The sequence below is a fragment of the Streptomyces lothianensis genome, from assembly GCF_047779955.1.
GTDB lineage: Bacteria > Actinomycetota > Actinomycetes > Streptomycetales > Streptomycetaceae > Streptomyces.
Genome location: NZ_JBLMKT010000029.1, coordinates 114725 through 229420 on the forward strand (window position 1 = coordinate 114725; position 114696 = coordinate 229420).

Consider the following 114696-nt stretch of genomic DNA (forward strand, 5'->3'; position numbering starts at 1 on the left):
GGGCGCCATCATCAGCGGGGTGGGGAGCGTCATGCCGAACAGGGACACCGACAGATCGCGTTGCTCGGCGCCCACGAACATCCGCGGGATCAGGCCGTGCCTGGCGAAGGCGGTCACGTTCGCGCGCTGGGTGTGCTCGTCACCGGCGCCGCCCGCCACGTATGACCACACCGAGGGCTCCATGGCCGCGCGCGCCTTCTCCTCCCAGCCCTCGAAGGTCATCGGGAAGCGCGGCACGACACCGCTCAGTCCGCTCAGGTAGATCTCCAGCTGGTAGTCGCCGTACCCGGTCATGGCCCGCTCCCGTATCGCCGCTGCTCGGTTACCGGCCCGTATGTGGGGCCGGGGGCCACGGTGGCATGCGCGATGCCGGTAGCGGCAGGGGGCGGGCGGCGGGAGATTCCCCCGACAGGGCCCGGCGGGAGGGGCCGTTCGGCCCTGCACCGCACCCCGAACGGCCGCTGCCCCGCCGGTTCCGGTCGCCGGACGATGTCCACGTGGCGGTACCCGCTCCGGAATGCGGTACCCCGCTCCGTCGCCGGAAGGAGACGAACGACATGAGGCACAGCAAAATCGGCTCGGTGATGACGGGCGATGTCGTGCGCGCCGAATTCGGCACTCCGTTCAAGGAGGTGGCCCGGCTCCTGAACCGCCATCGCATCAGCGGACTGCCCGTCGTCGACGGGGACGAGAAGGTCATCGGCGTGATCTCCGAGACGGATCTCCTGGTCCGCGAGGCCCGGGCTCCGCTGCCCGACCCGGCGAAGCGCCGGATCGAGTGGCCGCTGCCCGGCCGGAACCGGCGCAGGGCCAAGGCACACGCCCGCATCGCGGGCCGGCTTATGTCCGAGCCGGCGATCACCGTGCACGCCGACGCGAGCATCGCCGAAGCAGCCCGCACCATGGCACGGCATCGGATCGAACGGCTCCCGGTGGTCGACGAGGAGGACCGGCTCGTCGGCATCGTCACCCGCCGCGACCTGCTGCAGATCTTCCTCCGCAGCGACCGGGAGATTCGCCGTGAGGTGGCCGAGGACGTGCTGGTGGGCGCCTTGCTGCTCGCGCCGGACCGGATCGGCGTCGAGGTCGACGACGGCGTGGTCACCCTGACCGGGCAGCTGGAACGCCGCTCCGAGATCCCTCTCGCCCTCAGCCTGACCCGGCAGATCGACGGCGTCGTGGGGGTCGTCGACAAACTCACGTACCGCATCGACGACACCCGTCTGGAGCCCACCGAAGAGGCATGGGACTCGGTCGCCGAAGGCTGGCTGCGCAAACTGTGAGGTGGTGGCCGACATGTCCGGCAAGAAGGTTCTGGTGGCGTACGGCTCGAAGTACGGTTCCACCGCCGAGATCGCCTCCCGCATCGGCGCCGTCCTGGGCGAGCACGGACACGCCGTGGAGGTGCGGGAAGCGGGCGGAGTCCGGGACCTTGCTCCGTACGACGCCGTGGTCCTGGGCGGTGCCCTGTACGTGGGCCGCTGGCACCGTGCCGCACGGCGGTTCGCCCGCCGCCACCGCAAGGCCCTGCGTGCGACGAAGGTCTGGCTGTTCAGCAGCGGACCGCTCAACAACTCGGCTCCGCGGCTGCCGCCCGAACCGGGCGTCATGCGCACGTCGCTGCGCCTGCACTCGCGCGGCCACACCACGTTCGGCGGTCGCCTGGACGACACCGCATCCGGCTGGCCGGCCCGGAGGCTTCTCGCCGCCGGCCGGGGCGGCGACTTCCGCGACTTCGACGCCGTCACCGCCTGGGCGGAGAACATCGCCCGGGAGCTCGAGAAGGACGAGCCGTCGTGAAGCGCCTGGTGTGGTGGCGTCTGCGGAGCAACGAACTGCGCCGAAGCTCCGATGTGCGGGAGGCCTGGACCGCTCTGCTCCTGGGTGTCTGCCTTGCCCTCGGCGCCCCCGCCGCGGGACTCACCGTCGGCGCGCTCACCTGGCAGGAGGAGCGGGCCGAGTCCGCGGCGCTGGTGCGCGACAACACCCCGGTGACGGCGCATCTCACCGAGCCCGCGCCCGAGGCGGTGTCCGATCCCCCGGGAGGCGTGACCCGCCACGTGGTGCCGGTGCGGTGGACAAAGTCCGACGGCACGCAGCGCACGGCGAGCGTCGAGGTTCCCGCCGGAACCGACCGCGGCGAACCGGTCACCGTGTGGCTCGATGCACAGGGCCGGATCGCCGGACGGCCACTGACGGCCGAGGAGGTGACGGTACACGCGGTCACCGACGGAGTGGGGACCGCCGCCGCTGTCGCGGCGTCCGTGCTGCTCCTGGGCCTGGTCCTGCGTCGGGTGACCATGCGTCACCGCCTGGCCGAGTGGGAGGCGGCCTGGGCACGGACGGGGCCCGAGTGGAGTGGCCGGCGCATCTGAGCGGCCCACTCCCCTTCCCCGAACAGCCCCTGTGGTTCCCCGGACAGCCCCAGTGGCCCGGCGGGACCCGCCGGTCGCCGAGATTGACATCATCGAGAGAGAGGCGTTGACGATGACCACCACCGCCACACCCCGTTTCGCGCAGGCGCTGTCCGCCGAGCACCGCGACCGGCTGATGCGCATCGCCCGTGAGGTCGCCTTCCCGCAGGACGCGCGCCTGTTCAAGGAGGGCGGTCGCGCGGACCGTTTCTGGGTCGTCCGCTCCGGGACCGTGGCACTGGACCTGTCTGTTCCCGGCCGCAGGCCGGCGGTGGTCGAGCGCCTCGGATTCGGTGAACTGGTCGGCTGGTCCTGGATGTTCAGCCCCTACGTCTGGAAGCTGGGCGCCACGGCGGCTTCCCCCGTCCGTGCGTACGAGTTCGACGCCGCGGACGTGCGTGCCCTGTGCGCCGAGGACCCGGAGTTCGGCCAGGCGGTGTGCCGTTGGGTGGGCGCGGTGCTCGCGCACCGCCTGCACTCCACCCGCACGAGGCTCCTCGACCTGTACGCGCCCTATGGCAGCGGGGAACCGCGATGAACCTTGTGGCCGCCGCCCCTCGAAATCCAACTCCCGGAAGGGATCTCCATCATGGCCGTTCATGAGCACCGGCACCGGGGCCCGGGCTTCCACCTGCTCTCCTTCCACAGGAGTCGCCCCGAGGCACCCGACACCGACCGCACCGCGGCGGTGGCACAGAGCGACACGCACACGGTACGGTCCTACGTCTTCGCGGGCCTGCGTCTGCTCATGGGGTTCGTCTTCCTGTGGGCGTTCCTCGACAAGACCTTCGGTCTCGGCTACGCCACGCCCGACGCCAACGCGTGGATCGACGGCGGATCGCCCACCCAGGGCTTCCTGAGCGGGGTCTCGGCCGGACCGATGGAGTCGACCTTCCACGAGTGGGCCGGGGCCGGCTGGGCCGACTGGCTGTTCATGCTGGGCCTGCTCGGCATCGGCCTCGCCCTGGTCACCGGTGCCGCGCTGCGGCTCGCGGCCGTGGCCGGGACCCTGCTGATGGCGCTGATGTGGATCGCCGAATGGCCGCCCGCCCAGCACCTCTCGGACGGCTCCCCGAGCATGTCCACCAACCCGTTCGTGGACTATCACCTCATCTACGCGGTCGTCCTCGTCGCCCTGGCCGTCGCCTCCGCCGGAGACAGGCTCGGCGTGGGACGGCTCTGGGCCAGACTCCCGCTGGTGCGGCGCCACCCGTGGCTGCGCTGACCCCAAGGCGCGGTGGGCCCGTGACCGGGTCCACCGCCCCCGGCCGGGCAGATCGTGAACCCGGACGGATCGTGTCATGACGCGGCTCACAGTCAGCCCTCACCCCCCCGAGCACCCCCGGAGTGAAACTAAGGTTAGCCTTACCTCAATTCGCCGGGGTGCTCCGTTCGCAGCCGCGACACGCATCCCGGCACACCCCGGCATACGCCGTCACGCCCGCGGACAAAGGCGCGGCGGCGGACCCGTACCGCTTGGAGTCCCGTTGAGCATCGACGCAGACCTCGCCCGCCCGCTGCCCGAGCCCACCGCGGCGGAGCACGTGCGTTCCGTGCTGGCCCGTGCGACCTCCCTGTCACTGACCAGCGCAGGCCAGAACTACGACCTGATCGGCATGCACGAGGTCGACACCGAGGGGCGGATCACACTGAGGCCCCAGCCCGGCAGCCCGCTGACCCGCGAGGTCGGCGACGCCCCGCGCGGCGGTCTCGCGACTCTGCTCGAATTCACCGACATCGCACCTACCCCCGCCCGCAGTCGCGTACGGGCCCGGGTGACGGTGTCCGGACGGCTCAGCCCCGCCGAGGACTGCACCCTGCGGCTCGACACCGCGCGCGTGACCCTGGGGACCGGCGCGGGCACGACGGACGTCGGCCTCGACGCGGTCGCCCTCGCCGAGCCCGACCCGCTCGCCGTCGAGGAGGCCGCCATGCTGACCCACCTCACCGACGCCCACGAGGACCTGGTGGACAGCCTGCTCGCGCTCGCGGGCCCGCGCCTGCCCCACGGCATCGTCCGCGCCCTCCCGTTCGCGCTCGACCGGCACGCCCTCACGCTGCGCTGCGAATACGCGAGCGGACACTTCGACCTGCGCCTGCTGTTCCCGGCACCGGCAGGCGACGCGGCCGAGGCCGGTGAGCGGATCCACCAGATCCTCACCTCGCACCGGGGAGGCTGCCCGCACCGGCACCACAGCCCCCACTGAACCGCGGCCGGACCGCACACCCCACGACCTCCCACCGCACGCGACGACAACTCCCCCCTCCCCAAGGACGGTTGCACGCCTCGGGGCGACCGGGAGGGCGGCCGGAGAGAGTCGTCAGCAGTTGCCAGTAAGGTTAGGCTTAGTTAAGTTTCTCTCGGTTCGAGGTCGCGAGGTCCGGGCGGAGCAGCCGGCCGGTGCGACGGCGAGAGCGACGGCGAGGGGGAAGGCGATGAAGTGCACGTCGGATCCCGCGCGATGCCTGCCGGCATCCCCACTCGAACGACGTACCACTCGACAGGAGAACAGAGCGATATGACCGTAAGGGTCGCGGTGGCCGGAGCCAGTGGCTACGCCGGCGGGGAGATCCTGCGTCTGCTGTCCGCCCACCCGGAGGTGGACGTGGGCACGGTGACCGCGCACCGTCAGGCCGGCCGGACGCTCGGAGAGGTGCAGCCCCACCTTGCCACCCTCGCCGACCGGGTGCTGCAGGAGACGTCCGCGGGCACTCTGCGGGGTCACGACGTGGTCTTCCTGGCCCTCCCGCACGGCCAGTCCGGCCCCCTGGCCCGGGATCTCGACCCCGGGACGCTGCTGGTCGACTGCGGCGCCGACTTCCGGCTGCGCGAGGCAGCCGCCTGGGAGAGGTTCTACGGCTCCGAGCACGCCGGGACCTGGCCGTATGGACTGCCCGAACTCCCCGGGGCGCGCGAGGAGCTGAGGGGTGCCACCCGGGTCGCCGTGCCCGGCTGCTACCCCACCGCGATCACCCTGGCGCTCTGGCCCGCCTACGCGGCGGGGCTCGTGGAGCCGGAGGCGGTGATCGTCGCGGCCAGTGGGGCGTCCGGCGCTGGGCGGGCGGCGAAACCCCATCTGCTCGGCTCCGAGGTGATGGGCTCCATGAGCCCCTACGGCGTCGGCGGCGGCCACCGGCACACCCCCGAGCTGACGCAGAACCTGTCCCTGGCGGCGGGCGAGCCGGTGACGGTGTCCTTCACGCCGACCCTGGCCCCCATGGCGCGCGGCATTCTCGCCACCTGCTCGGCCCGGCTGCGGTCCGAGGCCTTCGCCGACGCGGGCACGGACGGGGTACGGGAGGTCTTCGCCGCCGCCTACGCCGACGAGCCGTTCATCCACCTGCTGCCGCCCGGCCGCTGGCCGTCCACCGCGGCCGTCGCCGGCTCCAATACGGTCCAGGTCCAGGTCGCCGTCGATCCCGAGGCGCGCCGGCTGGTGTGCGTGAGCGCGATCGACAACCTGACCAAGGGCACCGCGGGCGGCGCGGTGCAGTGCATGAACATCGCCCTGGGCCTGCCGGAACGGCTGGGTCTGCCCATGAATGGAGTTGCTCCGTGAGCGTGACCGCTGCCCGCGGGTTCCTGGCGAGCGGTGTGGCCGCCGGCCTCAAGGAATCCGGCGATCCGGACCTGGCCCTCGTGGTCAACCAGGGCCCGTCGCGCGCCGCCGCCGGTGTCTTCACCTCCAACCGGGTGCAGGCCGCGCCCGTGCGCTGGTCCCGGCGGGTCCTCGCCGACGGCCGGATTTCGGCTGTCGTCCTCAACTCCGGTGGCGCCAACGCCTGTACGGGGCAGGCGGGCGCCGTCGACGCGCTGCTGATGGCCGAGCACACGGCGCGGGCGGTGGAGGCGGACCCGCACGAGGTCGCGGTGTGCTCCACCGGCCTCATCGGGGTGCGGCTGCCGATGGACCGCGTCGACGCGGGCATCACCGACGCCGCCGCCCGGCTGTCGCCCCGGGGCGGCGAGGACGCGGCCGTCGCCATCAAGACGACCGACTCGGTGCACAAGACCGCCGTCGTCACCGCATCCGGCTGGACGGTGGGCGGCATGGCGAAGGGCGCGGGCATGCTCGCCCCCGGCCTGGCCACCATGCTGGCCGTCCTCACGACGGATGCCGACGTCGACGCGGGCCTGCTCGACTCGACGCTGCGTGCGGCGGCACGTACCACCTTCGACCGGGTGGACTCCGACGGCTGCATGTCCACCAACGACACCGTCCTGCTCCTCGCTTCGGGCGCCTCCGGGGTCGTACCCGAGACGGAGGCCTTCGCCGAGGCGGTGCGCTCCGTATGTCTGGATCTGGCCCGGCAGTTGGTGGCCGATGCCGAGGGTGCGTCCAAGGAGATCGAGGTGCGGGTCGTCGGCGCGGCCCGCGAGGAGGACGCCGTCGAGGTCGGCCGGTCCATCGCCCGGAACAACCTGCTCAAGTGCGCGCTGCACGGCGAGGACCCCAACTGGGGGCGGGTGCTGTCCGCGATCGGCACCACCGCGGCCGAATTCGATCCGGACCGCCTGGACGTGACGATCAACGGCGTGCGGGTGTGCCGCAGCGGCGCGGCGGACGAGCCGCGGGACAAGGTCGACCTGTCGGGCCGCCGGATCACGGTCACGGCCGATCTGCGCACCGGAGACGCGTCGGCGGTCATCTGGACCAACGACCTCACCGCCGAGTACGTCCACGAGAACAGCGCCTACAGCTCATGAGCGGAGTGAACACCCCGATGCGCGGTACCCCCGGCCGACATGTGGCGACAGACGAGGCCCCCGGCAGCGGCCTGCCCTGGCCCTGCGAACTTCAGGGCAGGATCGTCGTCGTCAAGTTCGGCGGCAACGCGATGGTCGACGAAGCCCTCAAGCGCTCGTTCGCGCAGGACATCGTGGAGCTGCGGCACGCGGGCCTGCGGCCGGTCGTGGTGCACGGCGGCGGACCGCAGATCAGCGCGATGCTGGACCGCCTCGACCTGGAGGTCCGCTTCGAGGCCGGGCTGCGGGTGACCACCCCGGAGACCCTGAACGTGGTCCGGATGGTGCTGACGGGGCAGGTCCAGCGTGAGCTGGTCGGCGCGATCAACGCCCACGGGCCCTTCGCCGTGGGCCTGTCCGGCGAGGACGCGCACACCATGACCGCGGTGCGCCGCCCGGCCCTCGTGGGCGGGCGGGCCGTCGACATCGGTCAGGTGGGCGAGGTCGTGGCGGTCGACGCCGGCACGGTGCGGGCGCTGCTCGACCAGGGCCGCATCCCGGTCGTCTCGCCCATCGCGCGCGGCGAGGACGGGCAGGTCTACAACGTCAACGCCGATCTCGCGGCCTCCGCGCTGGCCGTCGCCCTCGGCGCGGAACGGCTCGTGATGCTCACGGATGTCGAGGGGCTGTACGCGGACTGGCCGCACAACCCCCGGCTGATCGAGAACCTGACGGCCACCGAGCTGGACGAACTGCTCCCGGAGCTGGCCAGCGGGATGCTCCCGAAGATGGAGGGCTGCCTGCGGGCCGTACGGTCCGGCGTCGGCCGGGCCCATGTCCTGGACGGCCGCCGCCCGCACGCCGTACTGCACGGAGTCCTCACGGCGCAGAACCCGGGGACCACGGTCCTCCCGGACACCCCGCGCCCGCGCGACGGCGAGGGGGCGGGCGCGCAGGAGACGCACGCAGCGGAGGTAGGGGTATGAGCTCCGGCACGGCGCCGCTCACCGACCGCTGGAGCGCGGTCATGATGGACACCTACGGCACTCCCCCGCTGGCGCTGGTCCGCGGCGAGGGCAGCCGGGTCTGGGACGAAGCGGGGCGCTCATACACGGACTTCACCGGCGGGATCGCGGTCAACACCCTGGGCCATGCGCATCCGGCGGTCGTGGCCGCGGTCGGCGCGCAGATCGCCCGGCTCGGGCATGTGTCGAACCTCTTCGTCTCCGAACCGGCCGTCGCACTGGGGGAAGCGCTGCTCGGCCTGCTGGGCCGGCCGGGGAGGGTCTTTTTCGCCAACTCCGGTGCGGAGGCGGCCGAGGCGGCGTTCAAGATCGCCCGCCGGACGGGACGGCCGCACATCGTCGCCGCCGAAGGCGGCTTCCACGGGCGCACGATGGGGGCGCTGTCCCTGACCGGTCAGCCGGCCAAACGCGATCCCTTCCTGCCGCTCTTCGGGAACGTGACCCATGTGCCGTACGGGGATGCGGCCGCGCTGCGCGCGGCGGTCACGGCCGAGACCGCCGCGGTCGTCCTGGAACCGGTCCAGGGCGAGGCGGGCGTCATCGTGCCGCCCGAGGGATATCTGCTCGCCGCGCGCGAGATCACGCGCGCCAAGGGAAGCCTGCTCGTCCTGGACGAGGTCCAGACCGGCATCGGCCGGACCGGGTACTGGTTCGCACATCAGGCGGAAGCCGGCGTGTATCCGGACGTCGTGACGCTGGCCAAGGGCCTGGGCGGCGGGCTGCCGATCGGCGCCACGGTGGCGTTCGGCCCGGCCGCCGCCCTGCTCGACTCCGGGCTGCACGGCTCCACGTTCGGCGGCAATCCCGTGGCGTGCGCGGCGGGACTCGCCGTACTGGAGACCATCGAGACCGAGGGGCTGCTTGCACACGCCACGCGCATGGGACAGCTGCTGAGACGTGGTGTCGAGCAGCTGAGGCACCCTTTGGTGCGGGAAGTCCGGGGTGCCGGGCTGCTGTTGGGTGTCGCGCTCACCGAACCGGTCGCGGCGCGGGTGCAGCAGGCCGCTCAGGACGCCGGGTTCCTCGTGAACGCGGTCGGGGCCACGACCGTACGGCTGGCTCCGGCGCTGACGGTCGGTGAGGGGCAGGTCCGGGAACTGGTGGCGGCGCTGCCGGAGATTCTCGGCACCTGACGTTGGTGACACCGTGGGCAAGGGGGCGGGTTCCCGGACCGACTCGGTTCGGGAACCCGCCCTCCCTTGTGCCGTCGGGCCCTTACCCCGTCGCGCCCCTTGTACTGGCGCGGGCGCGGGGTCCCGCTGTCAGACGGCTCGGGCGAGAACCCGCGCGCCCCGCCGGGGGTCGAGGTTCCGCGCCCAGGAGGCGGGCGCCAGGCTCGGACGGGTCGGCTCGAAGCCGTACCGGAGGAACAGGCGCCCGCTGCCGGTGGTCGCCGTGAACAGGGCCGTCAGCGACTGCGCCCGGGACCTTGCCAAGGCTGCCTCCAGCAGCCGTGCTCCCAGACCGCTGCCCTGCCGGTGCGGGGCGACGCAGAAGTTGTAGAGGACTCCGGAGCGCCCCGACTCCCCTGCGCCCTCGCCGTGGGTGCGCAGCGCGAGGCAGGCGTCGAGGCTGCCGTCGGGGGCATCGACGACGAGGAAGTCCGCCGCGCGGGCGGCGTATACGTGGAGCGGCCGTTCGCGCAGCGCCCCTGAGCGGACGAACGGCGCGGAGAGCCCGGCGAGAGCGTCGGCGTCCCGGGCCCCGGCGGGGCGCGGGGAAAGCGGGAACCGGCCGGACGGGCGCGGTGCGCGAGGGGCGGCAGACAGATGCGTGACAGCGAGAGGTGCGACGGGGCGCGGCGGGGCGGTGATCAAGGCGTTCCTTCCTCGGTTCCACCATGCAAGGGGAGGAAATGCTCGGCCCGATCGCCGTGTGACCCCGGTGAAACATGACAACTAAGGTTAGCCTTACCTCGCCTGATTTGCCATCGGGGCTGCGTGCCACCAGAGCCGGGGCCGGGAGGAGTCGGGCGTCTGCCACAGGTGGGCCCACGCGACCAGGCCGTCGTTGCGCGACTTCACTGCCGCGTCTCCTCCAACGCGTCGCGGCCGTCCACGAACGTCGTCACGACCTCGATGCCCCCGATCCGGGAGGGCTCGACGCGCCGCGGGTCGTCCCCGAGGACCACGAGGTCGGCCCGTTTGCCCGGGGTGAGGCTGCCCGCGCTGTCCTCCCAGCGGCAGGCGTACGCGCCGGCGACGGTGTAGGCGCGCAGGGCCTCGTCGACGGTGAGGGCCTCCTCGGGGCCGATCAACTGCCCGGAGACGGAGGCGCGTTCGACCATGAACTGGATCGCGCGGAGCGGGGAGCCGTCGGCGACCGGCCGGTCGGAGCTGCCGACGACGGTGACACCGTGTTCGAGGAAGCCGCGGCCCCGGTACATCCACGGGGCCCGCCGCTCCCCCATGACGTTCGCGTAGTCGTCGCCGAAGCAGCGCAGGAAGTTGGGCTGGACCACGGCACTGACCCCGAGTGCGGCGAACCGCGGCAGCTGGTCGGGCCTGATCAGCCCGGCGTGCTCGACGCGGTGCCGGGCGTCGGGACGCGGGCGCAGTTTCTGTGCCTTCTCGAAGGCGTCGAGCGCGAGGTCCGCGGCCCGGTCGCCGATGGCGTGGACGGCGAGCTGCCAGCCGGCGAGGTGGCCATCCACGATGAGGTCGGTGAGGTGCTCGGGATCGTCCTGGAGCTGCCCGGTGCCGGTCATGCCCTCGTACGGTTCGGTGAGCGCGGCCGTCCGGGCCATCATGCCGCCGTCCGTGTAGATCTTGAGCGCGCCGACGGACAGCCAGTCGTCGCCGAATCCGGTCCGCAGGCCGAGGTCGAGTCCGCGCGGGATGCCGTCGTGCTCATGTGCGCCCTGCGGCCGCAGTGTGTCGCCGCCGGGCATCAGCTGGACCCGCAGCGGCAGCCGGCCCTGGCCCCGCAGCAGTTGGTAGGCGCCGAGCTCGACGGGGCTGTGGCCCAGCAGTCCGCCTCCGATGCCCGCTTCGGCGACGGCCGTGACGCCCTCGGCGAGACAGACCCGTCCGGCGTGCTCGATCGCGTCGGCCAGCTCGCTCTGCGCGTAGGGCAGCCGCAACCGCCGTACGGCGCCCATGGCGCTCTCGACGAGGAGCCCGTCCTCATGGGGGACATCACCGGGAAGCAGGTCGAGGACCGCGGTGTTGACCACGCAGGCGTGGCCGGAGGTGTGCATGAGGAACACCCGCCGGTCGTGGGCGACCCGGTCGAGTTCGGCGGCGGTCAGATGCCGGCCGAGCGCCCGCTGGTCGTAGCCGCCGACGAACACCCAGCTGCCGGCGCCGTCTTGGCGGGTGGCAGCCTCCGCCACGACGGCGAGTGCTTCTTCGACACCGGTGACACCGGCCAGACTCGGGGACTTCGCCTTCAGGCCGGTCCATGCGAGGTGGACGTGGCTGTCGATGAAGCCCGGCAGCACGGTCGCGCCCCGCAGGTCGACCACGCGTCGCGCGGGCAGCGAGGCGACGGCCCGGTCCAGGCCGACGATCCTGCCCTGCCAGATGCCGAGCTCGTGGGCGACGGGGTGGTCCGGGTCCATGGTGACGAAGGTGGCGTTCGTCAGCCTGGTCGAGAGCATCATGTGCGTCCGTCCTAGGGGGTGTCGGCCATCACGGTGTCGGCGGGCGATGTGTCGCGTGCGCCGGCGTCCGTGCTGTTCGCGCCGTCTCGCGTGGCGCGTCGGACGGCGTCCGCGACAGTCTGCTCGGGTGTGTGCTGCCGGGGTGCGGCGGGCACCATCAGCGGGGTGCCGGTCTCTGGGTCGTCGATGATCCGGCAGGGCAGCCCGAACACGTCCTCGACGAGTTCGGAGGTCATGATCTCGGCGGGGGCGCCCTCGGCCGCCACCTTGCCGCCGGACCGCAGCACGATGAGGTGGGTGGCGTAGCGGCAGGCCTGGTTGAGGTCGTGCAGGACCGCCACGACCGTGTGCCGCTTGCGCGCGTGCAGTTCGGCGCACAGGTCGAGCACCTCCACCTGGTGGGCGATGTCCAGGTAGGTGGTGGGCTCGTCCAGGAGCAGGATGTCGGTCTGCTGGGCGAGGACCATGGCGAGCCATACGCGCTGGCGCTGGCCGCCGGAGAGGTCGTCCACGGGCCGTTCGGCGAGTTCGAGTACTCCGGTCTGCCGCATGGCCTCGACCACCGCCTCCTCGTCGTCGGCCGACCACTGCCTGAGGAGCCGCTGGTGGGGATAGCGGCCGCGGGCCACAAGGTCGCCGACGGTGATTCCGCCGGGCGCGTTGGAGGACTGCGGGAGCAGCCCGAGGCGGCGGGCGACCTCGCGGGAGCGGTACGAGGAGATGGCCTGCCCGTCGAGGTAGACCTGTCCGGCCTTGGGTTTGAGCATCCGGGCCAGGGCTTTGAGCAGGGTGGACTTGCCACAGGCGTTCGGCCCGAGGATCACGGTGAACGAGTCGTCGGGTATGTCCACGCCGAGGGCGGTGGCCACGGTCCGCTGGTCGTAGGCGAGCGTCAGGTCCTCGGCGCGCAGCCGGGATGGCGAGGTGTGGGATCCAGTCATGCGCGGCTCTTTCGCGACTCGGTGATCAGCAGCCAGATGAGGTACAGCCCGCCGATGGTCCCGGTCGCCGTGCCCACGGGCAGCAGCGTGGGCGCGAAGAGGCGCTGCACGAGGAGATCGCTCAGGGCGAGCAGCAGGGCGCCCATGAGGGCGGCGGGCAGCAGCGCGGGGCCGGACGTGCGGGTCAGCCGCCGGGCCAGTTGCGGTGCGGCCAGGGCGATGAACCAGATGGGTCCGGTCACCGCCGTGGCGAACGCGGCCAGCGCCACGCTGACGACGAGCAGGGCCAGCCGGGTGCGGGTGACGTGGAGGCCGAGGGCGGTCGCGATGCCGTCGCCCATCTCCACCATGGACAGGCGACGGGCGAGGAAGAAGGCGAGCGGCAGCAGGACGAGCACGGCGAGGCCGATGGCGTTCGCGTGGATCCAGCCCCGGTTGCCCAGGCTGCCGAGCAGCCATGCCTGCGCCTCCAGGGCCTCCTGCCAGCTGGCGCGGGTCATGAGGTAGGAGTTGACGGCGAGCAGCAGGGCGCTGACCCCGATGCCGACGACGATGAGCCGGAAGCCCTGCAGGCCACGGCCGAGCAGCAGCAGGGAGACGGCCGCCGCGGTGGCGAGACCGCCGGCCAGCGCGCCGAGCGCGATCTGGACCATGCTCCCGTGCGCCACCACGATCACCAGGAGGGCTCCGGTGGCGGCGCCGTTGGTGAATCCGATGAAGTCCGGGCTGCCCAGGGCGTTGCCGGTGAGGCTCTGCAGGATCGCGCCGCTGACCGCGAGGGCCGCGCCGACCCAGACGGCGGTCAGCAGCCGGGGCAGCCGCACCTCGTTGACGATGAAGTCGGCTCCCCCCGAGCCGCTGCCGGCGAGCGCCTCGAGCACCTCGCCGACGGGGACTTCGAAGTCGCCGGTGGTCAGGATGATGCCCGCGACCGCCGTGAGCGCACAGAGGAGCAGGGCCGTCACGACCAGGCTCCGGCCCTGGAAACGCAGAGACCATCCGCCACGGCGGGTGCGCACCACGGTCCCGGTGACGACCCGGGGGATGACAGGGCGCGGCTCGGCGGCGGGGACCGCTTCCTCGGGTCCGGCGCTCACAGCATGACCAGCTTTCGGCGGCGGCACAGCGCGATGAACAGGGGGGCTCCGAGAAAGGCGGTGACGATGCCGACCTGGAGCTCGCCCGGGGCTCCGATGATCCGTCCGACGACATCGGCGCCGATCAGCAGGGCGGGGGCGAGGACCGTCGAGTAGGCAAGCGCCCACCGCTGGTCGGAGCCCACCAGGAACCGGGCGATGTGCGGTACGACCAGTCCCACGAACCCGATCGGCCCGACGGCCGCGGTCGCCGCGCCGCACAGCACCGTGACGGCGAGCGCGCCCAGCACCCGGGTGCGGCCGATGTTCACGCCCAGGGCACGGCCCATCTGGTCGCCCAGGGCGAGGGCGTTGAGCGAGGGGGCGAGGGCCAGCACGAGGATCAGGCCCGTCACGACGAACGGCAGGATGACGAGGACGATGTCGGTGCCGCGGCCCGCCAGGGAGCCGACCGTCCAGAACCGGAACTGGTCGAAGGCGCGCGGATTCAGCAGCAGCACAGCGGAGTTGAAGGCGAAGAGCACCGCGGTCACCGCCGCCCCGGCAATGACGAGCCGGTCGGGTGTGGCGAGTTTCCGCCCGGAGGAGCCCAGGAGATAGACGAGCACGGTGGCCGCCGCCGCACCGGCGAAGGCGAACCACAGGTAGCCCCGGGCCGTGGCCACGCCGAAGAACCCGATGGCGATGACCACTCCGGTGGACGCGCCGAGGTTCACCCCGAGCAGTCCGGGGTCGGCGAGCGGGTTCCGGGTCAACGACTGCATCAGCGATCCGGACAGGCCGAGGGCGATGCCGACCAGAAGTGCCAGCAGGGTCCGGGGGATGCGGTAGTCGTGGATGATGACGGAGGCGTCCGATCCGTCAGGGCTCCACAGGAGGCTCCAGGTGGAGGAGAAGGGGATGCCCCTGGTGCCCGTCCAGACGCTCAGCAGCCCGACGACCATCAGCACCGCGAGTGCGAGAAGGAGCCCTAGCCCCCTAAGAGCCGCGACGGACCGGCGTGCCGGTGGGCCGGCCTGCGCGGCGGCGCTCTTGTCGGGTGTCGCCTGGGCTTGGACCGGCAACGACAACTCCCTCTGGTGGCAGCCCTCTTGGCGAGGTGGAACGCAGCGAACGGCATCCACGACTTAGGTAAGGCTAACCGGGCCTCATCGCGGGGTCAACGCCCACACCCCACTACGGAAGCGGGTGCGCACGAAGGGCGCCACCCGGCGAACAGGAGTCGACATCAACTTAAGCTAGCCTTACCTAAACAATCAACCGGTTTCGGAGGTGCCGCATGGCCGTGGGGGGACCGAAAAGGGAGGGGCCGACCGGGGCCCGCGTCCTGCGGGAGACGATCAGGGGACAGCGCCGACGCGTCCTCACGGCCTCGCTCCTGGGCGTCGCACACCAGGGCTGCGAGGCCCTCGTCCCGGTCGTCATCGGCGTGATCATCGACGACGCGGTGGCCACGGGTTCCGCGGGGTCGCTGCTGCGCTGGCTGCTGGTCCTGGCCGTCCTGTTCCTCGTGCTGTCCACGTCCTACCGCACCGCCGCCCGGATCACCGACGGCGCCGGCGAACACGCCGCGCACGCCCTGCGCCTGAAGCTCGGCGCCCGGGTCCTCGACCCGCGCGGCGGCGCCGACGCGGGCCGGCTGCCCGGCGCGCTGACGGCCGTCGCCACCGGCGATGCCACCCGGGTCGGGGCCGTCGCCGCCGCGGTTCCGTACGCGTTGTCCGCCCTGGCCGGGCTGGCCCTCAGCGCGGTGCTGCTGCTGCGTGTCTCCGTTCCGCTGGGCCTGCTCGTCCTCCTCGGCGTACCCCCGTTGCTGTGGCTCGGCCGGTTGATCAGCCGCCCACTTGAGGCGCGCAGCGAGGTCGAGCAGGAGCGCGCGGCGCATGCCTCGGGCGTCGCCGCCGACCTGGTCGCCGGGCTGCGGGTCCTGAAGGGCATCGGGGCGGAGACGGCCGCCGTCTCCCGCTACCGGAGCACCAGTCGTGAGTCCCTGGCCGCCGCGCTGCGGGCGGCCCGCAGCCGGGCCTGGCACGACGGTGCGATCCTCGCCCTCACCGGCCTGTTCATCGCGGCCATCGCCCTGTTCGGCGCGCACCTGGCCATGCGCGGCGACATCACCGTGGGCGAACTGGTGGCGGCCGTCGGGCTCGCCCAGTTCCTGCTCGGCCCCTTCCAGCTGCTCACCTACGTCAACGGGGAACTCGCCCTGGGCCGTGCCTCCGCCGAGCGGATCGCCGAAGTACTGGCCTCGCCGCCCGCCGTGGCCGGTGGGCGGGCACCGCTCCCCCACCCGCTCGCCGGACGGATCCGGTTGCGCGGGCTCACGCACGGATCGCTGCGCGGGGTCGACCTCGACATCGCCGCGGGCTGCGTCCTCGGCGTCGTCGCGAAGGAGCCGGCGGCCGCGCACGATCTGCTGCTGTGCCTCGGCCGGGAACTCGACCCCGGCGAAGGCTCCGTGGAGCTCGACGGGACCGCGCTCACCGAGCTGGATCCCGTAAGCGCCCGCCGGGCCGTCCTCGTCGCCCACCACGACGCCGACCTGTTCGAGAGCAGCCTGCTCGACAACGTACGGGCCGAAACCGGCGCGACCGAACCCGAACTCGCCCCGGCGCTGGCCGCGGCCGCCGCCGACGATGTCGCCCGTGCCCTGCCGCAGGGCACGGCCACCGTGCTCAGCGAGCGCGGCCGCTCGTTGTCCGGCGGCCAGCGCCAGCGGGTGGCCCTGGCCCGCGCCCTGGCGGCCGACCCCCCGGTGCTCGTCGTCCACGATCCGACGACGGCGGTCGACACCGTCACCGAGTCACGTATCGCCGGCCGGCTGCGGGACCTCCGGGACGGCCGTACGACGATCCTGGTCACCACCAGCCCCGCGCTGCTCGCCGCCACGGACCGCGTGGTGCTGCTCGAGGACGGCGCCGTGGCCGCGGACGGCGAGCACGGCGAACTCGTCGCCACCCACGCGACCTACCGATCGGTGGTGTTGGCATGACGGACCGCAGGACACCCGGTCCCGAGGACGATCCCGGCGCGAACGGCGAAGGACAGAACGAAGGACAGGACAGGGGACAGGACATGAGCGCGACCACCGCGGAGGACAGCGTGCCCGTGGACACCTCCGCCGACCGCTCGCTGCTGCCCACCGCGACCGGCGCCCGGACCTTCGCCACCGTGCGCGGGCTGCTGCGGCAGCACCGGGGCCTGACCGCCGTGGCGGTCACCGTGCTGGTCCTCGGCACCGGCGTCGGTCTGCTCACCGCCCCGCTGCTCGGCCGCATCGTCGACCTCGTCGTGGCGCGCAGCGGAGCTGGGGCACTGACCGTCCCCATGCTGCTGCTCCTCGCGGTCGCCCTGGGCCGGGGTGTGGCGACCGCGATCGGCGCCTCCCTCGTCGCCCGGCTCGGCGAGACCGTCCTCACGGACCTGCGCGAGCGGTTCGTCGGGCGCGCCCTTCGCCTGCCGCTCGACCGGGTCGAGCGGGCCGGATCGGGCGATCTGACCTCCCGGGTGACCGCGGACGTCACGCTCATCGCCAAGGCCGTGCGCCAGGCCCTGCCCGAGTTCGCCGCGGCGCTGCTCACCATCGCCCTCACGCTGGTCGGACTCGCCGTCCTCGACTGGCGCTTCCTGCTCGCCGTGCTCCTTGCCGTGCCGGTGCACTACCTGACGGTCCGCTGGTACATCCCGCGCGCCGCGACCGTGTACGCCGGACACCGGGTGGCGGGCGGCGCCCTGCAGCACCAGCTCCTCGACAGCATCGGCGGCGTACGCACCGTACGGGCGTTCCGGCTGACCACCGGTCACGAGCAGGCGCTGGAGCAGCGCTCGAAGGCGGCCGTGTCGCTGGCGCTGCAGGGCATCCGTCTCGTGTCGGGGTTCTTCTCCCGCCTCAATGCCGGGGAGTTCGTCGGGCTGACCGCGGTCCTTGCGACGGGATTCCTCCTCGTCGAGAACGGCTCGGTCAGCATCGGCACGGCGACGGCGGCCGCCCTGTACTTCCACAGCCTGTTCAATCCGATCAACGCCGCTCTGTTCCTCATCGACGACGCCCAGTCGGCGGGGGCGAGCCTCGCCCGCCTGGTCGGCGTCTCGGATCTGCCGGCCGAACCCGAACGCGAGGGCACGGCCACGCCGGTGGACGGCTCGGTGAAGATCTCCGCGCTCAGCCACGCGTACGTCGACGGCCACCCGGTCCTCGACGGCATCGACCTGGAGATCCGGGCCGGTGAGCGGGTGGCGCTGGTGGGAGCGAGCGGCGCGGGCAAGACGACCCTGGCGAAGCTGGTCGCGGGTGTGCACGAACCGACGGGTGGTGCGATCGTCCTCGGCGGGGTCGACACCCGCGAGCTGGGCCCCGCCGGAGTGCGGCGTGCGGTGACGCTCATCAGCCAGGAGGTCCATGTGTTCGCCGGGCCGCTGGCCGAGGACCTGCGGCTGGCCCGGCCCGGGGCCACGGACGAGGAGCTGCGCGCGGCGCTCGCCCGGGTGGAGGCGCTGGACTGGGTCGAGGGCCTTCCCGAGTCACTGGCGACCGTGGTGGGCGAGGGCGGCCACCGCCTGACGGTCACCCAGACCCAGCACCTGGCCCTGGCGCGCCTCGTCCTCAAGGACCCGCCGATGGCGATTCTCGACGAGGCCACCGCCGATGCCGGCAGCGCCGGTGCCCGCGTCCTGGAACAGGCCGCCGCGCGCGCTCTTCAGGGGCGTACCGGCCTGATGGTGGCCCATCGTCTCCCTCAGGCCGCCTCGGCGGACCGGGTCGTGGTCCTGGACCGGGGCCGCGTCGTGGAGACCGGCACACACGGGGAACTCGTCGCTGCCGACGGCCACTACGCCACGCTCTGGGCGGCCTGGTCCGACAGCCGGCCCGAGCCCGCGGGGGTTCCGGTCCAGCGCGAAGCGGTGGAGGACCCGGTCCAGTAGTGCCTGTGTGGTCTTCGACGACACCGGGTTCCTGAAAGACGGGGCCGCGCCGGCGTGTGTGCAGCGGCAGTACACCGGCGCCGCGGGCATGGTCGCCCACTGCCGGGTGGGAATCTCCCTGCACCTGGCGTCCGACCATGCCTCGGCGGCGGTCGACTGGCGACTGTTCCTGCCCGGGACCTGGGATCCCGCCTCGCCGAAGCCCGACCCGGTCAAGGTCGCCCGCCGCACCGCCTGCCGGATCCCGCCGGACGTCGAGCACGTGGAGAAGTGGCAGCGCCGCAGGATCCTGCGCGGTGGCAGGCGCGTTCGATGCCGCCGGTGAGCACGTTGGTGAGTCCGAGGCCGGTCAGGGCGAAGCCGGCAGGAGTGCGGCCTCCTTCGGCGGGCAGGAACCCGGCGCACAGGGCGACTCGCGCTTGCGATGGCAGAGCTGCGTGCGGCCTGTGTACGGCCGCCGCACACCTCGGTGAGCGGAAAGCGGGCCCTCCGCCGGAGCAGGGAGGCACCGCTCGGGTGCCTTGGCCGTGCGTGGCGAGCCACCGCGTTACACGCTGGTAGTCAGGCGTCGAATCCGGGATCTTGAGGAGTGAGCATGCCGACAGGATGGGATCCACTTCCTGCGATGGGGCCCGCACACGAGACTGAATGGCTGCCCGTTCTCGATGTCGCCGTCCCCGGACGGCAGCGTCGCTGGACCGTACTGCTGCGCTGGCTGCTGCTTGTCCCACAGTTCATCGTGGTGGGGCTGCTGTCCGTGGCGGCGTTCTTCGTCACCGTGGCCGGCTGGTTCGCGGCGCTGGTTCTGGGGCGGCTGCCGGGGTCGATCTTCTCGTTCCTGGCCTCGGTCCTCGCCTACCGGACCCGGGTCGGCGCGAGCGCCATGCTGCTTGTCGACCGATACCCGCCCTTCGCGTTCTCCGCCCCGGACTACCCCGTGCAGATCGAGGTGCGTCCCACAGAGCTGAACCGTGCCGCCGTGCTGTTCCGGCTGGTCCTGATGATTCCGGCAGCCATCGTCGTCGGTCTTCTCCAATCCGGCTGGGCCGCACTGAGCTGGATCTTCTGGATCATCGCGATCGTCCTGGGCCGCCTCCCCACTCCTGTGTTCGCCGCCGCCGCGGCCGTCGCCCGCTACCAGTTGCGCACCGCCGCCTACGCCTCCCTGCTCACGCCCGCATACCCCAAGCGGCTCTTCGGCGATGCCCCGGCCCCTCCGCAGGAGACGTACTCCGCGACCCGCCCCCTCCTCCTCGAGACGGGCGCCAAGGTTCTCCTCGTCCTCTTCCTGATCCTCGGCCTGGGCGGGCAGGCCGCGCAGAACACTCTGGTCACCTACGATCGCGATGAGCCGACCGGCTCCGGCTCGCCCTGACGGGCCGTGGGTGACATCGGCCGAGCAGAGCGGCTGATGCCCCCGACCCCATGCCGACGGCTGCCAAGTCCGGTCTTCCTTCGGGCCGCGGCACCGGCCGTACGATGCTGAGGCCCGGCCTGGCTTGGGCAATCGTCCTGCAGCCCATGGGACAGGCGTGGGTTGCCGCAGATCAGGTGCCTGTCGAGATGGTCGGGGACCTCCTTGTCCAGCATGGCTGCGTTCCGGCCAGTCGGGCGCGAACCCCTCCGGCCCGCCACTCGCCCGGGCGGGGCTCCCCGCCCCCCCACACACGTACAACCGCCCACAGCGCCGCCGCCCACGGGAACTGTCCCCGTGGGCGGCGGCGCTGTGGGCGGCGGCGGGCCGTCTCAGCCCTGTTGAGCCACCAGGCTCGCGGGGCGCAGGTCGGTCCAGTGGGACTCGACGTACGCGAGGCAGGCCTCGCGGGTGTCCTCGCCGAAGGCGGTGCGCCAGCCGGCCGGAACCTCCGCGAAGGACGGCCACAGCGAGTGCTGGTTCTCCTCGTTGACCAGGACCAGGAAACGGCCCTGCGGGTCCTCGAACGGGTTGGTGCTCATGATGCGTCGTCACTCCTCGTGGACGTTACGGTGAACAGCTCCGAGAGCGGCTGTCCGGGGTCGGCCGCGGCGGTCCGCAGCAGGGTCTGGAGTTCTTCGGTGAGCCGGCGGGCCTTCGCGGGGCCGAACAGCCGGTTCGCGTAGATGAGTTCGCAGTGCACGGGGCCGTCGCCCCGGGGCTCGTAGAAGCTCAGGGTCAGCTCGGCCCGGTCGGTGCCGGTGGGAACGGCGTGGAAGGAGCCCATGCCGCCCTCCAGTCCGTCGAGGTCCGCCTGTTCGTGGTGGATCACCATGACCTGCGGGCCCTCGGGCGGCAGTCCGGTCTCCCGGACGACCGCGTCGAAGGGCACGTCCTGCCGGTCGAGTGCGCCGAGCGTGGTCTCGCGCACCCGGGTCAGCAGTTCGGCGAAGTCCGGGTCGCCCGCCGTGTCCGTACGCAGGACGACGGTGTTGAGGAAGCAGCCGACCAGGTCGGCCAGCTGGTCGTCACCACGCCCGGCGACCATGGTGGCGATGGGCAGGTCGGTGCCCGCGCCGTGGGCGGTGAGCAGGGCCGCGAGCGCGGAGTGCAGCACCATGAACATGCTGGTGCCGGTGGTCCGGGCCAGTTCGTCCACGGCCGCGTGCAGCGGCTCGTCCAGGACGAAGCCCACGTAGTCCCCGCCCTCGGCGTCCGGGCGCGGGCCGTCGGCCGGGAGTTCCAGGCGCCGCGGGACGTCCCCGAGCGTCTGTCGCCAGTAGGCGAGCTGTCGGCCGCCGATGCTGTCCGGGTCGGTCAGGTCGCCGAGGACCTCGTGTGCCCAGCGCGTGTAGTCCGCGTAGGTCACGGGCAGCGGCTCCCAGTCGGGTGCCCGCCCCGCCGTGCGGCTCGCGTAGGCGTCGGTCAGGTCGCGGAACAGCGGGACGACCGACCACTCGTCCACCGCCAGGTAGTGCAGGGTCAGCAGGACGGCCTGACGGCCCTGGGGGTCCGTCAGGAGATGGGCCCGCAGCGGTGCCTCCTGGCCCAGGTCCGGGGTCCCGGCGGCGAGTTCCGCGAGCCGGGCGTCGAGGTCGGCGCACTGTTCGGACACGAGTGCCGGGGCCTGGACGGGCCGGTGCAGGAGCCTGCCGTCGTCCTCGGCGAACGCGGTCCGCAGCGGCTCGTGCCGCGCGACGACATCCGCGAGGGCCGCGGCGAGCGCGCCGGAGTCCAGACCGCCCGGCGCACGGAGCGCCAGCGCGTGGTCGAAGCCGGGTGCGCGCCGATGCGACTGCCACTGCCAGCGCTGTACGGGGGCGGCGGACGGCGGGGCGTCGGCGGCGCCGTCGGCATCCGTGCCGTCGGCATCCGTGGCGGGGCGCAGGGCCGGTCGGGCCGCCGCGGCGCCCTCCAGCTTGGCCGCCAGACCTGCGACGGTCAGGGCGTCGAAGACGTCCCGGATGCTCAGTTCCGCCCCGAACTCGGCACGGATGCGGCCGAGGAGCCGCATCGAGGCCATCGAGTGGCCGCCGAGGGCGAAGAAGTTGTCGTGCACGCCGACGCTGTCGAGCCTCAGGATCTCGCAGAACAGCTCGGCGAGGCGGGCCTGTGTGGCGTTGGCCGGGCGGGCGCCGCCGGTCATCGCCGACCAGTCCGGCACGGGCAGCGCCTTGCGGTCGAGCTTGCCGTTGGGTGTCAGCGGCAGCGGGCCGTCGAGTGCCACGACGAGCGCCGGAACCATGTACTCGGGCAGCAGCCCGGCCACATGGGCGCGCAGTTCCTGCGGGTCGAGCTCGCCGGCCTCCGGGACCGCGTAGCCGACCAGGCGCACGATGTCGCCGTCCCGGTCGGGCAGTACGGCCGACTGCGCCACCGACGGGTGCGAGGCGAGCGCCGCCTCGATCTCGCCGAGCTCGATCCGGAAGCCGCGCACCTTCACCTGGGTGTCGACGCGGCCGAGGAAGTCGAGGTTGCCGTCGGCGCCCCAGCGGGCACGGTCGCCAGTACGGTACATCCGGCTGCCGGGCGGACCGAACGGGTCGGCGAGGAACCGCTCCGAGGTCAGTCCGGCCTTGCCTAGGTAGCCGCGGGCCAGGCCGCGTCCGGCGACGTACAGCTCCCCCACGACGCCGGGCGGGACGGGCCTGAGGTGGTCGTCGAGCACGTAGCAGCGGGTGTTCGGGTCGGGCCGGCCGATGGGGGTCCGGCCGGACGGGCGGCCGCCGTGCTCGCGGGCGGGCCACAGCGTGGAGTTGACCGTCGCCTCGGTGAGTCCGTAGGCGCAGATCAGGTGGGCCGTGGCACCGAACCGCTCGAACAGGTCCGGCGGCACCGTCTCCGTGCCGACGAGTACGGTCGAGCCCTCCGGCAGTTCGCAGCCCGCGGGAAGGGCCGACACCAGCGACGGCGGCAGGATCATGTGGCTGATCCGCTGGTCCGCGAGGAAGTCGGTGAGCGCGGGGCCCGCGACGCGGGCCTCGTCCGTGATGAGGACGAGCCGCCCGCCGTGGCACAGTGCCATCGACACCTCGAAGACGAAGACGTCGAAGCCGATCGAGGCGAACTGCAGCACCCTGCTGTCGGCTTCCAGACCCATGCGGTCGACGGCGGTGGCGACCAGGCTGGAGATGCCCTCGTGCGGGACGACGACGCCCTTGGGACGGCCGGTCGAACCGGAGGTGTAGATCACGTACGCGGCCTGGTCGAGGCCGACGGGCCCGCCGTCCACCGGGGTGTGCGGGAGGCCGTCGAGCTCGGTGGCGGTCTGCGGCGCGTCGAGCAGCAGGACGGGCACGCCCGCCACCTGAGGCAGCTTGCCCGCGACCGGCTCGGTGCCGACCACGAGCGCCGCCCGGGAGTCCTCGATCATGTACGCGAGCCGGTCGGCCGGGTGGGCCAGGTCGAGCGGCAGGAACGCCGCACCCAGCTTGAGCGCCGCGAGCACCGTGGCGACCATGTCGGCCGAGCGGGGCACGGCCACGCCGACCACGCTCTCCGGACCGACACCGCGGGAGGCCAGGAGCCGGGCGATCCGGTTGGAGCGCTCGTCAAGCTGCGCGTACGTCACCGAACGGGCGTGGTCCACCACGGCGACCGCCTCCGGCCGCTCGGCCAGCCGCTGCGCGAACAGGGCCGGCAGGGTCTCCTCGGACACCTCACGGGGCAGGCCGTTGAAGTCCTCCAGGACCAGGTGGCGCTCGTCCGGGGTGAGGATCTCCGCCTGCGACAGGGGCCGGTCCGGGGCGGCGGCCAGGGCTGCGACCAGGGTGCGCAGCCGCTCACCGAGCCGCTCGGCGGTCTCCTGGTCGAAGAGCTCGGTGGCGAACTCCAGGCGGCAGACCAGGGATCCGGCGCCGCCGTCGGTGTCCGTGTGCCCCGGATCCGTGTGCCCCGGATCCGTGTGCCCCGGATCCGTGCGCTCCGTGAAGCTGAACACCAGATCGAACTTGGCCGAGCGGATGCGGAAGGGTACGTGGTCCACTTCGAGCCCGGCCAGTTCCAGCTCGTCGCCGGTGCGCGCGTGGTAGCCGACCATCACCTGGAACAGCGGGTTCCGTGACAGCGAACGGGTCGGGTTGAGCCGCTCCACGACCGATTCGAAGGGCACGTCGGCGTGCGAGAACGCGGCCAGATCGGTCTCGCGGACCCGGGCGAGCAGTTCGGTGAAGCTCGGGTCGCCGCTGAGGTCCGTACGGAGCACCAGGGTGTTGACGAAGAAGCCGACCAGATCGTCCAGCGCCTCGTCGGCGCGCCCGGCGATCGGCGAGCCGAGCGGGATGTCCGTACCGGCGCCCATGCGGTGCAGCAGTGCGGCGACGGCCGCGTGTACGACCATGAACATGCTGGCGCCGGTCTCGCGGGCCAGCCGCCTCAGCCCGTCATGGACGTGGGCGTCGAAGTCGATGTCCAGTTCGGCACCCGTGAACGCGGGCCGCGCGGGGCGGGGCCGGTCGGTGGGCAGCTCCAGCTCCTCGGGGGCGCCGTCGAGGACCGACTGCCAGTGGTCGAGCTGCCGGGCGGCCAGGCTGCCGGGGTCGGCGGGGTCGCCGAGCAGCTTCTGCTGCCACAGGGCGTAGTCGGCGTACTGGACGGGCAGCGGCTCCCAGCAGGGGGCCACCCCGGAGAGCCGGGCCTCGTAGGCGGTGGCCAGGTCCCGCAGGAACGGGCGGTCCGACCATTCGTCGGTGGTGATGTGGTGCAGGAGGATCACGACGACGTGGTCCTCGGGCGCCACCTCGATGACCGTGGCGCGCAGCGGGAGTTCGGCGGCCAGGTCGAAGGGGCGGTTGATCGCGGCGTCGACCAGGCCCGGCACCTCGTGCTCCGGGGCACGGACGTGTTCGACAGTCGGCCGTGCCTCCCGCACGGGCAGGACCCGCTGGTACGCCTGGCCGTCGCGCTCGGCGAAGACGGTGCGCAGGGCCTCGTGACGGGCCGTCACATCGGCGAGCGCGGTGGTCCAGGCCGCCAGGTCCAGGGTGCCGCGCAGGCGCATCACCAGGGGGAAGTTGTAGGCGGCCGAGGTGCACTCGATCTGCTGGATCACCCAGAGGCGCTGCTGGGCGTGCGAGAGCGGCAGCTCCTCGGGCCGCTCACCGGCCGTCAGGACGGCGCGGGCCGCGCCCCCGGCGCCGCTCGTGCGGCTCGCGCGCTCCACCAGCTCCGCGACGGTGGGCGCCTCGAAGAGGTCGCGGATCGCGAGTTCCGCGCCGAGCGCCGTGCGGGCCCGGCTGATGAGACGGGTGGCAAGCAGCGAATGACCGCCGAGCTCGAAGAAGTCGCTGTCGATGCCGACGCCGCCCTCCGGCAGGCCGAGCACCTCGGCGAAGAGCGCGCACAGCGTCTCCTCCTGCCCGGTGCGCGGCGCGCGGCTGGGGCCGGTGCCGGCGAAGTCCGGGGCGGGCAGGGCACGGACGTCGAGCTTGCCGTTGACCGTCAGCGGGAGGGTGTCCACGGTGACGAGCGCCGAGGGGACCATGTAGTCGGGCAAGGCGGCCTTGAGGTGCTCGCGCAGCCGCTGGAGGAGTTCCCCGCCGTCCTCTGCGCCTGCTTCCGCGGCTGCCTCGCCGCCCGCTTCCGCGCCTGCCCGGGCAGCCGCTGCCGCTCCGGCCTCGGGTGCCACGTAGCCGACCAGCCGCTTGGTGCCGGTGGACTCGTTGACGACGACGGCGGCGTGCGCGACCTCGGGGTGGGCCGACAGGGCCGCGGCGATCTCGCCGAGTTCGATGCGGTAGCCGCGGATCTTGACCTGGTCGTCGGTGCGTCCGAGGAAGTCGAGCAGGCCGTCGGGCCGCTGCCGCACGAGGTCTCCGGTCCGGTACATCCGCTCGCCCGGCTGTCCGAACGGGTCGGCGACGAACCGCTCGGCGCTCAGTCCGGGCCGGTCGTGGTAGCCGCGGGCCAGGCCGGTGCCGGCGATGTACAGCTCACCGGGGCAGCCCGGCGGGACGGGCCGCAGCATCGTGTCGAGGACGTAGGCGCGGGTGTTGCGGATCGGCACGCCGACCGTGGATGTCGCGCTGTCGGTGGTGGAGCCGCCGAGGGTGTTGATCGTGTACTCGGTCGGCCCGTACAGGTTGTAGCCGTAGGTGCCCTCGGTGCGGCGCAGCTTGGTCCACACCGTCTCGGGGACGGCCTCGCCGCCGAGCAGGACGAGCGCGGGCCGGTGCTTGCCTGCCGCCTCGTCGCGGTCGAGCAGGCCCTCCTCGATGAGGAGCTGGGCGTAGGTGGGCGTCACGTTGACCACGTCGACGCGGTGGGTGTCGCAGTAGGCGACCAGGGCCTCGGCGTCCCGGCGGAGTTGCTCGTCGCAGACGTGGACCTCGTGGCCCTCCACGAGCCAGAGCAGCTCCTCCCAGGACATGTCGAAGGCGAAGGAGACGGTGTGCGCGATGCGCAGCCGTCGGCCGCCGGCCGAGTCGATCGCCGGGTCGAAGATCTCCTTCTGGTGGTTGAGCTGCATGTTCGTCAGACCCCGGTAGGGGGTGACGACGCCCTTGGGTCGGCCGGTGGAGCCGGAGGTGTAGATGACGTACGCCGGGTGCTCCAGGCGGTCCGGCACGTCGTGCGCGAACGCGGGACGCTCGGCGTCGGTGATCTCGCCGCCGGGCAGCGCGGCCAGCTCGGCGGCCACGGCCTCGTCGTCCAGGAGGAGTTCGGGGGCGACGGAACCCTCGGGGCCGCGCAGGCTCGGGGCGACGGCCGTGGTGGAGACGAGGCACAGCGGTCCGGTGTCCTCGGCCATGAGGCGCAGCCGGTCCGCCGGATGGTCGAGGTCGAGCGGCAGATAGGCGGCGCCGGTGCGCAGCACGGCGAACAGCGCGGCGACCATGTCGGTGGAGCGCGGCAGCGCGAGCGCGACGGTCTTCTCCGGGCCCGCGCCCCGGGCGAGCAGCAGCCGGGCGAGCCGGTTGATGTGCGCGTCGAGTTCCGCGTACGTCAGGGAGCGCTCGCCGAACACCAGGGCCACCGCGTCCGGGGTACGCGCGACCTGGGCGGACAGCATGTCCGCGATCGTCTCGTTCGGCACCGGCTCCCGGCTGCCCGCCCACTCGGCGGCGAGGCTCTCGCGCTCGCCGGGCAGCAGCAGGTCGAGTGCTCCGGTGCGGGCGTCCAGGTCGCCGATGAGGCGTTCCACGAGGGCGGCGAAGCGGCCGAGGGTGGCGGTGGCCCGCTCGTCCTCGATCAGGTCGGGCCGGTACTCCAGCTTGACCTGCACGGTCTCGGCCGGGTTGACGATCAGCGTCATCGGGTAGTGGGTGGCGTCCACGCTGCCCACACCGCTGATGCCGTGCCGTTCGGTCAGCTCGCGGAAGGCGCCCTCGTCCGCGAAGTTCTGCAGCACGTACAGCGTGTCGAACAGGGTCGGATGGCCGCCCGCGCGCTGGAGCTCGGCCAGCCCCAGGTACTCGTGGTCCATCAGCGCGACCCGCTCCGACTGGATACGGCGCAGCAGCTCGCCGACCGGCTCGGCGGGGTCGAGGGTGATCCGCTGGGGCACGGTGTTGAGGAACATGCCGATGGTGCTGTCGGCCCCGGGCACGTCCGCGGGGCGTCCGGCGACGGTGGCGCCGAAGACGATGTCGTCGCGGCCGACGGCACTGGACAGCACGAGCGCCCACGCGGCGGACAGCACCGCGTTGATGGTGAGGCCGTGTTCGCGGGCGGAGGTCCGCAGCCGCTCGCTGAGCGGGCGGCCCAGGCTCAGGCTGCGCCTGCGGGGGATGGTCGGTTCCACGCCGCGCTCGCGGGCGACGAGGGTCGGCTCGTCGAGGCCGGCGAGTGCGCGGCCCCAGGTGGCGCGGGCCGCGTCGAAGTCCTGCCGGGCGAGCCAGCCCAGATAGTCCCGGTAGGTGCCGGGGGTCTGAAGCGCGCTGTCGTCCCCGGCGGCCGCGTACAGCTCCAGGAGCTCGCCGAGGAAGAGGGACTGCGACCAGCCGTCCCAGGCGACGAGGTGGTGGCTGAGCATCAGCCGGTCGGTGGTGTCGGTGAGCCGGATCAGGGTGAGCCGGAACAGCGGGGGTGCAGCCAGGTCGAAGCGCCGGTGCCGGTCGGCCTCGGATATCTCGGCGAGCCGGGCGCTGCGGCCGGCTTCGTCGAGGCCGGTCAGGTCGACCTCGGTCAGCGGTACGGGGAGCTCGTCGGCCGCGCAGACGAACTGGACGGGTTCGGGCAGGCCGTCGCTGGTGATGCCCGCGCACAGGCTGGGGTGGCGGCGCAGCAGTGCGGCACAGGCGGCGCGCAGCCGGTCGGCGTCGAGGCGGCGGTCGAAGTCGAAGGTGTCCTGGGCGGTGTAGACGTCCAGGGCGCCGGTGTCGTAGCTGGCGTGGAAGTGGATGCCCTCCTGCAGCGGCGAGAGCGGCCAGATATCGGCCACCGGTGCCGGGCTGACCCGCTCGACCAGGTCGATGCCGGCCTGGGTGAGGTCGACCAGTGGCACGTCCGACGGGGTGAGGGAGGGGCGGACGCCGGGGCCGGCGGTCCGGGCGACGAGCTCGCGCAGGGCCTCGGCCCAGGCGCGGCCCAGGGCGTGCACCTCGTCCTCGGTCAGCGCCTCGCCGTCCGCCCAGGTCCAGGTGGCCCGCAGTTCGGGGCCCTCGGGGGTGTCCGCGCAGACGGCGTTGATCTGGAGGGGATACGGCATGGCGAGGTCGGCGTCGGGTTCGACGGCGAGCGCGTCGGACTCGACGGCGGGCGCCCAGTCGCTCCGCTGCTCGGCGGGCAGCCGGCCGAAGTAGTTGAACAGGACCTGGGCCGTGGACAGTTGGGCGAACACCGGGGCGAGCTGCGGGTTGAGGTAGCGCAGCATGCCGTATCCGGCGCCGGAGTCGGGGGCGGACCGAACGGACTCCTTGACCTGCTTGAGCGCGTCGAGGGGGTCGGCGGCGGCGGGCAGGCGAACCGGGTGGAGGCTGGTGAACCAGCCCACGGTGCGGGAGAGGTCGGCGTCGGTGGCGTCGCGGCCGTGGCGCTCCAGGTCGACGAGCAGGTCACCGTCGACCGGCTGGGCGTCGCCGTTCCCGACCGTACGCCGGCTGGTCACGGCGAGCCGCAGCGCGGCGAGCAGCACCTCGGTGACGTCCGCGCCCGCCGCCGCGGGCACGGCGGTGAGCAGGGCCGTGGTCTCCTCGACGGGAAGCGTGACCACGTGCTCACGCGCCGCACCGGCCGTTCCGGTGCGGGTGGCACCGGGCAGCAGCTCGGCGCCGGGCGCCAGAGTCCTGGCCCAGTAGGGAAGTTCGGCCTGACGCTGCGGCGAAGTGGCCTGCTCCGCCACGTCCCGCGCGAAGCGCCGCAGGGAGGTCGGCACCGGTTCGAGTACCGGTTCCTGTCCGCGGTCGACGGCGTCCCAGGCGGCGGCGAGGTCGCCGAGGAGCACCCGCCAGGACACTCCGTCGATGACGAGATGGTGGACGACGAGGAGCAGGCGTCCGGGCCGCTCGGCTCCCGCGTCGAACCACACGGCCTGCAACGTCACACCGTCGTCGGGCGCGAGCCGGTCCGCGGCTGCATCGGACTCCGCGGCGATCGCCGCCCGCAGGCCCGCCTCGTCGAGGCCGGTCACGTCGGCGCGCCGCAGCAGGGCGGCCGCGTCGAGCGACCCCGCGGCCGTGGTCTGCGCCGACCACAGGGCGGGGACGGCCGGTCCGAGGTCCATACGGGTGAGGGTCAGGCGCAGTCCGTCGTGGTGGTCGAGGACGGTCTGCAGGACCCGCGTCAGCTTCCCGGTGTCGGCTCCGGCGGGCGCCTGGAGCAGCATGGAGAGGTTGAAGCGGCCGATCGGGCCGCCGTCCTCGCGGAGCTGGTGGACGATCGGCAGCAGCGGAATGTCACCCACGCCGTCGGAGTCCGCCACGACCGCCGGGGCGGTCTGCGCGGAACCGGCGACGGCGGCCGCGAGAGCGGCCGGGGTCCGGTGCTCGAAGACGTCCTTCGGGGTCACCTGGATCCCCGCCCTGCGGGCGCGGCTGGAGACCGACATGGACAGGATGCTGTCGCCGCCGAGGACGAAGAAGTCCTCGTCCGGCTCGACTCCGTCGATGCCGAGCACGTCGGCGAACACCGCGCAGAGCCGTGCTTCGCAGCCCTCACGGGAGTCGTCGGAGCCGTTGGAGTCGCGCCCCGGGCGCCTGCGGACCTCGGGAGCGGGCAGCACCGCGTGGTCCGTCTTGCCGCCCGGTGTGAGCGGCAGCGCGTCGAGCCGGACGAAGTGGCTGGGCACGAGCGGCGCGGGCAGCGAGCCGCTCAGCGCCTCGCGCACGGCCTCGGTGTCCAACTCTCCCGCTCCGACGGCCGGCACCACGTAGGCAACCAGCTGCTTGACGCCCCGCTCGTCGTCACGTGCCACGACGACCGCGTCGCCGACCTTCGGCTGCTCGCGCAGCCGCGCCTCGATTTCCCCGGGCTCCACCCGGTTCCCCCTGATCTTGACCTGGTGGTCGGTGCGCCCGAGATACGTGAGCACACCGTCCCCACCGAACTGAACCATGTCTCCGGTGCGGTACATCCGCGCGCCCGGTCCGCCGAACGGATCGGCGACGAATCGCTCCGCGGTGAGCGCGGTGCGTCCGTGATATCCGCGGGCCAGCTGTCCGCCCGCGATGTAGAGCTCGCCCGGCTCGCCCGCCGCCACCGGGCGCAGACAGCCGTCGAGCACGCGCAGCCCCGTGTTCCACACCGGCTGCCCGATGGGCACCGTGCCCTCGTCTTCGGCGACGGGGCCCGCTTCCCAGCTCGTGACCTGGATGGTGGCCTCGGTGGGGCCGTACACGTTGAACAGCGGTACCCCGGTGCGCTCGTGCCAGCGTCGGGCCAGCGGTGCAGGCAGGGCCTCGCCGCCGCTGAAGGCGCGGCGCAGGCCGGCCCACCACTCCCCCGCCTCGCCACCGTCGTCCTCGGCGAGGAGCGCCCCGTAGAGGGACGGTACGAGATCCACGCCGGTGACCCGCTCGCGGCGGATCAGGTCGATCAGGTACGCCGGGTCGCGGTGCCCATCGGGACGGGCGATCACCACGGTGCCGCCCGCGGTCAGCGGGGCGAAGATCTCAAGGACGGAGGGGTCGAAGGCGGCCGAGTACTGGTGCAGCACCCGTTCGCCGGGGCCGTATCCGAAGTGTTCGACGGTCCAGGCGAGCTGGCCGACGACCGCGCGGTGCGGGACGACGACGCCCTTGGGGCGGCCCGTGGACCCGGAGGTGTAGATCACGTACGCGGCGGCATCCGGATGCACCGGCGCGGAGCCCGCGCCGTCGACACCGACACCGGCACCAGCACCAGCACCAGCACCAGCACCAGCACCACTGTCCTCGCCGAGCACCAGGTGAGCCACACCGTCGAGTTCGGGCAGCCGGGTACGGGACTCGGCGGTGACGACGACGGTCCGCGCCCCGGAGTCCTCGAGCAGATACCGCACCCGGTCCGCCGGGTAGTCCACGTCGACGGGAACGTAGGCCGCACCGGCCTTGAGCACGCCGATCAGGGCCACGACGGTCTCGGCGGAGCGGGGCACGGCGACGGCCACGAGCGAATCGGGCGTCACGCCGTGGGCGAGCAGCCGCCCGGCCAGCGCGTCGGCGCGCGCGTCGAGTTCGGCGTAGGTGACCGGCCCCGCCTCGTCGACGAGCGCGGTCGCGTCCGGGGTGCGGCGGGCCTGTCGGGAGAAGGCCGCGTGCACGGTGTCGCCGGGCAGCTCACGGTCGGCGCCGGACAGCCGGGCGAGGGTGTCGCGCTGTACGTCGGCGGTGGTCAGGGGCAGTTGGGCCACCGGCCGCAGCGGGTCGGTCACCAGCTGGTCGAGCAGGCCGCGCAGTCGTCCGGCGAAGCGGCGGGCCGACTGATCGTCGAGCCGTGCGGTGTCGTGGTCCAGGCGCAGCCGGAGTCCGTCGCCGGGCAGGACGGTCAGGGCCAGCGGGTAGTGAACGGCGTCCTGGACGTGCGAGCCGGTGATCCGTACCAGGCCTGCCGGGTCCGTGAGTTCGCCCGCCCCGGGCAGGTTCTCCACGACGGCGAGGGCCTCGAACAGTTCGCCGCGGCCGATGGCGCGCTGGATCGGGGCAAGCCCGGCGTGCTGGTGGTCGAGGAGGTCGGCCTGTTCGTCCTGGAAGCGTGCGAGGACGTCGGCGAGCGACTGCTCGGGCTGCCAGCGCAGGCGGGCCGGGAGGGTGTTGATGAGGAGGCCGACAAGGGTCTCGACGCCTTCGACCGCCGCCTGACGGCCGGAGACGGTGCTGCCGAACACGACGTCGCGGGTGCCGGTGAGGTCGCCGAGCAGGAGTCCGAAGCAGCCCTGGACGACGCTGCCGAGCGTGAGCCCCAGCCCGCGGGCGCGCGCGGTGAGCGCGGCGGTGTCCGCGGTGGACAGCTCGACGGTGACGGTGCCGCTCCGGTGCTCGCCGCAGACATCCGTACGCACCGGAAGCCTGGCCGGGCCGTCGAAGCCGGCGAGGGCCTCGCGCCAGGCGTCAAGCGCGCCCTCGGTGTCCTGGGCCGCGAGCCAGGCGGCGTACGACCGGTACGTCATGTCCTGCTGAGTACCGTCCTGAATGCCGTCCTGAATGCCGTCCTGCAGGTCGCCCTGGGCCGCCGCGGGTTCGGCGCCCGGACGGTAGCCGTCCAGGAGCTCGCGCATGATGAGCGAGACCGACCAGCCGTCCACGACGATGTGGTGGAGCGTGAGCACCAGCTGCGAGCGCTCGGCGCCGTGGCGGATCAGCGCGGCGCGCAGCAGGGGCGGTACGGCCAGGTCGAAGCCCGCCGCCCGTTCCTCGGCGGCGATCGCCCGGGCGGCCGCCGTCCGGTTCGCGGCGTCCTGTCCGGACAGGTCGGTGAACCGCCAGGGCAGGGTGACCTGCTCGCCGACGAGCTGCAGGATCCGGCCGTCGGCCGTCTGGTGGAAGGCGGCGCGCAGCAGCGGGTGCCGGTCCAGGAGGGCCTGTACGGCGGCGCGCAGCGCCTCGGGGTCGACGTCCCCGGTCAGTTCGAGGGTGTCCTGTACGGCGTAGCCGTCCGCGCCCGAGTCGTCGACGGCGGCGTGGAAGTAGAAGCCCTCCTGGAGCGGGGTGGCCGGTACGGCGTCCATGAGCCCGGGTACGGCGGCGGCGCATTCGGCGCGCTCGACTTCCGTGAGCCCGGCCCGGGAGAAGGGCGCCGGGAGCGAGGCGCGCTCCTGGCGGGTGCCGCGTTCCACCTTGCGCGGACCGTGCTCCGCGTCGCCGGCGAGCCGCGCGAGCGCGGCCACCGTGCGGGCCCGGAACACATCGCGCGGGGTGAGGGCGAATCCGGCCTCGCAGGCGCGGTTGACGAGCTGGATCGCGACAATGCTGTCGCCACCCAGCTCGAAGAAGCTGTCGTGGACGCCCACCGAGTCGAGACCCAGCAGGTCGGCGAAGAGCCCGGCGAGGGCGGTCTCGGCCTCGGTGGTGGGGGCCTCGTCGCCGCCCATGGCCGTCCACCGGGGCTCGGGCAGGGCGCGGCTGTCGAGCTTGCCGTTGGGTGTCAGCGGCAGCGGACCGTCCAGGCGGACGACGGCGGATGGGACCATGTGGTCCGGCAGGGTGTCCGCGATCTTGGCGCGGGCCTCGGAGACGGCGGTCTCGGCGTCCGTGTCCTTGCCGGAACCGCTGTCGTCCTTGCCGGAACCGCTCTGAGCGACGAGGTAGGCGACGACCCGCTTGACGTTCCGGTGGTCCGCACGGACCAGGACGGCGGCCTGGGCGATGCCGGGGCAGGCCATGAAGGCGCTCTCGATCTCGCCGGGCTCGATGCGGTGCCCGCGGATCTTGATCTGGCCGTCCGCGCGGCCCAGGAACTCCAGGTTCCCGTCGGCGCCCCAGCGCACGCGGTCACCGGTCCGGTACATGCGTGCGCCGGGCCCGGCGAACGGGTCGGCGACGAAACGCTCGGAGGTGAGCGGCAGCCTGCCCAGGTAGCCGCGCGCGAGCCCGCGTCCGCCCACGTACAGCTCGCCCTCGGCGCCGACCGGGACCGGCCGCAGGGCCGAGTCGAGCACGTAGGCGCGGGTGTTGGGGTCGGGGCGGCCGATCGGCGCGGGGCCCGGCCGGTCGGGGTCGCCCAGCCACAGGGTGGAGTTGACGGTCGCCTCGGTGAGTCCGTAGGCGACGACGACCTGGAGCCGGCCGGCCCAGCGGGCGATCAGCTCGCTGGGCACGGCCTCGGTGCCGACGATCAGGACGGCACCCTCGGGCAGTTCGCATTCCTGCGGCAGGGCCGAGACGAGCGACGGCGGCAGGATCATATGGGTGGCGCGGTGCTGTGCGATGTAGTCGGTCAGGGCGGGCCCGGCGACGCGCCGCTCGGTGGGGACGAGGATGATCCGTCCGCCCACGCACAGCGACATGATCAGGTCCCACACCGTCACATCGAAGCCGACGGAGGCGAACTGCACGACGCGGCTCTCCGCGGTGATGCCGATGCGCTCGGTGGCGGTGGCGATGAGGCTGCCGACGCCGTCGTGCGGGACCACGACACCCTTGGGACGGCCGGTGGAACCCGAGGTGTAGATGACGTACGCGGCCGAGTCCGTCGCGACCTGCACGGCCAGGTCGCCGGCGTCCTGGGCGGCGCACTCTTCGCTCAGGGCCGGATCGTCGAGGACGAGGCGTGTGACGCCCGGGGCGTCCGGGAGGTCGGCGGCCAGCTCGCTCGTGGTCACGAGTGTCCGGGCGCCGGCGTCGTCGAGCATGTAGGCGATGCGGTCCTGCGGGTGGTCGGCGTCCAGCGGCAGATAGGCCGCGCCCGCCTTCATCACGGCCAGCAGGCAGACCACGAGCTCCGGGGAGCGCGGCAGCGCCACGGCGACGATGTCCTCGCCGCCGACGCCCCGGGCGGCGAGCACCCGGGCGAGGCGGTTCGCGGCGGCGTTGAGTTCCGTGTACGTCAGCTCCCTGTCCTCGTACACGAGGGCGACGGCGTCCGGGGTGCTGCGTACCCGCCGCTCGAAGGCGGCGGGCCAGGACAGCTCGGGCGCCTCGCAGGGCGAGAGGGCGAAGTCCTCGAGCAGGAGGGCGCGTTCGTCGGGCGAGGTCAGTTCGAGGCGGGCGACGGGGCGGGAGAGGTCCTCGGCGAGTGCGTCGAGAAGCGTGAGGAACCGCTTCTCGTGCGCGGCCAGGACCGCCTCGTCGCACACGTCGGCGTCGGCGTCGAGATCGACGCGCAGGCCGTCACCGACCCGGGCTTCGCCGATGGTGATCGCGAGGTCGCTGACGGGACCGGCCCAGAGAGGGACGAGTTCGGCGCCGAGTGCGCCGAAGCGGAGCCCGTCGGGCCGGGGCAGCACGTTGACGGTGGGGCCGACGAGCTCCTGCACTCCGTCGCTGAGCCCCAGCTCGCGGGCCAGGTCCTCGGCGCGGAAACGGCTGTGGGCCACGGCGCCGGCGATCGCGTCGCGGACCTCGGCGACCAGCTGCGTGCCGCTCATGCCGGGGCGGACGGCCAGGCGCAGCGGGAGGATGTTGGACAGCATGCCGGGGATCCGTGCGGTCGCGGGGTCCCGGCGGGTGGTGACGGGCAGTCCGAGCACCAGGTCCTGCTCGCCGGTGGTGCGGTGCACGTAGGCGGCGACGGCGGCGACCAGCAGACGGGAGGGGCGCACGCCCGCCTCGGACGCGGCGCGCTGGATCCGGGCGACGAGTCCGTCCGGGAGTTCGACCGTGCGGCGGATCCGGCGCCTGGTCAGGGCCGTCGACCGTTCGGCGAGCCGTACGGGCTCGGGACGGTCGGCCATCCGCTCCAGCCAGTACGCGCGGTCCTCGGCGTACTGCTCACCGGCGCGGTAGTCCGTATCGGCGTCGACCAGCCGCCGCAGCGACCAGTCGGGGGCGTCGGGCGCGGCCTTGCCGTGGGTGTAGAGCTCACCGGCCCGCCGGGAGATCTCGGCGATACCGACGCCGTCGACGACGATGTGGTGGTACCGCTGGCACCACCACACACGGTCGTCCGCGAGACGCAGCAGCGCGTGCCGGTGGAGCGGGCCCGCGCCGAGGTCGCAGGGATGCTCCCGGTCGTCCGCGGCCCAGGCGGCCGCCGCCGCTTCCGGCTCGGGCTCCTGGCGGAGGTCGACGAGCTCGACCTCCGCCCGGGCGGGGGTGGGCACCTGGCGCGGCGCGACGCCGTCGGTGACGATCCGCACGTGCAGGCTCTCGGCTTCCCCGACAGCCTGCCGGACGGCGGCCGCCAGCCGCTCCAGGTCGGCATCACCGTGCAGGTCGAGGACGAACGAGACGTTGTACGCCGAGCTGTCCGGCTCGATCTGCTGGGCGAGCCAGATGCCGGATTGCCCGCCGGTGACGGGTATGCCGGCAGCGGTCGTCCGGTCCGACTCGGCGTCAAACATCGTGCGTGTGGCCCTTCCCTGGTGATGCGTCAGTGGTGCGGAGTTCGAGCGTGTTGGTGGACCCGCGCCCGGGGCCGAGCGCCTACCAACACGCTCTTACTTGATGGCCGTCAGGAGCGGCTCGACCTCGTCGATTGCGTACGGGATCGACAGGACCGTGTTGAACGAGAGCGCGGCACCGATGTCCGGGCTGTCGTAGGGCAGGAACAGGTCCCGCTTCTCCTGGTGGACCTTGGTCTTGCGGTACAGCGGGTCGGCCTTCATGGCCTGCTCGGTCTCGGGGGTGCCGAGCCACACCGTGCGGTCGGCCTCCATGACGTCGAGGCGCTCGAAGCTGAGGTCGGCGATGTTCTCCTTGCCGAGGGCGCCGCGGTACTTCTCGGAGGTCGTGAAGCCCATTTCCTGAAGGAAGATGACCTTCGGGTCCTTGGGGGAGAACGCCGAGAACTTGCCGGGCTCGTAGGGCTCGCCGACGGCGACGGTCATGCCCTTCCACTCCGGGTGCTTGTCGCGTACGGCCTCGAAGCGGGCGTCGATGTCCGCGATCAGCTTGTCGCTCTCGGCGGACCTGCCGAGCGCCTTGCCGATCTGCTGGGTCATCACCTGCCAGGGCGCCTGGTAGTCCTCGTGACCCTTGGGCTGCGCGACCACCTTGGCGATCTTGGAGAGCGTGTCGTACTGCTCCTTCTTCATGCCCGAGTACTGCGCGATGATCAGATCCGGATCGAGCGCCGCGATCTTCTCCACGTTGTACTCGTCACGCTCGCCCACGATCTCCGGCGTGTTTGAACCCCACAGATCCTTCGTCCACGGCCACTTGCCGTACGGATCCTCCTTGAACCAGTCCACCGCGCCGACCGGCTTCACGCCCAGCGCCAGCACCGCGTCCTGGTCCGAGAGCCCCAGCGTGACGACCTTCTTCGGCTCCGCCTCGATCGTCGTGCTGCCGTACTTGTGCTCCACCGTCACCGGGAAGGCGGCCGAGTCGGCGCCTTCCGTGCCCGACGGCTTCGACTCGCTCTTCTCCGCGCCACCCCCACAGGCGGACAGCGCGAGCGCCGCCGCCGCGGCGACGGCCACGCGCGGAATCTGTCTGACCCACCGCGACAGCGCGGGGCGTGTACCAAGGGACACGAGAGTTCCTTTCACGGGGACTTCACGGGGTGTGCCGGCCCGCCGACTGCGGCGGGCCGGCGGGCCGGGCGTGGGGGGGGCTTGACTCGGAGGCGCTCGCAGGGAGCGTCCGCGGCCGTCGGCGGGGAGTTCTAGCGGACCGAGCCGATCCGGTCGCCGGCCGGCTCGGAACGGGCGCCGTCGGGCTCGGACGTGTCCGCCTGGGGCGCCGACCTGCGGTCGAGGACCGAGTCGAGGATCTCGCCGACCCGGATCGCCGTGTTGGACAGCAGCGAGGAGGTGATGCCGTGGGTGTGCTCGGTGCCGCCCTGGAGGTAGATGCCGCAGCGCAGTTCGGGGTCGGTGGTGACGCGGTAGTCGCGCTCGACATGGACCCGGCCCTCTTCGTCGCGGTGGCAGCGCTCCGAGACCTGCCCGAGCAGGCCCAGGGCGTCGGCCTGGCCGTAGCCGGTGGCGAAGACCACGACGTCGGCGTCCAGGTGGCTCTCCTCGCCGGTCACCAGGGAGGTGACGGTGGCCCGTACCCCGTCCTCGGTCTCCTCGGCCCCGGTGAGGCGGGAGACGTTGATGAAGCGGAGCCGCTCGGTGCCGAGCACCTTCTCCCGGTACGCCTCGCGGTACAGGTCGTCGATCAGGTCGATGTCCACGACGGAGTAGTTGGTGTTGCCGTGGTACTCCATCAGCTTGCGCTTGACGTCGTCGGGGGCCGTGAAGTAGTCATCGACCGCGGCGGGGTCGAAGATACGGTTGGCGAAGCCGCTGTCGTCGGCGGGGCTGTAGCCATAGCGTGAGAAGACCGCGCAGACCTCGGCCTCAGGGAAGCGGCGGTGCAGGTACGCCACGTTCTCGGCGGCGCTCTGGCCGGCGCCGACGACGACGAAGCGCTTGGGGTCGGTGCCTTCGAGGCCGTCGACCTTGGACAGCAGGTCCGAGTTGTGCCACAGCCGCTCGGTGCGCTCGATGCCCTCCGGCATCAGGGGCCGCAGCCCGGTACCGATGACGACGTTGCGGGCGCGGTGGACGACGGTCTCCGTCCCGGCGCGGGAGGTGACGTCGAGGTACTCGATCACCCCGTCGTTCACGACGGGCTCGACGGAGATGACCTCGTGGCCGTAGGAGACCATGTCGTCGACCTTGGCCGCCGCCCACTCGAAGTAGTCGTGGAACTCGACCCGCAGCGGGAAGAGGTTCTTGTGGTTGACGAAGTCGATCAGCCGGTCCTTGCTCTGCAGATAGCAGAGGAAGCTGTACTCACTGGCCGGATTGCGGAGCGTCACCAGGTCCTTGAGGAAGGACACCTGCATCGTCGCGTCGTCGATCAGCATGCCCCGGTGCCAGCCGAAGCTCGGCTGGCGCTCGAAGAAGTGGGCGGTGACCGCCTCCTGCCTGCCGACGCGGGCGTTGTGCTCGCTGAGCGCTATCGCCATGGCCACATTGGACGGCCCGAAGCCGATACCTATGAGGTCGTGGACCAGAGGTGCGTCGCCAGGAAGAACCTGAGACATGTCACTCCCATCGTGCGGGACAGCCGCCTGTCAGGCGTGGATGAAAAAGAACAAGACGCCGAGCCCGCCGTTGACCACGGCCAGCTGAACTTAGGTAAAGCTAACCTGACCTGGGCCTCGCTGTCGACAGGGCAAAACGGACAGGCGGTGAATCATGACCCCGAACGGGCCTGAAATCACCGCCCGTTGCACCATTAGGTAAGGCTTGCTTTACTAATCCGAGTTCAGTCGCTCTTCTGAGGAGGAACCCCATGCGGGTCGTCATGTTCGGTTACCAGACCTGGGGCCACCGCACCCTGCAAGCACTCCTGGACTCCGAACACGACGTGGTCACGGTCGTCACCCACCCCAGGAGCGACCACGCCTACGAGAAGATCTGGAGCGACTCGGTCGCCGAGCTCGCCGAGGAGCACGGCATCCCCGTGATCATCCGCAACCGGCCCGACGACGAGGAGCTCTTCCAGCTCCTCAAGGAGGCCGATCCGGACATCATCGTGGCCAACAACTGGCGCACCTGGATCCCGCCCCGCATCTATGGTCTCCCCCGCCACGGCACCCTGAACATCCACGACTCACTGCTGCCGAAGTACGCCGGCTTCTCCCCGCTGATCTGGGCCCTGATCAACGGAGAACCGGAGGTCGGCGTCACCGCCCACATGATGGACGAGGTCCTCGACGCCGGGGACATCGTCGACCAGCGCGCGGTACCGGTGGGCCCCGCCGACACGACCACCGACCTGTTCCACAAGACCGTGGACCTCATCGCCCCCGTCACGATCGGCGCCCTGGCCCGGATCGCCGCGGGGGAAACCGAGTTCACGAAGCAGGACCGCTCCCAGGCCAGCTTCTTCCACAAGCGGGCCGAGGAGGACATCCGGATCAACTGGGACTGGCCGGCCGAGGACCTGGAGCGCCTCGTCCGCGCCCAGTCGGCCCCGTACCCGAGTGCCTTCGCCTTCCACAAGGGCAAGCGCCTGGAGATCGTGACCGCGGTCGTCTCGGAGGGCCGCTACGGCGGCACGCCGGGCCGCATCTTCTACCGGGAGGGCGAGGGCGTGGTGATCGTCGCCGGCGCCGACGCCCGCACCGGCCGCAATCACGGCCTCGCCGTCACCCGGGTACGCACCGAGGACGGCCGCGAACTGCCCGCCACCGAGTACTTCACCTCCATGGGCGGCTACCTCACCAGCCGCCCCTGACGGCCGGCAGACCCCGGTCGCGGGATACGTCCGAGCCCCGGGCACACGGCCGGCACCGTCGCCCCCTGGGATCGGCTTCCGGCCGAGGGCTGACATGATGAGGCATCCGTCAGCACACGGTCATCGCCGTACGCGGGGCATCCCCAGGCCGATCCAGGAGATGATCTCCCGCTGGATCTCGTTGTTGCCGCCGCCGAAGGTGAAGATCACGGCGCTGCGGTAGCCGCGTTCCAGTTCGCCGTGCAGGACCGCGCCCGCCGAGCCTTCCTTGATGGGGCCGGCCGAGCCGGTCACCTCCATCAGCCAGGCGTACGCGTCGCGGCGCGCCTCGGAGCCGTAGACCTTCACGGCGGAGGCGTCCTGGGGGGTGAGGGTGCCGTTCTGTACGGCGTTCACCATCTGCCAGTTGAGGAGCTTCATCGCGTCGAGCCTGGTGTGAGTCATGGCGAGCCGCTTCTGCACCCAGCCGAGGTCGAGTACGCGGCGGCCGTCGGCGAGCTTGGTCCGCTCGGCCCATTGCTGCACGTTGTGCAGGGCGCGGATCGCCATCGTGCCGTGTGCGGCGAGGGTGACCCGTTCGTGGTTGAGCTGGTTGGTGATGAGCCGCCAGCCCTTGTTCTCGGCGCCGACGCGACGGCTCGCCGGCACCCGGATGTTCTCGTAGTAGCTGGCGGTCGTGTCGTGCGAGGCGAGGGTGTTGATGAGGGTGCAGGAGTAGCCGGGGTCGCTCGTCGGCACGAGCAGCATGGTGATGCCCTTGTGCGGCGGGGCGTCGGGGTCGGTCCGCACGGCCAGCCACACCCAGTCGGCGGTGTCGCCGTTGGTCGTCCAGATCTTCTGCCCGTTCACCGTGTAGTGCCCGGTCTCCTCGTCGCCCTCGCGCACCGCGCGGGTCTTCAGCGCGGCGAGGTCCGTGCCGGCGTCCGGTTCGCTGTAGCCGATCGCGAAGTCGATCTCGCCGGAGAGGATCTTCGGCAGGAAGAAGTCCTTCTGCTCCTCGGTGCCGAACTGCATGATCGTCGGCCCGACGGTGTTCAGGGCCATCAGCGGCAGCGGCACACCGGCCTGCGCGGCCTCGTCGAAGAAGATGAACTGTTCCATGGGACTGAGACCGCGCCCGCCGTACTCCTTGGGCCAGCCCACGCCCAGCCAGCCGTCGGCACCGAGCCTGCGCACGGTCCGCCGGTAGAACTCCTTCTGCTCGGCCGGGTCCCCGTAGCGGGCATAGGCGTTGTCCGGCACCAACTCGGCGAAGTACGCACGCAGCTCGGTGCGCAACTGCTGCTGCTCGGGCGTGTATTCGAGGTGCACGGCCCCTCCTGGCTCTGGCTGAGCTTGCTGCTGACCTTGGCGGCGCACACAGTAGAACTTGTTCCAGTAATGCGGAAGACGCGCACCGCCACGGACCGGCGAATCGCGCTGCGTAGGATGCCTGCAGCGCGTCCTCAGCCCGTGATCGCGCGTATTCAGCCCAGGATTTGGAGCCGCGATGAGCCTGTACGACATCCCGCTGCGCACGCTTTCCGGCGCGGACACCTCCCTCGCCGAGCACAAGGGCAAGGTGGCCCTGCTCGTGAACGTGGCCTCGCGCTGCGGACTCACCCCGCAGTACGAGGGCCTGGAGCGCCTCCAGAAGCGCTACGCGGAGCGCGGTTTCACGGTCATAGGCGCCCCCTGCAACCAGTTCGGCGCGCAGGAGCCGGGCACCGCAGAGGAGATCGAGACCTTCTGCTCGACGACGTACGGCGTCACTTTCCCGCTCCTGGAGAAGCTCGACGTCAACGGCGCGTCCCAGCACCCGCTGTACGCGGAGCTGACACGGACGGCGGACGCGGAGGGCGAGGCGGGCGACATCCAGTGGAACTTCGAGAAGTTCCTGATCGGCCCGTCCGGCGAGGTCCTGGGCCGCTTCCGCCCCCGCACCGAGCCGGAGGCCGGGGAGATGACGGCCGCGATCGAGGCCGCACTGCCCGCCTGATCGAGGCCGCACTGCCCGCCTGACCGTCCCGGCACCGAAGGCGCCCGACCCCGAGGGGTGGGTGCCTTCGCCTCGGCGGCACAGCCGAAGTCGGCGGCTCGCAGGCAACCGATGCGTCGCCATCACGTCTTCCGGGGCAGCGACGCCGGCTTCGAGAGGGAACGGTGATGACCACGCCCACGCCCACCAAGTGCCCCATCTGCAACGGACCGATGCCCTGCCTCAAGCACTTCGCAGCCGGGCGGGCTTGCGAAAGCTCAGGTAGGCCTGATCGGTCCGTTCGGCGAACTCGCCTTCCGTGTCGCGCCGCTCGACCATCCGCGCCCGCTCCTCGAAGCCGGCCTCGGTCAGCAGTCCGGCCATCGCCTCCGGTGTGCGGCGGTGGAAGGTGAGGTCGAATTCGTAGCCCCAGGCCTCGGTCATACGGAAGGGTTCCTCGCCGATCTGGAAGCCCAGGAGCAGCGGCGAGCCCGGCTTCAGCACTCGGCGGAAGCCGGCGAAGACGCCCGGCAGGTCCTCCCAGGGAACGTGGATCGTCGAGTACCAGGCGAGCAGCGCACCCACGGAGCCGTCGGCGAGGTCGAGGTCCGTCATCGAGCCCTCGGTGAAGCGGAGGCCGGGGTGGTTCGTGCGGGCGACGGCCAGCATGCCGGGCGAGAGGTCGATGCCGAAGGCGTCGAGGCCGCGCTCGGCGAGGTAGGCGGTGACGCGGCCCGTACCGCAGCCGATGTCGGCCACGGGGCCGCGCCCGCGCGCGAGTTCGGCGAAGGTGTCGAGCGCGGCGCGCATGAACGGCTTCGCCGCCAGCTCATCCTTCCACCGGCGGTCACACTCGTCGGCGAGGAGGTCGTACGAGGTTCTGGTGGAGGCAAGGTATGCGGCGTCGGTCATGGCACCGCAGCCTAGAGGGAGGGGCGTCCGGCGGATCGCGCCGGGCGGCCCTTGGCAGCCGGACAAGGCAGACAAGGGTGGATGTTTCACGTGCAACATTCACCCTTATCTGCGGATTGTCGTACTGATGCTCAGCGGATGGGCATGCCCGCCAGTGTGCGCGCGATGACCAGGCGCTGGATCTCGCTCGTGCCCTCGAAGATGGTGTAGATCGCCGCATCGCGGTGCATCCGCTCCACCGGGTACTCCCGCGTGAAGCCGTTGCCGCCGAGGATCTGGATCGCCTGGGCGGTGACCTTCTTGGCCGTCTCGCTCGCGTAGAGCTTCGACATCGAGCCCTCGGCGCTCTCGAACTTCTTGCCCGTGGTCGCCATCCAGGACGCCCGCCATACGAGCAGCCGCGCCGCGTCGATCTGGGTGCGCATGTCGGCGAGTTGGAAGGCGACGCCCTGGTTGTCGATGATCGGGCGGCCGAACTGCGAGCGGGTCCTGGCGTATTCGAGGGCTTCCTCGTACGCGGCACGGGCGGTGCCCACCGCCATCGCGCCGACCGCGGGACGCGAGGCCTCGAAGGTGGCCATCGCCGCGTTCTTCACGCGCTCGCCACCGCTCTTGGCGCGCTCACGGGCGCGGGCGAGGCGCTCGTCGAGCTTGTCCTTGCCGCCGAGCAGGCAGTGGCCGGGCACCCGGACGTCCTCGAGGACGACCTCGGCGGTGTGCGAGGCGCGGATGCCGTGCTTCTTGAACTTCTGACCCTGGGAAAGGCCGGGGGTGTCCGGGGGCACGATGAACGAGGCGTGCCCCTTGGAGCCCAGCTCGGGGTCGACGACCGCGACGACGACATGGACGTTGGCGATGCCGCCGTTGGTCGCCCAGGTCTTGGTGCCGTTCAGGACCCACTCGTCCTTGGCCTCGTCGTAGACGGCGCGGGTGCGCATCGCGGCGACGTCCGAGCCGGCATCGGGTTCGGAGGAGCAGAAGGCCGCGACCTTCACGTCATTCGCATCGCCGTACATCTGCGGGACCCAGGTGCCGATCTGCTCCTCGGTGCCGTTGGCGAGGACGCCTACGGCCGCGAGGCCCGTGCCGACGATGGACAGGGCGATGCCCGCGTCACCCCAGAACAGCTCCTCCATCGTCATCGGGATGCCGAGGCCGCTCGGGTCGAAGAACTGCTGGGCGTAGAAGTCGAGCGAGTAGATCCCGAGCTTCGCGGCCTCCTGGATGACGGGCCAGGGTGTCTCCTCGCGCTCGTCCCACTCGGCGGCCGCGGGGCGGATCACATCGGCGGCGAAACCGTGGAGCCAGTCCCTGACCTCCTTCTGCTCGTCGTTCAGCTCCATGGTGAACTCGGCCATGACCCCTCCAGCACTGCGCCGCCCAAGACTGCGCCGACCAACCGTGTGTACGGAAAATTTGTTACTTGCGGTAACGAGAGTCTGTTACTCGTGAGTAAGGCCTGTCAACCTCCGGTGGCCGGTTCGATGCCGGAGCGGCGCGGGGTTTAACGTTGCGCATGCGTCACCGAATCTGCACGGGCGGGGAGTAACCATGGACACCACGGGCCGGACCGATCAAGAACGGTCGGCCGACCGTCGCCGCCGTGAACTGCTCGAAGCGGCCGACCGGGTCGTGCTGCGGGACGGGCCCGGGGCGTCGATGAACGCCATCGCCGCGGAGGCCGGCATCACCAAGCCGATCCTGTACCGGCACTTCGGCGACAAGGGCGGGCTCTACCGCGCCCTTGCCGTACGGCATACGGACGCGCTGCTCGACGCGCTGCGGGCCGCGCTGGACGCGCCCGCGGAGCGGCGGGAGCGGGTCGAGGCGACGCTGGACACGTATCTCGCCGCGATCGAGACGAATCCGCAGGTCTACCGGTTCCTGATGCACCCCGCCGAGGGCTCGGCCCCCGGCGACGCCGGCTTCGACGTGGGGCTCCACTCCGCGCCGCTGCTGCGACGGCTCGGCGAGGAACTGGCCAAGGTGATCGAGGAGCGGGTGGATCTCGGGCCCGGGAGTGCGCGGCTCGCGCGGGTCTGGGGGCATGGGATCGTCGGCATGATGCATGCGGCTGGGGACTGGTGGCTGGGTGAGCGGCCGTGCGAGCGGGCAGAACTGGTCCGCAGCCTCACGGATCTGCTGTGGGGGCGGCTCGCCGCGGCCGGAAACCGGGCCGACGGGCCCGGCTTCTGAGAAGCTTCTGAGACCGGCGTCAGCCCCGGCGCCCCCAGGGCGCGCGCCGCGCCTGCCGGAGGACTCGGCCGCGGCGGAAGCGGTCGAGCCGCTGCGGGTAGATCATGCCGTTCAGGTGGTCGCACTCGTGCTGCAGGCAGCGGGCGAAGAACCCCGTGCCCTGGACCCGGACCTCCTCACCGTGCCGGTCGACGCCCTCCACCACCGCGTAGTCGAAGCGCGGCGTCCCCGCTTCGAGCCCGGGCAGCGACAGGCAGCCTTCCGAGCCGCGGACCGTGACCCCGCCCGTCTCGACCAGACGCGGGTTGATCACATGCCCGACGTGCCGGTTCTCCTCGTCGTCCGGACAGTCGTAGACGAAGACCCTGAGGCCAACCCCGACCTGATTGGCCGCGAGCCCCACCCCCGGCGCCGCGTACATCGTCGCGAACATGTCCTCGATCAACCGGTCGAGCCCGGGCCCGAACTCGGTCACCTCGGCGCACGGCCGGTGCAGCACGTCCTCACCGAGGAGGGTCATCGGCCGTACGTGTCCCGAGCTGCCCGGGAGGGAACCTTTTCGCATCCCGTAAGCGTACGTTTCGCCGCAGACGGGTCCCCAGGGAGTGTCCGGTGGTGGCGCGGTTCGGGGCCGCTGAGGGATCTCGGTAGGCTGACCCGGACCAGTGCCGATGGCAGGCGCGGCGCCGGATGCAAGGAGGAGCAGGTCCCTATGTCACAGCCACAGCCAGGACACGCAGGCGGCGCGGAGCCGCTGTCGCCCCGGTCGAAGCTCGCCGTGACGGCCGGCAAGGCGGCCGCGGCGGTGTCGCGGGCCGCGGGCCGTGGCAGCGGATCGGTGATCGGCGGCCGGGTCGCGCTGAAACTCGACCCCGATCTGCTGGGCCGCCTCGCCACGCATCTCGATGTGGTGCTCGTCTCGGCCACCAACGGCAAGACCACCACCACCCGGCTGATCGCGGAGGCGCTGGGCGCCGCAGGGCCGGTCGTGTCCAATGCGCTCGGCGCCAACATGCCGGCCGGTATCACCTCGGCGCTCGCCGGTGGTTCGGATGCCAAGTTCGGTGTGATCGAGGTGGACGAGAAGTACCTCGCGGGCGTGGCCCGTGATGTCTCGCCGAAGGCCATCGCCCTGCTCAACCTCTCGCGCGACCAGCTCGACCGCGCCGCCGAGACCCGGATGCTCGCCGAGAAGTGGCGGGAGGGCCTGTCCGGTTCGAAGGCCGTCATCATCGCCAACGCCGACGACCCGCTGGTCGTGTGGGCCGCGCACTCCTCGCCGAACGTCGTCTGGGTCGCCGCCGGGCAGGAGTGGAAGGACGACGCCTGGTCGTGCCCCTCCTGCGGCGGTGTGATGCAGCGCCCCGGCGACGACTGGTTCTGCGGCGAGTGCGGTTTCCGCCGTCCGCAGCCCAGCTGGGCCCTGTCGGGCGACCATGTCCTGGACCCGCACGGCTCCGCCTGGCCGATCCACCTGCAGCTGCCGGGCCGCGCCAACAAGGCCAATGCCGCCACCTCGGCCGCCGTCGCCGCCGCCTTCGGTGTGCCGCCGCAGGTCGCGCTGGAGCGGATGTACCAGGTCCAGGCGGTCGCGGGACGCTACGACGTGGTGAACTTCCTCGGCCGTGACGTACGCCTGCTGCTCGCGAAGAACCCGGCGGGCTGGCTGGAGACCTTCTCGCTGATCGACCCGCCGCCGACCCCGGTGATCCTCTCGGTGAACGCGCGGGGCGCCGACGGCACCGACACCTCCTGGCTGTGGGATGTCGACTACACCCGGCTCGCCGGTCACCCGATCTTCGTGATCGGCGACCGCCGTCTCGACCTCGCGGTCCGCCTCGAGGTCGCCGGACTCGACTTCCGCGTCTGCGACACCGTCGACGAGGCCGTGCAGACCGCACCGCCCGGACGGATCGAGCTGATCGCCAACTACACCGCCTTCCAGGACGTACGCCGCCGCGTCGGCAACTGACCGATAGAGGACTGGACGAACATGAGCGACAACAGCCTGCGCCTGGTCTGGGTGTACCCCGACCTGCTCTCCACCTACGGCGACCAGGGCAACGCCCTCGTCGTCGAACGCCGCGCCCGCCAGCGCGGACTGATGGTCGAGCGCTACGACGTACGCAGCGACCAGGCCGTGCCGACCGCCGCCGACATCTACCTGATCGGCGGCGGCGAGGACCGTCCGCAGCGGCTCGCGGCCGAGCGGCTGCGCCGCGACGGCAATCTGCAGCGCGCGGCCGCCAACGGCGCGATCATCTTCTCGGTCTGCGCCGGCTACCAGATCCTCGGCCACGAGTTCATCAACGACCTCGGGGAGCGCGAGCCGGGCCTCGGCCTGCTCGATGTGTTCTCCACGCGCGGCGAGGCCGAGCGCTGCGTCGGCGACGTACTCGCCGACATCGACGCGCCGCTCGGCCTGCCGCAGCTGACCGGCTTCGAGAACCACCAGGGCATCACGCACCTCGGCCCGTCCGCGAAGCCCTTCGCACATGTCCGGCTCGGCCGGGGCAACGGCACCGGCGACGGCACCGAAGGCGCGTACAACGACACGGTGTTCGGCACGTACATGCACGGTCCCGTGCTCGCCCGCAACCCGCAGATCGCGGATCTGCTGATCAAGCTGGCGCTCGATGTGAACGCGCTGCCGCCGGTCGACGACCGCTGGTACGAGGCGCTCCGCAACGAGCGGATCACCGCCGCCACACAGCCCGCCTGAGCGACCGGCAGGCTCGTCTGAGCGCCCGCCGACAGCCCGCCTGAGCGGCCCTCCGCTCGCCTGTTCACCTGGGCATACGTTGGTGGAGACCTCCAACGTCCGGCCCACGGACCGGATTCGGCCCCGTCACTTCGCACTAGTAGGGTGACGGGGTCTTGTCGTCCGGACAGCGTGGTCCGGCCATCCGCCCACGTTGCAAAGGTTCCTGGGCCATGCGTATTGGTGTCCTCACCTCCGGCGGCGACTGCCCCGGCCTGAACGCAGTGATCCGCTCGGTCGTGCACCGCGCCGTTGTCGACCACGGCGACGAGGTCATCGGCTTCCACGACGGGTGGAAGGGTCTCCTCGAATGTGACTACCGCAAGCTTGACCTGGACGCCGTCGGCGGCATCCTCGCCCGCGGCGGCACCATCCTCGGCTCCTCGCGGGTCCGCCCCGAGCATCTGCGGGACGGCGTCGAGCGGGCCAAGGGCCATCTGGCCGACCTCGGCCTCGACGCGGTCATCCCGATCGGCGGCGAGGGCACGCTGAAGGCGGCCCGGCTGCTCTCCGACAACGGCCTGCCCATCGTGGGCGTGCCGAAGACCATCGACAACGACATCGCCGTCACCGACGTGACCTTCGGCTTCGACACGGCCGTGGGTGTCGCGACCGAGGCACTCGACCGGCTCAAGACCACCGCCGAATCGCACCAGCGGGTCCTGATCGTCGAGGTCATGGGCCGGCACACCGGCTGGATCGCGCTCAACTCCGGCATGGCCGCCGGTGCGCACGCGATCGTGGTGCCCGAGCGGCCCTTCGACATCGAGGAGCTGGCGGCCCGGGTCGGGGCACGCTTCGAGGCGGGCAAGAAGTTCGCGATCGTGGTCGCCGCCGAGGGCGCCAAGCCCCGCCCGGGCACCATGGAGTTCGACGAGGGCGGCAAGGACATCTACGGCCACGAGCGCTTCGCCGGGATCGCCCGCCAGCTCTCCGTCGAACTGGAGGAACGCCTCGGCAAGGAGGCGCGGCCCGTCATCCTCGGTCACGTCCAGCGCGGCGGTACGCCCACCGCGTACGACCGTGTGCTCGCCACCCGCTTCGGCTGGCATGCCGTGGAGGCCGTGCACCGCGGCGAGTTCGGGATGATGACGGCGCTGCAGGGCACCGACATCGTGATGGCTCCGCTGGCGCAGGCCGTCGAGACGCTGAAGACGGTTCCCGAGGAGCGCTACGCCGAGGCGGAGTGCGTGCTCTGACCTCGGTCCCTTCCCCGGGCCCGGCCCCCGCTCGTGCGCAGGACTGACCGCCCCCGGCCGCAGACGCGGCCGGGGGCGGTTCTACTCTGGAGCGGACAACAGGCACGAATCAGGAGTGAGTGAGCGGATGGATCACAGCGGACACGGCATGATGACGGATCTGCCGCCGTTCACGCTGGGGCGGGGCCTTCAGCCGTCGTTCGACGCGTTCTTCGCCATCGGCTGCCTCCTCGCACTGCTGCTCTACGGGGCCGGGGTGGTGCGCCTGGTACGGCGCGGGGACAAGTGGCCGGTGGGCCGCAGCGTGTCCTTCGTGTTCGGTGTGCTCAGCGTCGCGCTGATGATGTGCACCAAGCTGAACGACTACGGCATGGTCATGTTCAGCGTGCACATGGTGCAGCACATGGTGATCAGCATGCTCTCGCCGATCCTGCTGCTGCTCGGCGCCCCGATCACCCTGGCGCTGCGCGCGCTGCCGGTAGCGGGCCGTGGCCGCAAGGGGCCGCGTGAGCTGCTGCTCATGCTGCTCCACAGCCGCTACATGAAGGTGGTCACGCATCCCGCGTTCACCATCCCGATGTTCATCGCGAGCCTCTACGGGCTCTATTTCACGCCGCTCTTCGACTTCCTCATGGAGTCCAAGCCGGGGCATGTCGCGATGATGGTGCACTTCCTCGCCGTGGGCCTGGTCTTCTTCTGGCCGATCATGGGCGTGGACCCCGGACCGCACCGGCCCGGCTATGTGATGCGGATGCTGGAGCTGTTCGCCGGTATGCCGTTCCACGCGTTCTTCGGGATCGCGCTGATGATGGCATCGGAGCCGATGATCAGCACGTACCTGCACCCTCCGGCCTCGCTCGGCATCGACGCGCTCTCCGACCAGGAGGCGGGCGGCGGTATCGCCTGGGCGTTCAGTGAGATCCCCTCCGTGGTGGTCCTGGTGGCGCTGCTCTTCCAGTGGCGCAGGTCCGAGGAGCGGGAGGCCAAGCGCAAGGACCGGGCCGCCGACCGTGACGGGGACAAGGAGCTCGAGGCGTACAACGCGTATCTGGCCTCGCTGAACGCCCGCAGCGGGTCGTCGTAGCGGCACGTCTCCGACAGGACGGCGGGACATCAGACGGCGACAGGATACGGAAAGGCCGAAAAAGCTGCCGGGCGCGGGAACCGATGAGCCGCGCCGGCCGTTGAACCTGGTGAAGCCCCGCAGCCACCCCCGTCTGCGGGGCTTCACCAGGTCTGCGGGGCTTCACCGGTTTCCTGCGGCGTTCGGCCGTACGCGGTCGCCATCTGCGCCGAATGCTGGCGGGAACCACGTTCCACAAGGGACGATGGAGTTCAGGAGGCAGCCCGGGCCGAGGGCCGGCCTGGCGTGAGGAGGGTGTCGCGATGCCCGGAACCACGAAGGCGATGGGAATGCTCACCGTGGGAGGGCTCGTCTGCGTGACGGCCTACACGGTGGCGCTCGGCAGTAACGGCTGGCTCTGGTTCGGCTGGATCGTGCTCGGAATGATCACCCTGGCGATGGCGGTGTCACGCGATTCCTGATGCCGCGGGCGGCATCCCGCCCAGCAGGAGCGTCGGCCGACCGGTCAGTTTTCGAGAAGCGGCCCCCGCGGGGCCGGGGCTAGCTTGGCTGACATGACTACTCAAGGCATCACCGTCGTCCTGCACCCCGTCGCCGACCTCACCAAGGCCAAGGAGGTCTACACCGCGCTGCTCGGTGTGGAGCCCGTCGCCGACGGTCCGTACTACGTCGGCTACGAGGCCGCCGGCCAGCACATCGGCCTCGTGCCAGGCGGCGGCCCCCAGGGTCCGACCTCTCCGGTCGCGTACTGGAAGGTCGCCGACCTCACGGCGAAGCTCGCCGAGCTCACCGCCAGCGGAGCGAAGATCGCGGAAGAGCCGCACGAGGTCGGCGGCGGCCGTAGGGTTGCCGCTGTCACCGATGTCGACGGGAACGTCCTCGGGCTGCTGCAGGACTGACCGGCAGCACGCCCCCGGGCAACCCGCGCCCCCCACACACACCGGCAGAGCACCGTTTCGTCTTTCAACAGAAGCTGGAGTACGAGCAGACATGGCCACGCGGAAGAAGGCGCAGTCGCCCGCGGTGCACGCCGCCGACACCCACGACATGATCCGGGTTCACGGCGCGCGTGAGAACAACCTCAAGGACGTCAGCATCGAGATTCCCAAGCGCCGTCTCACGGTGTTCACCGGTGTCTCAGGTTCCGGGAAGTCCTCGCTGGTCTTCGACACGATCGCGGCCGAGTCGCAGCGGCTGATCAACGAGACGTACAGCGCGTTCCTGCAGGGCTTCATGCCCACCATGGCGCGGCCCGAGGTCGACGTGCTCGACGGTCTGACCACCGTCATCAGCGTCGACCAGCAGCGGATGGGCTCCGATCCGCGCTCGACCGTGGGCACGGCCACCGACGCCCATGCGATGCTGCGGATCCTGTTCAGCCGGCTCGGCAAGCCCTACTTCGGGCCGCCCGGGGCGTTCTCCTTCAATGTCGCCTCCGTCTCCGCGAGCGGCGGGTTCACCGTCGAGCGCGGGGCGGAGAAGACGAAGACCGAGAAGGTCAGCTTCTCGCGCACCGGCGGCATGTGCGTCAACTGCGAGGGCCGGGGAACGGTCTCGGACATCGACCTGGCGCAGCTCTTCGACGAGACGAAGTCGCTGAACGAGGACCCGTTCACGATCCCCACGTACACCGGTGACGGCTGGGTCGTACGGATCATCCGCGAGTCCGGTTTCTTCGACCCGGACAAGCCGATCCGCCGCTTCACCAAGAAGGAGCGGCACGCGTTCCTGTACCACGAGCCGGTGAAGGTGAAGATCAACGGCGTCAACCTCACGTACGAGGGTCTGATCCCGAAGATCCAGAAGTCCTTCCTGTCGAAGGACCGTGAGTCGATGCAGCCGCATATCCGGGCCTTCGTGGACCGTGCGGTCACCTTCCAGGTCTGTCCGGAGTGCGAGGGCACGCGGCTCACGGAAGGGGCGCGGTCCGCGAAGATCGCGGGCGTCTCCATCGCGGACGTCTGCGACATGGAGATCCGTGATCTGGCCGAGTGGGTACGGGGGCTCGACGAACCCTCGGTCACGCCGCTGCTGACCGCGCTGCAGCAGGCGCTCGACTCGTTCGTGGAGATCGGCCTCGGCTATCTCTCCCTGAACCGTCCCGCGGGCACCCTGTCCGGCGGTGAGGCGCAGCGCGTGAAGATGATCCGGCACCTCGGCTCCTCACTCACCGATGTCACGTATGTCTTCGACGAGCCGACAATCGGTCTGCACCCGCATGACATCCAGCGGATGAACAACCTGCTGCTGCGGCTGCGCGACAAGGGCAACACGGTGCTCGTGGTGGAGCACAAGCCGGAGGCGATCGCGGTGGCCGACCATGTCGTGGACCTCGGCCCCGGCGCCGGTACGGGCGGTGGCACGGTCTGTTTCGAGGGCGATGTCGAGGGGCTGCGCGCGAGCGACACCGTCACCGGACGGCATCTCGACGACCGGTCCGCGGTCAAGGACTCCGTGCGCAAGCCGACCGGGAAGCTCGCGATCCGCGGCGCCCGGGCCAACAACCTGCAGGAGGTCGATGTCGACATTCCGCTGGGTGTGCTGACCGTCGTCACAGGTGTCGCGGGCTCCGGCAAGAGCTCGCTCATCCACGGTTCCATCCCCGCCGAGGAGGGCGTGGTCTCGGTGGACCAGGCCGCGATCCGCGGTTCGCGGCGCAGCAACCCGGCCACGTACACGGGCCTGCTCGAGCCGGTCCGCAAGGCCTTCGCCAAGGCCAACGGGGTCAAGCCGGCACTGTTCAGCGCCAACTCCGAGGGCGCCTGCCCGACCTGCAACGGCGCCGGGGTCATCTACACGGACCTCGGGATGATGGCGGGCGTCTCGACGACCTGCGAGGACTGCGAGGGCAAGCGGTTCCAGGCCTCGGTCCTCGAGTACAAGCTGGGCGGCAGGAACATCAGCGAGGTGCTGTCGATGCCCGTCTCCGAGGCGGAGGAGTACTTCGCCGAGGGCGAGGCGAAGATCCCGGCCGCGCTGCGGATCGTGCAGCGCCTGGAGGACGTCGGCCTCGGCTACATCACCCTGGGCCAGCCGCTCACCACGCTCTCCGGCGGCGAGCGCCAGCGCCTGAAGCTTGCCACGCACATGGGCGACAAGGGCGGCGTGTACGTCCTCGACGAGCCGACGACCGGTCTGCATCTGGCCGATGTGGAGCAGCTGCTCGGGCTGCTCGACCGCCTCGTGGACTCCGGCAAGTCGGTCGTCGTCATCGAGCACCACCAGGCCGTGATGGCGCATGCCGACTGGATCATCGACCTCGGCCCTGGCGCGGGACACGACGGCGGCCGGATCGTGTTCGAGGGGACGCCGGCGGACCTGGTGAAGAAGAAGCCGACGCTGACCGGTGAGCACCTGGCGCAGTACGTCGGGGCCTGAGGCCGGGTGGCCGAAATGCGGGGAGGGGCCTTCGGCTCCTCCCCGCAAGCCCGCCGGTTCCTCAGGCTTGCCGGTTCCTCAGGCTTGCCGATTCCTCGCCGCGGCTACTTGCCGACGGCCTTGCGTAGCTGCTCCTTCGTCATGGACGAACGCCCCTCGATGTTCTTCCGCCTGGCCTCCTCGTAGAGCTGATCCCGCGTCGGGCCCTGCGCGCCCTGATGCGAACGCATGCCGCCACGCTGCCCGGACGACTTGGGGTCCCGCGTGGACACGGCACTGGCGGTCTTCGACTCGCCCTTGCGGGCCCGCTCCTTGTTGACGGTCCGGGCGGCGATCTCCTCGGCGCGGGACTCGGACTCGCCGCGCTTCATCGCGCTCTCCTTGATGTGCTCGTACTGCCGCTCACGCTTCCTGCTCGATCCGGCGGGCATCCTCGTTCCCTTCCTCGGCATCGTCGCTCCCGCGTACCCCGTCGGGGATGCTTACGCGGTGCCCCGGCGGGATCTACACTGTGGCGGCTCGGGCCCACCGCATCAGCAGGTACGGCGCCACGACAGTCGAAACGGGGAGCCGCCGCCATGTTCTATTACGTCCTGAAATACGTGCTGCTCGGCCCGCTGCTGCGGTTGCTGTTCCGGCCCCGTATCGAAGGACTCCAGCACGTCCCGGACAGCGGCCCGGCCATCGTCGCGGGCAATCACCTCTCATTCTCCGACCATTTCCTCATGCCCGCGATCCTGAAGCGGCGGATCACCTTCCTCGCGAAGGCCGAGTACTTCACCGGTCCCGGTCTGAAGGGCCGCCTGACCGCGTTCTTCTTCCGCAGCGCGGGGCAGATCCCCGTCGACCGTTCGGGCAAGGAGGCCGGGCAGGCGGCGATCCGGGAAGGGCTCGGCGTCCTGGGCAAGGGCGAGCTGCTCGGGATCTACCCCGAGGGGACCCGCTCGCACGACGGCCGTCTCTACAAGGGCAAGGTCGGCGTCGCGGCGATGGCGCTCAAGGGCGGCGTTCCGGTGGTGCCGTGCGCGATGATCGGCACCTTCGAGGCCCAGCCCCCGGGCCAGAAGCTCCCCCGGCTGCACCGCATCACCATCCGCTTCGGCGAGCCGCTCGACTTCTCCCGCTTCGCGGGGATGGAGAACGAGAAGGCCGTGCTGCGTGCGGTGACGGACGAAATCATGTACTCCATCCTCGAACTGTCCGGGCAGGAGTACGTGGACCGGTACGCGGCGGTCGTGAAGGCCCAGGAGCAGGAGGCGGCGAAGAAGTCGCGCCGTACGCCGCTGAGTTAGGGTGATGATCGTCGGTGAACGGACCGGTCGGCGGGCCGGACGAGCTGAAGGCGGATGTGTGGCTGAGCACGAGCAGTACACCAAACTGATCGGGCTGCTCGACGAGCGCGGCGCCCGCTACCGCGTCATCGAGCACGAGGCCGAGGGCGCGACGGAAGCGGTGAGTGCGCTGCGCGGCAACACGCTCGCGCAGGCCGCGAAGTGCATCGTCGTGATGGTCAAGCTGACAAAGAAGACCAAGGCCTACGTGCTCGCCGTGGTCCCCGGTGACCGGCGGGTGGATCTGGGTGCGGTGAAGGCGCTGTTCGGCGGGGTGTACGCCGGGTTCGCCACGGCCGAGGTGGCCGAGCGGCTCGCCGGGAGTGTCAGCGGGACCATCCTGCCGTTCTCCTTCGACCCCGAGCTGCAGCTCGTGGTCGATCCGGCGCTCCTCGAACACGAGGAGCTGTTCTTCAACGCGGCCCGCCTCGACCGCTCGCTCGCCCTCGCCACGGCGGACTACGTAGCGATCGCGGAGCCGCGCACGGAGTCCATCGCGGGCTGAGCCTTCGGGGCGCGGCAGGGCGGGGCGCGGCGGGGCGCGCTCATGACGTGAGTGTGCGCAGCGCTTCGTCCAGGGTCCGCCGTACGGTCAGCGCGTCCGGCGCCACCGCCGTGACCAGGGCGGCCGGGCCCGCCAGCGGGGTGAGTGAGGCGTGCTCGGCGAGCATCGCCGGCTGCACGGGATGCGCGGCGAATTCGGGCCGTACGACGATGAGTTGGCCGAGCGCGCGCAGGCCCGCGAGCACGGCGGGGCCGTCCCAGCCCCCTGGTGCACCGGGGCCACAGGACAGTTCCTGGTCGAGCAGGCTCCGACCCGCGGACCGTACGGTGAGCCGGCTGGTCAGGCGGCCCGGTGTCTCGCCGCAGCGGCCGAGCACCTGTTCCTCGCGCAGCACGAGAAGCCCGTCCGCGGCAACCTCCGCCCGGGTCGTGAGGTACAGCTCGCTGCGGTGGACGCTGATGAGCTGCTCCGGCAGCCAGTGCAGGGCGGCGCCCGGCCCGACCGTCAGGTCGACGTCGTACTGCGCGGGTCGGCCGCAGCGCCCGGGCAGGGCGAGAGTGGCGGCGGTGGAGGTGAGGTGCAGGCGGGCACCGGCTTCCACAGCGGCGCGTACGCTCAGGCGGTCGCCGCCGAGCGGGGCGCTCATCGCGCCGATCAGTGCGACGCGCGCCTCACCGGGCTCGCCGCGGATCCGCCGTACCGCCAGCGGGCCCTCGCCTTCGAGGACCGGCAGGGCGATCGACCCGTCGGTGTCCCGGCGGGCCTTGATCCGTGCGGCGGCCTCGATGCCGGTCTCGGCGGCCGCAGGTTCGGGGTCCGCCGCCGGGGCCGTGGGGCGTCCGGGCGGGGCCATGGGCCGGACCTGGGCCGGCCCGGTGCGGATCCCGTGACTCGCCGTACGCGTACCGTGTGCCGCCGTCATGCCGTGTGCCACGCGTCGAGCCGTGCCCGCACCCAGTCGGCGACCTCCCCGGCGCCGCGCTCCGAGCGCAACGACTGGAAGACGACGGGCAGTTCGTCCCGCTGCTCCTTGGCATCGCGCGCCATCCGCTGCAGATCGGAGCCGACATACGGCGCCAGGTCAGTCTTGTTGACCACGAGCAGATCGGCCGTGGTCACGCCGGGGCCGCCCTTGCGCGGGATGTCATCGCCGCCCGCGACGTCGATCACGAAGATCTGGGCGTCGACCAGCCCTCTGGAGAAGGTGGCGGTCAGGTTGTCGCCACCCGATTCGACGAGCACCAGCTGCAGCGGGCCGATCATCTCCTCCAGGTCCTCGACGGCTTCGAGGTTGGCGGAGATGTCGTCACGGATCGCGGTGTGCGGGCAGGCGCCGGTCTCCACGGCCGTGATCCGCTCGGGCGGCAGCACGGCCTCGCGCAGCAGGAAGTCGGCGTCCTCGCGGGTGTAGATGTCGTTGGTGACGACGGCCAGCGAGACGGTCTCGCGCAGGGTGCGGCACAGCGCGGCGACGGTCGCGGTCTTGCCGGAGCCCACGGGTCCGCCGAGCCCGATCCGCAGCGCGCGGCGGCGGCCGTCGGGGCGCATTGGTTCGGCGCTGTGGGTGTGGCGTTCGGGGTGGGTGGACGGGTGGTCGAGGTGCACGGGTGGTGTCCTTCGCGGGTCGGGGTGTCGGGCGGGCGACCAGGGGGCGGGCGGCCCGGTCACGAGGCGAAGAGCCGTACCGGCCAGGTGGCGTGGGCTTCGGCGCCGATCTCCAGGAGTGGCGCGGAGGCCCGCGGCAGCGCCTCCGCTCCCTCGGTCAGCGAGCGCTGGGCTGCCCGCGCCGCCGCGGCCACGGTCGTGTCCAGCTCGGGGGCGAGCCCGGCCAGGACCGCCGTTGCCTGGAACGGGTCGAGACCGAGCAGCCGTACGGTCGCGGTGGCGGGTCCACTGACGCTCTCGTACGCGGCGCAGTGGGCGGCGTCCTCGGGCCCGAGCCCGGCGGCCCGTGCGGTGAGACCGAGCACCACGGGCTGGTGGGCCCCGCGCGGGCGGGCGGCCGCGAGGGCGGAGAGTTCGGGCGTGGGCCAGGTGGCGCGGGCGGCCCGCATCAGCTGCCGCCCGAGTCTGCGGCCCGCCGTGCGCAGTGCGGACGAGGGGGTACGGGCATCGGCGGCCTCGTCGAGTACGAGCGGGTCCGTGCCGAGCGCGGCCGCGGCGGCTAGTCCCGCCGCGACCAGGCCCGCGGTGTGCAGACGGCCGCGGCAGAACTGCTCCAGGCTCGCCGCGTCCGTGATCCGCCCGGCCTTGACCGCTTCCTCCGCTCCCCCGGAGTGGGCGTGCCCGCCGGCGGGGAAGCGCCCGTCGGCGAGGACGAGCAGGGCGGCTCGGCTCATGGGCGTACTCCTCCGGGCAGGACGGGAATGTGGCGGCTTCGAAAAACGTGGCAGCTTCAGAAGTGGCAGCTTCAGAACAGGAAGTACCGCTGTGCCATGGGCAGTTCCGCGGCCGGGGCCGCCTCGACCGCCTCCCCGTCGATGGTGACGGCGAAGCTGTCCGGGTCGACGCGGACGTCGGGCAGGGCGTCGTTCTGCCGCATGTCGGCCTTGGTGATGCCGCGGGTGGAGCCGGCGGCGGTGAACTGCTTGTCCAGGCCGAGGCGTTCGGGCAGACCGTCGTCGAGCGCGGCCTGGGCCACGAAGTTGAAGGAGCCTTTGCCGGGCGCCTTGCCCAGTGCCCCGAACATCGGCCGCGGCAGGACCGGCTGCGGGGTGGGGATGGAGGCGTTGGCGTCCCCCATCTGCGCGTAGGCGATCTGGCCGCCCTTGATGACGAGCCGCGGCTTCACCCCGAAGAACGCCGGGTCCCACAGCACGAGGTCCGCGAGCTTCCCGGTCTCGACCGAGCCGATCTCGTGGTCGAGGCCCTGCGCCACTGCCGGGTTGATGGTGTATTTGGCGACATAGCGACGGGCCCGGTGGTTGTCCGCCCGGCCGTCGCCCGAGAGGGATCCGCGGCGCTTCTTCATCACATGCGCGGTCTGCCAGGTCCGCAGGATCACCTCGCCGATGCGGCCCATGGCCTGCGAGTCCGAGGAGATGACGGAGATCGCGCCCAGGTCGTGGAGGATGTCCTCGGCCGCGATCGTCGAGGGCCGGATGCGGGATTCGGCGAAGGCCAGGTCCTCGGGTACAGCCGGGTTGAGGTGGTGGCAGACCATCAGCATGTCGAGATGTTCCTCGACGGTGTTGACGGTGTGCGGGCGGGTCGGATTGGTGGAGCTGGGCAGCACGTTGGGCTCGCCGACCACGGTGATGATGTCGGGTGCGTGGCCGCCGCCCGCGCCTTCGGTGTGGTAGGCGTGCAGGGTGCGTCCCGCCACGGCGGCGAGCGTGTCCCCCACGAAACCGGCCTCGTTCAGCGTGTCCGTGTGGATGGCGAGCTGGGCGCCGCTCTCCTCGCAGACACTCAGACAGGCGTCGATGACGGCCGGGGTCGCACCCCAGTCCTCGTGGATCTTGAACCCGAGTGCGCCGCCGCGCAGTTGGGCGTGCATCGCCGCGCGGGACATCGTGTTGCCCTTGCCGAGCAGCCCGATGTTGAGCGGGGTGGCGTCAAGCGCCTGGAACATCCGTTCCAGGTGCCAGGAACCGGGCGTGATGGTGGTGGCCTTGGTGCCTTCGGCGGGGCCGGTGCCGCCGCCGACGAGGGTGGTGATGCCGCTCGCGAGTGCGGTGTCGAGCAGGCCCGGCGAGATGTAGTGCACATGGGCGTCGATGGCACCCGCGGTGAGGATCCGCCCGTTGCCCGCGATGACCTCGGTCTCGGGCCCGATCACGAGGTCCGGGTGCACCCCGTCCATGGTGTCCGGGTTGCCCGCCTTGCCGATGCCGGTGATCCGGCCGTCCCGCAGGCCGATGTCGGCCTTGACGATGCCCCAGTGGTCGAGGATCACCGCACCGGTGATGACGGTGTCGGGTGCGCCTTCGGCCCGGGTCGTACGGGACTGGCCCATCGACTCGCGGATCACCTTGCCACCGCCGAAGACGGCCTCGTCGCCGGCGCGTCCCGGGCCGCCCGCGCGGTCCTCCTCGATCGCAATGGTGAGGTCGGTGTCGGCGAGCCGGATCCGGTCGCCGGTGGTCGGTCCGTAGAGGTCCGCGTAGGCGGCGCGGGTCAGTTCAGGCATCGAGCGCTCCCGCCGTCTCACCGCGGAGGCCTGGAATCTGCCGCAGCCCGCGCAGGGGTACGAGTTCCACTTCGGCCGGGATGCCGGGCTCGAAGCGGACCGCCGTGCCCGCGGCGATGTTGAGCCGCCTGCCGTGCGCCGCCGGGCGGTCGAACTCCAGGCCCGGGTTGGCCTCGGCGAAGTGGTAGTGGGAGCCGACCTGGACGGGCCGATCGGCGGCGTTGAGGACGGTGATCCGGGTGACATCGAGGCCCTCGTTCAGGGCGACGGCGTCCTCGGCGTGGAGGATCTCTCCGGGGATCATGGCAGTTCTCCCCGTCAGACGATCGGCTCGTGCACGGTGACGAGCTTCGTGCCGTCGGGGAAGGTCGCCTCGACCTGGACGTCGTGGAGCATCTCGGGGACGCCGTCCATCACATCCGCCCGGGTGAGGACCTCGCGGCCGGAAGCCATCAGCTCCGCCACGGTCCTGCCGTCGCGGGCGCCTTCGAGGACGTGCGAGGTGATCAGGGCGATGCTCTCGGGGTGGTTGAGTCTCACCCCGCGCTCGCGGCGCCTGGCCGCCACATCGGCGGCCACGTGGATGAGCAGCCGTTCCTGCTCGTGCAGGGTCAGTTGCACGCGTGCACCTCACAGTCCTCGTCGCATCACCCGAACCGGCCGCACCGGCCAGGTGTCCCGGCACACTAACCACCGTCGACGCCATGTTGATCAGGGCTTTCCGCCCGGCGGAAGAGATTGCACGCTAATGCCGAAGTTTTTCCTGCGCGTTAACTGGGGCCGGGAACCTCCATACGCATGAGGGCGCGCAGCCCGCCCTCCAGCTGTTCGACCTTCACATCTCCGAACAGGGCCTCCTGCGCCATGAAGCCCATCGCCATCGCCATCATCGTGCGCGCCACATGGTCGGGGTCGACGTCGCGGGACATCAGCCCCTTGTCCTGGTACGTCCGGACGACATCGCCCCACAGGGCCCGCATGCCGGTGACTCCGGTGCGCAGGTTCTCGGAGAGCCCGCCGTTGCGCAGTGTCTCCGCCCAGACCTGGATCACGAGCTCGGCGAAGGCCTGGTGGTCCTCGCCACCCGGGCCGTCGAGCACCCGGCGCAGCACATGGGCGAGGAACGCGTCGGGCAGCGGCGGCGGGTTCTGCTCGGCGGCCTCCGCGAACGCCCCGCGGATGGTTTCGAAGGCCTCCTGGACGATGGCCTCGATCAGCTCCTCCTTGCCGCTGAAGTAGCGGTACACGGCGCCGGCGGAGAGGCCGACCTCCTTGAGGACGTCCTGCATCGACGTGGCGTGGAAGCCGTTGCGCGCGAAGCAGCGCCGGGCGCCGACGATGATCTGCCGGCGACGGGCGTCGAGGTGTTCCTGGGATACGCGGGCCATGCCCACAAATTTAAAACGAACATTCCTTCTTGACAAGCATCACGAGCGGCGGGACAGTGACCTCAGCGCAAAAACGAACGATCCTTCTCTATAACTTCGGCGTCCCCCGGGGCGCCACCGGACCTCAGACAGGGAGATCGCCATGTCCTCCGCTACGCCCCCGCCCCGGCCCGAGAGCCCCCGCAAGCTCATCGCCGTGATCGTCCTGGTCCCGGTCATCGTCGCCCTCGCCCTGTGGGCCTTCGCCTGGCCCGCCTCCCGTACGGCACCGCGCGATGTGCCGATCGGTGTCGCCGGGCCCGCGCCCGCGGTGACGCAGATCGAGGAGCAGCTCGACCGGCGCGCAGGCGCCTTCGAGATCACCCGCTACGCCGACGAGGCCGCCGCACGCGAGGCGATCGAGAACCGGGACGTGTACGGCGCCTTCGTCGTCACCGAGGAGGGGCCGAAGCTCCTCACGGCGACGGCCGCGAGCCCGCTCGTCGCCCAGCTCCTCCAGCAGGCGGCCGCCGCGGGCGCGCCCGAAGGCGCTCCGGTCCCGGTCGACGACGTGGTCGCCGCCTCCGCGGACGACCCGCGCGGAGCGGTGCTGAGCACGAGCGTCCTGCCGCTCGCGATCGCGGGGGTGGCGGCGGGCTCGCTCGTCACCTTCCTCGGCCTGCGCGGTGTGCGCGCCGCACTCGGTCTGACCGGCGCCGCGACCCTGGTCGGGATCGTCGCGGCGGCGCTCGCGCACAGCTGGCTCGGCGCACTGACCGGCGACTGGTGGACGGAGGCCGCCGTGCTCGCCCTGTCCACGCTCGCAGTCAGCGCGGCGGTCGCCGGACTCGCGGCGGTGATCGGCCCGGCGGGCATCGGGGTCGGCGCGCTGCTCGTCGTCCTCATCGGCAACCCGCTCTCCGGCGTCCCCTCGGCCCCCGAACTGCTCCCCGAGCCGGCCGGATTCCTGGGCCAGCTGCTGCCGCCGGGGGCGGGCGGGTCACTGCTCCGCTCCGTGTCCTTCTTCGACGGCGCGGGCGCGGCGGGCCCGGCCCTCACCCTGGGCGTATGGGCCCTGGCGGGGCTCTGCCTCGTCCTGATCGGAGGGGCACGCCGCCGCCCCGCCCCCACGGGCACGGACCCGGCCCCGGCGAACGCCCCCGAGCCCGCCCCGGTCGTCTGACGGCGAGCCCCTCATACAGCCGTGCACCCTCGACGTAGCGGACGAGGGTGCACGGCTCTCTGCCTGCTGCCGTATCCCGTGCCGCAGGGGGGGCAGCTGAGTAAGGGTCAGGTGTACGGACGCGCCTTCTGCTAGGCCGAACGCGCTCCCCCTATCGGAGCAATCGACGCATCGACCTGTGCTCCCGGGGACTTGCACAGGTTTGCAGGCGAGAGCCGAAGCGAGTCGTTCCGCCCCTGGTACACGGCCTGCGGGGCCCTCGGCCGCGCGCCAGAAGTCAACCTTGCCCACCCGAACAGCGCATACATGACGAACCTCACAAAACGTCGTTTCTACCCGGAAATCACACCGGCCGTGCATGAGGATCTCTTGCGACGACAAGTCCCCGCCGCACCGGTGGGGCGGTCCGGGTGGACGCCGAATCCTGCCGCCGCCCGGATGCCAGGTCGACATCGCTGGACCGGCAGGAGTGGAGGACCCGAGCAGTACGGGACCCCGGTCGCTGTCCTCGCGACAGAAGCCGGGCCCTTGGGGTGAAGTCGCCTCCGCGGCACGGCGGTCGAGCCGTGGCGTGCGGGCGGCCGGGCATTCTTCGTTGGCCCGAATCCGACAGGTCATCCTTCTCAGGCGCCTGACGAAGGGGTGCGCATGACCGCGCGTCACCGTGTTCCGTCGCTGATCACACGGGCAGGCGCCGCATCGGTGCTCACGCTCGCGGCGGTCGGCGGCACAGTTCTCGCACCGGGAGCGGCCACCGAGGCCGAAGCCGCGAGCGTGGCCACCAAGGCCGTCCGGATCGCCGCTTCGAAGAAGGGGGCCCCGTACAAGTACGGGGCCGAGGGACCACGCCGCTTCGATTGTTCCGGGCTGACGCTCTACTCGTACAAGCACGCCGGCAAGAAGCTGCCGCGCACCGCCGCGGCGCAGTACAACAAGAGCCACCATGTGCGGGCGAGCCAGCGCCGCCACGGCGACCTGGTCTTCTTCCATTCGGGCCGGGGCATCTACCACGTCGGCATATACGCCGGGAAGGGCCGCATCTGGCACGCTCCCAAGCCGGGTTCGCGGGTGCGTCTGGAGAAGATCTGGACCCGGAGCGTCTGGTACGGGCGGGTGGCCTGAGCCCTCACTCCGAACCCTCGCCCCCCGAACCCGCACTCCTGGTCCCACGCTCCTGATCGCTCACCGCGCTCGCCTAGGGCCGCCCCTCAGCACTCGGGTGCCGAAGTACATCCCGAGCAGTCCGAGGGGGACGGCGAACACGGCACCGACCATGCCGTTACCGGTCCCGGGTCCGCCGTCGGACGTGGCCAGGTGCAGCACCGCGAGGAAGCTCGCGGCGAGACCCACCACCAGGGCGCACAGGGCGATGGTGCGGGGCGTGCCGTACGCGGTGCGGCCTGCCGCGCGGGCCCGGGCCAGCCGGCCGAGGGCCACGGCGATCGCCCCTACCGCGAGGGCGAGGTTGGCGCCGGTGCGCCCGTCGCCGATGGCGCCGCCCTCGGCGGCCAGGATCAGGGCTTGAGTCGCGTTCATGGTTCCTCCTGGGTCTCTGTCCGGTCTGTTGCTGTGTCTCTGTCAGGTCTGTTGCTGTGTCTCTGTCCGGTCGGTCGGTGGGTCGAGACTGCCGCGGCGGCCCGCCCGCGGTCGTCCGGCAGACGCAGACACTTCGCGCTGCCGCCGCGGGCGCAGCCCCGTACCGCGGTCGCGGCAGGCACCGGCCGTCTACCGCGTTCGTGGTGGACGGCCACTCCTGCCGAGGCCTGATTCGCCCCCGTGGCCGGGCGACTAAGGTGCGCGCATGGGCATCGGGAGCGTCCGCCTCACCCGCGGGGTCACGGACTGGCTGGTCGCCGTCGCGGTGGCGGCGCTGCTGCTCGGCAGCGGTCTCACCGGCCGCCCGGCCGACGGGGCCGCCGCGCTGCCGGGCTCGGTGCTTCTCGCGGCCGGCGGACTCGCGCTCGCCGCGCGCAACCGGGCGCCGCTGGCCGTGCTCGGCGCCACCGCGGTGTGTGCGGTGGGGTATCAGGCGGCCGGTTTCCATGTCCTGGCCGTCTCCTACCTGGTCGCGGTATACGCCGCTGTGCGGGCCGGACACCACGCCGTCACGCTGATCGCTTCCGTATCGCTGATCGTCGTCCTGCATGTGACGGCGCTGCTCTGCCATGACGGTCCGGTGCGCGAGGCGCTCGCGCAGGCACGCGGGACGCTCGAACTCGCCTGGCTGGTGGCCGCGTTCGCCGCGGCTGAGGCCCTGCGGCAGGCCGAGCGGCGGGCCCGGGAGGCGGAACGCGGCAAGGAGGAGGCGGCACGGCGGCGCGCGGACGAGGAACGGCTGCACATCGCACGCGAACTGCACGACTCCCTGACGCACCAGATCTCGGTCATCAAGATCCAGTCCGAGGTCGCGGTGCATGTGGCGCGCCGACGCGGCGAGCAGATCCCGGAGGCGCTGCTGGCGATCCAGGAGGCGGGCCGCGAGGCAAACCGGGAGCTGCGCGCCACTCTGGAGGCGCTCCGCGATGACGACACCGCGCCACCTCGCGGGCTCGACGACATCAAGGACCTGGTGGCGCGTGCCGCGCACGAAGGGCTCGAAGTGACACTGACGGTCGAGGGGCACAGCGGCGACCTGCCGGCCGCGGTGGGCCGCACCGCCTACCGGATCGTGCAGGAGGCACTGACCAACGTCGTACGGCACTCCGGTGCCGCCACCGCCACCGTGCGGATCGAACACCGGCCAAACGCCCTGGCCGTACGGATCGAGGACGACGGCCGGGCGGCCGTAAAGCTGCCGCCCGAGCCCGGACTCGGTCTGGTGGGGATGCGGGAGCGGGTCACCGCGCTCGGCGGACAGCTCCTGGCCGCGCCCCGCGCCGGGGGTGGATTCACCGTCCGGGCCGAACTTCCCGTGGAGCGTGCGTGATGATTCCCGGGGAGCGTGTGTGGTGATTCCCATGGAGCGTGTGTGGTGATCCGAGTCCTCCTGGTCGACGACCAGCCGCTGATCCGCAGCGGATTCCGTGCGCTGCTCGACCTGGAGGACGACATCGACGTGGTCGCGGAGGCCGCCGACGGTGAGGAGGGCGTGCGGCTCGCGGCGCTGCACCGGCCCGATGTGGTGCTCGTCGACATCCGGATGCCGGTGGTCGACGGGATCGAGGCGACCCGGCGGATCGCCGCCGACCCCGCTCTGGCCGCGGTGCATGTCGTGATCCTGACGAACTACGGCATGGACGAGTACGTACTCGACGCGCTGCGCGCGGGCGCCGCCGGGTTCCTGGTGAAGGACATCCTGCCGGAGGACCTGCTGTATGCGGTGCGGGTGGCGGCGCGCGGGGACGCCCTGCTCGCGCCGTCCATCACGCGCCGGCTGATTGTCCGCTACCTCAGTGCTCCACCCGCGGCCGCGGGGGCCGGTCCGGCAGCGGGGCTCGACGAGCTGACGGGCCGGGAGCGGGAAGCGGTCGCGCTGGCCGCGCAGGGACTCTCCAATGACGAGATCGCCGGGCGCATGGTGATCAGCCCGTCGACGGCGAAGACGCATATCAACCGGGCGATGACGAAGCTGCACGCGCGCGACCGTGCCCAGCTGGTGGTGTTCGCGTACGAGTCCGGGCTGGTGACGCCCCGTACGGCCTGAGGGAGGCCGCCCGCGTGCGACCGCTGCCGTCACCCCGGGGCGGTCCCCGCCGTCAACTCCGGGTGCCGGCCGTCAGCTCTGGACCGGTGCCGTCCACGGCAGGGCGATCCACACCGTCTTGCCGCCGTCCTCCGTCGCGTTGACCGAGAGGCGGCCGCCGCATTCCGCGGCGAGCCAGCGGATGATGACCATGCCGCGCCCGTTGTCCTGCTGGACCGCGGCGGGCAGCCGCTTGGGGAAGCGGGGGTGGCTGTCGGTCACCCCGATGCGCAGCTGCTCGTCGCGCTCGAGACGGATGTCCACCGTGAACGTGGGCGACTGGCCGAAGGTGTGCTGGACGGCGTTGGTGGCGAGCTCCGAGACGATCAGCCGGACCGAGTCAGCGATCTCGGCCTCGCCCGGCAGTCCCCACTCGGTGAGCACCTGGGTCACATAGGTGCGCGCCGCAGGCACCGAGGCGGGATCGCTCGGCAGTGTGACGGATGCTTCCTGGTGATCTGCCATGGCGACGCTGTCCCTTTCCCGCCGGGGCCGAACTCCCTGCCGTGTCCGGCCGGAACGCGAATCACCTGAATCACGGAGAGCCCCCCGACTGGTGCTTGCGCCAGACTGCCACCTGCCGGGTGCCGACACGTGCGGATCCCCCAAGATATGCATATATCTGTCGCTCGAAGCGGTGAACTCTGCTACGGAAGAACGAATCGCCTTGGCGCGGGTGTCGACGAGTGTCACCGAGACGCCCCGAGTGCAGGTCAGCGGCGTTTGCGACGCGAACCCACATCAACTCGGAGTCTCAACTAGTCTCGCCGAGCGGGTTTTGTGGTACCGAAGTGGACTCCGCCAGAGACTCGGATCACGAGACCGCCCGCAACTGCCAGCCATCTCCCCCGCGTTCCAGTGCCGCGCGCACGCGGTCAGCAGCACCCTAGTGCCGCGTCAGGGAACCTTTGCCCCGTCGCGACGCCCGGCACGTTCCCCCAAGCTCTCAACTTCGTTCGAGCAGGGAGGTACCCCCTTCGCCGCACGGGCCGAGAGCCCGAGTACGTCCAGTACGAGGACTTCCGGCCCGCACTCCCCCAAGCTCTTCGAGCAGGGGGTACCCCCGGAGAGCACGCACCGGACGCCGCTCCTTGACGGGCAAAGGTTCCCTGACGCGGCCCTAGCTCGAGTGCATGTACAGCCCTCGTGTGTTGGAGGCCGCCGTGCCCTGTCCACTGATGGCCAACGCCGACGTCATGAGGCTGACAAGGGTCGACGGCTGCGGCCGCCCCATCTGCGGCGAAGACAACGGATTCACCTTCGACTGTTTCGCCAGCCTCTCCATGTCCCCCAACGTGGAGGAAGGCGAGGACGTCAAGACACGGCGGCCAACGGCCGCCGGTGCGGCTTCAAGAAGGGGGCCCGACCCGAGCCTGATCTACGCCGAGGGGCGCACCGGGCTCCCCATGGCCGACATGTGGTTGAGCACGGTGAACCCGCACCGGCTCACGTCACCCTCGCGCGTGTACTCGCCCGACTACGAGCGCCCCAGGAGCCAGCAGTGGCCCTGAAACCGCTCGCGATCCGCGACCTGGCCGAGGCCGTCGTCGGCTGCGTGTGCGCCGCGCTCGCCCGCACCGCCGAAGAGGTGCCCGGGCAGCCGGGGTGCCCGTGCCGGGCCTGTGCGGTGCCGGGACTCGTGGCCTTCGGCTCCTGTGATGACCCGTGTGCGGCGAAGGAGGCTGGCAGTCAGCTGTCGGTGTCCGTAGCCCGGATCTACGGGAGCAGCCTCGACGAGTTCCCGAACGAGTCCCGCAACGTCCAAGGCGTACGCGGCTGTACGCCTCCGCCGCTGACCGCGCTCGAACTCGTCGTCACGCTGCTGCGGTGCGCGCCGGTCATGAACGAGAACGGCTGCCCGCCGACCTGCGACGAGCTCACAGCCTCGGCGCAGGTCCTCCACGTCGACATGGTCACGTCTTGAACGCCCTGTTGTGCTGCCTGCCCGGTACGCAGCAGACGCGGCGGGGGCGGCGGTTCGTGATGGGCCAGCAGAAGACCATCGGCCCTGAGGGTGGCTGCGTCGGCCTGGAACAGCGCGTCACCGTGGCGCTCCCCGGCTGCGGACGATGCTCCGACGATGAGCCTGGTGGGGAGTCGTCGTGAGCGTGCGGGTGACGGTCGATCCCGGGCGGATCGCGCGGGCTCTGCGGCTACGCAACGGCGTAGTCGCGCGGCGCTTGGCCGAGCGCACGGAACGGACGGCACGCATCGCGGAGCGCGAGGCACCCGGGAGCATGGGCCGCTACGTGACATGGCGCGTACAGGACGGCCCCCGCGGCCTCCAAGGCGTCATCGAGTGCAACCACCCAGCTGTCCGATACGTCCTCGAGGGCACAAGGCCCCACCTGATCCGCCCGCGCCGCGCGAAGGCTCTGCGGTTCGAGGTCCGCGGCCGGGTGGTGTACTCCGCGTACGCACGGCACCCGGGCACGCGCGCTAACAACGTCCTCGTCCGCGGCACTCAGACAGGGTCGCTGACCGGGGCCGCAGGCCATCCTCCGGCCATCGATGCGGGCGCTCCGGCAGAGCTTTGCGACCTCGCCCCCCCCAATTGACGAAAGCCCCCACTCCCTGGCCCAAGGCTTGGGTTCCAGGAGTGTGGGGGCTTCTGTGCGCTTCGCCCGATACCCGGGGTCTCGCTCAGGAACCGTCAGTCTGGATCAGTAGCCGTACTTGTCGGCTGCCGATTCGCCGTAGCGGGCAAAGGCAGCTCGGGTACCGGATCCAGCTATGCCGTCGATGGGGCCGGTGTACCCCCAGTGCGCCCTCAGAGCCCTCTGCAGGGCCTTGATGGTGTTCGGGCCGGGGATCCCGTCGATCGAGTCCCTGTACCCATAGCGATCCCGCAGGTTCCGCTGAATCGCCTTCCAGCTGTTCGTGCCCAGATACCCGTCAATCGTGCCCGGGTTGTAGCCCGCCTCCTTGTGGGCACGCTGCACCCCCTTGGCCTGCCGGATGCTCAGCCCGAGATTCTGCGTCGCCAACGGCGTGATCTCGGCAGTCAGCGAGGCCTCGGCGGAGGCGGTCGTGTCCGCAGGGGCGGCGGTGGCCACTCCGCTCGCGCCGACAAGCCCTCCAACCGCGATGGCGAGGGCCACACCGCCGCCGACGAAGGTACGCCTTAAGGAACTGGATTGCATGGTTCTCCCCATTCGAAGATGTTCGATCATGAAGCATCCTGTTTGCTTCATGCACGGAAGAGTCACGGACTGAGTATGGGGCTCTACCGCCCCAAGGTGGACCTATAACTTTTCAGGGTGCATCCCCAGGGGGCGGCTACCCTCTGGAGTGACCCCCGAGATTCCGACACCTGGACGCTGGATGTTTCGTCATCCAGGGGAAGTGATCCATGGTGGCAAAACGGAAGAATTTCCCAGAAGAGTTCAAGCGGGATGCGGTGGCGCTGGTGCGTTCCTCGAAGGACCGCACGCACACCGACAAAGACTCGACCTCGCGGCATAAAACGGAAGTGTCGGACCTCAAGGGGTCACTTCATTCGAAGTCCTGCCCCAACATCGCGGACGCGGATACGGCCGCGCCCTGTGGCGGGCCGCGATGCAGTGGGGGCATCAGCACGGCGCCGCGTACCAGCTCCTCCAAACCGAGGTTGGAGGCGCGTCCGACCGGTTGTGCTCGGCCGAGGGACTGACGTCCCTCGGGTTCGTCCACCAAGTCGACGCATGACGTCCCCGTACCGCCGATTTCCGGGGCCTAGTGCCGCATCAGGGAACCTTTGCGCGACGGGGCAAAGGTTCCCTGATGCGGCACTAGGCAGCAGTCCTGTGTCTGTGCAGCAAGGCTGGACGTGCCTCGGCGGGCCGATATCGTCGGTTCCATCAGCTGACCTTGCGCGCCTGGGTGGAAGCGCTGCCGTCGCCGGCGTGGGCACTCGCAGCCCATGATCATCTGAGAATGTGGACTCTATGCGGACTCTGATCACGGAGATGCCCTCCGGAATATGCTCCGAAGGGCACCTGACCTGCAGCGGAGTCAAACCAGACTTGGCCCATGAACTCTGCTACGGAAGAACGCATTTCGGAGCGAGACGTACGCTTCGGTCCCTGGGTGTCCGGCGGATCAGGCCGTCCGAGGCGGTGCAGTCCGAGGGCGGCCTGATCCGCCGGACACCCCCTGGCACGGAAGGAGCCGGGCATGAGGTACGGGCCCGCGGTTCGGCGCCGCAAACTCGGCGCCGAGCTGCGTACGCTGCGCGACCGCACGGGGCTCACCAGCGGCGAGGTGGCGCGGCTCGCCGGCTGGCACCAGTCGAAGGTGAGCCGCATCGAGACCGGGGCGAGCAGCGCCAAACCTGCGGACGTGGGGCTGCTGCTCGACATCTACGAGGTGCGCGATCCCCAACTGCGGGCGCTCTTGGAGGCCTTGTCCGGGGCCGACGGCGAGGGCGCGGCGCGGCACCAGTGGTGGCACGCGTACAAGGGGCTGCTGCCGCCCGCGTACCGCGATTTCATCTCGCTCGAGGCGCAGGCCTGCCGGGTCCGGACGCTGGAGACCGCGGTGGTGCCCGGTCTGCTGCAGACGCCCGAGTACGCGAGGGCGGTGACCCGGGCTGCGCTCGGAGGGCTGCCGCCCGGGCAGGTCGACGAGCTCGTGCAGGTGCGGCTGGCACGGCAGGACGTGCTGCGCTCGCAGCCGCCGCTGGAGCTGAGTGCGGTCCTCGACGAGGCGGTGCTGCGCAGGCCGGTGGGCGGCTACGGCGTCATGGGACGGCAGGTGCGCAGGCTGGCGGAGGTGGCACGACTGCCGCATGTGTCGCTGCAGGTACTGCCCTTCGCGGCGGGTGGGCACGTGGGCATCACCGGCCCCTTTCTAATTTTTTCGTTTCCGAACATTGCTGATCTGGATGTGGTTGTTCTCGACCATTTGACGAGTAGCCTCTACCTGGAGCGGAAAGAAGACCTCAGGGCCTACTCCGAAGCCTTCACGGCCCTTCAGGAGCAGGCCCTTTCCACCGAGGACAGCCTGGAATACATCACCGGGATCGGTGATGGCGCGTAAGGAGGCACGATGACAGCACTGCCTCGGCACGTTCCGTCCAGTACCTCTCTGAACGGAGCCGGGCACGACCTCCGGTGGCGGCGCAGCAGCCGCAGCACCGGGATGAACAACTGCGTGGAGACGGCGGAACCCGGACACGGGCCGGGTTCCGGTCTGCTCGCGGTCCGCGATTCGAAGAACACGGCAGGTCCCGCGCTGCTCTTCGCACCAGCGGCCTGGAACACCTTCCTCGACGCCGTCCGAGGCGAGGGGTTCTAGGCCGCACGGCGAGCAGGCGCCACCACGGGAGAACGGTGCCACAGCGGACAACGCTACGACGAACAGTGCTACGGCGCGGTGCGGGCGATCGTCCGCACCGCGCTCTCGATGTGCGCCCCGGTCAGGTCGGCGCGGGCGGTGAGCCGGAGCCGTGAGATGCCGTCGGGCACGGACGGCGGCCGGAAGCAGCCGACGAGCAGCCCGGCCGCACGGCAGTCGGCGGCCCACTTGACCGCCTCGTCCGGCGAGGGCGCCCGTACGGAGACCACGGCCGCGTCGGGGCGTACCGCCTCCAGGCCCGCCGCGGTCAGGCGCGTGTGCAGCGCGGTGGCGACCTCGCGGGCGCGTGCGGCCCGCGCGGGTTCGCGGCGCAGGAGCCGCAGGGCGGCGAGCGCGCCACCGGCGGCGGCGGGGGCGAGGCCGGTGTCGAAGATGAAGGTACGGGCCGTGTTCACCAGGTGCTCGATCACCTTGGCCGGTCCGAGGACCGCACCGCCCTGGCTGCCGAGCGATTTGGACAGGGTGAGGGTGGCGACCACATCGGGCGCGCCCGCGAGGCCCGCGGCCCGCGCGGCGCCCCGGCCGCCGTCGCCGAGCACCCCGAGGCCGTGCGCGTCGTCCAGGAGCAGGGCAGCACCCGACGCGCGGCATACGGTGGCGAGTTCGGCCAGCGGTGCGCGGTCGCCGTCGACGGAGAAGACCGAGTCGGTGACGGCGAGCGCGGGGCCCTGGTGGCCGTCGAGCGCCTTGGCCACCGCCTCCGGGTCGCGGTGTGCGGCGACCGAGGTGGTGCCGCGGGCGAGACGGCAGCCGTCGATCAGTGAGGCGTGGTTGCCGGCGTCCGAGACGATCAGGCTGCCGTGCGGTGCGAGCGCGGTGACGGCGGCGAGGTTGGCCGCGTAGCCGGAGGACAGGACGAGGGCCGCCTCGAATCCGCAGAATTCGGCGAGTTCCCGCTCGAGTCGGGCATGCAGTTCGGTCGTGCCCGTGACCAGGCGGGAACCGGTGGCGCCCGCCCCCCACGTACGGGCGGCGCGCTCCGCGCCCTCGACGACCTCGGGGTGGCGGGTCAGGCCCAGGTAGTCGTTGCTCGCCAGGTCGAGCAGCGGCGATTCGGCGGGACGCGGGCGCAGCTTGCGGACGAGTCCGGCGCCACGGCGCAGCTCGGCCTGCTCGTCGAGCCAGCCGAAGGGGTCGTCGTGGGCGTGCCCTTGCGTGTCCATCCGGCCGTCCTCTGGTGCTCGGGAGCGTGCGGCGTGCCGCCGTATGCGCGCTCGGGAGAGTGGCGTTCGTCTTTGTCGGCAGTCAACAGACCCTAACCGGCCACGACCGAGGTCAGCATGTGGCAATACCCACACCTGACAGGACCACTGTTGTGCGGTTCCTACTTGGCCGGGGGTGGGCGCGTAGGCGAGGATCTGCACTCATGGACCTGCTGAACACGCTCGTGGACAAGGGGCTACGGCGCGAGCTGCCGACCCGCGAAGAGGCACTCGCCGTGCTGGCCACCTCCGATGACGATCTGCTCGACGTGGTGGCGGCCGCGGGCAAGGTACGGCGCCAGTGGTTCGGGCGCCGGGTGAAGCTGAACTACCTCGTCAACCTGAAGTCGGGCCTGTGCCCCGAGGACTGCTCGTACTGCTCGCAGCGGCTCGGTTCGAAGGCCGAGATCCTCAAGTACACCTGGCTGAAGCCCGAGGATGCCTCGAAGGCCGCCGCGGCGGGCGTCGCGGGCGGCGCCAAGCGGGTCTGTCTGGTGGCGAGCGGGCGCGGTCCCACGGACCGCGATGTGGACCGGGTGTCCAGGACCATCGTAGCGATCAAGGAGCAGAACGAGGGCGTCGAGGTCTGCGCCTGCCTCGGCCTGCTCTCCGAGGGCCAGGCGGGACGACTGCGGGACGCGGGCGCCGACGCGTACAACCACAACCTCAACACCTCCGAGAACACCTACGGCGAGATCACCACCACCCACACGTACGCGGACCGGGTGGACACCGTGCAGCAGGCGCAGGCCGCGGGGCTCTCGGCCTGTTCGGGGCTGATCGCGGGCATGGGCGAGAGCGACGAGGACCTCGTCGACGTGGTCTTCTCGCTGCGCGAGCTCGATCCGGACTCGGTGCCGGTGAACTTCCTGATCCCCTTCGAGGGCACCCCGCTCGCCAAGGAGTGGCACCTGACACCGCAGCGCGCGCTGCGGATCCTCGCGATGGTGCGCTTCGTCTGCCCGGACGTCGAGGTGCGGCTCGCGGGCGGGCGCGAGGTCCATCTGCGCTCGCTGCAGCCGCTCGCGCTGCACCTGGCCAACTCGATCTTCCTGGGCGACTACCTGACCAGTGAGGGACAGGCGGGCCAGGCCGACCTGGACATGATCGCGGACGCCGGCTTCGAGGTGGAGGGCACGGACACCACGACGCTGCCCGAGCACCGGGCGGATGCACTGGCGGGTTGCGGCTCGCACGCCGCGGGCTCCGGCTGCGGTTCGCACGATGAAGAGGCTGCCGGATCGGGCGGTGCGGACGCGTCGGGCTGCGGCTCCCACGGTGGCGGCTGCGGGCCGTGCGGCAGTACGGAGGCGCAGGCCGAGCAGCCCGCCGTCCCCGCGGAGACCTCCGCCCCTGCGGAGACCGCCGCACCCGGGGCCCGTACGGATCTCGTCGCCGTACGCCGCCGAGGCGCCGGAACGGACCTCGCACCCAATGCCTGAGCCCGGCCCCGGCCCGCTCACGGGACACGACCCACTCACTGGCCCCAACCCGCTCAGGGGCCCCAACCCGCTGACAAGCCTCGGCCCGGACCGGCCGACGGACCTCGGCCCCGACCGGCTCCTCGACCTGGACCGCCGCCATGTCTGGCACCCGTACGGGCCGATGCCCGGCCGCCAGGAGCCCCTGCTCGTCGAATCGGCGAGCGGGGTGCGGCTGCGGCTCGCGGGCGGCGAGGAGCTGGTCGACGGGATGTCGTCGTGGTGGTCGGCGATCCACGGCTACAACCACCCGGTCCTCAACGAGGCGGCCCGCGGCCAGCTGGACCGGATGAGCCATGTCATGTTCGGCGGGCTCACCCACGAGCCCGCCGTCCGCCTGAGCAAACTGCTCGTGGACATCACGCCCGAAGGTCTCGAACATGTCTTCCTCGCCGACTCCGGTTCGGTCTCGGTCGAGGTCGCCCAGAAGATGTGCCTGCAGTACTGGCGCTCGCTGGGCCGCCCGGAGAAGCGGCGCCTGCTGACCTGGCGAGGCGGCTACCACGGCGACACCTGGCATCCCATGTCGGTCTGCGATCCCGAGGGCGGGATGCACGAGCTGTGGTCGGGTGCGCTGCCCCGGCAGATCTTCGCGCCCGCCCCGCCGACCGAGTTCGACGAGGCGTATGCCCGCGAGCTGCGCGCGACGATCGCCGGGCACGCCGCCGAGACGGCCGCGGTGATCGTGGAGCCGGTGGTGCAGGGCGCGGGCGGGATGCGCTTCCACTCCCCCGCGTATCTGAGGGTGCTGCGCGAGGCCTGCGACGAACACGACGTGCTGCTCGTCTTCGACGAGATCGCGACGGGCTTCGGCCGCACGGGCGAACTGTTCGCAGCCGGACATGCGGGGGTCACACCCGATGTGCTGTGTCTGGGCAAGGCGCTGACCGGCGGCTATCTGACGCTGGCGGCGAGCCTGTGCACCTCACGCGTCGCCGAGGGCATCTCGCGCGGCGAGGTGCCGGTACTCGCGCACGGCCCGACGTTCATGGGCAATCCGCTGGCCGCCTCCGTGGCCTGCGCCTCGATCGGTCTGCTGCTCGCACAGGACTGGCGGGCCGAGGTGAAGCGCATCGAGCACGGGCTGCGCGAAGGCCTGGCACCCGCGGCCGCGCTGCCAGGTGTCGTGGACGTGAGGGTCCTCGGCGCAATCGGGGTCGTGCAACTGGACCACGACGTGGACATGGGCGCGGCGACCCGCGCGGCGGTCCGTGCGGGGGTGTGGCTGCGGCCCTTCCGCAACCTCCTGTACACGATGCCGCCGTACGTCACCGGTGACGCGGACGTCGCACGGATCTGCCGTGCGGTGCTCGCGGCGGCGCGGGAAGGCTGAGATGGATCCGTACGGGGACAGGCTCGTGGACGGGGTCCTGGTCGTCACGGGGACCGGGACCGAGATCGGCAAGACGGTCACCACGGCGGCGCTCGCCGCGGTGGCCCTCGCCGCCGACCGCTCGGTCGCGGTACTCAAGCCCGCCCAGACCGGTGTGGGGCCGGGCGAGGCGGGCGACATCGCCGAGGTGGTGCGTCTCGCGGGGCCGGTGACCGGACTCGAACTCGCCCGCTACCCGGAGCCGTTGGCACCGGAGACCGCGGCGCGGCGCGCGGGACTGACCCCCGTCACGCCCGCTCGGACGGCCGAGGCGGCTCAGAAGCTGGCGGCCGCACACGATCTGGTCCTGGTCGAGGGCGCGGGCGGGCTGCTCGTCCGCTTCGACGAGGCGGGCGGCACACTCGCGGACGCGGCCCGGCTGCTCGGCGCACCGGTCCTCGTGGTCAGCCCGGCCGGGCTCGGCACGCTCAACTCGACGGCCCTGACCGCCGAGGCGCTGCGGGCGCGCGGGCTGCGGCAGGAGGGTGTCGTCATCGGTAGCATGCCGGCCGAGCCGGGGCTCGCCGAGCGCTGCAACATCGCCGATCTCCCGGTGGCCGCCGAGGCCCCGCTGCTCGGCGCGCTCCCTGCGGGCGCGGGAGCGCTCGCCCCCGCCGCCTTCCGTGCCCGGGCCGCGTCCTGGCTCGCGCCACGGCTCGGCGGCAGCCGGCGGGCGGCAGCCGACAGGCCGACGCCTGGCGGAGCGACACCCGCCACGCCTGAGTGACCGTCAGGTCCGAGGGGAGCCACCGGGCCTGAGGACCTGTCAGCCCAGCAGGCCCCCGTCAGGCCTGAGTACCCGACCGTCGGCGTACGGGTACCCGTACCCGGGCCCGTAAGCTGGCGGCCATGCGCGCACGTATCCAGGAAATCGTCTTCGACTGCACCGATCCGACCCGACTGGTCCGGTTCTGGGCCGCGTTGCTCGACGCGGAGCCGGTGGACCGCTCGCCGGACTGGTCGTACATCGACGTGCCCGGGTTCGCCCGGATCGCCTTCCAGGCCGTTCCGGAGGGGAAGACCGTGAAGAACCGGCTGCATCTCGACGTCGAGGCGGGCGCGCTGCCCGCCGCGGTCGCCGAGGCCGAGTCCCTCGGGGCGCGCCGGGTCGGCACGGTCGTGACCGATGAGCACGGCGACTTCCAGGTGCTTGAGGACCCCGAGGGAAACGAGTTCTGCTTCGTCGACTGAGGCGCGCCTGGCGCGCGGGCGGATTCCAGGGCCCGAAGGGGGAGAATCGGAAGTGACGCACCCGCCGGCCGAGGAGGCAGTATGCCGTCGCGCTCCACATCCGTGCCCAAGGACGCCGTGCACCACCCGGTCTTCGCGCGCTTCTACGCGAAGCAGAGCCTCGCGGCGGAGAAACTCATCGCCGCCCACCGCAGGGAACTCCTGTCCGGTCTGAGCGGCCGCGTCATCGAGATCGGCGCGGGCAACGGGCTGAACTTCGCCCACTATCCCCCGGCGGTCTCCGAGGTCGTGGCCATCGAACCGGAGCGCCATCTGCGGCAGTTGGCGGCCGACGCGGCGCAGCGGGCCGAGGTGCCGGTGGATGTGGTGCCGGGTGCGGCGGAGGCGCTGCCGGTCAAGAGCGAGGCCTTCGACGCGGCCGTCTTCTCCCTGGTCCTGTGCAGTGTGCGCGACGTGCCGCGGGCCCTGGCCGAGGCGCACCGGGTGCTGCGGCCGGACGGTGAGCTGCGGTTCTTCGAGCACGGCCGGGCGCCGGAGAGCCGCGCCATGGTCGCGTTGCAGCGCGGCCTGGACGCGACGGTGTGGCCGCGCCTGTTCGGCGGCTGCCACGTCGGCCGTGCACCGCTCGCCTCGCTGCGGGAGGCGGGCTTCGCGATCACCGCGTCCCGGGCCTTCCTGATCCCGCCGTCCCGGCTGCGCCTGCCGACCTCGTACTGCGTGCTCGGCACGGCCCTCAAGTCCTCGTAGGGGGTCTCCGGCGGATCAGTGAAACAGCCTTTCGCGGCCCCAGCACGGAGTCAGCGCGGAGTCCACCGCGGGTCACGGCCGGTCAGCGCGAGGAGGGTGTCGAGGGGCGAGGCGCCCTCCGGTACCGGGACGGCCTCGCCGAAGGCGCCCTTCCGGCGCCCCTCGGGCACGAGCCCGGCCCAGACGGGTGGATGTCCGCGAGCACGTCGGGGCGGGCTCGTAGGGCCGGCCGGTGGCCCGGGCCAGGTCCCAGCCGTGCACCACGTAGTCGCCGAGGATCATGCGCGCGACGGTCGTCGCCGGCAGGCCGCTGAGGCCGGTGGCGCCTTCCAGCGCGCCGGGCGCCGCCCAGGCGGCCGCGAGCTGTGCGCGCTCCTTCGCGAAGAGCCCGCGCCAGTCGGGTTCGTCGGCCACGTAGTCGGGGGTGGCGGTGAAGTCCGGTGTCCGCTTGGCGGCGAGCGCCTGGAACTGGACGGTGACGTGCAGCAGATGGTTCAGCAGGCCCCGTACGTCGTACTCGCTGCAGGGCGTGGGCGCGTCCAGCATGCCGTCGTCGATACCGTCCAGGACGACGGCCACCCGCTCCCCGGCCGCCTCGAGAAGTGCACTGATGTCGTTGCTCATGCGGCGACGTTAAGCCGAGCCGCCGCCCGCTCCGCGCAGCAACGCGCCACGCCCTGAGCGGGCGGGGCATGCAGGGTGCGCTAGCTCTGGCTCCATCCGCGCAGTTCTTCGGCGATCGCCCGGATGTCCGCCTCGCCGGTCTTCACCAGGCGGGCCAGATCGCGGACCTGTTCGGCGGAGATGGCGGGCTTCAGGCCGCTCGCGAAGAGATAGGCGTATGCCACGGCGCAGGCGAACATCGCGTTGGAGCGTTCGAGGGCCGGGATGTGCAGGAGCTGCTGCAGCAGAGCGGCGGCACGCTGGGGGGCGTCCTCGTAGACGGGGACGCCGAATATCTCCGCCTCGTGGCGGCTGACGGCGGCCACCAGGGCGCCCCAGTCGGTGACTTGGGGATCGCCGGGCGTCCGCTGCTCGGCGACCATGAGGAGCCATGCGAGGTCGATCTTCAGGGTCAAGGCCGGGCGCGCTCCGTGCCGAACTCCTCGGCGAACACGGACTCGTAGCTCTTCATGAAGTCGGCGGCCGACTCGACGAAGGCGCGGCCCTGTTCACCGACGTCGTGGCGGACGAGTTCCTCGATATAGCGGTTGACGCTCATCCCGCGGGCCAGGGCGCGCTCACGGGCGACCCTGGCGGTCTCCTCGTCCACCCGGACGTTGAGCTGAGTCTTCGGCATACCCTCAAGCTAGCGCCAGAGCGCTAGCACCGGCAAGGGCGCCCGGGCACCCGGTTCGCGTGTCCCTTACACCCGTTTGGCGCGCCCGACTTCGGAGGGATACCGGATGCCGGTGCGACGCCGCTACTCTCGGGCCCCGTAGCGCAGTCGGACGGCCCGGAGCCCGGGAGGCGGCCTTGTCCACACCGTCAGGAGCACATCTCACCGATCTCGCGAAGCCGGCCGGTATCGCGGCCAGGGCGCGGGGTCTGACCAAGGCGTACGGCTCGGGCGAGACGACCGTGCTCGCGCTCGACGCGGTCGACGTCGACATCGCGCGCGGCCGGTTCACCGCGGTGATGGGCCCTTCGGGCTCGGGCAAGTCGACGCTCATGCACTGCCTCGCCGGGCTCGACTCGGTGTCCGCGGGGCAGGTCTGGCTCGGGGACACGGAGATCACCTCGCTGCGGGAGCGGGAGCTCACCCGGCTGCGCAGGGACCGGATCGGCTTCATGTTCCAGGCCTTCAACCTGCTGCCGACGCTGAACGCGCGCGAGAACATCACCCTGCCCATGGACATCGCGGGGCGCCGCCCCGATGCCGAGTGGCTGGACCGCGTGATCGACACGCTCGGCCTGCGGGACCGGCTGAAGCACCGGCCCGCGCAGCTCTCCGGCGGCCAGCAGCAGCGGGTGGCGTGTGCGCGGGCGCTGGCCTCGCGCCCGGAGCTGATCTTCGCGGACGAGCCGACGGGGAATCTGGACTCGCGCGCGGGCCTGGAGGTACTGGGCTTCCTGCGCGAGGCGGTGGACGAACTGGGGCAGACCGTCGTCATGGTCACGCATGATCCGGGGGCCGCCGCCCATGCGGATCTGGTGCTCTTCCTCGGGGACGGGCGGATCGTGGACGAGATGAAGCAGCCCACGGCCGAGGCGGTCCTGGAGCGGATGAAGCGGTTCGACACGCTGGGTGGCCAGCCCGCCGAGGGCTCCGCCGAGGCCTCCGCCGACCCCACCGCCGCGCCCTCCTCGGAGCCCCCCGGCGGACACTCGGGCGAGCCCCCTGGCGAGGGGCCTGGCGACCGGCCCGGCGACTCCGCCCGGAAGGACTGACCCGGCCGTGCTCAAGGCAACGCTGCGCAGCTTCTTCGCCCACAAGGGCCGCCTGTTCCTCTCGGCGCTCGCGGTGATCCTCTCCGTGGCGTTCGTCGCCGGCAGCCTCATCTTCTCCGACACGGTGACCCGTACCTTCGACCGGCTCTTCGCCTCGACCTCCGCCGATGTCACCATCTCCGCCAAGGAGGAGATCTCCGAGGGCCTGCCCACCGGCCGGGTGCCCACCGTCCCGGCCGAGCTGGCCGAGCGGGCGTCCTCGGTGGCGGGCGTGGCCGGCACCCATGTCGACGTCGGCGTGGAGAACATCACCGTCGTCGACGCGGAGAACGAACCGGTCGGCCCGACGACGGGCGCGCCCACGATCGCCACCAACTGGTACGTGACGGAACGCAGCCCGGTCGAGCTGACCGAGGGCCGCGCGCCGTCCGGCGCGGATGAGGCGCTGCTCGACTCGGACACCGCCGAAAAGAAGAACCTCGGGATCGGCGACCGGCTGACCGTGCTCGCCGGGCCGGGCTCGTTCGAGGTGGAGATCGTCGGCATCGCCACGTTCACCACCACCAACCCCGGTGCCGCACTGGTGTTCCTGGACACTCGGACAGCGCAGCAAAAGCTGCTCGGCGATCCGGGCAAGGCCACCGCGATCGCCGTGGACGCGGCGCCGGGCGTCAGTGACGAGCAGCTCAAGCGCAGTCTGGCGGCCGAGTTCGGCGGCACCTACGAGCTGAAGACGGCGGACGAGCAGGCCAAGTCGGCCGCCGAGGAGCTCGGCGGGTTCCTCGACATCATCAAGTACGTCATGCTCGGCTTCGCCGGGATCGCGGTCCTCGTCGGCATATTCCTGATCGTCAACACCTTCTCGATGCTCATCGCGCAGCGCACCCGCGAGCTGGGGCTGATGCGCGCTCTGGGGGCGGACCGCCGCCAGGTGCGTCGTTCGGTGCTCGCCGAGGCGCTGCTGCTCGGTGTGGTCGGCTCGACGCTCGGCCTCGCCACCGGGATCGGGCTCGCCGCGGGGCTGATCGAGCTGATGGGCCTGCTGGGGATGAACCTCAGGGCCACCGAGATGGTGATCGGCTGGACGACGCCCGTCATCGCGTACGCGGTGGGGGTGGGCGTCACCTTCCTCGCGGCGTATCTGCCGGCGCGGCGGGCCGCCCGGGTCTCTCCGATGGCGGCGCTCGCGGACATCGAGGTGACGGGCCTGGGGCGGCCGCTGACGGTCCGTGCGATCGTCGGCTCGGTCGTGGGGGCGGCGGGTGCCGCGGCGCTCGTCGGCTGTGCGCTGGCGAAGGACAGTGCGGGGGCGGCCTCGCTGCTCGGGCTGGGCGTGATCCTCACGCTGATCGCCACCGTGATCTCCGGTCCGCTGCTCGTACGGCCGGTGATCCGGGTGCTCGGCGGCGCGTTCCCGGCGCTGTTCGGTTCGGTGGGGCGGCTGAGCCAGCGCAATGCGCTGCGCAATCCGCGCCGCACCGGGGCGACGGCCGCCGCGCTGATGGTCGGTCTCGCCCTGGTGGGCGGCCTGTCCGTGGCGAGCGCGTCGATGACCAAGTCCTTCGACGAGCAGATCGACCGCCAGCTCGGCGCGGACTTCGTGGTGCAGAACCGCGCGTTCATGCCGTTCCCTGCGGAGGTCACGGAAGCGGCGAAGGGCGCGGACGGTGTCGGCACCGTCGTACGGCAGCGGTTCGTGCCGATCGCGCTGGAACTGCCGGACGGCAGGCGGGTGGAGTCCACGGCCTCCGCCTACGAGCCCGGTCTCGACGAGGTGGCGAAGGTCGACTACACGGCGGGCGGCACGGACGCGGCGCTCGCGCCCGGACATCTGGGCCTGGACCACGCGTTCGCCGCCGAGCACGGTGTGCGGCTCGGCGACGAGCTGCCCGCCCGGTTCCCCGGCGGGCAGCGGGCCACGCTGACCGTGGGCGCCCTCACCGATCTGCCGGGCAGCGGCGCGTTCGCCCCGGAGGGCGGGATCTTCCTCGGGTTCGACACCGCCGACCGGTATGTGCCGGACGGCCAGGACTCGGCGGTGTACCTCAACGCGAGCTCCGGCGTCGACCCCGCCGAGCTGCGCACGAGCCTGGAGCAGGCCCTCGATCCGTATCCACAGGTGCAGGTGCGCGACCAGGCGGACTACAAGGAGCTGATCCGCAGCCAGATCGCCGTGATGCTCTACCTCGTCTACGCACTGCTCGGCCTCGCGATCGTCATCGCGATCCTCGGCGTCGTCAACACCCTTGCGCTGTCGGTCGTCGAGCGCACCCGCGAGATCGGTCTGCTGCGCGCGATCGGGCTCGCGCGGCGGCAGCTGAGCTGGATGATCCGCCTGGAGTCGGTGGTGATCTCGGTCTTCGGGGCGCTGCTCGGGATCGCCCTCGGCCTGGTGTGGGGCGTGGCGGTGCAGCAGGTGCTCGCGCTCGAAGGCATGACGGCGCTCGCGATCCCCTGGGGCACGATGATCGCGGTGGTGCTCGGCTCGATCGTCGTCGGTCTGGCGGCGGCGCTCCTTCCGGCGGCGCGGGCGGCGCGGATGAACGTCCTCGCGGCCATCGCGCACGAGTAGGGACGGCGGTGGTGCCCGGCTCGCCGCCGGGCGGCTCGAGCGGGGACCGAGCGCGGGTGGCGGGCGTGTCCGTATCGCGGAATCCGCTGGCCGGGGCGCGCCGGCCGGTGGTGGGATGCGCGCATGAGCGACGTACAGATCCGCACCGCGACCCCCGCCGACCTCGACGCCGTACTGGCCTTCTGGAAGACGGCCGCCGAGGGCACCAGCATCAGTGACGACCGCGCGGGGGTGGAACGGCTCGTGGAGCGTGACCCCGGGGCGCTGTTCCTCGCGGAGCTCGACGGGGATCTCGTGGGAACGGTGATCGCCGGCTTCGACGGCTGGCGCAGCCATCTCTACCGCCTCGCCGTGCACCCGGAGCGCCGGCGCCGCGGCATCGGCTCGGCGCTGCTCGCGGCGGCCGAGGGGCGGTTCGTGGCGCTGGGCGGGCGGCGGGCCGATGCGATGGTCCTGGAGCGGAACGGGACCGGGCAGCGGGCGTGGGCGGCCGGTGGCTATGCGCGCGAGGATCAGTGGCGGCGGTGGGTGAAGCCGCTCGGGGGCTGACGCGTGCGGCCGGTCACCGGTCCGTACGCGGGTGGGCAAGGCTCGACCCGCGCGGACGAGCTGCGCGGACGAGTGATCCCTTACGGCCGCCATACTTTGCTTTCCCTTTAGAATGGCGCTCACCGCCCGATCGGCGGTACCCCCTGCGGATCGACCCGATCCCCTCCTGACGAAAGGTGTGAGCCTCCGCCCATGGGCGAGCCTCCCAGTAGCCGATATCGCGCACTGACCGTTCCCTTGTCCGATCATGGGACGGAGGTGACCCGATGACCGAAGTGCTTCTGCTCGCCGTGGCCGTACTGCTCACGCTGGCCTGTGGCGTCTTCGTCGCCGCCGAGTTCTCGCTGACCACGGTCGAGCGCTCCACCCTGGAGCGGTCCGTCGCCGAGGGCGAGCGCGGCGCGGACAGCGCCCTCAAGGCAGTCCGCACCCTCACCTTCCAGCTCTCCGGCGCCCAGCTCGGCATCACCGTGACCGGCCTGGTCATCGGCATGCTCTCCGAGCCCTCCCTCGGCAAGCTGCTCGCCGGGCCGCTCGACGCCCTGGGCCTGTCGCAGGGCGCGGCCGACGGCGTGGCGCTGGTGCTCGCCACCGTGATCTCGACGATCGTCCTGATGGTCGTCGGTGAGCTGGTACCGAAGAACTGGGCGATCTCCTCGCCGCTCGGCGTTGCCCGTCGGGTGGCGACCCCGCAGCGCTGGTTCAGCCTGGCGTTCAGGCCGCTGATCACCCATCTCAACAACACCGCCAACCGCAGTGTGCGCCGCCTGGGTCTGGAGCCCGCCGAGGAGCTGGCCTCCGCGCGCGGCCCGCAGGAGCTGGCCGCGCTCGCACGGCACTCGGCGAAGGAGGGCGCACTGGAGGCGGACACCGCCGAACTGTTCGTCCGCACCCTGAACCTGGCCGATCTGACGGCCGAGAACGTGATGACGCCGCGCGTGCAGGTCATGGCGCTCGACGTGCGGGCCACCGCCGAGGACGTGGCCTCGGCGACCAGGGCGACGGGCCTGTCCCGCTTCCCCGTGTACCGAGAGTCGCTCGACCAGGTCGTCGGCGTCGTGCACATCAAGGACGTCCTCGCGGTGCCCGCCGAGCTCAGGCCCCGGCAGTCGGTGGCGCAGCTGGTGCGCGAGCCGCTGCTCGTCCCCGAGTCGCTGACCGTCGACCGGCTGCTCGACCGGCTCTCCGGCAAGCGGACGATGGCCGTGGTCATCGACGAGTACGGCGGTACGGCCGGGGTGGCCACTTTGGAGGACATCGTCGAGGAGGTTGTGGGCGAGGTCCGCGACGAGCACGATCCGCACGAGACCCCCGATCTGGCCCCGGCGGGCGTGGACGAACGAGGCCGTGCGCTGTACTCGGCGGACGGCGCGGCACGCATGGACCAGCTGGAGAAGATCGGCCTGCGCGCGCCGGAGGGCCCGTACGAGACGCTGGCCGGACTGGTGGCGGCCGAGCTCGGCCATATCCCGGCCGTCGGTGACGGCGTCGAGGTGGCCGGCTGGCGCCTCGACGTGGTCGACGCGAGCGGACGCCGTGCCGCGCGTCTCCTGCTGCACGCACCCCTGGACGAGACGCCCGAGGAGGCGCAGCGATGATTGCCGTACAGCTCCTCGTCGGACTGGCGACGCTGGTCCTCAACGCCTTCTTCGTCGGCGCCGAGTTCGCCCTGATCTCGGTGCGCCGCAGCCAGGTCGAGCCGCATGCCGAACAGGGCGACCGGCGGGCCCGCAGCGTGCTGTGGGGTCTGGAACACGTCTCGCACCTGATGGCGGCGGCGCAGCTCGGCATCACGCTGTGCACGCTGGTGCTCGGCATCGTCGCCGAGCCGGCGATCGCGCATCTGCTCGAGCCGGTCTTCGACGCCGTGGGTGTGCCGCATGGTCTGGTGCATCCGATCTCGTTCGTGATCGCGCTCGCCGTGGCCACGTACCTGCACATGCTGCTCGGCGAGATGATCCCGAAGAACATCGCGCTCGCCGAGCCGGTGAAGTCAGCCCTGCTTCTCGGCCCTCCGCTGGTCGCGCTGACCCGGGCGCTGCGTCCGGTGATCTTCGCGATCAACACCTTCGCCAACACGCTGCTCAAGCTGCTGCGGGTGGAGCCGAAGAGCGAGGTCGAGGCGACGTTCTCGGATGATCAGCTGGCCCGTATCGTCAAGGACTCCAGCGATGCCGGCCTGCTCGACGACCGTGCGACCGAGCGCCTGCGCGATGCGCTGGAACTGGGCAACCGCCCGGTGCGGGATGTCGCGCTGCCGCTGGAGCGGGTGGTGTACGCACGGCTCGGGGTGACGCCGGAGGAGCTGGAGCGGCTGTCGGCCGAGTCCGGGTTCTCCCGCTTCCCCGTGGTCGACCAGGGGCGCAGGATCGTCGGATATCTGCACGTCAAGGACGCCCTGGAGGTGCAGCCGCGGGATCTGCCGTTCCAGACGCGCGAGATGCGCACCATCGCCCGGGTACGGGAGACGACCCCGCTGGACGATGTGCTGACCGCGATGCGCCGCAGCCGTACGCATCTGGCCGCGGTACTCGGCGAGGACGGGCGGCTCGCGGGCCTGGTGACCATGGAGGACGTGTTGCGGGAGCTGTTCGGGCAGCCTGCCTGAGGCCGCGGGAATTCCTGTTGATCCGGCCGCCCCCGTCCTTATGATCTTGGGCATGAGCCTTCGTCTGGAAAAGATCACCGCGGACAACGTCGAGACCGCGTTCACCGTCCGCGTCCGCAGCGACCAGGAGCACCTGGTGGAGAGCGTGGAGAAGTCCCTGGCCGAGGCATATGTGCATCCGGAGGCGGCCTGGCCCCGTCTGATCATGGACGGGGACCGGGCCGTCGGCTTCCTGATGGCCTTCCTGGACATCGACTGGGGCGACGACGCGGACGGCACGGACATACGCTCCGGCCTGTGGCGTCTGAACATCGCGGCGGACCTGCAGGGCCGCGGATACGGCCGCTTCGCGGTCGAGGCGGTGGCCGAGGAGATCCGGCGGCGCGGGGGCGAGAAGATGTACGTGACGTGGCACGACGGCCCGGACGGGCCCGAGAAGTTCTATCTCGGGCTCGGCTTCGAGCGCACGGGCGAGCTGAGCGGCGACCAGCCCGTGGGCGTGCTCGCCCTGCGGTGAAGCCGCGGGGCGAGGCCTTGGCGTGCAGCCTCGGGGTGCGCCCCTGCGGTGAACCCTTGAGGTGAGCCGCGGGCGGCGAGGCGATAGCATCGCTCGCGCCATGCAGATGAATGCCACGTACACCAGTCTCGTCGCGGTCGGCGACTCCTTCACCGAGGGCATGTCGGACCTCCTGTCCGACGGCAGCTACCGCGGCTGGGCCGACGTGCTCGCCGCCCGGATGGCCCGCGTGCAGCCCGGTTTCCGGTACGCGAATCTCGCGGTACGCGGCAAGCTCATCGCCCAGATCGTGGACGAGCAGGTCGAGGCGGCCGCCGCGATGCGCGCCGATGTGGTGACGCTGGTCGGCGGCCTCAACGACACCCTGCGGCCCAAATGCGACATGGTCATGGTCCGCGACCGGCTCACCGAGGCGGTCGAGCGGCTCGCGCCCTCCTGCGGGCAGCTGGTCCTGATGCGCAGCCCGGGCCGCCAGGGCCCGGTCCTGGAACGGTTCCGGCCGCGCATGGAGGAGCTCTTCTCGTACGTGGACACTCTGGCGGAGAAGCACGGCGCCGTGGTCGTGGATCTGTACGGCGCCGAGGCCCTGTCCGACCAACGGATGTGGGATGTGGACCGGCTGCATCTCACCGAGGAGGGCCACCGGCGGGTGGCCGAGGCGGTGTGGCAGTCGCTCGGCCTCCCGGCCGAGGAGGACTGGCGCGCGCCCCTGCCCCCCGCCGTCCCGGCGAACTGGGTGGCCCGGCGCACCGCCGACCTCAGCTTCGCGCGGCAGCATCTGCTCCCCTGGATCGGCCGCCGGCTCACCGGCCGCAGTTCGGGCGACGGCCGGACCGGCGCCCACTTCAGCGCCGAGCTGGGCAAGGCCTTCTGGGTCAACCCCGCCGACCACACGGACCCCGGCCCCGTGCCGGAGTGGCGCCGGGTGGGCCCCTGACCCGGAGCACCCCGTTCCACCTGCGATCAAAGCCGATGTCATCGGGGAACTGTTCCTGCATGATGACGGGATGGACCACGGCGACCAGCGCTTCCACGTCATCGTGCTGTCGAACTTCGCGAAGGGTTTCGACAAGTACGCCTTCACCTACGGCAAGGCCGGAATTCCGGAGAGCACCTATCCCGACCGGTTCCACCTGCTGACCCGTCAGGAGCTGGGCATCGGCGTGCGCAAGGCTCGGCGCCTGCTGGACCGGCTGGCCATCGAGGGCGACCGGCTGCTGGTGCTCGAGACCAGGGTGGATCCCGACAGGCTGGTGCCCAATGAGTCGACCGGGCTCGGCATGGAATGGCGCGAGCCCCGTATCCGGTTGTCGGGTCTGCACGAAATCGACTCCGCGGGCGAGGAGTTCACGCTGCGCCCGACCACCGTCGAGGACGCGATGGCGGACTCGCTGCGCCTGCACCCCTCCGCACAGCGCCGCTATGACGACATCAGGCCGCGTTCGGTCTCGGTTCTGCCGGTCGCCGCCGCCTGCCAGGCCCGGTGCTCGTTCTGCTTCTCCGCGGCCTCCATCTCCAGCGACCAGGCACCGGCCCGGGTTCCCTGGGAGGCGGTCACCGACTGGCTGGAGCGCGCCCGTACCGCGGGGGCCGAGCGTGCGGTGATCACCGGTGGCGGGGAGCCCACGCTCATACCCTTCGAGCAGCAGATACGGCTCGTATCCGCTTGCTCCGCGGCCTTCCCGAAGGTCGTCCTGATCACCAACGCGCACAACCTGGCGAAGGCCCGGGCCGAGGAACGGTCCGACCGGCTTTCAGACCTCGGCGCCGCGGGCCTGGGCGTGCTCGCGGTCTCCCGGCACCACCAGGACGACACCGTCAACGAGCGGCTGATGATGCTGCGTACGCCGGTGGGCGAGGTGATCGACACCTGGCGCGTGGGACGGGACCGCTGGCCGGGACTGCGGATGCGGCTGATCTGCGTGCTCCAGCACGGCGGAGTGGCCGACGCGGCCGGCGTCGCCGACTACCTCTCGTGGGCCACGGCGCTCGGCGTCGAGGAGATCTGCTTCAAGGAGCTCTACGTCTCCACCAGCACCGAGTCGCTCTACTACGACCGCACCGCGAACCTCTGGAGCCGGGACCACCAGGTGCCCCTCTCCGTCGTCACACGCTTCGCCGAGGAGCACGGTTTCGAGGCGGCGAGCCGCCTGCCCTGGGGTGCGCCGGTCTACCACGGCACCTGGCACGGCCGCCCGGTGCGGATCGCCGCGTACACCGAACCGAGCCTGCTGTGGGAGCGCAGCAACGGGATCGCACGCAGCTGGAACGTGATGGCCGACGGACGTTGCTATGCCTCCCTGGAGGACCGGGCGAGCGAGATCGTGGCGGAAGGTGCCACGGCATGAGGTACGAGGAGTTCCGGGAATTCCGGCGGCGACAGCTCGCGGACGGTTCTACGCTGCTTGATGCCGCCGAGACCAATGTGTACCGGGCGCTTGCTCCGCTGCGGCCGGAGCCGCCGACAAAGACGCGTACCGTGCACCGCTGCGATCTCGCCCGTGCCTGGCTGCGGCGCTTCGAGCTGCCCGAGGAGTGGTCCGGGCACGCCATGGTCTGCCGCGGGGTCCGGCACGGGCTCGATGTGGTGTTCCGCTGGCTGCACAGCGTGCAGGCGCGGTTGTGGCTGCCCGGCGATGTGTACCCCGTCTATTTCGAGCTGGCCCGCGCCGCGGGCCTGGCGCCCTCGTCGTATCCGACGCTGCCCTCGCCTGTCCTGCCTTCGCCTGACCTGCCCGGGTCACGTGGGGACGGGCGACCGGAGTCACCGGCCGACGACCGGCCCGAGTACCTGCTCCTCGCCAACCCCAGCAAGCCGCTCGGCCGGTATCTGTCCGATGCCGAGGTCACCGCGGTGCTGGCGTGGCTGCGGGAGGCACCGCAGCGCCGTCTGCTGATCGACAGCGTCTACGAGCTGGGCACCCCGTTCGCCGCCGGCACCCGGCGCCTGCTCGACACCGGTCGTGCGGTCCTGCTGCATTCGGTGACCAAGGGATGGCTGTGGCCCCGCACGTTCGGCGTGGCCCTGCTGGGTCCGGGGCGGACCGAACCGGCCGGACTGCCTGATCTGTCCGAACTGGCCGAACCGGCCCAGCTTGCCGCCCTGTCCGAGGCATTCCGCGCGGAACCGCCGTCGCAGGATCAACTGCGGCTCGCCGACCGGTTGCTGGCCGAGCACGCGGACCTGCCCCGGCAGGTCGCCGACGCCCTGGACGCACGGGCCGAGCGACTGTTCGGGCGACTGCCGGACGACGTGCTCGATGCCATTCCCGCGGCGAGCCGGAGCTGTCCCGGCAACTACTTCTTCCCGGTCGACATCCCGGCCGAGGAGCTCCGCCGCGAGTACGGCGTGCTCGCCGTACCGGCCACCGCCTTCGGAGAGAGCAGCGGGGACGGCCACTGGTCCGGGGCCGTCCTGACAAGCCTCGCGGATGCCTTCGCGCCCGCGCCGGCGGTGATCCGGTGAAGCCGCTGGAGGACCTGGCCGTCTACGACGATGCGGACTTCTACGACCAGGAGTTCGCCGCCCGCACCCACGACATCCCGTACTTCCTCGAACAGGCGGTCCGGGCCGGCGGTCCGGTCCTGGAAGTGGCCTGCGGAACCGGGCGCATCACCCTGCCCATCGCGCGGGCGGGCGTCGACGTCACCGGGCTCGACGTCATGGACTCCATGCTCACGCGCGCCCGCCGGCAGGCCGAGGACGAGGGGCTGCCCGTCGACTGGCTTCATCAGGACTGCCGGGACATCCGCTCCGAGCGGCGCTTCGCCCTGGTGTTCTCGGCGACCAACGCCATGCAGCATCTGCACGACCTGGACTCCGTGCTCGCGTTCCTCGGCTCGGCGCGAAAGGTGCTGCGGCCCGGCGGAACCCTGATCCTCGACGTGTTCAACCCCGACCCCGCCAAGCTGGCCCGGCTCCCGGACGCGCCCTACCACCACAAGTCGGTCGTGGGCCGGGACGGGACGCGCCTCGATGTGCGGGCGGCGACCGGCTACGACGCCGCCGCGCAGGTGCTGCGCTTCACGCTGGATTACCTGCGCGAAGGCGAGTGCGTACGCACCAAGCAGGTCAGCATGCGCTGCTTCTTCCCCGAGGAACTGATGGCGCTGTGCCGGCTGGCGGGCCTCGATGTCGTGGAGCGCTACGGGGACTACGATCAGTCCCGGTTCACCGGCTCCTCGCCGAAGCAGATCCTGCTGTGCCGCCCCCGAACCGACGGCAGCCGGGGCGGCACTCCGCCCTGCTCGAAGGTTCCGCCCTTCTCGTAGGTTCCGCCGAACCCGGCGGGTGCGTCGACCTGCATATTCGCCCAGTAGACTGAGCGACTGTGACTGTGAAGCCCCGTATCCCGAACGTTCTGGCCGGCCGCTACGCCTCCGCGGAGCTGGCCGCCCTGTGGTCCCCCGAGCAGAAGGTGAAGCTGGAGCGTCAGCTGTGGCTGGCCGTGCTTCGCGCCCAGCAGGACCTCGGGATCGAGGTGCCCGAGCAGGCCCTCGCGGACTACGAGCGCGTCCTCGACCAGGTCGACCTCGGCTCGATCGCCGAGCGTGAGAAAGTCACGCGGCACGATGTGAAGGCGCGGATCGAGGAGTTCAACGCCCTCGCGGGCCATGAGCACGTCCACAAGGGCATGACCTCCCGTGACCTCACGGAGAACGTGGAGCAGCTCCAGATCCGGCTGTCTCTGGAGCTGATGCGGGACCGCACGGTCGCCGTCCTGGCGCGGCTCGGCAAGCTGTCCGCCGAGTACGCCGAGCTGGTGATGGCGGGCCGTTCGCACAACGTCGCCGCCCAGGCCACCACCCTCGGCAAGCGTTTCGCGACCGGCGCCGACGAGCTGCTCGTCGCCCACGGCCGCCTGGAGGAGCTGCTCGGGCGCTACCCGCTGCGCGGCATCAAGGGCCCGGTGGGCACCGCGCAGGACATGCTCGACCTGCTCGGCGGCGATGACGCGAAGCTCGCCGAACTGGAGCAGCGCATCGCGCGGCACCTCGGTTTCGGGCAGGCCTTCACCTCCGTCGGCCAGGTCTACCCGCGCTCCCTCGACTACGAGGTCGTGACCTCGCTGGTGCAGCTGGCGGCCGCGCCGTCCTCGCTCGCCAAGACGATCCGGCTGATGGCCGGGCACGAGCTGGTCACCGAGGGCTTCAAGCCGGGCCAGGTCGGCTCCTCGGCGATGCCGCACAAGATGAACACCCGCTCCTGCGAGCGCGTCAACGGCCTGATGGTCATCCTGCGCGGCTATGCCTCGATGACCGGCGAGCTGGCCGGCGACCAGTGGAACGAGGGCGATGTCTCCTGCTCGGTGGTGCGCCGCGTCGCGCTGCCGGACGCTTTCTTCGCGCTCGACGGTCTCCTGGAGACGTTCCTGACCGTGCTCGACGAGTTCGGGGCCTTCCCGGCGGTCGTTGCCCGCGAACTGGACCGGTACCTGCCCTTCCTCGCCACCACCAAGGTCCTGATGGGCGCGGTGCGCGGTGGTGTCGGCCGGGAGATCGCGCACGAGGCGATCAAGGAGCACGCGGTCGCCTCCGCCCTCGCGATGCGCGAGCAGGGCGCCGAGCGCAACGAGCTGCTCGACAAGCTGGCCGCGGACGAGCGTATTCCGCTGGACCGTGCGCAGCTCGACGAGCTGATGGCGGACAAGCTGTCGTTCACGGGTGCCGCCGCCGGGCAGGTCGGCGCGGTCGTCTCCCGCATCGACGAGCTCGTCAAGCAGCACCCGGAGGCCGCCGCGTACACGCCCGGCGCGATCCTCTAGCGGCTCGCCCCCCGCAGTGCCCCGTTTCACGCGTGCAGACCTTGAGGCCGCCCGCGACCGCGTCGTCGACGATGTGGTGGCGGGCGGTCTGCGTGTGCTGTTCTGCGGCATCAACCCCGGCCTGCTGACCGCCGCCACAGGTCACCACTTCGCCCGCCCGGGCAACCGCTTCTGGCCGGTGCTCCACCTGTCCGGCTTCACCCCGCGCCGCCTCGACCCCTCCGAGCAGCACGAGCTGCTCTCGTACGGTCTCGGCATCACCAATGTCGTCGCGCGGGCCACCGCCCGGGCGGACGAGCTGACGCCCGAGGAGTACGTGGCGGGCGGGCGCGTCCTCGAAGCGAAGGTCTCCCGGCTCGGGCCTGACTGGCTCGCGGTGGTGGGGGTCACGGCGTACCGGGCCGCGTTCGGGGAGCGTACGGCGCGGATCGGGCCGCAGGAGCGGCGGATCGGCGGCAGCCGGGTGTGGGTGCTGCCCAATCCGAGTGGCCTGAACGCGCACTGGACGGCCGGGGCGATGGCCGAGGAGTACGCCCGACTGCGGGAGGCGGCGGCGCCCCGGGGGTGACGAACGGCCGTGTCACGCGCCCCGGAGCTGTCACGCGCCCCGGAGCTGTCACGCCCCCCGGAGTTGTCACGCGTCCCGGCGGCGGATCGCCCACCAGCCGGCGAGCACGGAGGCCGCCGCCCACAGTGCGGTGACCGCCAGGCCCGTCCAGGGGCCGAGGGTTCCGGTGTGCTCGGAGTGCAGGATCACCTGGCCGGCGCGGTCCGGCAGGAACTCGGCGATGCCCGCGTTCCTGTCGCCGATGACGAAACCCACGATCAGCACGAACGGGATCAGCAGGCTGAGGGCCGCGACACCGCTGCGCAGCAGCGCGGTGAGTCCGCTCGCGAGCAGTGCCATCAGCGCGAGGTAGAGGCCGCCGCCCATGCAGGCGCTCAGCGCCCCGGGATCGCCGAGGCCGATGGCGTACTCCGCCATGAAGAGCTGGCCGACGAGGAAGCTCGTGAACGAGGCGGTCAGCCCGAGGACCAGGGCCGAGGCGCCGATGACCGCCGTCTTCGCCGCGTAGAAGAGGCCGCGGCGCGGGACGGCGGCGAGGGAGACGCGCAGCGCGCCGTGGGCGTACTCGCAGGAGAAGGCGGTGGCGCCGTAGCTGATGGCCGCGATCTGGGCGAAGTTGAGCGCGTAGAAGGCGCCGAAGAGCGCGTCGTGGTCCGGGTTGTCGGCCTCGGCGGTGCCGATGAGCGGATAGACGAGCAGGGTGATGGCGAGGCTCGCGATGAGCACGGACAGCAGGGATCCCCAGCTGGCGCGTACGGAACGGATCTTGATCCATTCGGCGTGCAGGACGGCGGACGGGGTCATGGTGCTCTCCTCGGCGGGGGGGGACGGTCGGTCTCAGGGGCGGGCGGGGGACGCGGCGAACTCGGCGTCCTGCGCGGTCAGGGCGAGATAGGCCTGTTCCAAGGAGGCCGTCTCATCGGCGAGTTCCAGGACAGGAATGCCTTCGCGGGCCGCGAGCGCGCCGATGTCGGCGGCGGTGACGCCCTCGACGGTGAGCTTCCCGTCCTCGTCGCGCGCGGCGTTGTGGCCCGCCTTGGTGAGCGCTTCGCGCAGCCGTGCCGGTTCGGTGCTGCGGACCCGTACGCGGGCGCCGCTGTGCTCGTCGAGGAACCTACGCATCGGGGTGTCCGCGAGCAGCCGGCCGCGGCCGAGGACGACGAGGTGGTCGGCGAAGGTGGCGGTCTCGTTCATGAGGTGGCTCGATACGAGGACGGTGCGGCCTTCTCGGGCGAGGCGGCGCAGCAGCTCGCGGATCCAGATGATGCCCTCGGGGTCGAGCCCGTTGGAGGGCTCGTCGAGCATGATCACGGGCGGGTCGCCGAGCAGGGCCGCCGCGATGCCGAGGCGCTGGCGCATGCCGAGGGAGTAGGTCCTGATGCGGCGGTCGGCCGCGGAGGTGAGGCCGGTCTCCTCCAGGACCTCGTCGACGCGTCTTGCGGGCAGGGAATTGCTGACGGCGAGGGCGCGCAGGTGGTTGCGGCCGCTGCGGGAGCCGTGCGCGTTCTGCGCGTCGAGGAGGGCGCCGACCTTGCGGAGCGGGTCGCTGAGCGAGGCATAGGCCCGCCCGCCGATGGTGGCGGTGCCCGAGGTGGGGCGGTCGAGGCCCAGGACGAGGCGCATGGTGGTGGACTTGCCGGCGCCGTTGGGGCCGAGGAATCCGGTGACCTTGCCCGGCTCCACGGTGAAGGTGAGCCCGTCGACGGCGCGGGTGCCGCCGTACTCCTTGGTGAGCGCTGTGACCTGGATGTCTGCCGTGTCTGCCATGGCTCAAGCCTCGCGAGCGGGGAGTCGGGGTACCTCCCCCGGCGGTGGGGAGCGTCTCCCCCGCGCGGGGGAACCGGCTGTCACAGGCGGCTGGCACGATGACCGCATGCTTCGATTCCTGCGACCACTGACCCGCGCGGTGACGTACACGCGCTGGGTGCACATGATCGTGGGGGCTGTGCCGACCGTGATCGGTTCGTTCGTCGTCGGGGTGCGGACGGATTCACCCGCGCACTGGCTTTGGCTCGGGCTGCTGCCCGTTCCGCTGGTCGCGGCGGCCGGCCTGGTGCCGGCGATGCGGCTGGCCGAAGGGCTGCAGGCGCGGCTGATGCTGTTCCCGGGCCGCCATGCACGGCAGGTGGACGGCGCGGCCGCGGAACCGGTCATCGTGGCGCGGCCCGCACAGACCTGGCGCGACCGGGTGGTCACGGCGCTGTGGATGGTGCTCCGCCTCCAGGCGGGCGGTGTCATGGCCTATGTGTCCGTGCAGGCGGCCGCGACCGCGCTGACCTTCCTGGGTGCGGCCCTGGGCGACGACCCGGGCGCCGACTCGCTGATCACCGTGCACGGCGGGCACTGGGCGTACGTCTTCCTCGTACCCCTGCCGCTGCTCCTCCTCGTCTACGTATCGGCGGGCGCGGGTGCCCTGATGGCGCGGGCGGCGCTCCATATGCTCGGCCCCTCCCCCCGCCGAACGGCTCGCGGCCCTCGAAGAACGCACCGAGCAACTCCTCGAACACAACCGCATAGCCCGCGAGCTGCACGACTCCATCGGCCATGCCCTCACGGTCGCCGTCGTCCAGGCGGGCGCGGCACGCGCCGCCGGCAGCCCGGAGTTCACCGGCCAGGCGCTTGCCGCGATCGAGGACACCGGACGCGCGGCGCTCGAAGACCTGGAGCGGGTCCTGAAGGTGCTGCGCACACCGGGTGAGCCCGCGCACCGGCGGCCCACGCTCGCCGAAGCCGGCCGGCTGCTCGATTCGGCGCGGGCCTCAGGGGCGAAAGTCGACGCGGAGATCACCGGGCCGGTCGACCGGCTGCCCGGTCCCGTCACACGCGAGGCGTACCGGATTCTGCAGGAGGCCCTCACGAATGTGCTGCGGCATGCGGGCGCAGTGCCGGTGACGGTGCGGATCACCACCGATGCGCGGCGGCTGCTGCTCACCGTGAGCAACCCGCTCGAGGGCACTTCGCTGGGCGCCGGCAGTGGATCGGGGCTGCGCGGGGTCCGTGAGCGGGCCACGCTGCTCGGCGGGCAGGCAAAGGCAGGACCCGAGGCGGGCGAGTGGCAGCTCAGGGTCGATCTGCCGGTGTCCTGACGAGCAGTCGGCGCCCCGGGCCCGCGGGTCCGGACCCGGCCCCCGACCCGGCTGCCGGGCCGCCCGCCCCGGCCCCCCGGGGGCCCCTGGGGGCACTTCGCCATGCCGCATAAGCTGGCCGCATGCTGATCAAGGTCCTCCTGGTCGACGACGAACCCCTCGTCCGTGCCGGCCTGAAGGCCGTTCTGGAAGCGCAGCCGGACATCGAGGTGGTCGGCGAGGCCGCGGACGGCGCGGCCGTGGTGCCGCTGGTCCGCTCGCTGCGCCCGGACGTCGTGGCGATGGACGTGCGGATGCCGCTGCTCGACGGGATCGAGGCGACCCGCGCGGTGCTCCGCTCGGTCGACGACCCGCCGAAGATCGTGGTCGTGACGACCTTCGAGAACGACGAGTACGTCTACGACGCACTGCGCGCGGGCGCCGACGGGTTTCTCCTGAAGCGCTCCCGGCCCGCCGAGATCGTGCACGCCCTCCGCCTGGTCGCCGAGGGCGAGACCCTGCTTTTCCCCGCGGCGGTACGGTCCCTCGCGGCCTCCTACGGCACGGCTCCCGCCCGCGCCGCCATGGAGCGTGCGGCGCTCACGGAGCGGGAGGCGGCGGTGCTGCGGCTCATGGCGCGCGGGATGTCCAATGCGGAGATCGCGGCCGAGCTGATCGTGGGCGCGGAGACGGTGAAGTCCCATGTGAGCGCCGTACTGGCGAAGCTGGGGGCGCGGGACCGGACCCAGGCGGTGATCGCCGCGTACGAGTCGGGGTTCGTCTCACCGGGCTGAGACACCCCGGTCCGGACGGCGCGCGTCCGTTCGGGACCTCGGGCCAGGGGCAGCCGGACCCCGGGCACTCGCCGTGGCCGGTGCGCGGCGAGTACGATCCGGCCAGGCAGGTCGCAGAGCAGGGAGGACGTACGTTGAGCCGGTTGACCGGTGGGGATCCCTCGCTGCTGCGGCGGATCAACTCGGCCGTGGTGCTGCATGCTCTGCAAGGTGTCGAATCCGCGACCCTCACGGAGATCACCCGCGTCACGGGACTGTCCCGGCCGACCGTCGAGGGCGTCGTCGAGGGTCTGATCGAGGCCGGACTCGTGGTCGAGGCACCGGTCGAGGAGGGTGCGGCCCGGCGTCAGGGCAGACCCGCCCGCCGGTTCCGTTTCCGCGCGGAGGCCGGGCATCTGCTCGGCCTGGAGATCGGCCCGCACCGCGTCGCCGCGGTCCTGTCCGATCTGGACGGCAGGATCCTCGGCGCCGGGCAGAAGCACGTCGACGCGACCGCCTCCAGCGATGAGCGCCTGGAACGGCTGCGCACCTGCGTCGCCGACCTGCTGCGCCGCGCCGGCATCGCCCGTGGTTCGCTGCGCGCGGTCGGCGTCGGCAGCCCGGGCATCGTGGAGGCGGACGGCACCGTACGCCTGGGGACGGCGCTGCCCGGCTGGACGGGGCTGCCGCTCGGCGAACGGCTGCGCCGTTCGTTCAAGTGCCCGGTCCTCGTGGAGAACGACGCCAACGCAGCGGCCGTCGCCGAGCACTGGAAGGGCGCGGCACGCGACAGTGACGACCTCGTCTTCGTCCTCGCCGGGCTGAGCCCCGGCGCGGGTTCACTGATCGGCGGCCGACTGCATCGCGGTTACGGGGGCGCGGCCGGTGAGATCGGTGCACTGCATCTGCTCGGCCGCGAGGTCACCCCGGAGACGCTGCTGTCGACGACCGACCAGCCGCTGCCGCCGCTCGACGAGCACGCGGTCACCGCGGTGTTCAGGGACGCGCGGGCGGGGGATGCGGGCGCGAAGGCGGCCGTCGAGCGCTACGTCCAGCGCCTGGTGCACGATGTGGCGGCGCTTGTGCTCGCCTTCGACCCGGAGCTGGTGGTGATCGGCGGCTGGGCGGCGGGGCTCGACGACGTACTCGAGCCGCTGCGGCGGGAGTTGAAGCGCTTCTGTCTGCGGCCGCCCCGGGTGGCGCTGTCGATCCTCGGCGAGGCGGCGGTGGCGACGGGTGCGCTGCGGCTCGCGCTCGACCATGTCGAGGCGGAGCTGTTCGCGGTGGAGGGCACCGTCACCGGGCGCTGAAACGGCAGCGCGGCCTGCGCGCCCGCGCCCGTATACGCGTGCGTCCGGCCCACCGCGGAGAGGGCGGCGGGCCGGAGGGATCGTACGGGTGGGGCGGGAGTCCCGGCGCTCCGGCCCGCGGAGGGGCGAGGAGCCGTCTCGGGGCCCGAGGAGCGGTCAGGAGGCCTGGCGTTCGGGCCCGCTGTGGAACTCCACGTCCCCGCCGAACGTCAGCCGGCAGGTGTCCGCCCGGTAGGTGGCGGCGGAAACCGCGGCCGTGCGGCCGCCGGGGCCGAGGTAGCGGGTCGTCACCAGGAGCACGGGCGCGCCGGGAAGGCGGTCGAGCTGACGGGCGTCGTCGGCGCGCGCCGAGCCGAGCTCGACCGAGCGGTCCTCGCCCTCGAAGCCGAGGCGCTGGAGTTCACGCAGCACGGTACGGGCCCGGGTGGCGCCGTCGGGCATGTCGATGGCGGGCAGGTCGGGCACCGATACGGCGGGCACGTACAGCAGGTCGGCGGCAACGGGCTGCCCGTTGTACGTGCGCGAGCGGCGCAGCACATGGACGGTCTCCGCCGGGCCCGTGCCGAGGAGTTCCGCGACGGCGGCGGGCGGCACCTCCTGCGCGGAGTCGACGGTCTGCCAGGCGTCTGAGGTGCTTCCGGGCCAGCCGTTCCCGGCGGCTCCGACGGCCACGCCCATACGGGGCGGGGCGACGGTGGTGCCGACGCCGCGGCGACGCTGCAGGCGGCCCTCGAGCTCCAGTTGTTCCAGTGCCTGGCGGAGCGTGGCACGGGCGACACCGAAGCGGGCCGCCAGCTGGCGCTCGTTGGGCAGAATCTCGCCGACCGCGAACTCGGAGTCGAGTGCCTCACCGATCACGGTCTTGAGGTGCCAGTACTTCGTCTCCGGAGCCGTCTCCAGCTGCGTGGTCCCCACCCTGTCCTCCGCATTCGCCCGGCTTCACCGCCCTGCCCCCGGCGGCTTTTTACGTGCCCTTGTTTATTAAAGGTTCCTGCACTATCCGCGACGATAAGCGCGCACCCCCACTTGGTCAAGACCAATCAGTGGTCCGTTACGGAGAGCGACACACGACGAAGCCCCCGCCACGGGAGGCGGGGGCTTCCAGGAATACAGGGCGTGTCTTACGTATCGGGAAATTCTGGTGATCGGCCGTCCGGGTCGGCCGTGAGGGATTCCAGTTTGGCCGGATTACGCTGCACGTAGACGCTCTGCACGAGCCCGTCGGCGATGTCGAGTTGCATCGTCACGGCGACCTTGCCGTCGATGAGGCCCAGGACCGCCGGGCCGCCGTTGAGTTCGGCGATGCGGAACGTATCGAGCTCCTGGCTCGACTGGCCCGCCACACCGTGCAGGAAGCGGCCGACCTTGTCCGCGCTCTCCAGGACGCGCAGCGGCGCCCTGGTCACGCCGCCGCCGTCGCCGACGAGGCGGGCGTCGGGGGCGAGCATGCCGATCAGTCCGTCCAGGTCGCCCGCCGCGGCGGCGGCGAGGAACTTCTCGGTGAGGGTGCGGCGTTCGACCGGGTCGACGTCGTAGCGGGGCTTGCGCTCGCCGACGTGTTTACGGGCCCGCCCGGCGAGCTGGCGCACCGCCGCCTCCGTACGGTCGAGGATCTCGGCAATCTGCGCGAAGGGGAAGCCGAAGGCCTCCCGGAGCACGAACACCGCGCGTTCCAACGGCGAGAGCGATTCGAGGACGACCAGCACGGCGAGCGAGACGGAGTCGGCAAGCACCGCCTGCTCGGCGGTGTCGGGCATCTTTTCGCCGAACTCGGTGTACACCGGCTCGGGCAGCCAGGGCCCGACGTAGGTCTCACGCCTCGACTGCACCTGGCGGAGACGGTCGATGGCGAGGCGGGTGGTGATCCGTACAAGGAAGGCACGCGGCTCCCTGACCGTGGCGCGGTCGGCGGCCGACCAGCGCAGCCAGGCCTCCTGGACCACGTCCTCCGCGTCCGCGACGCGGCCGAGCATCCGGTAGGCGACTCCGGTCAGGACCGGGCGCTGGGCTTCGAATTCGTCCACAGAAGTGTCGGTCGGCACCGCCCCATCCCACCGCGACCGGGCGCTTCGTGTCCAGCGGGCCCCGACAAGGGGTTACCGAACAGTAGTCCTTGCTGACACTATGTCTACGGGACCGGCGGCAGACGACCGGGCCCGCGGGACTGGCCGGCAGCCGTCCGGGCCACACAGCGTTGTCCACCGACGAGGAGCAGCATGTCCGCCACCGTCACCTTCAGCGTCGAGACCGCACAGGGACCGAAGGACGTGAGCGTCGTGCACCGGCGCGCGGGATCGGGCGATCCGGTGCTTCTGCTGCACGGCATCGGCCACCATCTCCAGGCCTGGGACCCGGTGTTCGACATCCTGACGGCCGAGCGCGAGGTGATCGCCGTCGACCTGCCGGGCTTCGGCGCCTCCCCCGGGCTGCCCGACGGACTCGACTACGACCTCGGCGGCATGGTGCCCGCCCTCGGTGCCCTGTGCGAGGCACTCGGCATCGGACGGCCGCACGTGGTGGGCAATTCGCTCGGCGGTCTGCTGGCGCTGGAGATGGGACGCGAGAAGCTCGTACGTTCGGTGACCGCGCTCTCGCCGGCCGGTTTCTGGACGCAGGCCGAGCGCCGCTACTCCTTCGTCACGCTGCTCGCGATGTACCGGGGAGCCAAGCTGCTGCCGCGGCCGGCGATCGAGCGGCTCTCCCGCACAGCGGCCGGGCGTGCGGCGCTGACCAGCACCATCTACGCACGGCCCGGCCGCCGTTCACCCGAGGCGGTGACTGCCGAGACGCTCGCCCTGCGGGAGGCCGCCGGGTTCCACCGGACGCTGGCCGCCGGACGCTCCGTCGATCTGCGCCATGCCTTCGACCTGGACACGGACGCCGTCCCGGTCACGATCGGCTGGGGCAGCCGGGACCGGCTGCTGCTGCGCCGCCAGGGGGTCCGGGCCAAGCAGACGCTGCCCGGGGCCCGTCTCGTGCGGCTGGCCGGCTGCGGGCATGTGCCGATGAACGACGATCCGGCTCTCGTCGCACGGGTCATCCTCGACGCCACGGCCTGAGTCCGGGCTGCCCTGGGCCGGGTCCCGTGTGGTCTCCCTGCTCCCCCTGCCCGTCAGGACCCCGGAGCCCAGGGCCACACCGAGCCCGACGAGCAGGCTGCCGGCGGCCTGCGCCGTGCCGTACTGCCCGGTGCCGACGAAGGGTGCGGTGGCCGCGGCCGCCACGGGGATGAGGCCCGAGAACAGGGTGGCCCGCTCGGCACCGATCCGCTGCATCGCCGCGTACCAGCAGACGAAGCCGATCACGGTGACGACCACCGCCTGCCACAGCAGCGCGGCGGCCTCCGTGGGCGTCGGCACGCGCAGCGCGTCGGTGCCCTGCGCCAGCAGGCCGACCGCGAGCGATTCGGCGGCCGCGATACCGCAGACCGTCGCCGAGAGCAGCTTCGGCCCGAGGGGGCGCACCAGCGGTACGGCGAGCACCGCGAAACCCACCTCGCCGAGCAGCGCGGCCGCCGAGAACGCGATGCCCGCCGCGTCGGTCCTGCCCCAGCCCTGCACGGTGAAGGCACCGGCCGCGACGAGCAGTGCGCCGTACAGCACCGGCCGGGCGGGCCTGCGGGAGTCGAGCAGCGGGACGAGCACGGCCACGACGATCGGGGCGCAGCCCACGAACACGCCGGGGACGGCGGGTTCGGCGGTGCGCTCGGCGAAGAGGATGGCCAGGTTGAAGCCGACCATGCCGACCGCCGCGAGCAGGGCGAGCCGTCCCCACTGGCGGCGCGAGAGCCGCTTGAGCGGGGCGAGTCCGCCGCGTCCCAGGAGCGGCAGGAGAAGCAGGGCGGCGAGTCCGTAGCGCAGGAACTGCCCTCCGGCGTACGGGTAGTGGCCGAGCACGCTGTTCGCGGTGAACGAGGCGCCGACGAGACAGCATGCGAACGCGGCGAGCAGCGCACCGCGTACGGATGCGAGGCGCGGGAGTGTGGGCGGGAGCGCGTGCGGGACGGGGCGGGTGGTGCGGTTCGGTCGTTGCATGGGGGTGACGCTAGGGAGGTACGCGGCCCGGTTTAAGGTCCACTTTCATGGATTCATCGGGGACCAATCCGGTCGGCTGCAGGGACGGTTCTGCCGGCTCGGGGCACGATTCGGCCGGCACGACGCACGGTCCGGCCCGCTCGGGGCACGGTTCGCGCGCGGAGGCCGGATGGACCATGGCCTGGGAGCTGCTGCTCCCGGCGGCAGCGGTCCCCGCCCGCTCCCGCGGCAAGGCGCTCCAGGCGGCCCTGCGCGAGGCGGTGCGCTCGGGGCGGCTGGCACCGGGCACGCGACTGCCGTCGAGTCGTGCGCTCTCGGCGGACCTCGGGGTCTCACGGGGGCTGGTCACCGAGGCGTACGAGCAGTTGACGGCCGAGGGGTATCTGCGGGCGGGGCGCGGAGCGGGCACGTGGGTGGGTGGCGCGGTGGCTGTCACCGAGGCCGGGACGGTCACCGGGGCCGAGGCGGTCGCCGGACAGGCGGGGGCTGTCGCCGGGCGAACTGCGGTACCCGGTGCGGGCGCTGCGGCGGGCGCCGCGCGCGACACGAGCGGCGTATCCGCGACGGCGCCGATCGAGGCGGAGGGGGACGGCGTCCGTCCGCGCCCGCCCGGACAGCCGCCGGAGACCCGGCTGAGTCTGCTGCCGGGCGTACCCGACCTCTCGCTGTTTCCCCGTACGACCTGGTCCGCGGCCCAGCGCGCGGTGCTCGCCGAGGTCCCGCACACCGCTCTCGGCTACCCGGACCCGCGCGGTCTGCCCCGGCTGCGTACGGCCGTGGCACAGATGCTCGCCCGCCGCAGGGGTGTGGTCGCCGATCCCGGGCGGGTCGTGATCTGTTCCGGGGTGTCCCAGGCCATGACGCTGCTCGGTCTGGTGCTGTACGCGCGTGGTGAGCGGACCGTGGCTGCCGAGGGCCCCGGCAGCCCCGAACACGCGGAGCTCTTCGGCCACTCGGGGATGCGGACCGTGCGGGTGCTCCTGGACGGGGAAGGACCGGAGGTCGCGCGGCTGCGCGAACACGAGGTGCGCACCTTCATCGCCACACCCTCACACCAGTTCCCTTCGGGCATCGCCTACTCGCCGGGGCGCCGCGCCCGGCTGCTCGACTGGGTGCGTTCGGTGGACGGTCTGGTGATCGAGGACGACTACGACGGGGACTTCCGCTTCGACCGTGCCCCCGTGGGGGCGTTGCAGGGCCTCGACCCGGACCGCGTGGCGTACACGGGCTCGGTCAGCAAGTCCCTCGCGCCCGGGATGCGGCTGGGCTGGCTCGTCGTACCGGAGGACCTCGCCGATGCGGTCGTGGCCCGCAAACGCCTCATGGACCTCGGCAATCCCGCGCTCGACCAGGAGGCGCTGGCCCGGTTCATCGAACGCGGCGACTACGACCGGCATCTGCGGCGCTGTCTGCGTACGTACCGGGAGCGGCGCAACGCGCTGACCGCGGCGCTCGCCGAGCATCTGCCGGGAACGGCGGTGACGGGGATCGCCGCGGGTCTGCACATCATCGCCGCCCTGCCGCCGGGCGGCCCGGCGGGCCCGGAGCTGGTGGAGCGTGCGGCGGCCGCGGGGCTCGCGGTGCGGCTGCTCGACGCGTACGGCCCGGTGCAGCAGGCGAACGGGCGGATGCACCCGGCGGACGGGCGGGTGCGGCTGGTGATCGGATACGCCCATCTGACGCCGTATCGCATCGACGAGGCGGCCGGGCTGCTGGCGCGCGTGGCCCGCGGCCGGTGAGGTGCGGCCGGGTGGGGTCCTGATCAGCCGCTCGGAGGAACGGCGGTCATCGGCTCAGGAGTTGGACCAGGAGCGGGTGGACAGGACCAGACGATAGCCGTCGGGGTCCTCGATCGTCACACCCCAGGTGTTCCAGTACGGGTTCGGGGAGACCACCCGCTTGCCGCCGTGCTGTTCGAGCCTGGCCACGAGCTCCTCCGGGACGGGGCCGTCGAGGTAGACGACGAGGAGGTCCTCCTCGGTGGGGCGCGGGGCGACGGGGGTCCCTTCCTCTTGGACGAGTTCCAGGTGCCAGTCGGCCTCCGGCCAGCCGAGCATCAACAGGTCGTGGCCGCCCGGCCCGTGGTCGTCCGGTGTGCGCCAGACCACGGCGAGGCCGAGGCCTTCGACCCAGAAGCGCTCGGCCGCGGCGAGGTCCTTGGAGGGGCGGGCGATACGAATGTGGCTGCGCGGGCTGATGTCCATGATCGGCAGCGTAGGGCGGATACCGCGGGCCGGCATCGGGCCCGGGTCGTAGGTCCGAAGGCCGTTGCACCGGCCGGGTGGCGCAGACAGGACATTGAAGGGGCTTCTGACCAGGCTCCTATCAGGTCATGTCAGCATCAATGTCAGTGCCACCGTCTACGGTCTTCCGCATGACGCGATCACTGCAGGCCGTGGCCTATCACCGACCCTCCGCCCTGGAGTCGGGACCGCTCGGACAGCGACTCGGACTCGAGACCTCCCGCGGCGTCACGCCCGCAGGAAGGGTCGATCATCCACGCTTCTTCTCGGGGTTCGTGACCGAGCCGCGGACAGCGGCGGCCGGGCTGCTCGCGGTGGCCGATGTGGCTGCGGCGCGCTATTACCAGCCGCAGCAGCCCGGTTCGTACGACCCGGTGGTGACCGGCAGCGGCGACCGGCTGCGCTTCGAGTCGTTCTCCGGCTGCGGCGGGGTGCTCGCGCGGCTCGACATCCTGGGCGAGGGCCTGGACGGGAGCGAGGTCGGGCACGGCACGACCAATGTGGATGTGAACCACCCGCTGCGGGAGGCCCTGTCCCGCGTCGGCTCGGATGATCCGCTCCATCTGCGGGTCGGGCCGGAGGAGTTGGCTGTGACCACGCTCGACGGTCCGGTCGTCGAGAAGAAGGTTCCGCTGCCCGACCGCTGGCTGCGCGGCTTCGCCGAGGCACAGGTCGCGGCCGCCGCATTCGAACTGCGCGCCGAACTCCCGGCCGCCGAGGCCGTGCGCTTCCTGCGCGGACTGCCGCGTTCCGGTGCGCGGGGTGCCGGACGCGGGGCGATGTGGGTGGTACCGGCGGGTCGCGGGCTGCGCCCGACGACGCGCCCCGTGCCCGGTGCGGTATGCCTCCCGGGGCCCGAGCGGCTCGCCACGCTGCAGCGGGTGCTGCGGCACGCCACGGCACTGCGCGTGTACGGACCCGCCGCCGCGGACTCGGCACCGTCGGCCGGAGCCTGGGAGGCAGTGCTGCCCGGGATGCGGCTCACCCTCACACTGTCCCCCGATGTGGCGCGCGGCTTCTCGGGCGAGGGCGGCGTGCTCACCCCGCTCGCGGGCGCCGAGGCCGCCGAGGACGCGGAGCTGATCTCGTTGCTGCTCTCCTGGGAGCCGCGGATCGACCTCGCCGGACTTGCCGCGTCGGCGGGTCTGTCCGTGGAGCGCGTCCGTGCGGCCCTGGTGCATCTCGGGACATCGGGACGAGTGGGGTACGACGCGGCGGAGGCGGCCTACTTCCACCGCGAACTGCCGTATGACAGTGCGCGCGTGGAGCGGCGCAATCCACGGCTCAGGGACGCCCGCGCGCTGGTGGCCCGCGGCTCGGTCACCCTGGACAACGGCCTGGACGGCGACCTGGCCACGGTACGGGCCGAGGACGGGCATGTGCACCGGGTCCGCGCGGATGCCGGGGTGCTGAGCTGCACCTGCGTGTGGTGGGCCAAGTACCGGGGCGGGCGCGGGCCGTGCAAGCACGCGCTCGCGGTGCGGCTGGTGCGCCGGGGCGGAACCGATGCGTCGGGCGAGGGGCCCGGCACCGCAGTGGCCGGTGCCGCGATGACGAGCGGGGAGAGCGCGCGATGACCCGTCGACTTCTGACCGATGCTGCTGTGGACGCGGCACTCGCCGAGGCCGCGCCCCCGGTGCTCGATGTGTACGAAGCGGTGCGGCAGGGGGATGCCACGCTTGCCGCGCAGTGCGTCCCCAAGCTCGATGCCGCCCAACGGCGCGTCTGCCTGGATGTGTTGAAGAAGCTGCGGGCGGCGAACCGTGGTGAGTGGTGGTGGGAGCTACGCGAGCCGCTACGTGCGCTGGCCGTGGCCGGCACGGGCTGCCAGACAGGGGCCGCGGCCGCCGCGGCCTGGTGCTCGGCGCGCGAGTTCGGCTGGGTGGAGCCGTCGCGAGCACTGCTCCTCGAGGTACTGGCCGACCGCGCGCCGGAGTGGCTGGCGGATCTGGTGCACCGGCTTGCCACGCGGCCGCCTGCGGCCAATGTCTCCTACGACCTGATGGCCGGTCTCGTACGCCTCGCCGGGTGTCCCGCCCCGACGACCGAGGCCTATGTGCACGGCTGGATCTTCTCGCACTTCCGCAGCCGGCGGACCTCGCTGGTCGAGGCACTGCGCGCCGACCCCGATCTCACCCCGCTCGTGCAGGCCGTCTTCGTGACGCCGGATGTGGGCAGTTACTCGCAGTTCACGTTCCCCGGTGAAGAGGGAGAGAACACCTGGCACGAAGCGCTGGCACTGCTCACGCGGGAAGGCCTCCTCGACCGGGCGATGATGGTCGACTCGTGTGTGGCCCGGCTGCTGCGTGGCGGACGGCAGGTCGACGAACGGTGGTTCCTGCACCTGCTCGACGCACTGGCGCCGACCCGCGAGGAGCAGCTCGCGCATCTCGCGGACTGGTGCGCCCTCGCCTCCGATGCCAGTTCGCCGGTGGCCGCTCGCGCCCAGGCCATGCTCGGGGCACTGGCTCAGGACGGCGGGCTCGGCGATGCGAGGCTCGCCGACGTCACACGGGCCGTGCTGTTCCGTACGGAGAAGAAACTGGTGCGGACGCAGCTGGTGCTGCTCGGCAAAGTGCTGAAGGCCCGCCCGGAAGCGGCCCCGGTGCTGCTGCCCGCGGTGACGGAGGCGTTCGGGCACAGCGATACCGATGTACAGGAGCGGGCACTCAAGCTGATCGGCCGGCACACCCGCTCCCTCGACCGCCTGCAGCTGGCGGAGCTCGCCACGGCGGCCGATCTGCTGTCACCCGGGCTGCGCGCCCCCGCCGCGGAGATCCTGGGGCAGCCGGTCGGTGATGCGGACGAAGCTCCGTACGCATACGAGGAGTTCCTGCCTCCGGCGCCCGAGCCTGTGCCGTTCGGTGCGCCGGTGGCGAGCGCGGCCGAGGTGGCCGAGGAGGTGAGCGTGCTCCTGGCGAGCTCGTCCCATGACCTCCTGGTGTTCGAGCGGGCGCTTGACGGCTTGATGCGGCAGGCGCATCGCGATCGCGACGCACTGGCCGAGGCGCTTCGTCCGGTGGTCGAGGCATATGCGTGGTGGCAGTACGTCCCCTCGTGGGTCGAACAGCCGAATTCCTCGCACTTCCTGTCGAGCGGGATCGAGATCGTCGTCGCGGCGGCACTCGGCCAACTGCCGACGGGGCTGCTGCATCACAAGGATCAGGAGGCCTGGTCCGGGGCGGCGGGGCACCGGACAGGCCCGGCGGGGGTCCACGGCGCGCGCTGCTGGGAGGCGGCCCACCGGATTCGCTCGACTCCCCTGCCGTTCCTCCTCGCCACGCCGACGGACAGCTCCGGCGCCATCGCCCCGGACGTCCTGGTGGAGCGCCTGGAGGAGTACACGAGGCTGGGTGCACGCGTCGGCGAGGCGGACTTCTGCCAGGCGCTGCTGCGGGTTCGGTTCGGCGACTCCGCGGAAGAGGCGGAGCGGCTCTCGTCGGCCGCGCGCGCCGAAGCCCTCGGCACCTCCTTCGGTGCTTGCCTCGCCGGGCATCTGCGCTCGGGGCGGCTGCCTGCGCCCTCGACGCACCGCAGGCGCCAGGAGCTCTACCGCGCCGACAGTGTGCTGATCGACCTCGGGGAACTCCCCCGGCTGCGCGAGCAGTTCCACGGACCGGCAGCGGACCTGGGGCTCCCGGTCACCTCGGCCCGGGCCCACCACGACCCCGTCACGCACTACCCGCACCTGCTCGCTGTGCTACCCGCGCAGCCCGACGTGGTGGCGGCCCGGCTGCTGCCGTTCATGTGCGGTGTGGCCTGCCACGACTTCTCGGCTCAGGCGGGATACCTGCCCGCACTGGCCGAAGCACCCGCTCCGGCCGGTGAGGCTGTACACCTCTCGGTTGCGTACGGACTTGCCGCCCGACGTCCGCAGGACCGGCTCGAAGCGGTGGACGCGCTGCTCGTGCTCGCCGCTCGCGGCGCCCTCGCGCCGGAACGCCTGGGCGGGGACATCACCGAACTGTGCGGCCTCGACCTCATCAGGCCGGGCCGTATCGCCGCGGCTCTGCGCTCCGCCGCCGAGACCGGCGCCTGCGCCACCGTCTGGGCGGTGCTCAGGGCCGCGCTGCCGGGCGTCCTCGGTGCGGAGGGCATCGCGCCCAAGGCGCTGGGCGACTTCCTGGAGGTCGGCGCGGAATGCGTCGAGCGGTGCGGGGCGCGTGGGGAGATACCGGAGGTGACCGCGCTGGCGGGGCAGGGCGGCAGGACGCGGGTGCAGCGGCAGGCGCGGCGGCTGTACGAGGCCCTGGCCTCGTAGTGGCGATCGCACCCGTTCCGGCCTGCGTGGATTTCCGGCGTGTTCCGTAAGTAGCCGTGCAGCAAAAGGGATCGAAGGCGGTTTAACCGGTCAGTCACAAAGCGTTCGTGATCACGCAACACCGATCGTTCACAGTGCTGGCATGACGGATGTGAACTCTGCGCTGATCGCCTCGGCCCTGCTCCTGCTGACCACAGTCGGACTCCACAGCTGGCGCGCCCGGCACAACTCGCGGGCGCGGCGGCACGGCCACGCACCGCCGGCTCCGCCGCCACGGAAACGGGCGGCCGGTTCCGCACAGACCACGGCGCCCGGTTCCGCACCGGTCACGGACGCCGGGTCCGTACAGAGCACGACGCCCGGTTCGGTGCAGGCCGCCGTGCCCGCCACGCCCCTGGACGCGGAGACCGCGCTCTGGCGGATGCGGGCGACGGTGTCCGACGCACCGGGTTCGCTGGCCGCCCTGTGCGCGGCGCTCGCCGCGCTGCGCGTGGACATCCTGAGCCTGCAGACGCATCCGCTCGCACAGGGCACGGTGGACGAGTTCCTGCTGCGCGCACCGCAGCAGCTCAACGCGGAGGAGGTCACCGGGGCAGTCATGGCCGCGGGCGGCTCGGACACCTGGATCGAGCGGGCCGATGCCCATGACCTGGTGGACGCGCCCACCCGGCTGCTCGGCCTGGCCACCCGCACCGCCCTGGACGCCGCGGAACTGCCGCTGGCGCTCAGGCAGTTGCTCGGACGCTGCACCATCCGTTCCGTGCCGGCGAAATCCCGGGCCGCGCACCCCTCGGCCCGGACCTCCCCCGTCGAGGGCCGGCTCGACGGCAGTGTGCTGCGTCTGCGGGACGGGGAGGGGGGTGAGATCGTCGTGGAGCGGCCCGCGCTGCCGTTCACGCCGACCGAGTTCGCCCGGGCGCGCGCCCTCGTGGAACTCGACGCGCGGCTCGGGCCGCGGATGCCGCGCGCCCAGGACGTACTGACGCTGCCGGAGGGCAACGCCATCACCGTGGGCCGGGCCGGTGCGGCGGATGTCGAGGCGGCGAAGGAGATGCACGCGCGCTGCTCGACCGGCACCCTGCGGATGCGTTATCACGGCCCGGTCGCCGATGCCGACAAGTACCTCAAGCACCTGCTCGGCCCGCGCCTGGGCCGCACCCTGGCGGCCCGCACCGCATCGGGTCGGCTGGTCGCGCTCGGCCATCTGCTCTGGGACGGCGACGAGACCGAGGTGGCCCTGCTGGTCGAGGACGCCTGGCAGCGGCGCGGCATCGGCACCGAACTCCTCGGCCGCCTGGTCGAGATGGCGGCCGAGGCCGGCTGCGAAAGCGTGTACGCGGTGACCCAGGCCGCGAACACCGGCATGGTCGCGGCGATGCGCGGCCTCGGCCTCCCGCTCGACTACCAGGTCGAGGAGGGCACGCTGGTGATCACGGCCCGGCTGGATTCCGTAACCGTCAGCTCACCGCGTCCGTACGGTGTCCGGCCCGCGCCGCAGCGGCCGGACGCCCGCTGAGGGCCTGGTCGAGATCGGCCCACAGGTCCTCGACGTCCTCGAGACCCACCGACATCCGCAGCAGCCGGTCGCCGACGCCCGAGGACCGGCGGTCACCGGCGTCCACGATGCGGTGGCTGATGGAGGCCGGGTGCTGGATCAGGGTGTCGACGCTGCCGAGGCTCACGGCCGGGGTGATCAGCCGAACCGAGGAGATCACCTCGTGCGGTTCGCCGACCGTCTCGAAGGCGATCATCGCCCCGCCGATCCGCGGGTAGTGCACGGCACTCACCCGCGGATCGTCCTTCAGACGCCTGACGAGTTCGGCGGCGGTTGCCTCGGCCGCCCGCATCCGCACGGAAAGCGTGGACAGGCCGCGCAGGAGCAGATAGCCGGCGAACGGGTGCAGCACACCACCGGTCGTGAACCGCACCTGGCGCAGCTTGCGCGCGAACTCCTCGTCGCAGGCCACGATGCCGCCCATCACATCGCCGTGCCCGCCGAGGTACTTGGTGGCGCTGTGCAGGACCATCCGCGCACCACTCTCGGCGGGCCGCTGCAGTACGGGGGTGGCGAAGGTGTTGTCGGCGAGCAGCGGCACCGAGCCGCAGGACTTGGCGATGGCGGCGAGGTCGAGTTCGCGCAGGTTGGGGTTGGCCGGGGACTCGACGAGCACCAGGCCGGTGTCGGGCCGGATCGCCTCGGCGATGCCCTTCCCCAGGCTCTCGGCCCCGTTCGAAGAGGAATGCCCACCTGGGTCGACCCAGGTGACCTCGGTACCGAGGAGCCCGGCGTTCAGGAGGTGGTCGCTGCAGCCGTACAGCGGGCGGACGGCCACCACATGGCGCAGGCCGAGGCCGGCGCGCACCAGGAGCACGGCGGTCAGGGCGGCCATCCCGCTGGCGAAGGCGACGGCGCTCTCGGTGCCTTCGAGGCGGGCGAGCGCGGTCTCGAAGCGGGCCACGGTGGGATTGCTCAGACGTGCGTAGACGGGCGGGCCGTCGTCGAGGGCGCCGGTCGCGGCGAAGGCGTCGATGCGCGCGGCTTCCTCACGGCTGTCGTACGAGGGGTAGGTGGTCGACAGGTCGAGCGGCGGGGCGTGCAGTCCGAGTCCGGCGAGGTCCTCGCGGCCGGCGTGCACGGCTTCGGTGGCGAGCGCCCGGGGTGCGGCGCTGATGTCGTCGGTTGCCATGACGGAAGACTGAACAGCATACCGGTGTTGCATACCTCACCCCGTGCTACGTTCGAAGAATGAGCGACTCTGTCGTACTGGATCCGGTCGATCTGGAGATTCTGCGGCTGCTGCAGAACGACGCACGGACCACCTACCGTGATCTCGCCGCCGAGGTCGGGGTGGCCGCGTCCACCTGTCTGGACCGGGTGGTGCGGCTGCGCCGGGCCGGGGTGATCCTCGGGGATCAGCTGCGCCTGGACCCGGCGAAACTCGGGCGAGGGCTGCAGGCGCTCCTCATGGTGCAGGTCCGGCCGCACCGTCGTGAGCTGGTGGGGCCGTTCGTGGAGCGGATCAGGGTGCTGCCCGAGGCCCGTTCCGTCTTCCACCTCACCGGGCCTGATGACTATCTGGTGCATGTCGCGGTGCGGGACACCGCGGATCTGCAGCGGCTCGTCCTGGACGAGTTCACCTCGCGGCGCGAGGTCGCGCGGGTGGAGACCCGGCTGATCTTCCAGCAGTGGGACTGCGGTCCGCTGCTGCCGCCCGCCGCGGACTAAACCCGCAGCGCCACCGCCAGGCACGGGGCGGACACCGGGCACGCGAACGCAGCGCGGCGGGTCGGGCCGGGCCGGGTCGGGTCGGGTCGGGTCGGGTCGGTCGACCGGAAAGCCAAGAGCAGAATCCGGTGACGGCGGGCGGCCGATCATACGAAGATGTCCGCATGCCAGACACCACACACAGTCTCCTTCCCCGTCAGGTTGCCGATGCCTATGTCGACGACCTGATCACCCTCGATCCGATCACCGGCACATATCTCGGCGACCCCAAGAGCGCCGGCCGGCTCCCCGACCTCTCGCCCGAGGGCACCCGCAAGCTCGCCGAACTCGCCCGCACCACGCTGCTCCGGCTCGACGCGGCCGAACAGCTGCCGGGCGCCGACAGCGAGCACGAGAAGCGCTGCGCGCGGCTGCTGCGCGAACGGCTGACCGCGCAGATCGCGGTACTCGAAGCGGACGAACCGCTGTGTGCGGTCAGCAACATCATGTCGCCCGCGCAGGAGGTGCACGATGTGTTCACGCTGATGCCCGCCGACTCGGAGGACGACTGGAAGGCCATCGGCACCAGGCTGCGGGCCGTGCCCGCAGCGTTCGCGGGCTACCGCGAGTCCCTCGCGCTCGGCCTGGAGCGGAAGATCTACGGCGGGCCGCGTGCGACGGCCACGTTCGTCGACCAGCTCACCGAGTGGGCGGGCTCGGAGCGCGGCTGGTTCGAGGAGTTCACCGACCCGGCGCCCCCGTCGCTGCGCGCCGAGCTCGACGAGGCGGGCCGGATCGCGACGGCCGCCGTGGTGGAGCTGCGGGACTGGATGCGTGATGTCTACGCGCCCGCCGTCGAGGGGGCGCCCGACACGGTCGGTCGGGAGCGTTACGCCCGCTGGTCGCGCTATTTCAACGGTACGGACCTGGACCTCGACGAGGCCTACGCGTACGGCTGGTCGGAGTTCCACCGGATCCTCGGCGAGATGCGCGCGGAGGCCGGGAACATCCTGCCCGGCGCGGAATCCCCGTGGGTTGCGCTCGCACACCTCGACGAGCACGGCCGCCACATCGAGGGCGTGGACGAGGTCCGCGCGTGGCTGCAGCAGGTGATGGATGAGGCGATCGAGGCGCTCGACGGCACCCACTTCGAACTCGCGGAGCGGGTACGGAAGGTGGAGTCCCGGATCGCACCGCCCGGTGGCGCGGCCGCGCCGTACTACACCGGGCCGTCCGAGGACTTCTCGCGCCCGGGCCGCACCTGGCTGCCGACGATGGGGCAGACCCGCTTCCCGGTCTACGACCTGGTGTCGACCTGGTACCACGAGGGAGTACCGGGGCATCACCTGCAGCTGGCGCAGTGGGTGCACGTCGCGGACAGCCTCTCGCGCTACCAGGCCTCGGTCGGCATGGTCAGTGCCAACGCCGAGGGCTGGGCACTGTACGCGGAACGCCTGATGGACGAACTGGGCTTCCTCGGTGACGCGGAGGTGCGGCTCGGGTATCTCGACGCACAGATGATGCGTGCGGTCCGGGTGATCATCGACATCGGTATGCACCTGGAACTGGAGATCCCCGCGGACTCCCCGTTCCACCCCGGGGAGCGCTGGACACCGGACCTGGCCCACGCGTTCTTCGCCGCGCACTCCAGCCGCTCCGCGGACTTCGTGCAGAGCGAGCTGATCCGCTATCTGTCGACGCCGGGCCAGGCCATCGGCTACAAGCTGGGCGAGCGTGCCTGGCTGCTCGGCCGTGAGAACGCCCGCCGTGCGCACGGGGATTCCTTCGATGCGAAGGCCTGGCACATGGCCGCGCTGTCGCAGGGCTCGCTGGGTCTGGACGACCTCGTCGAGGAGCTTTCGCGGATCTAGATCCTTCGCGGCTGCCGAAGACACGGGGCGGGGGCGCCGTCCACATGACCGGCGCCCCCGTCTCCCGGCCCGGCGCCGGATGCCTTGCGCCGGGCCGGGAGACGGGGCTTGGCGCCGGTGCTTGGCGCTTGCTGCCGGGGCTTGCTGCCGGGGCTTGGCGCTTGCTGCCGCAGCGCCTCGCACCTGTTCGGCCGGGCGGCGGAATCCGCCTCCGAGTCGATCACGTTCGGGCCGGTCGCCGCCCACGACTTGGCGTCGTCGTGCGGCACATGCGGATTCGGGGCCTTCCGGAGCACGGTCCTTCCGGGGCCGGCCACCGTCGGCATCGTTTCCCGGTCGCCCGCCCATACGGTCAGCAGCCGCAGTCGCCCTCGACGGGGGCGGTGAGCGGGTCGGGCTCGCGGCGCGCCGGGCCCTGCCAGGTCTCGTAGGCGAAGCCTTCCCGGGCCCAGTACTCGAAGCCGCCGAGCATCTCCTTGACCTGGTAGCCGAGTCGGGCGAGCGCCAGGGCCGCGCGGGTCGCGCCGTTGCAGCCGGGGCCCCAGCAGTACGTGACCACGGGGACGGACTTGTCGAGGAGCTGCCCGGCCTGTTCGGGGATGAGGGCGGTCGGCAGGTGGAGCGCGCCGGGTACGTGGCCCTGGTCCCAGGACTCGGTGGAGCGCGTGTCGATGAGCACGAATCCGGGGTCGCCGCCGGCGGCCAGGGCGGCCGCCACATCGGAGACATCTGCGTGGAAGGCGAGCGAGGCGGCGAAGTGCGCGGCGGCCTCGACCGGTGCGGCCGGGGGGACTCGCAGAACGGGGTTGTCGCTGGTCACAGCGGTCTGTGTCGTCGTCATGCTCATCAATCTACGGCCGGTGATCATGCCGCGAACAGCGAGATTCCCCGGCACTTCCCTTGCCCGGCCGGTGAATCCCCTGCTATCCATCCAGGATGACCGAGTATTCCCCGGACGCCACCGACTGGCTCATCCTCGATGCCCTCCAGCGCGACGGCCGCGCCAGTTTCGCCGAGCTCGCCCGCAGCGTCTCCATGTCGTCCAGCGCCGTGACGGAGCGGGTGCGCCGCCTGGAGGAGATGGGCGTGATCCAGGGCTACACCGCCGTCGTGGAGCCCGAGCGGCTCGGGATGCCGATCATGGCGTTCGTCCGGCTGCGCTACCCGAACGGCAACTACAAGCCCTTCCACGATCTGGTGGAGGTCACCCCCGAGATCCTCGAAGCGCACCATGTGACGGGTGACGACTGCTTCGTCCTGAAGGTCGCCGCCCGCTCGATGAGCCACCTCGAGGAGATCGCCGGAAAGATCGGTGCGCTGGGTTCGGTGACGACGAGCGTGGTCTACTCCTCGCCGCTGCCGCGCCGCGCTCTGCGCCGCTGACGTTCTCCGGCACCCGCCCCAGGCACGTCTACGAGGCCGTCCCGCGCTGCCGCACGATCGAGCCTTCGCGCCCCTTCACCACCTCCAGCTGCGCATGGATGCGGCGCCGCAGGTCGGCGACGTGGCTGACGATACCGACGGTGCGGTCGCGTTCGCGCAGCGAGTCCAGGACGTCGAGGACTTCGTCGAGGGTCTGGTCGTCGAGGCTGCCGAAACCCTCGTCGATGAACAGCGTGTCGAGGCGGACGCCGCCCGCCTCGTCCGTGA

The 114696-nt window shown here is 71.8% G+C and carries 99 protein-coding genes and 4 pseudogenes (2 of these 103 only partly in view); 65 read left to right on the forward strand and 38 right to left on the reverse strand.

The annotated features are described in order from the left end of the window. Window positions 1-294: the start of an alpha-hydroxy-acid oxidizing protein gene (locus ACLF6P_RS09525; RefSeq protein ID WP_415949454.1), read on the reverse strand. The gene continues 870 nt to the left of window position 1, outside the view; only the first 294 of its 1164 coding nucleotides appear in the window; it begins with the start codon at window positions 292-294; its stop codon lies beyond the left edge, outside the window. A 263-nt stretch (window positions 295-557) separates the two neighbouring features. Here ACLF6P_RS09525 and ACLF6P_RS09530 point away from each other — a divergent pair, with 263 nt between their 5' ends. From ACLF6P_RS09530 to ACLF6P_RS09575, 10 genes are all read left to right on the forward strand, one after another. After that, window positions 558-1283, forward strand: coding sequence for a CBS domain-containing protein (locus ACLF6P_RS09530; RefSeq protein ID WP_415949455.1), 726 nt, complete (start codon window positions 558-560; stop codon window positions 1281-1283). A gap of 13 nt (window positions 1284-1296) precedes the next feature. Then, window positions 1297-1800 carry a flavodoxin domain-containing protein gene (locus ACLF6P_RS09535; protein WP_415949456.1) on the forward strand — a complete coding sequence of 168 codons (504 nt, stop codon included), beginning with the start codon at window positions 1297-1299 and terminating at the stop codon, window positions 1798-1800. Then, entirely contained in the window at window positions 1797-2375 is a 579-nt protein-coding gene (locus tag ACLF6P_RS09540; protein WP_415949458.1) for an Rv1733c family protein, read from the forward strand. Before ACLF6P_RS09535 ends, ACLF6P_RS09540 begins: the two co-directional genes overlap by 4 nt. A gap of 112 nt (window positions 2376-2487) precedes the next feature. Beyond that, a complete protein-coding gene (locus ACLF6P_RS09545; protein WP_415949460.1) occupies window positions 2488-2952 on the forward strand; it encodes a Crp/Fnr family transcriptional regulator in 465 nt (154 codons plus the stop codon). Between the two features lie 51 nt (window positions 2953-3003). Beyond that, a complete protein-coding gene (locus ACLF6P_RS09550; protein WP_415949462.1) occupies window positions 3004-3639 on the forward strand; it encodes a hypothetical protein in 636 nt (211 codons plus the stop codon). Between the two features lie 262 nt (window positions 3640-3901). Further along, window positions 3902-4621, forward strand: coding sequence for a DUF2470 domain-containing protein (locus ACLF6P_RS09555; RefSeq protein ID WP_415949464.1), 720 nt, complete (start codon window positions 3902-3904; stop codon window positions 4619-4621). A gap of 312 nt (window positions 4622-4933) precedes the next feature. Then, entirely contained in the window at window positions 4934-5974 is a 1041-nt protein-coding gene (argC, locus tag ACLF6P_RS09560) for an N-acetyl-gamma-glutamyl-phosphate reductase (protein WP_415949466.1), read from the forward strand. Continuing rightward, on the forward strand, window positions 5971-7122 hold the full coding sequence (gene argJ, locus ACLF6P_RS09565) for a bifunctional glutamate N-acetyltransferase/amino-acid acetyltransferase ArgJ (RefSeq protein WP_415949467.1): 1152 nt from the start codon (window positions 5971-5973) through the stop codon (window positions 7120-7122). The genes argC and argJ overlap by 4 nt, the downstream gene beginning before the upstream one ends. Window positions 7123-7253: 131 nt before the next feature. Continuing rightward, window positions 7254-8087: an acetylglutamate kinase gene (gene argB, locus ACLF6P_RS09570; RefSeq protein ID WP_415949717.1), complete on the forward strand. Its 834-nt coding sequence runs from the start codon at window positions 7254-7256 to the stop codon at window positions 8085-8087. Further along, window positions 8084-9259: an acetylornithine transaminase gene (locus ACLF6P_RS09575; protein WP_415949469.1), complete on the forward strand. Its 1176-nt coding sequence runs from the start codon at window positions 8084-8086 to the stop codon at window positions 9257-9259. Before argB ends, ACLF6P_RS09575 begins: the two co-directional genes overlap by 4 nt. Window positions 9260-9388: 129 nt before the next feature. Here the strand turns inward: ACLF6P_RS09575 and ACLF6P_RS09580 are convergent, their stop codons facing one another. From ACLF6P_RS09580 to ACLF6P_RS09600, 5 genes are all read right to left on the reverse strand, one after another. Continuing rightward, complete coding sequence (locus tag ACLF6P_RS09580; protein WP_415949471.1) at window positions 9389-9943, reverse strand: GNAT family N-acetyltransferase; 555 nt, start codon at window positions 9941-9943, stop codon at window positions 9389-9391. A gap of 203 nt (window positions 9944-10146) precedes the next feature. After that, complete coding sequence (locus ACLF6P_RS09585) at window positions 10147-11727, reverse strand: amidohydrolase (RefSeq protein ID WP_415949719.1); 1581 nt, start codon at window positions 11725-11727, stop codon at window positions 10147-10149. A 14-nt stretch (window positions 11728-11741) separates the two neighbouring features. Next, the gene (locus ACLF6P_RS09590; RefSeq protein ID WP_415949473.1) at window positions 11742-12671 is read right to left on the reverse strand and encodes an ABC transporter ATP-binding protein; all 930 of its coding nucleotides are present in this window, start codon (window positions 12669-12671) and stop codon (window positions 11742-11744) included. Continuing rightward, window positions 12668-13768 (reverse strand): FecCD family ABC transporter permease, encoded by a 1101-nt coding sequence (locus tag ACLF6P_RS09595; protein ID WP_415949475.1) that lies wholly within the window; start codon window positions 13766-13768, stop codon window positions 12668-12670. Before ACLF6P_RS09595 ends, ACLF6P_RS09590 begins: the two co-directional genes overlap by 4 nt. Next, the gene (locus tag ACLF6P_RS09600) at window positions 13765-14832 is read right to left on the reverse strand and encodes a FecCD family ABC transporter permease (protein WP_415949477.1); all 1068 of its coding nucleotides are present in this window, start codon (window positions 14830-14832) and stop codon (window positions 13765-13767) included. Before ACLF6P_RS09600 ends, ACLF6P_RS09595 begins: the two co-directional genes overlap by 4 nt. Window positions 14833-15053: 221 nt before the next feature. Between ACLF6P_RS09600 and ACLF6P_RS09605 the strand changes: the two genes are divergently transcribed. The 4 genes and pseudogenes from ACLF6P_RS09605 (at window position 15054) to ACLF6P_RS09620 (ending at window position 20066) form a co-directional block, all read left to right on the forward strand. After that, window positions 15054-16760 (forward strand): ABC transporter transmembrane domain-containing protein, encoded by a 1707-nt coding sequence (locus ACLF6P_RS09605; protein ID WP_415949478.1) that lies wholly within the window; start codon window positions 15054-15056, stop codon window positions 16758-16760. An 83-nt stretch (window positions 16761-16843) separates the two neighbouring features. Further along, window positions 16844-18691 carry an ABC transporter ATP-binding protein gene (locus tag ACLF6P_RS09610; RefSeq protein WP_415949480.1) on the forward strand — a complete coding sequence of 616 codons (1848 nt, stop codon included), beginning with the start codon at window positions 16844-16846 and terminating at the stop codon, window positions 18689-18691. A gap of 7 nt (window positions 18692-18698) precedes the next feature. Further along, window positions 18699-18968, forward strand: a pseudogene (locus ACLF6P_RS09615) (transposase); the annotation flags it as partial. A 348-nt stretch (window positions 18969-19316) separates the two neighbouring features. After that, window positions 19317-20066, forward strand: a complete 750-nt coding sequence (locus tag ACLF6P_RS09620; protein WP_415949484.1) for a DUF4389 domain-containing protein — start codon at window positions 19317-19319, stop codon at window positions 20064-20066. Between the two features lie 371 nt (window positions 20067-20437). Here ACLF6P_RS09620 and ACLF6P_RS09625 read toward each other — a convergent pair whose 3' ends face one another. From ACLF6P_RS09625 to ACLF6P_RS09640, 4 genes are all read right to left on the reverse strand, one after another. Further along, on the reverse strand, window positions 20438-20647 hold the full coding sequence (locus ACLF6P_RS09625) for an MbtH family protein (RefSeq protein ID WP_415949486.1): 210 nt from the start codon (window positions 20645-20647) through the stop codon (window positions 20438-20440). After that, the gene (locus ACLF6P_RS09630) at window positions 20644-36459 is read right to left on the reverse strand and encodes an amino acid adenylation domain-containing protein (protein WP_415949488.1); all 15816 of its coding nucleotides are present in this window, start codon (window positions 36457-36459) and stop codon (window positions 20644-20646) included. The genes ACLF6P_RS09625 and ACLF6P_RS09630 overlap by 4 nt, the downstream gene beginning before the upstream one ends. Before the next feature lie 96 nt (window positions 36460-36555). Next, window positions 36556-37539, reverse strand: coding sequence for an iron-siderophore ABC transporter substrate-binding protein (locus tag ACLF6P_RS09635; RefSeq protein ID WP_415949490.1), 984 nt, complete (start codon window positions 37537-37539; stop codon window positions 36556-36558). A gap of 185 nt (window positions 37540-37724) precedes the next feature. Beyond that, window positions 37725-39098, reverse strand: a complete 1374-nt coding sequence (locus tag ACLF6P_RS09640) for a lysine N(6)-hydroxylase/L-ornithine N(5)-oxygenase family protein (RefSeq protein ID WP_415949492.1) — start codon at window positions 39096-39098, stop codon at window positions 37725-37727. 12 nt (window positions 39099-39110) lie between these two features. Between ACLF6P_RS09640 and ACLF6P_RS09645 the strand changes: the two genes are divergently transcribed. Continuing rightward, complete coding sequence (locus ACLF6P_RS09645; protein WP_415949494.1) at window positions 39111-39272, forward strand: hypothetical protein; 162 nt, start codon at window positions 39111-39113, stop codon at window positions 39270-39272. A gap of 77 nt (window positions 39273-39349) precedes the next feature. Further along, complete coding sequence (locus ACLF6P_RS09650; RefSeq protein WP_415949496.1) at window positions 39350-40297, forward strand: methionyl-tRNA formyltransferase; 948 nt, start codon at window positions 39350-39352, stop codon at window positions 40295-40297. Between the two features lie 120 nt (window positions 40298-40417). On the opposite strand, the gene ACLF6P_RS09655 is transcribed toward ACLF6P_RS09650, so the two are convergent. Next, window positions 40418-41608 (reverse strand): acyl-CoA dehydrogenase family protein, encoded by a 1191-nt coding sequence (locus ACLF6P_RS09655; protein WP_415949498.1) that lies wholly within the window; start codon window positions 41606-41608, stop codon window positions 40418-40420. 178 nt (window positions 41609-41786) lie between these two features. Between ACLF6P_RS09655 and ACLF6P_RS09660 the strand changes: the two genes are divergently transcribed. Further along, window positions 41787-42275: a glutathione peroxidase gene (locus tag ACLF6P_RS09660; RefSeq protein ID WP_415949500.1), complete on the forward strand. Its 489-nt coding sequence runs from the start codon at window positions 41787-41789 to the stop codon at window positions 42273-42275. A 222-nt stretch (window positions 42276-42497) separates the two neighbouring features. On the opposite strand, the gene ACLF6P_RS09665 is transcribed toward ACLF6P_RS09660, so the two are convergent. Together ACLF6P_RS09665 and ACLF6P_RS09670 are read right to left on the reverse strand one after the other, a co-directional pair. Then, a complete protein-coding gene (locus ACLF6P_RS09665) occupies window positions 42498-43166 on the reverse strand; it encodes a class I SAM-dependent methyltransferase (RefSeq protein WP_415949502.1) in 669 nt (222 codons plus the stop codon). Between the two features lie 131 nt (window positions 43167-43297). After that, a complete protein-coding gene (locus tag ACLF6P_RS09670) occupies window positions 43298-44524 on the reverse strand; it encodes an acyl-CoA dehydrogenase family protein (protein WP_415949504.1) in 1227 nt (408 codons plus the stop codon). Window positions 44525-44717: 193 nt separating this feature from the next. Here ACLF6P_RS09670 and ACLF6P_RS09675 point away from each other — a divergent pair, with 193 nt between their 5' ends. Next, a complete protein-coding gene (locus tag ACLF6P_RS09675) occupies window positions 44718-45362 on the forward strand; it encodes a TetR/AcrR family transcriptional regulator (RefSeq protein WP_415949506.1) in 645 nt (214 codons plus the stop codon). A 19-nt stretch (window positions 45363-45381) separates the two neighbouring features. Here the strand turns inward: ACLF6P_RS09675 and def are convergent, their stop codons facing one another. Continuing rightward, window positions 45382-45927: a peptide deformylase gene (gene def, locus ACLF6P_RS09680; RefSeq protein WP_415949507.1), complete on the reverse strand. Its 546-nt coding sequence runs from the start codon at window positions 45925-45927 to the stop codon at window positions 45382-45384. 147 nt (window positions 45928-46074) lie between these two features. Here def and ACLF6P_RS09685 point away from each other — a divergent pair, with 147 nt between their 5' ends. The 7 genes from ACLF6P_RS09685 to ACLF6P_RS09715 all read left to right on the forward strand — a co-directional run bounded on the left by ACLF6P_RS09685 (window position 46075) and on the right by ACLF6P_RS09715 (window position 53784). Beyond that, window positions 46075-47334, forward strand: a complete 1260-nt coding sequence (locus ACLF6P_RS09685) for a MurT ligase domain-containing protein (RefSeq protein WP_415949509.1) — start codon at window positions 46075-46077, stop codon at window positions 47332-47334. Window positions 47335-47355: 21 nt separating this feature from the next. After that, entirely contained in the window at window positions 47356-48084 is a 729-nt protein-coding gene (locus tag ACLF6P_RS09690) for a type 1 glutamine amidotransferase (protein WP_415949510.1), read from the forward strand. Between the two features lie 212 nt (window positions 48085-48296). After that, entirely contained in the window at window positions 48297-49322 is a 1026-nt protein-coding gene (locus tag ACLF6P_RS09695) for a 6-phosphofructokinase (RefSeq protein ID WP_415949511.1), read from the forward strand. Window positions 49323-49449: 127 nt separating this feature from the next. Continuing rightward, the gene (locus tag ACLF6P_RS09700) at window positions 49450-50406 is read left to right on the forward strand and encodes a cytochrome c oxidase assembly protein (protein ID WP_415949512.1); all 957 of its coding nucleotides are present in this window, start codon (window positions 49450-49452) and stop codon (window positions 50404-50406) included. A 302-nt stretch (window positions 50407-50708) separates the two neighbouring features. Further along, on the forward strand, window positions 50709-50867 hold the full coding sequence (locus ACLF6P_RS09705; RefSeq protein ID WP_415949513.1) for a hypothetical protein: 159 nt from the start codon (window positions 50709-50711) through the stop codon (window positions 50865-50867). A 93-nt stretch (window positions 50868-50960) separates the two neighbouring features. Further along, a complete protein-coding gene (locus ACLF6P_RS09710) occupies window positions 50961-51305 on the forward strand; it encodes a VOC family protein (RefSeq protein WP_415949514.1) in 345 nt (114 codons plus the stop codon). 91 nt (window positions 51306-51396) lie between these two features. Further along, on the forward strand, window positions 51397-53784 hold the full coding sequence (locus ACLF6P_RS09715) for an ATP-binding cassette domain-containing protein (protein WP_415949515.1): 2388 nt from the start codon (window positions 51397-51399) through the stop codon (window positions 53782-53784). Window positions 53785-53888: 104 nt separating this feature from the next. On the opposite strand, the gene ACLF6P_RS09720 is transcribed toward ACLF6P_RS09715, so the two are convergent. Next, window positions 53889-54215, reverse strand: coding sequence for a plasmid stabilization protein (locus ACLF6P_RS09720; protein WP_415949516.1), 327 nt, complete (start codon window positions 54213-54215; stop codon window positions 53889-53891). A 147-nt stretch (window positions 54216-54362) separates the two neighbouring features. Between ACLF6P_RS09720 and ACLF6P_RS09725 the strand changes: the two genes are divergently transcribed. Next, window positions 54363-55076 carry a lysophospholipid acyltransferase family protein gene (locus ACLF6P_RS09725; protein WP_415949517.1) on the forward strand — a complete coding sequence of 238 codons (714 nt, stop codon included), beginning with the start codon at window positions 54363-54365 and terminating at the stop codon, window positions 55074-55076. A gap of 58 nt (window positions 55077-55134) precedes the next feature. Next, on the forward strand, window positions 55135-55620 hold the full coding sequence (locus ACLF6P_RS09730) for a YbaK/EbsC family protein (protein ID WP_415949519.1): 486 nt from the start codon (window positions 55135-55137) through the stop codon (window positions 55618-55620). A gap of 40 nt (window positions 55621-55660) precedes the next feature. On the opposite strand, the gene ACLF6P_RS09735 is transcribed toward ACLF6P_RS09730, so the two are convergent. The 7 genes from ACLF6P_RS09735 to ACLF6P_RS09765 form a co-directional block, all read right to left on the reverse strand. Next, on the reverse strand, window positions 55661-56473 hold the full coding sequence (locus tag ACLF6P_RS09735) for an urease accessory protein UreD (RefSeq protein ID WP_415949520.1): 813 nt from the start codon (window positions 56471-56473) through the stop codon (window positions 55661-55663). Between the two features lie 65 nt (window positions 56474-56538). Further along, complete coding sequence (ureG, locus tag ACLF6P_RS09740; RefSeq protein WP_415949521.1) at window positions 56539-57225, reverse strand: urease accessory protein UreG; 687 nt, start codon at window positions 57223-57225, stop codon at window positions 56539-56541. A 59-nt stretch (window positions 57226-57284) separates the two neighbouring features. Further along, window positions 57285-57959, reverse strand: coding sequence for an urease accessory protein UreF (locus tag ACLF6P_RS09745; RefSeq protein WP_415949522.1), 675 nt, complete (start codon window positions 57957-57959; stop codon window positions 57285-57287). Window positions 57960-58030: 71 nt separating this feature from the next. Beyond that, on the reverse strand, window positions 58031-59752 hold the full coding sequence (locus tag ACLF6P_RS09750) for an urease subunit alpha (protein WP_415949523.1): 1722 nt from the start codon (window positions 59750-59752) through the stop codon (window positions 58031-58033). After that, on the reverse strand, window positions 59745-60056 hold the full coding sequence (locus tag ACLF6P_RS09755) for an urease subunit beta (RefSeq protein ID WP_415949524.1): 312 nt from the start codon (window positions 60054-60056) through the stop codon (window positions 59745-59747). Before ACLF6P_RS09755 ends, ACLF6P_RS09750 begins: the two co-directional genes overlap by 8 nt. Before the next feature lie 14 nt (window positions 60057-60070). Next, window positions 60071-60373 carry an urease subunit gamma gene (locus tag ACLF6P_RS09760; protein ID WP_415949525.1) on the reverse strand — a complete coding sequence of 101 codons (303 nt, stop codon included), beginning with the start codon at window positions 60371-60373 and terminating at the stop codon, window positions 60071-60073. 149 nt (window positions 60374-60522) lie between these two features. Next, on the reverse strand, window positions 60523-61140 hold the full coding sequence (locus tag ACLF6P_RS09765) for a TetR/AcrR family transcriptional regulator (RefSeq protein WP_415949526.1): 618 nt from the start codon (window positions 61138-61140) through the stop codon (window positions 60523-60525). Between the two features lie 142 nt (window positions 61141-61282). Here ACLF6P_RS09765 and ACLF6P_RS09770 point away from each other — a divergent pair, with 142 nt between their 5' ends. Beyond that, window positions 61283-62302, forward strand: a complete 1020-nt coding sequence (locus tag ACLF6P_RS09770; RefSeq protein ID WP_415949527.1) for an ABC transporter permease — start codon at window positions 61283-61285, stop codon at window positions 62300-62302. A 648-nt stretch (window positions 62303-62950) separates the two neighbouring features. Continuing rightward, window positions 62951-63424 carry a C40 family peptidase gene (locus ACLF6P_RS09775; RefSeq protein ID WP_415949529.1) on the forward strand — a complete coding sequence of 158 codons (474 nt, stop codon included), beginning with the start codon at window positions 62951-62953 and terminating at the stop codon, window positions 63422-63424. Window positions 63425-63484: 60 nt separating this feature from the next. Here ACLF6P_RS09775 and ACLF6P_RS09780 read toward each other — a convergent pair whose 3' ends face one another. Continuing rightward, window positions 63485-63838: a DUF6223 family protein gene (locus ACLF6P_RS09780; RefSeq protein WP_415949530.1), complete on the reverse strand. Its 354-nt coding sequence runs from the start codon at window positions 63836-63838 to the stop codon at window positions 63485-63487. A gap of 265 nt (window positions 63839-64103) precedes the next feature. On the opposite strand from ACLF6P_RS09780, the gene ACLF6P_RS09785 reads away from it, so the two are divergent. Continuing rightward, window positions 64104-65228, forward strand: coding sequence for a sensor histidine kinase (locus ACLF6P_RS09785; RefSeq protein ID WP_415949531.1), 1125 nt, complete (start codon window positions 64104-64106; stop codon window positions 65226-65228). A 45-nt stretch (window positions 65229-65273) separates the two neighbouring features. After that, window positions 65274-65945 carry a response regulator gene (locus ACLF6P_RS09790; RefSeq protein ID WP_415949533.1) on the forward strand — a complete coding sequence of 224 codons (672 nt, stop codon included), beginning with the start codon at window positions 65274-65276 and terminating at the stop codon, window positions 65943-65945. Window positions 65946-66017: 72 nt separating this feature from the next. Here ACLF6P_RS09790 and ACLF6P_RS09795 read toward each other — a convergent pair whose 3' ends face one another. Further along, a complete protein-coding gene (locus ACLF6P_RS09795; RefSeq protein ID WP_415949535.1) occupies window positions 66018-66449 on the reverse strand; it encodes an ATP-binding protein in 432 nt (143 codons plus the stop codon). A gap of 731 nt (window positions 66450-67180) precedes the next feature. Here ACLF6P_RS09795 and ACLF6P_RS09800 point away from each other — a divergent pair. The 3 genes from ACLF6P_RS09800 to ACLF6P_RS09810 are packed head-to-tail and all read left to right on the forward strand — an operon-like array spanning window position 67181 to window position 68090. Next, on the forward strand, window positions 67181-67495 hold the full coding sequence (locus ACLF6P_RS09800; RefSeq protein WP_415949537.1) for a hypothetical protein: 315 nt from the start codon (window positions 67181-67183) through the stop codon (window positions 67493-67495). After that, the gene (locus ACLF6P_RS09805; protein WP_415949539.1) at window positions 67486-67908 is read left to right on the forward strand and encodes a hypothetical protein; all 423 of its coding nucleotides are present in this window, start codon (window positions 67486-67488) and stop codon (window positions 67906-67908) included. The genes ACLF6P_RS09800 and ACLF6P_RS09805 overlap by 10 nt, the downstream gene beginning before the upstream one ends. Then, entirely contained in the window at window positions 67905-68090 is a 186-nt protein-coding gene (locus ACLF6P_RS09810; protein WP_415949541.1) for a hypothetical protein, read from the forward strand. The genes ACLF6P_RS09805 and ACLF6P_RS09810 overlap by 4 nt, the downstream gene beginning before the upstream one ends. Before the next feature lie 557 nt (window positions 68091-68647). Here the strand turns inward: ACLF6P_RS09810 and ACLF6P_RS09815 are convergent. Further along, window positions 68648-69157, reverse strand: a complete 510-nt coding sequence (locus ACLF6P_RS09815) for a peptidoglycan-binding domain-containing protein (protein WP_415949543.1) — start codon at window positions 69155-69157, stop codon at window positions 68648-68650. A 325-nt stretch (window positions 69158-69482) separates the two neighbouring features. Between ACLF6P_RS09815 and ACLF6P_RS09820 the strand changes: the two are divergent. The 3 genes and pseudogenes from ACLF6P_RS09820 to ACLF6P_RS09830 form a co-directional block, all read left to right on the forward strand. Further along, window positions 69483-69671 (forward strand): annotated as a pseudogene (locus ACLF6P_RS09820) (GNAT family N-acetyltransferase); the annotation flags it as partial. Window positions 69672-70139: 468 nt separating this feature from the next. Next, entirely contained in the window at window positions 70140-71003 is an 864-nt protein-coding gene (locus ACLF6P_RS09825) for a helix-turn-helix domain-containing protein (RefSeq protein ID WP_415949545.1), read from the forward strand. A 9-nt stretch (window positions 71004-71012) separates the two neighbouring features. Continuing rightward, on the forward strand, window positions 71013-71261 hold the full coding sequence (locus tag ACLF6P_RS09830) for a DUF397 domain-containing protein (RefSeq protein WP_415949547.1): 249 nt from the start codon (window positions 71013-71015) through the stop codon (window positions 71259-71261). Between the two features lie 68 nt (window positions 71262-71329). On the opposite strand, the gene ACLF6P_RS09835 is transcribed toward ACLF6P_RS09830, so the two are convergent. Further along, window positions 71330-72484: an 8-amino-7-oxononanoate synthase gene (locus ACLF6P_RS09835; RefSeq protein ID WP_415949549.1), complete on the reverse strand. Its 1155-nt coding sequence runs from the start codon at window positions 72482-72484 to the stop codon at window positions 71330-71332. 203 nt (window positions 72485-72687) lie between these two features. Between ACLF6P_RS09835 and bioB the strand changes: the two genes are divergently transcribed. From bioB to ACLF6P_RS09860, 5 genes are all read left to right on the forward strand, one after another. Beyond that, entirely contained in the window at window positions 72688-73965 is a 1278-nt protein-coding gene (bioB, locus tag ACLF6P_RS09840) for a biotin synthase BioB (RefSeq protein WP_415949551.1), read from the forward strand. A gap of 163 nt (window positions 73966-74128) precedes the next feature. Continuing rightward, window positions 74129-75337 (forward strand): adenosylmethionine--8-amino-7-oxononanoate transaminase, encoded by a 1209-nt coding sequence (locus ACLF6P_RS09845; protein ID WP_415949720.1) that lies wholly within the window; start codon window positions 74129-74131, stop codon window positions 75335-75337. Between the two features lies 1 nt (window position 75338). Then, window positions 75339-76103: a dethiobiotin synthase gene (gene bioD, locus ACLF6P_RS09850; protein WP_415949552.1), complete on the forward strand. Its 765-nt coding sequence runs from the start codon at window positions 75339-75341 to the stop codon at window positions 76101-76103. A 122-nt stretch (window positions 76104-76225) separates the two neighbouring features. Next, window positions 76226-76567, forward strand: coding sequence for a VOC family protein (locus ACLF6P_RS09855; protein ID WP_415949553.1), 342 nt, complete (start codon window positions 76226-76228; stop codon window positions 76565-76567). 81 nt (window positions 76568-76648) lie between these two features. Continuing rightward, entirely contained in the window at window positions 76649-77314 is a 666-nt protein-coding gene (locus ACLF6P_RS09860; protein ID WP_415949555.1) for a class I SAM-dependent methyltransferase, read from the forward strand. Window positions 77315-77386: 72 nt separating this feature from the next. Here ACLF6P_RS09860 and ACLF6P_RS09865 read toward each other — a convergent pair whose 3' ends face one another. The 3 genes from ACLF6P_RS09865 to ACLF6P_RS09875 form a co-directional block, all read right to left on the reverse strand. Then, window positions 77387-77938 (reverse strand): TIGR03086 family metal-binding protein, encoded by a 552-nt coding sequence (locus tag ACLF6P_RS09865; RefSeq protein WP_415949557.1) that lies wholly within the window; start codon window positions 77936-77938, stop codon window positions 77387-77389. Window positions 77939-78018: 80 nt separating this feature from the next. After that, a complete protein-coding gene (locus ACLF6P_RS09870; protein WP_415949558.1) occupies window positions 78019-78393 on the reverse strand; it encodes a fic family toxin-antitoxin system, toxin component in 375 nt (124 codons plus the stop codon). Next, complete coding sequence (locus ACLF6P_RS09875) at window positions 78390-78614, reverse strand: antitoxin (RefSeq protein WP_415949560.1); 225 nt, start codon at window positions 78612-78614, stop codon at window positions 78390-78392. Before ACLF6P_RS09875 ends, ACLF6P_RS09870 begins: the two co-directional genes overlap by 4 nt. 176 nt (window positions 78615-78790) lie before the next feature. Here ACLF6P_RS09875 and ACLF6P_RS09880 point away from each other — a divergent pair, with 176 nt between their 5' ends. From ACLF6P_RS09880 to mug, 12 genes are all read left to right on the forward strand, one after another. Then, entirely contained in the window at window positions 78791-79705 is a 915-nt protein-coding gene (locus tag ACLF6P_RS09880) for an ABC transporter ATP-binding protein (protein WP_415949561.1), read from the forward strand. 7 nt (window positions 79706-79712) lie between these two features. Beyond that, the gene (locus ACLF6P_RS09885; protein ID WP_415949562.1) at window positions 79713-82277 is read left to right on the forward strand and encodes an ABC transporter permease; all 2565 of its coding nucleotides are present in this window, start codon (window positions 79713-79715) and stop codon (window positions 82275-82277) included. A 123-nt stretch (window positions 82278-82400) separates the two neighbouring features. Continuing rightward, entirely contained in the window at window positions 82401-82826 is a 426-nt protein-coding gene (locus ACLF6P_RS09890; protein WP_415949563.1) for a GNAT family N-acetyltransferase, read from the forward strand. 266 nt (window positions 82827-83092) lie between these two features. Next, entirely contained in the window at window positions 83093-84424 is a 1332-nt protein-coding gene (locus ACLF6P_RS09895; protein ID WP_415949564.1) for a hemolysin family protein, read from the forward strand. Continuing rightward, a complete protein-coding gene (locus tag ACLF6P_RS09900; protein ID WP_415949565.1) occupies window positions 84421-85434 on the forward strand; it encodes a hemolysin family protein in 1014 nt (337 codons plus the stop codon). Before ACLF6P_RS09895 ends, ACLF6P_RS09900 begins: the two co-directional genes overlap by 4 nt. 52 nt (window positions 85435-85486) lie before the next feature. Then, complete coding sequence (locus ACLF6P_RS09905) at window positions 85487-85951, forward strand: GNAT family N-acetyltransferase (protein WP_415949566.1); 465 nt, start codon at window positions 85487-85489, stop codon at window positions 85949-85951. Between the two features lie 100 nt (window positions 85952-86051). Beyond that, the gene (locus ACLF6P_RS09910) at window positions 86052-86888 is read left to right on the forward strand and encodes an SGNH/GDSL hydrolase family protein (protein WP_415949567.1); all 837 of its coding nucleotides are present in this window, start codon (window positions 86052-86054) and stop codon (window positions 86886-86888) included. 70 nt (window positions 86889-86958) lie between these two features. Next, window positions 86959-88299 carry a radical SAM protein gene (locus ACLF6P_RS09915; RefSeq protein WP_415949568.1) on the forward strand — a complete coding sequence of 447 codons (1341 nt, stop codon included), beginning with the start codon at window positions 86959-86961 and terminating at the stop codon, window positions 88297-88299. Next, complete coding sequence (locus tag ACLF6P_RS09920; RefSeq protein WP_415949569.1) at window positions 88296-89417, forward strand: aminotransferase class I/II-fold pyridoxal phosphate-dependent enzyme; 1122 nt, start codon at window positions 88296-88298, stop codon at window positions 89415-89417. The genes ACLF6P_RS09915 and ACLF6P_RS09920 overlap by 4 nt, the downstream gene beginning before the upstream one ends. Beyond that, a complete protein-coding gene (locus ACLF6P_RS09925) occupies window positions 89414-90223 on the forward strand; it encodes a class I SAM-dependent methyltransferase (protein WP_415949571.1) in 810 nt (269 codons plus the stop codon). The genes ACLF6P_RS09920 and ACLF6P_RS09925 overlap by 4 nt, the downstream gene beginning before the upstream one ends. 59 nt (window positions 90224-90282) lie before the next feature. Further along, entirely contained in the window at window positions 90283-91716 is a 1434-nt protein-coding gene (purB, locus tag ACLF6P_RS09930) for an adenylosuccinate lyase (protein WP_415949572.1), read from the forward strand. 16 nt (window positions 91717-91732) lie between these two features. After that, window positions 91733-92284, forward strand: coding sequence for a G/U mismatch-specific DNA glycosylase (gene mug / locus ACLF6P_RS09935; protein WP_415949573.1), 552 nt, complete (start codon window positions 91733-91735; stop codon window positions 92282-92284). A 66-nt stretch (window positions 92285-92350) separates the two neighbouring features. Here the strand turns inward: mug and ACLF6P_RS09940 are convergent, their stop codons facing one another. Both ACLF6P_RS09940 and ACLF6P_RS09945 read right to left on the reverse strand, forming a co-directional pair. After that, window positions 92351-93088, reverse strand: coding sequence for an ABC transporter permease (locus ACLF6P_RS09940; RefSeq protein WP_415949574.1), 738 nt, complete (start codon window positions 93086-93088; stop codon window positions 92351-92353). Window positions 93089-93121: 33 nt separating this feature from the next. After that, on the reverse strand, window positions 93122-94051 hold the full coding sequence (locus tag ACLF6P_RS09945) for an ABC transporter ATP-binding protein (RefSeq protein WP_415949575.1): 930 nt from the start codon (window positions 94049-94051) through the stop codon (window positions 93122-93124). 106 nt (window positions 94052-94157) lie between these two features. On the opposite strand from ACLF6P_RS09945, the pseudogene ACLF6P_RS09950 reads away from it, so the two are divergent. The 3 genes and pseudogenes from ACLF6P_RS09950 to ACLF6P_RS09960 all read left to right on the forward strand — a co-directional run bounded on the left by ACLF6P_RS09950 (window position 94158) and on the right by ACLF6P_RS09960 (window position 97432). Further along, window positions 94158-95370, forward strand: a pseudogene (locus ACLF6P_RS09950) (sensor histidine kinase). A 122-nt stretch (window positions 95371-95492) separates the two neighbouring features. After that, window positions 95493-96143, forward strand: coding sequence for a response regulator (locus tag ACLF6P_RS09955; protein ID WP_415949576.1), 651 nt, complete (start codon window positions 95493-95495; stop codon window positions 96141-96143). A 134-nt stretch (window positions 96144-96277) separates the two neighbouring features. Then, window positions 96278-97432 (forward strand): ROK family transcriptional regulator, encoded by a 1155-nt coding sequence (locus tag ACLF6P_RS09960; protein WP_415949577.1) that lies wholly within the window; start codon window positions 96278-96280, stop codon window positions 97430-97432. A gap of 156 nt (window positions 97433-97588) precedes the next feature. Here the strand turns inward: ACLF6P_RS09960 and ACLF6P_RS09965 are convergent, their stop codons facing one another. Together ACLF6P_RS09965 and sigJ are read right to left on the reverse strand one after the other, a co-directional pair. Beyond that, complete coding sequence (locus ACLF6P_RS09965) at window positions 97589-98347, reverse strand: GntR family transcriptional regulator (RefSeq protein ID WP_415949578.1); 759 nt, start codon at window positions 98345-98347, stop codon at window positions 97589-97591. Between the two features lie 206 nt (window positions 98348-98553). Next, the gene (gene sigJ / locus ACLF6P_RS09970) at window positions 98554-99474 is read right to left on the reverse strand and encodes an RNA polymerase sigma factor SigJ (protein WP_415949579.1); all 921 of its coding nucleotides are present in this window, start codon (window positions 99472-99474) and stop codon (window positions 98554-98556) included. 174 nt (window positions 99475-99648) lie between these two features. On the opposite strand from sigJ, the gene ACLF6P_RS09975 reads away from it, so the two are divergent. Further along, window positions 99649-100491, forward strand: coding sequence for an alpha/beta fold hydrolase (locus ACLF6P_RS09975; protein WP_415949580.1), 843 nt, complete (start codon window positions 99649-99651; stop codon window positions 100489-100491). A gap of 129 nt (window positions 100492-100620) precedes the next feature. On the opposite strand, the pseudogene ACLF6P_RS09980 reads toward ACLF6P_RS09975, so the two are convergent. Continuing rightward, window positions 100621-101466 (reverse strand): annotated as a pseudogene (locus tag ACLF6P_RS09980) (DMT family transporter); the annotation flags it as partial. Window positions 101467-101642: 176 nt separating this feature from the next. On the opposite strand from ACLF6P_RS09980, the gene pdxR reads away from it, so the two are divergent. Next, a complete protein-coding gene (gene pdxR / locus ACLF6P_RS09985; protein ID WP_415949581.1) occupies window positions 101643-103205 on the forward strand; it encodes a MocR-like pyridoxine biosynthesis transcription factor PdxR in 1563 nt (520 codons plus the stop codon). A gap of 54 nt (window positions 103206-103259) precedes the next feature. Here pdxR and ACLF6P_RS09990 read toward each other — a convergent pair whose 3' ends face one another. Beyond that, complete coding sequence (locus ACLF6P_RS09990; RefSeq protein ID WP_415949582.1) at window positions 103260-103670, reverse strand: VOC family protein; 411 nt, start codon at window positions 103668-103670, stop codon at window positions 103260-103262. A 170-nt stretch (window positions 103671-103840) separates the two neighbouring features. On the opposite strand from ACLF6P_RS09990, the gene ACLF6P_RS09995 reads away from it, so the two are divergent. From ACLF6P_RS09995 to ACLF6P_RS10005, 3 genes are all read left to right on the forward strand, one after another. Continuing rightward, complete coding sequence (locus ACLF6P_RS09995) at window positions 103841-105286, forward strand: SWIM zinc finger family protein (protein WP_415949584.1); 1446 nt, start codon at window positions 103841-103843, stop codon at window positions 105284-105286. Then, window positions 105283-107970, forward strand: a complete 2688-nt coding sequence (locus tag ACLF6P_RS10000; RefSeq protein ID WP_415949585.1) for a DUF6493 family protein — start codon at window positions 105283-105285, stop codon at window positions 107968-107970. The genes ACLF6P_RS09995 and ACLF6P_RS10000 overlap by 4 nt, the downstream gene beginning before the upstream one ends. Before the next feature lie 142 nt (window positions 107971-108112). Further along, window positions 108113-109486 carry a GNAT family N-acetyltransferase gene (locus ACLF6P_RS10005; protein ID WP_415949587.1) on the forward strand — a complete coding sequence of 458 codons (1374 nt, stop codon included), beginning with the start codon at window positions 108113-108115 and terminating at the stop codon, window positions 109484-109486. Here ACLF6P_RS10005 and ACLF6P_RS10010 read toward each other — a convergent pair. Further along, window positions 109428-110657: a trans-sulfuration enzyme family protein gene (locus tag ACLF6P_RS10010; RefSeq protein WP_415949589.1), complete on the reverse strand. Its 1230-nt coding sequence runs from the start codon at window positions 110655-110657 to the stop codon at window positions 109428-109430. The two genes, ACLF6P_RS10005 and ACLF6P_RS10010, sit on opposite strands and share 59 nt — an antisense overlap. 59 nt (window positions 110658-110716) lie before the next feature. On the opposite strand from ACLF6P_RS10010, the gene ACLF6P_RS10015 reads away from it, so the two are divergent. Further along, window positions 110717-111196 (forward strand): Lrp/AsnC family transcriptional regulator, encoded by a 480-nt coding sequence (locus ACLF6P_RS10015; protein WP_415949590.1) that lies wholly within the window; start codon window positions 110717-110719, stop codon window positions 111194-111196. Between the two features lie 164 nt (window positions 111197-111360). Beyond that, on the forward strand, window positions 111361-113046 hold the full coding sequence (locus ACLF6P_RS10020) for a DUF885 domain-containing protein (protein WP_415949592.1): 1686 nt from the start codon (window positions 111361-111363) through the stop codon (window positions 113044-113046). A gap of 352 nt (window positions 113047-113398) precedes the next feature. Here ACLF6P_RS10020 and ACLF6P_RS10025 read toward each other — a convergent pair whose 3' ends face one another. Further along, a complete protein-coding gene (locus ACLF6P_RS10025) occupies window positions 113399-113887 on the reverse strand; it encodes a rhodanese-like domain-containing protein (protein ID WP_415949594.1) in 489 nt (162 codons plus the stop codon). A gap of 95 nt (window positions 113888-113982) precedes the next feature. On the opposite strand from ACLF6P_RS10025, the gene ACLF6P_RS10030 reads away from it, so the two are divergent. After that, window positions 113983-114429 carry an Lrp/AsnC family transcriptional regulator gene (locus ACLF6P_RS10030; protein WP_415949596.1) on the forward strand — a complete coding sequence of 149 codons (447 nt, stop codon included), beginning with the start codon at window positions 113983-113985 and terminating at the stop codon, window positions 114427-114429. Window positions 114430-114457: 28 nt separating this feature from the next. Here ACLF6P_RS10030 and ACLF6P_RS10035 read toward each other — a convergent pair whose 3' ends face one another. Further along, window positions 114458-114696: the 3' end of an AAA family ATPase gene (locus tag ACLF6P_RS10035; protein ID WP_415949597.1), read on the reverse strand. 2764 nt of this gene lie beyond the right edge of the window; 239 of the gene's 3003 nt are visible here — the last part of the coding sequence; the start codon falls outside the window, past its right edge; the stop codon is at window positions 114458-114460.

Coding starts and splice junctions, on each gene's coding strand:
- ACLF6P_RS09530 (WP_415949455.1), top strand. CDS start 558: ATGAGGCACAGCAAAATCGGCTCGGTGATGACGGGCGATGTCGTGCGC.
- ACLF6P_RS09535 (WP_415949456.1), top strand. CDS start 1,297: ATGTCCGGCAAGAAGGTTCTGGTGGCGTACGGCTCGAAGTACGGTTCC.
- ACLF6P_RS09545 (WP_415949460.1), top strand. CDS start 2,488: ATGACCACCACCGCCACACCCCGTTTCGCGCAGGCGCTGTCCGCCGAG.
- ACLF6P_RS09550 (WP_415949462.1), top strand. CDS start 3,004: ATGGCCGTTCATGAGCACCGGCACCGGGGCCCGGGCTTCCACCTGCTC.
- argC (WP_415949466.1), top strand. CDS start 4,934: ATGACCGTAAGGGTCGCGGTGGCCGGAGCCAGTGGCTACGCCGGCGGG.
- argB (WP_415949717.1), top strand. CDS start 7,254: ATGGTCGACGAAGCCCTCAAGCGCTCGTTCGCGCAGGACATCGTGGAG.
- ACLF6P_RS09575 (WP_415949469.1), top strand. CDS start 8,084: ATGAGCTCCGGCACGGCGCCGCTCACCGACCGCTGGAGCGCGGTCATG.
- ACLF6P_RS09585 (WP_415949719.1), bottom strand. CDS start 11,727: ATGCTCTCGACCAGGCTGACGAACGCCACCTTCGTCACCATGGACCCG.
- ACLF6P_RS09590 (WP_415949473.1), bottom strand. CDS start 12,671: ATGACTGGATCCCACACCTCGCCATCCCGGCTGCGCGCCGAGGACCTG.
- ACLF6P_RS09610 (WP_415949480.1), top strand. CDS start 16,844: ATGAGCGCGACCACCGCGGAGGACAGCGTGCCCGTGGACACCTCCGCC.
- ACLF6P_RS09620 (WP_415949484.1), top strand. CDS start 19,317: ATGGGGCCCGCACACGAGACTGAATGGCTGCCCGTTCTCGATGTCGCC.
- ACLF6P_RS09625 (WP_415949486.1), bottom strand. CDS start 20,647: ATGAGCACCAACCCGTTCGAGGACCCGCAGGGCCGTTTCCTGGTCCTG.
- ACLF6P_RS09630 (WP_415949488.1), bottom strand. CDS start 36,459: ATGTTTGACGCCGAGTCGGACCGGACGACCGCTGCCGGCATACCCGTC.
- ACLF6P_RS09640 (WP_415949492.1), bottom strand. CDS start 39,098: ATGTCTCAGGTTCTTCCTGGCGACGCACCTCTGGTCCACGACCTCATA.
- ACLF6P_RS09650 (WP_415949496.1), top strand. CDS start 39,350: ATGCGGGTCGTCATGTTCGGTTACCAGACCTGGGGCCACCGCACCCTG.
- ACLF6P_RS09660 (WP_415949500.1), top strand. CDS start 41,787: ATGAGCCTGTACGACATCCCGCTGCGCACGCTTTCCGGCGCGGACACC.
- ACLF6P_RS09665 (WP_415949502.1), bottom strand. CDS start 43,166: ATGACCGACGCCGCATACCTTGCCTCCACCAGAACCTCGTACGACCTC.
- ACLF6P_RS09670 (WP_415949504.1), bottom strand. CDS start 44,524: ATGGCCGAGTTCACCATGGAGCTGAACGACGAGCAGAAGGAGGTCAGG.
- ACLF6P_RS09675 (WP_415949506.1), top strand. CDS start 44,718: ATGGACACCACGGGCCGGACCGATCAAGAACGGTCGGCCGACCGTCGC.
- def (WP_415949507.1), bottom strand. CDS start 45,927: ATGCGAAAAGGTTCCCTCCCGGGCAGCTCGGGACACGTACGGCCGATG.
- ACLF6P_RS09685 (WP_415949509.1), top strand. CDS start 46,075: ATGTCACAGCCACAGCCAGGACACGCAGGCGGCGCGGAGCCGCTGTCG.
- ACLF6P_RS09690 (WP_415949510.1), top strand. CDS start 47,356: ATGAGCGACAACAGCCTGCGCCTGGTCTGGGTGTACCCCGACCTGCTC.
- ACLF6P_RS09695 (WP_415949511.1), top strand. CDS start 48,297: ATGCGTATTGGTGTCCTCACCTCCGGCGGCGACTGCCCCGGCCTGAAC.
- ACLF6P_RS09700 (WP_415949512.1), top strand. CDS start 49,450: ATGGATCACAGCGGACACGGCATGATGACGGATCTGCCGCCGTTCACG.
- ACLF6P_RS09705 (WP_415949513.1), top strand. CDS start 50,709: ATGCCCGGAACCACGAAGGCGATGGGAATGCTCACCGTGGGAGGGCTC.
- ACLF6P_RS09710 (WP_415949514.1), top strand. CDS start 50,961: ATGACTACTCAAGGCATCACCGTCGTCCTGCACCCCGTCGCCGACCTC.
- ACLF6P_RS09715 (WP_415949515.1), top strand. CDS start 51,397: ATGGCCACGCGGAAGAAGGCGCAGTCGCCCGCGGTGCACGCCGCCGAC.
- ACLF6P_RS09720 (WP_415949516.1), bottom strand. CDS start 54,215: ATGCCCGCCGGATCGAGCAGGAAGCGTGAGCGGCAGTACGAGCACATC.
- ACLF6P_RS09725 (WP_415949517.1), top strand. CDS start 54,363: ATGTTCTATTACGTCCTGAAATACGTGCTGCTCGGCCCGCTGCTGCGG.
- ACLF6P_RS09735 (WP_415949520.1), bottom strand. CDS start 56,473: ATGGCCCCGCCCGGACGCCCCACGGCCCCGGCGGCGGACCCCGAACCT.
- ACLF6P_RS09745 (WP_415949522.1), bottom strand. CDS start 57,959: ATGAGCCGAGCCGCCCTGCTCGTCCTCGCCGACGGGCGCTTCCCCGCC.
- ACLF6P_RS09750 (WP_415949523.1), bottom strand. CDS start 59,752: ATGCCTGAACTGACCCGCGCCGCCTACGCGGACCTCTACGGACCGACC.
- ACLF6P_RS09755 (WP_415949524.1), bottom strand. CDS start 60,056: ATGATCCCCGGAGAGATCCTCCACGCCGAGGACGCCGTCGCCCTGAAC.
- ACLF6P_RS09765 (WP_415949526.1), bottom strand. CDS start 61,140: ATGGCCCGCGTATCCCAGGAACACCTCGACGCCCGTCGCCGGCAGATC.
- ACLF6P_RS09770 (WP_415949527.1), top strand. CDS start 61,283: ATGTCCTCCGCTACGCCCCCGCCCCGGCCCGAGAGCCCCCGCAAGCTC.
- ACLF6P_RS09775 (WP_415949529.1), top strand. CDS start 62,951: ATGACCGCGCGTCACCGTGTTCCGTCGCTGATCACACGGGCAGGCGCC.
- ACLF6P_RS09780 (WP_415949530.1), bottom strand. CDS start 63,838: ATGAACGCGACTCAAGCCCTGATCCTGGCCGCCGAGGGCGGCGCCATC.
- ACLF6P_RS09785 (WP_415949531.1), top strand. CDS start 64,104: ATGGGCATCGGGAGCGTCCGCCTCACCCGCGGGGTCACGGACTGGCTG.
- ACLF6P_RS09795 (WP_415949535.1), bottom strand. CDS start 66,449: ATGGCAGATCACCAGGAAGCATCCGTCACACTGCCGAGCGATCCCGCC.
- ACLF6P_RS09800 (WP_415949537.1), top strand. CDS start 67,181: ATGAGGCTGACAAGGGTCGACGGCTGCGGCCGCCCCATCTGCGGCGAA.
- ACLF6P_RS09815 (WP_415949543.1), bottom strand. CDS start 69,157: ATGATCGAACATCTTCGAATGGGGAGAACCATGCAATCCAGTTCCTTA.
- ACLF6P_RS09825 (WP_415949545.1), top strand. CDS start 70,140: ATGAGGTACGGGCCCGCGGTTCGGCGCCGCAAACTCGGCGCCGAGCTG.
- ACLF6P_RS09830 (WP_415949547.1), top strand. CDS start 71,013: ATGACAGCACTGCCTCGGCACGTTCCGTCCAGTACCTCTCTGAACGGA.
- ACLF6P_RS09835 (WP_415949549.1), bottom strand. CDS start 72,484: ATGGACACGCAAGGGCACGCCCACGACGACCCCTTCGGCTGGCTCGAC.
- bioB (WP_415949551.1), top strand. CDS start 72,688: ATGGACCTGCTGAACACGCTCGTGGACAAGGGGCTACGGCGCGAGCTG.
- ACLF6P_RS09845 (WP_415949720.1), top strand. CDS start 74,129: ATGCCCGGCCGCCAGGAGCCCCTGCTCGTCGAATCGGCGAGCGGGGTG.
- bioD (WP_415949552.1), top strand. CDS start 75,339: ATGGATCCGTACGGGGACAGGCTCGTGGACGGGGTCCTGGTCGTCACG.
- ACLF6P_RS09855 (WP_415949553.1), top strand. CDS start 76,226: ATGCGCGCACGTATCCAGGAAATCGTCTTCGACTGCACCGATCCGACC.
- ACLF6P_RS09860 (WP_415949555.1), top strand. CDS start 76,649: ATGCCGTCGCGCTCCACATCCGTGCCCAAGGACGCCGTGCACCACCCG.
- ACLF6P_RS09865 (WP_415949557.1), bottom strand. CDS start 77,938: ATGAGCAACGACATCAGTGCACTTCTCGAGGCGGCCGGGGAGCGGGTG.
- ACLF6P_RS09875 (WP_415949560.1), bottom strand. CDS start 78,614: ATGCCGAAGACTCAGCTCAACGTCCGGGTGGACGAGGAGACCGCCAGG.
- ACLF6P_RS09890 (WP_415949563.1), top strand. CDS start 82,401: ATGAGCGACGTACAGATCCGCACCGCGACCCCCGCCGACCTCGACGCC.
- ACLF6P_RS09895 (WP_415949564.1), top strand. CDS start 83,093: ATGACCGAAGTGCTTCTGCTCGCCGTGGCCGTACTGCTCACGCTGGCC.
- ACLF6P_RS09900 (WP_415949565.1), top strand. CDS start 84,421: ATGATTGCCGTACAGCTCCTCGTCGGACTGGCGACGCTGGTCCTCAAC.
- ACLF6P_RS09905 (WP_415949566.1), top strand. CDS start 85,487: ATGAGCCTTCGTCTGGAAAAGATCACCGCGGACAACGTCGAGACCGCG.
- ACLF6P_RS09910 (WP_415949567.1), top strand. CDS start 86,052: ATGCAGATGAATGCCACGTACACCAGTCTCGTCGCGGTCGGCGACTCC.
- ACLF6P_RS09915 (WP_415949568.1), top strand. CDS start 86,959: ATGGACCACGGCGACCAGCGCTTCCACGTCATCGTGCTGTCGAACTTC.
- ACLF6P_RS09920 (WP_415949569.1), top strand. CDS start 88,296: ATGAGGTACGAGGAGTTCCGGGAATTCCGGCGGCGACAGCTCGCGGAC.
- ACLF6P_RS09940 (WP_415949574.1), bottom strand. CDS start 93,088: ATGACCCCGTCCGCCGTCCTGCACGCCGAATGGATCAAGATCCGTTCC.
- ACLF6P_RS09945 (WP_415949575.1), bottom strand. CDS start 94,051: ATGGCAGACACGGCAGACATCCAGGTCACAGCGCTCACCAAGGAGTAC.
- ACLF6P_RS09955 (WP_415949576.1), top strand. CDS start 95,493: ATGCTGATCAAGGTCCTCCTGGTCGACGACGAACCCCTCGTCCGTGCC.
- ACLF6P_RS09975 (WP_415949580.1), top strand. CDS start 99,649: ATGTCCGCCACCGTCACCTTCAGCGTCGAGACCGCACAGGGACCGAAG.
- pdxR (WP_415949581.1), top strand. CDS start 101,643: ATGGCCTGGGAGCTGCTGCTCCCGGCGGCAGCGGTCCCCGCCCGCTCC.
- ACLF6P_RS09990 (WP_415949582.1), bottom strand. CDS start 103,670: ATGGACATCAGCCCGCGCAGCCACATTCGTATCGCCCGCCCCTCCAAG.
- ACLF6P_RS09995 (WP_415949584.1), top strand. CDS start 103,841: ATGACGCGATCACTGCAGGCCGTGGCCTATCACCGACCCTCCGCCCTG.
- ACLF6P_RS10000 (WP_415949585.1), top strand. CDS start 105,283: ATGACCCGTCGACTTCTGACCGATGCTGCTGTGGACGCGGCACTCGCC.
- ACLF6P_RS10005 (WP_415949587.1), top strand. CDS start 108,113: ATGACGGATGTGAACTCTGCGCTGATCGCCTCGGCCCTGCTCCTGCTG.
- ACLF6P_RS10010 (WP_415949589.1), bottom strand. CDS start 110,657: ATGGCAACCGACGACATCAGCGCCGCACCCCGGGCGCTCGCCACCGAA.
- ACLF6P_RS10015 (WP_415949590.1), top strand. CDS start 110,717: ATGAGCGACTCTGTCGTACTGGATCCGGTCGATCTGGAGATTCTGCGG.
- ACLF6P_RS10020 (WP_415949592.1), top strand. CDS start 111,361: ATGCCAGACACCACACACAGTCTCCTTCCCCGTCAGGTTGCCGATGCC.
- ACLF6P_RS10025 (WP_415949594.1), bottom strand. CDS start 113,887: ATGACGACGACACAGACCGCTGTGACCAGCGACAACCCCGTTCTGCGA.
- ACLF6P_RS10030 (WP_415949596.1), top strand. CDS start 113,983: ATGACCGAGTATTCCCCGGACGCCACCGACTGGCTCATCCTCGATGCC.